Below are 111,147 nucleotides of genomic sequence, written 5' to 3' on the forward strand. Positions count from 1 at the left end.
GTGAGGATCACGACCGGCTGCACGCCGACTTCCTGCGCCAGTACCAGATACCGTTCCAGACGTGCCGTGCTGAAATCCTTGTTGCAGGAGGCCACGATAAAGAGCGTATCGACGTTCGCAGCGATCAGTTGCGTCTTTTTATCAGTGCCTGGCGCTTGCCGTTTGAACAGGTTTTCGCGCTGCAGGACGCGCCTGACCTCCAGCGTTACCTCATCGACCAGCAACCAGTCGCCTACCGTGGGACGATCTTCAGGAACGGAGGCGTCGGCGACATAGGGTGGGATCAGTCGCATCGCTCCAGCGCCCGCCACAGCAATGTTGCCGCGATGAACCGCCATCACCCGCGCGGGATGACATCCGGCACCGTCATCTTCCGAGATTTGCGCGCTGAAAAAAGGCCGCCACCCGAGATCTTCCAAAGTCTGACCCATCGCACATCCATTGAGTGTTATCGCAGCTCGCAGCCGCCATCATGACCAGATGCGCAATGTTGCACCGCTTGGGCCGCAAACAAACGCTCTGCGCTCTGGCACCCACAGAACTTGGCATTCTGCTTCGTCACAATCCGGCAATGGCCCGCCATACATCATTCTATTCTCTGGCCAAGGGCGTTGCCTGTACACTCTCCGAAATCTGCAACGTCGCAAACGACACAAATCGGCCTTTTACCGGCTAGTTCTGCTTTCCTAGGTCCGGCCCGGCAGCTTTGCAGACAGAATGAAAAACGGCTGCCGGGTTCAGGCCGTAAAAACGGATTGGCAAGACCCGACTGATTTCGATCCGCTGTGGTAGGACCGACAGCGAATTTCGTCGCTGTCGGTCCTACGCATCAGAATTTCTTGCGGATCGTTCCAAACACCTGACGCGGCGAACCGGCCTGCATCGTATTGTTTAGCGACGTCGCATTATTGAAGAACTGGCCGGAGCCCAGAGCGGCGATATAGTTCTTGTTGAGCAGGTTCACCGCATTCAACTGAAGCTCGACCCCGCCCAACACGCCGCCCGCCGGGAAGCGATAGCCGAGTGCGGCGTCGAACAGGACATAACCCTTGACTTTCAAGTCGCCGGTATAGGTCAGGTTGCGGTTGGACGTATAGGCACCCGACAGGTTGCCGAAGACGACGCCGTCGTCATAATTGATTTCGCCCTTGGCCAGATGCGCAGGCGTATCGACGGTGCGGACGCCCTTGGTCGGCACCGATGCGGTGCCGTTGACGGTGTCGTCGTCATAAGTGCTGTCATTATAGGAATAGGACCCGATCAAAGACAAAGCGGGCGTCACGCGATAGGTCGCGCCGATTTCAATGCCCCGGCTGGTGACGCTGCCCACATTTTGCAGGATGCTGGGGTTGCCCAGGATGTTCGCGCCGCTGAACGCCGCCAGCAGGCGGTTTTCGAACTTCACGTCATAGAGGGTCACGACACCACGCAGCTTGCCAGCGTCGAAGCGCCAGCCTGCCTCCATTGTGCGCGAGGTTTCGGGCTTCAGCGTGCCACGGATCGCTTCGAACCCGACCTGGGTCGTGCCGAAGGGACCACGGAAGGAGCTGATATAGGCGCGCATATTCTCCGCATAATTGGCGAAGAATTCCTGACGCCCGGCCTTGTAAGTTGCGCCGATCTGCGGCTGGAACCAGTCCTTCGCGGCGATCTTGCCATTGATGAAAGGCGTGCCGGCATTGGTCGTGATGCCATTTTCCACACGCGCGCCCTTGAACCCGCCCGCGATGGTCAGCGCATCGCTCAGTTGCCAGCTGTCGCTGACATGGAACTGGTTGGTGACGGTGGTCAGATCGGTCAGGAAGTCGCTGGCGAACGGGTTTTGCAGGAAATCAGTGACGTCGGGCCGGTTGGTCTGGCTGACGGCATAATAGTTGCGATCGGTGATCGCGTCGTTATCCTCGTACCAATAGCCGATCTGGATCGTGTGGTTGCCAAGGCGTGCGGTGGCATTGGCGATGCCGCCGTCGCGATTGATGCCATATTCGGTGGTCCGCACGGACAGCGGGAAGCCGTCCGGGCTGAACTTGGCAGGCGTATAGATGCCGCCACTACCCTTGTCATAATGATGATAATAGGTAGCGGAGACATCGAGCCATTCGCTGACCGATACGTCCAGCGTCACCGCGCCCAACACGTCCTCACGCACGCCGCCGCTGTCATAATAGGTGTCGTTGACATTGGTGTATGGCGCAGGAAAATTGGTACCCGCCGTAGGGAAGGGTAAAGCGCGCCCGGCAGCGGCCGCCGTCTTATTGGCGTTGACCTGCGACAGTAGTACCGCTGTATCGAAGTCGGGCGCCAGGAAGTCGAGATCATAGCCGATCCGGTCCAGTGTCGCGGGCGACAGGTCCGCATAATTGCGTTCCTTGTGCAGCGAATAATTGACCCAGCCGGTCAGCGTCGCATCGCCGATCTTCTGCACGACCTTGCCATTGACCTTGCGGTCCGTCTGCTCGCCGAAGCCCTTCCATTTGTCCGCGTCGTGATAGACCCCCGACAGGGAAATGAGCGTGCCACTCGGCAGTTCGCCGCTTTCCAAACGGGCGTAGATGTGCGCCGTGTCGTACATACCGTAAGTAACCGCGATTTCCCCGCCCATCTCCTGCGACGGCGAACGCGACACGAACTCCAGATTGCCGCCCAGATTGCTGGTAGACGCGATGCCCAGAGCGCCTGCGCCCTGCGACACATCGACCCGCGCGATATTTTCCGCAGCAATCGCCCGGCTGACATGCAGGCCGTTATGGCCGTTGTAGAACATGTCGCCCAACGGCACGCCGTCGAGCGTATAACCCATTTGGCTCTGGTTGAAGCCACGGACAGACAGGCGAGTGCCCAGTTCGTAGGACCCGAACGGATCGGAGCTTTGCAGCGCGACGCCGGGCAAGCGGGCAATGGCCTTCAACGGCGAACTGCCCGGTGCGAGTATCTCGATCGCCTTGGCCGATACCGTCTGTTCCTGGCGGACCTTGCCCTGGCCATAGACGACGATCTCGGTTCCACCTTGCGTCGCGCTGCCCTCTGCCGGGGCGGCTACGGGCGCATTGCCCTCTCCTGTAGCCGTCTGCGCCTGTACCGCCGCTGCGTTCAGCAGCAGGATGCAGGTCGCGGACGTCCGCAGAACTGTCCTGAACTTCATGGTAATTTCCCCCCGATCTGGATGATCGGTGGTGCGCCGCTACGCGCAATAAGCGACAATGACGCTACGCTTTGATGGCATTTTGAAGACAAATCCATCAGGTGTCATGCAGCAGTCATGAAGCGCACCTAGGCGCTGACATCATGTTGCCCCTCCCTCTTATTTGGCATCGCCGAGCACTGGTGCAGGCGATGGCGGCCTTAGCGGTAGTCCCCGTTTTGCCAGTCGATGCGGGCGCTCGTGCGGTGACTGATCCGTTTGCATTGGGAGTGGCGTCGGGCGATCCGGGGCTGGACGGCTTCGTCTTATGGACCCGACTGATCGGCGCCGATTTCCAACCGCTGCTCGCCCATGCGGTGGCGATATCGTATGATATCGCCACCGACGCCATGTTTCGCAAGATCATTCGCACCGGGCGGACGGTCGCCCACCCCGAACATGCGCATGCGGTGCATGTCGAAGCGACAGGTCTGCCGTCCGGTCGCCCCTATTGGTATCGATTTCACGCGCTGGGCGCCACCAGCCCCGTCGGCCGCGCAGTCACCGTGCCGCGCAGTGCCGACCGGCTGCGTATCGCCCTGACATCCTGCCAACATTGGGAACAGGCGCAGTTTGGCGTCTATCGCGACCTGGTGGCGGTGCAGCCCGACATCATTCTGCAGGTCGGCGACTATATTTACGAACAAAGCTATGCCGGACAGCCTAAAGTGCGCGAATTCGGTGCGCCCGAACCCAAAGATCTTGCAGGCTATCGGCAGCGCCACGCGCTCTACAAGACAGACCCGCATTTGCAGGCTGCGCATCGCGCCGCGCCGTGGATCGTGACGTGGGACGATCATGAGGTGCTGAACGATTATGCCAATCTGGCCAATCGCGATGCCTTGCCTCCGGAAATATTCGCGCTGCGCCGCGCCGCTGCCTACCAGGCCTATTTCGAACATATGCCAATTCGGCCTAGCCTATGGCTGGGCCGCGCTGCGCCGCGCCTGTACCGCGCCGTGGATTGGGCAGATCTGATGTCCCTGTCAGTACTCGACACGCGGCAGTATCGCAGTGCGCCGCCATGCGCCGCGCCAAACCTGGCGCGCAATATCGTAATCAGCGATTGTGCAGAGGCGCGCGCGCCGGAACGCACGATCCTGGGTGCGGCGCAGGAAAAATGGCTGGCCGGACGGCTGGCAAGCGAGCGGTGTCCCTGGACGCTTATTGCGCAGCAGGTCTTCTTCGCGCCTTTATGTCTGGATGAAGCGTGCACCAGCAGTTTCAGCGATCAGTGGGACGGTTATGCCGCCAATCGCGATCGGGTGCTAACTGGCCTAGCCCAGCCTGCCGTGCGCAACCCCGTGGTGTTGAGCGGCGATGTCCATAGCTTCTGGGTGAATGATCTGAACGATGTGGATGGTAAGGCTGTCGGCACCGAAATCGTCACGTCCGCTCTCGCTGCCGCGTCTCCGCCACCGGGCCGGTTCAACGACGTAAAGACCAATAATCCTCACATCCGCCTCAGCGATGTCGATCATGCCGGCTATGTTCTGATCGATATCAGCGCAAGCGTCTTGACCGCAGATTTCCGGGCAATCGCAGATCGCACAAAAGCAGACAGTCCTGTATCTTCGGTAGCGCAGTTCACCATCGAAACAGATCGCCGGGCATTGCAAAATCTATAGGTGGGTCAATCTGGTCGGGTCGAGCAAAATGAGCGCACTCCGCTTGACCACCGGATGCATTTGCTCAATCCTGCGCGGGTGAACGAAGTCATCGTCGATCCAGCCCCTTCCCGTTCCGGCCCCTCTGTGGTGCTCCCGGCGCGGCCTGAAGCGATCCGTCTCGATGCCGCGACGACGGCGGTCATCGTCGTGGATATGCAGAACGCCTATGCCAGCGAGGGCGGCTATGTGGACGAGGCTGGCTTCGATATTGGCCCGGCGGCTGGTGTGATTCCAAAGATTGCCGAAGTCGTCGATACGGCGCGCGCAGCGGGCATGCCGGTGGTGTTCCTGCAGAATGGCTGGGATTCCCACTATGTCGAGGCAGGCACGCCGCTCTCGCCAAACTGGCACAAATCCAATGCGCTCAAGACCATGCGGGCGCGACCCGAACTGGCCGGTAAGTTTCTAGCGCGCGGTGGATGGGACTATGACCTTGTGGATCGCTTGCATGTGCAGGAGGGCGACCTGCGCGTGCACAAGCCGCGCTATTCCGCCTTCTTCAACTCGCAGCTCGATTCCGTGTTACGGGCACGCGGCATCCGCACGCTGATCTTCACCGGCATCGCCACCAATGTCTGTGTCGAATCGACCTTGCGCGACGGCTTCCACCTCGAATATTTCGGCGTGCTGCTGGAGGACGCCGTGCATCATCTGGGGCCGGACTTTATCCGCGAAGCCAGCCTCTACAATGTCGAGACATTCTTCGGCTGGGTAAGCAGTGTCGCCGATTTCCGCACCGCTGTCGGCCAACTGCCAAAGAAGGAGGCCTGATGCCTTTCGAACCGATCAATCCGCCGCAGTTCCCCAAGCCCATCGCTCCCTATTCAGCCGGTGCCAAGGCGGGCGACACGGTGTACGTCTCTGGCGTGCTGGCGCTGGGAGAGGGCGGCATGGTGCTGCATATCGGCGACGCCGCCGCGCAGACGCGCCATGTGCTGGACGTCATCAAGACCACGATCGAGGCCGCGGGCGGCACGATGGCGGACATCGCCATGAACCACATCTTCCTGACCGACCTCAATGACTATGCCGCCTTCAATGCGGTCTATGCCGAATATTTTCCGGGTGACAAACCTGCGCGCTACTGCATCAAGTGCGAACTGGTGAAGCCGGACTGTCTGGTGGAGATCGCCTCGGTCGCCCATCTTGGCTAAGGCGGCAGGGCTTTACTACGAAATCCATGGCAGCGCTGATGCGCCACCGCTGATATTGTCGAGCGGCCTTGGCGGTTCGGCGACCTACTGGGTGCCGAACCTGCCGGCGCTGGCTGCGCATTTCCGCGTCATCGCCTATGACCATCGCGGCACCGGCCGCAGCGACTGCGCGCTTGCCGACACCCTATCTGTCGAGGACATGGCAAGCGACATGATCGCGCTGATGGATGCCATCGGCATCGTGCGCGTCCATTGCATCGGTCATGCGCTGGGCGGGGCCATCGGCGTCGAAACGGCCATCCGCACAGGGCGGATCGACCGGCTGGTCGTCGTCAACGGCTGGCGCTCGCTCTCCCCCCACACGCGGCGCTGTTTCGCCGCCCGCCTCGCATTGCTGCACGGCGCTGGCGAGCGGGCCTTTCTCGAAGCACAGCCGCTTTTCCTCTATCCGCCCGACTGGATCGCTGCCCACGACGAAGATCTGATGGCTGACCTCGAACACCATCTTGCGGCTTTTCCGGGCGTCGAGACGACGGCCAGGCGCATCGCCGCCGTGCAGACCTACACACCCGATCCGGCGGGGCTGGCGGCGCTGGAAAATCTGCTAGTCATCGCCACCCGTGACGACTTTCTCGTGCCGTTCGCCACCGCGCTCGATCTCGCCAAGCCGGTTACGCACGCCCGGACCGCCACGTGCGATTGGGGCGGTCATGCCTGCAACGTGACCGATCCCGACAATTTCAACCGCGTCGTTCTCGCATTCCTCAGGAGTTGAAGTCCATGCAGGTCGGCGTTTTCATTCCCATCAACAATAATGGCTGGCTAATCAGCGAAAGCGCGCCGCAATATATGCCGAGCTTCGATCTCAACAAGGAGATCGCGCTGCGCGCCGAGAAATACGGGCTCGATTTCCTGCTATCGATGATCAAACTGCGCGGTTTTGGTGGCAAGACGCAGTTTTGGGAATATGGCCTTGAAAGCTTCACGCTGATGGCGGGCCTTGCTGCGGTGACGGAGAAGATCAAGATCTTCGCCACCTGCCCCACGCTGATCATTCCGCCCGCCTTCGCCGCGCGCATGGCCAATACCATCGACAGCATCAGTCATGGCCGTTTCGGGCTGAACCTGATTACCGGCTGGCAGCCGCCCGAATATACCCAGATGGGCCTGTGGCCAGGCGACGAGCATTTTCGCAATCGCTACGACGTGCTGGATGAATATGCACATGTGCTGCGCGAGTTGTGGGAGACCGGGCGCTCGGACTTCAAGGGCCAATATTATCAAATGGACGATTGCCTTGTCCGGCCGCAACCGCAAGCGGACATGAAGATCATCTGCGCGGGATCGTCCGACGCGGGACTGGCCTTCTCGGCCAAGTGGGCGGACTATGCCTTCTGCCTTGGCAAGGGCGTGAACACGCCGACCGCTTTTGCTTCCAATAACGACCGGCTGGCGAAGTTCACCGCACAGACCGGCCGCGACGTCTCGGTCTTCGTCCTGGTCATGGTGATCGCCGCTGAGACAGACGAGGAAGCCATGGCCAAATGGCGGCGCTATAATGACGGCGTCGATCTCGAAGCCATCGCATGGCTGGCCGATCAGGGTGCAAGGGACACGGTCAACACCGACACCAACGTCCGCCAACTCGCCGCGCCGGAAGGGGCCGTGAACATCAACATGGGCACACTGGTCGGCAGTTACAAAAGCGTGGCGCGCATGCTCGACGACATGGCCGAAGTGCCGAACACCGGTGGCGTGCTACTGACCTTCGACAATTTCATAGAAGGCGTAGAAGCGTTCGGAACACGCATACAGCCGCTAATGAAGAGCCGGGCCGGCATATCGCAACTTTGAGCGGGTTTCTAAATGGAACTTGGCGTTCCACATGCTTTGATGCCGCCGCATTCGGCAACAGGTTCTGTCGGGCCAAAAAAATGGCGCGTCGCCGCCGCTTCCGAAGCCGACCGTTTAGACGATACATCTCAATTCCCAAGTCCAGACGATCCGCTTTATGCCGCGATCTCTCTGCATCAGTGATCACGTCGGTTTGTTATGCATTTCTATAAAGGAACGGGAATTTTCACGCTAATGGAGCCCCAGTGATACAGCATCCCCGGACGCTGCGGCGAGGTCTGCGCCAGCGACGATGCGCCGCAGCCGCATGTCGAGTAAGGACAAGGCGACATTGGCGGCACTTTCCTCCCGCGTATTCACCAGGAACAGGTCGCTTGCGCCCATGTCGAATCGGCGGCGTTCCGCCACGGCCATGTCATCGGCGCGCTGCTTTTCCTGTTCGGACAGGCCGATGAGGCGCGCGGTTGCGTCGAGCGTGATGGCGATGCCGTCTATTTCGGCGCGAATCTGTTCGTCCAGCCACTGCGCGCGGGTACGGTTGGCGTCCAGTTCTGCTTGGCTCTGCATCAGCTTGCCGCGCGCGGTGCGCTGTTCGAGCGGAACGGAGAATTTGACGCCGAGCCGGACATCATTGCCGCTGCGCGAGACCCCGCCCGGCCCGATGTCGCCAATGTCGCGCGCCACCTCCATTTGCAGATCAAGACGCGGCAGCAGCGCGTTGCGATCCAGCGCCAGCCGATCCTGCACTAGCCGCTGCCGCAATTGCGCGACCATCAGGTCTGGCCGCTGCACCGAGTCCGGGCGCGCCGTCGCCAAAGGTTCGGGCAGCGACTGCGGCAGTTGGTCCGGGCGCGGGATGGTCGGTCGGCCCTCCGCATCGCGCCAGTAGAGCGACAGGCTGTTGGCGGCGGCGGCAAGCGCCTGTTGCGATTGCACCACCATCGCCTCGCGGCGGAGCAATTGCTGCTCATTTTCGGTCAGGATGATGCGGGGACGCAACCCTGCCTCGAACGTGCGTTGCAGACCGCGCTGCCGTTCCTGCGACAGCGACAGGAGGCGCTGGTAGATGGCCAGGCGCTGGCCTGCCGCGACCCACGAGAGATAGGCGTCAAGCGCCTTGCGCTGCACGCCGATGGCGACCATCTGCCGTTCTGCATCGCCGATCGCCTGATCGGCTTGCGCACTGACGCGGCCGAAGCGCCGCTCGTCGATCATGCGGTCGCGCAGCAGGGCAAAGACCGCGCCTGCGCGGATTTCACCCAGGTCGTTGGTGTAATTCTTGTCCTCATAGATGGGGAAGCGTCCGTTTGAGACGCGATAGCCGCCATAGACCTGCCCGCCCCAATCCTCGATCGGGCGGGCAACCTTCGCATCGGCGTAGGTTCCGCCATAATAGCCGAGCAGCCGTGACCCTCCTTCGGCCGAAAAGACCGTGTCGAACGCGCCTTCCGCCGTCAGCCGCTTCGCATCGGCGGCGCGCGTCCTGGCCAACGCCTCCAGAATCTGCGGCGATTGCCGTGCGGAATTGGCCAGCAGCGCGTCGATGGTAAGTGTAGGCGCGTCGACCGACGCCATCTGCGGCAGGGGCGCAATGTCCTGCGCGGCGAGTGGCGGAGCGGCGACACTGGCGGCGAGCGCCAGCAGGACGCCCGCGATCCTATTTGGCATTGCCACCATCCTTGCCGCCGCCGCCGGAAGCTTGGCCATAGGCTGCGCCTGTCGATGCGCTCTGGCCGGTCGGCTGGTCGAGCGCACCAACAGGATATTGCAGCGGAAAATCGTTGAGCAGCCGCCAGAGTTCGTAGCCGGTGGACACAGTGTCCATCATCACCCAGCCGCGCACCTTGGCGCCCAACCGCACGAATGGCTCTTTTGGCCAAGGGCGCGCGCCAGACTTCTGTTCAACAAGTACGCGAAACAGGCCGTTGGGCGACGCCGACACGTCAATAGCGCGGACCTGACCATCGAACATGCCGACCGCGACCGACGGCCAGCCACTGAACTGAACGGCGGGCCAGCCTTCAAATTCCAGCCGGACGGGGCGACCAGGATAGATCAGCGGCACGTCGCGTCCATCGACATACAACTCCACCACTCGCACCGCCTGTTCAGGGGCGAAGGTGGCGATGATGTCGCCCTCTTTCACCATCGTCGCATTGTCTCCGCCCAGGATACGCAGCACGCGACCGGTGCGCGGCGCGCGCACGATCTGGACCGATTGGCGATTAATGTTGATGTCGAGCCGGTTCCGGTCGGCGAGGCTCTTGGCGACCTTGGCTCCATAATCGGCCACCTTGATCTGCGCGAGTTCCAGATCACGGCGAGGCGACAGCCCTTCGGCATAGAGTTGCTGCATCCGGCCGACATCGCGCTGCGCCACGGCCATGGCCTGCTGCGTGGCGGCGATCTCGGCATCGGCCTGCGCACGCTCCGCGCGCAGGCGGCTGAGCAGATCAGGGTCATTGTCGGCGATGCGGGCTATGGGATCGCCCTTCTTCACCATCTCGCCGTCGGTCACATACCATTGTTCGACCCGGCCGGGGACGAGTGCGGTGATATTTTGCACCCGATCGCGCGGGTCGAGCGCAATGACCTGCCCCATGCCGGTGGAGGTTTGCACCCAGGGGACAAAGAGCAGGAAGGCAATGGATGCCGCCATCCCGAAGAGCAGCATCCAGCCGAACGCGCGCGCGGGGCGGGGCGGGCGAAGGCTTGCCAGCGTCTTGAAATGGGTGATATGATCAGCGCGAAACGGCATGGTCGCCTCCCCGGACTGCGGCAAAGGCGCTGCGATCCTGCGTCAGCAACTGGTGTGTGCGGCCCAGCCAGAGCATATGGTCGAAGCCAAGCGCATCGGGCCGAACCGTAAAGACGATGATCGTACTGCCATCCCCACCATCCAGCTGACGCAGCGCCGCACGCAGTTCCCCGGATGGCAGCATGTCGAACAGGTTTGAGAGGATGAGCAGCCGGGGCCGGGCGAGAATGGCACCGGCCAGTTTTAGTCGCATCGTATCGGCCACGGACAGCGGCCAGCCGGTCGAGGAAAGAAAGCTGTCCAGCCCCTGTGGCAACCGGGCGATCCGATCGCCCAGGCCCACTGTTTCCAATGCATCGAGCACCGTGGCAGAACTGGCGGTCGGATCTGCAAGGCGCAGATAGTCGCGAATGCTGCTTTCCACGATGGTCGGGCGATCGAGGACGATGACGTCGCTGCGTAGCTGATAGATGTTGAGCGCGCTGATGTCCGCGCCGCCCAGGCTGACAATCCCTTTGTCGGGGCGATAATGGCGTTTGAGCAGACGGGCCAGCAGCCGGTCGACACCGGGGTCGGCGGCGGCGGCGACATGGGAGCCCGCAGGCACGACGAGATCGAAAGAGGCGTCGTCCCCATCGGCTGCGATCCGCACCTGCCGCAATGCCAACGCCCCGTCGCGCGGCCGTGCGCCGCCACTGTTTTCGGCTGGCATATCCTCCAATGCGATCGCCCGAAATAAGGATAGTTCCTCGACAGCGGCGACCAGATCGTAAAAGGTGTCGAGATAGGGCCCAAGCTGCGCAGCGCCATAGAAGATGCTGGACAGGATCAATTCGGCAGCGACCAGTTGGCCGATCGACAACTGCCCTTGGATGACGAGCCATCCGCCCAACGCCAGCAGCGCCGCGCTGGCGATGGCGTAGAGCAGCAGCAGGGCTACCGCTTGCGGAAAGGTTGCGCGGAAATGGGTACGGTGGGCCGCCACATAGGCGGCGGTCCGGTTTTCCGACATGTCCATGGCATAGTCCAGATGGCGGCTGGACTTGTAAAAACCGTTCGACGCGCCGACGCTTTCGAGCCAATGGGCCGCCTCATATTTGCGGTGGCTCAGCGCAATGCCGCTTTCCATCGCGTGCCGCGCCCACAGCTTCCAGATCAGCCAGACCGTAAAGATGAAGAGCAGATTGAAGCCCAGGAAAACCGGATGGTAGAAGGATGTAACGACGAAGCCGACCATCGCCTGGAAGAAAATCGAAAATCCCCCGACCAGCAGGGAAGGGATCGCTTTCTGCACGTTCATCACTTCAAAAAAGCGGTTGAACAGGTCACCGCGCCGATCGTCCTGGAAAAAGGGGTTCTGCGCGTGGACTGCCTGCAGCGTGATTTCCGCCACGATCCGCGCGAACACGCGCCGCCGGAAAATCTCCATCACATAGATGCGCATTGCACCCAGGAACGCCCATAGCAGCAGCAGCGCGAGCAGTACGCCCGCCAGTGTGAACAGGGGTGCCGGCAAGGCAGTGTTGGCGACCGAGTTGATCAGCATCTGCACCGAAATCGGCGTCGCCAGCGAGAGGAATCCAATCGCCGCGCCATATGTCAATGCCATGGTCAGAAACGGACGTTCCGGTCCAAGCGCTGCCCGCGCCCAGCCTGCAAATGTCCCCCAATCAACCCGCTCATGCCCGTCGGCAGCCATCATCGAAGTCCTACGCTAATGTACGGCGATGCGCGGAAACCCCGTGAGGCCATCGTGCGTGTTGCGGTTCTAAAAGACGATCACCAATCAAGCGGTAACGAAACGATAGCTGCCACTGGCAGCCCGGCGCATTCACTTCGCTTCTTCCAGGGTCATGTCGTTCATAGATCGCCCTTCCTGTATCTTCGTCCATTTGCAAAATGAGTTACGGCAATCCTATGGATTGATATTCCCAATGATTGACAGAGGCTTCAGGATGAGCACGCGCAACCTCGACATCGACCTGCTTCGCACCTTTGTTACTATCGCCGATCTGGGAGGTTTCACAGCGGCCGGGGCGCGATTGGGACGGACTCAATCGACCATCAGTTTGCAGATCAAGCGTCTGGAGGTTCTGGTCGGCCGTACCCTGTTCGAACGGACGGCTCGGTCAGTGCGGTTGACGCCTGATGGACAGGTGCTGCTTGGTTCGGCCCGCAAGATCCTGCACATGAACGACAAAGTCATCGCGGAACTCACCGAACCGGACGTCAGCGGCGCCGTCCGGCTGGGCGTGCCGGAAGACTTCGCTACCGCGCATCTTCCCGATATCCTTGCCCTGTTCACGGATGCGCATCCTTTGGTCGAACTGGAAGTCACATGCGACCTGACACTTAACCTGCTTGATCGTTTCCACGCCGGTGCGTTCGATTTGGTCCTCGTCAAGCGCGAGCCGGCAGCCGCGCCTCAGGGCGTGCGCGTCTGGCGCGAGCCACTAGTGTGGGTAGCCCGCGACCAGGAGGCGGTCGGCGGGAACGAGGTGATTCCGCTCGTCGTTTCGCCTGAGCCATGCGTGTATCGCAAGCGCGCAACGGACGCGCTGGATGCGAGCGGCAGGACCTGGCGCATCGCGTACACCTCCACCAGCCTTGCGGGCGCGCAGGCTGCGGTAAAGGCGGGTCTGGGCATCTCGGTTCTGCCCAGAAAGATGGTGCCTGCGTTTCTCGTTCCTATAACGACAGCGCAATGGTTGCCAAAATTGCCGGATACCGAAATTGCCTTGATTGAAGGGCGTTCAATCTCTGACACCGGGCATTTGCTCGCCCAACATATCGTTCAGGCGCTGGAGCCTATAACCAATTAGACACATGGATAGGTGGGCAGCCAGCAATTCTGGATTCCAGCACAATCGACCCATGCCAGCCGCTCAGCTACAAAATTCTCGCCGCTTAATATAACATATTTCATGAAAGGCTGATGACAATTTCGATGCCAAACCCTGACTGCCATATAAGAATTCGCTAATTATTACCGTGTCGGCTCCCGCATAGACTGCCAGCGGCAGATCAATGCTTCGACGATATCACGCAAGATGATGCGGCCATCTGGGAAGTCATCATGATCGCTTCCCCGCGGTAAGAGTACGGCCCCTGATATTGACGCCATCAGGGCGCCAACTGCCGATTGAATGTTCGAATTCCGATGCGAACTGGGTGTCATCACGGACCTGACCGCCTGTTCGAAAAAGGCATGGATACGTGCTGCTGCGGGTGCAGTATCACGAATGGGAGCGGCATTCTGCGTGCCAGCGGTGTCGAACCAGAACAGGAACAGGCTGTTCATGCCGAAGGCGGCGATCTGGTCGCGTGAAAAATCGAAGGCCCGATCGGCAACGGCGAACAGGCGCTTTTCCGCGTCGTCATATGTGGCGAATTCCAACTCCAACTGATCAGCGAAATTGGCCAATTCGCTGTCACGGATCGCGAGAAACAGTGAATCGCGATCCGCAAAATACCGATACACCACGCCGGAGGAATAGCCGGCATAGCGGGCAATTCCACGAAGCGATATCGGTCCTGATGGCTTGGCCAGCAGCAGATGACGTCCCGCGTCAATCAATGCTTGCCGCACATGATCCTTAGCCTCTGCGCTGCGCGCCCGACGAGGCGATGCCGTGTTGCCAGCGACCAGGATATCTTGATGGCCCTTAGCATTGCTCTCCATTGCGCGCTTTCCTGTCTGATGTCGGGTGGTGAATAGCGTAATCACGGCGCATTGCCCCGCGATAAATTCGCTTGAATGAACAGTGTTACCCTATTAAGATAACGCTGTTTACATAAAGATCGCATCCGTGCTGCGGTGTGACGAATATGCATGAGGATGTTTGGTGACCGACCAGCCGAACTTGATAGATGAGCAGAATATCCGGCGCTGGATCGAAGCGACGATGGGCGATATTGTCGCCATGGATATCCTGCCGGGATGGCGCCCGGCGTGGAACGCATCGGTCCGCACGCCGGAGGGCATAATCCATATCCATATTCGCGGTGATCGGGGTGCGGGTCAGGAAACGCAGCCGTTGCGCGTAGAACATGATGTCTTGCGGTTGCTGGCGGACGAGGGCATCGCCGTGCCACATATCCATGGCTGGTGCGACAACCCCGCGGCGATTGCCATGGAGCGCATCGACGCGACGGCTTTCGCGGGCGGCGCCGACCGCGACGCAAACCTGCATCGGCTGGTCGGCGATTATATGGCGATCATGGCGTCCGTTCACCGGATCGATATAGCGAAGGCCGTAGAGATCGGATTGCCGCAACCCCAAGGCCCGCAAGCCATTGCGCTCGCCTATTTCGGCGATGCGGATCGGCATTATCAAGGGCATCGCGATGGGCCAGACCCGTTGATCGCCTTTCTGCGCAAATGGGTTCTGGGCAATCTTCCGCTGCATCGCACGCAAACGGCGCTGCTGATCGCAGACGCGCCGCAGTTTTTTCATGATGGGGACAGGATCACCCATATTTATGATCTGGAACTGGCGCATTTAGGCGACCCTATGGCGGACCTAGCATCGATCAGGGTGCGCGACATCAACGAACCGATCGGCGATTTGACGCCGTTGCTGCAACGCTATGCGGCTGAAAGCGGCAATGCGATCGACTGGGCTGCGCTTGATTTTCACACGATCGCGTCTTTCCTTGCCGTACCAATGCGGATGGAGTCGGCACTCCGCACGCAGCGCCAATTGCCTGCCTATGTCGAATATCTGTCTTGGGATCTTGGCTGTCGGCGCGCCGCGCTGGATGTGTTGGCGCAGGTGCGCGGTGTCGATCTCGTGCCTGTCACCGATCTGGCGCCTGTCGAAAAATCAACGGACATTATTTATGATAATCTGGTCGCGAGTTGCGCCGACCTGCCTGCCGCCAGCGGGCGACTGCGCGAACCCCCGGCCTTGTCGCTTGCCCGCCATGTCCGGCGTCGCGAAGCGATAGGCGACGAAATCGCGCGCCGCGACCGATTGGAAGCAGAACGATTATTGGGCCAGCGTTTCGAAAGCGCCGCGGCGGTGGAAACGGCGCTGGAGCGTTATGTGCTGGACGCCGGGCCAGACGAGGATGCCGACCTGATAGGCCTATTCCATCGCCGCACGATGCGCGCACTGCAATTGCTGCATGGCTACCCTGGGCCGATCGTGAACAGAGTGCCCGGCCCTATCGATCGGCTGGCTTTTTCCAGCTCACATTCGACGACTGTCATGGCGCACGACTCGGCCACCCATATCTAGAAAGAGGATAGGCGCATGGAGCAGGAGCAGGCTTTCAGGGGTGAAATGCTCTACACCGGGATGCTGGAAGGCGCGCTTGTGGACCCGGATTATTCGGTGCGGGTCGACAATGTCCGATGGTCGCAGCCTGGCGAAGCAACTATCCTGTCGGATCAATTCTTCCTGGAATGGCTGATGTACCGGGAGGATGATATCGAATGCGCACGTCCAGGGCGCAACTTCGTGACGTCTCATGCCGTCATCCTCGTGCCGCCAGGGCAGGCGGTGCGGACGCGCTGGAACAGCGGCCGTCTTAGGACCATATCCTGTAGCTTTCGGTCCGAATTACTGGCCGACTATCCTCAATTGCTGTCGTTCCTCTCCAGTCTCGACGGGGACCATCAGTTCAATCTCGACAGCCCATTCCTCCAGGCCGGCCTGACCCGTATCGCTGACGAGGTCGTCACGCCGGGCCTCGACAGCGGGTTCATGGTCCGGTCGCTACTGTTCGCCATTTGCGGCGAGATACGCCGTGCGACGCTGGGGCAACCGGTGCCGCAGGAGTGCGACGGCGCCCTTTCGCCCGGCCAGATGACGATGTTGCGGCAGGTTCTGCATGAAAGCGGCAAATTGCCCACGGTGGTCGATCTGGCACAGCATTGTGGTGTGACGTCGCGTGCCTTGTCACCGCTGGTGAAGCGCGCCACGGGCGTTACCCTGCGCCATTATATCGCACGGGAGCGCCTGAACCGCGCGAAGGCGCTGCTCGACGATCAAAAACTGATGGTCAAGCAAGTCGCCTATTCCTGCGGCTTTGCCAGCGCGGCAGCGTTCACGGCCGCCTTTCGCAAGACGACGGGCATGACGCCGGTCGAGTATCGGACGCGATGCTGATCGGCTCCTTCTCCAGATTGAAAGTCACCCACAATGCTGACCGTGCATCACCTCAACGACTCCCGCGCTCAGAAGACGATATGGCTGCTCGAAGAACTGGGCTTGCCCTATGATCTGGTGCCTTATCAGCGGCATCAGGTAACGATGATGGCACCACCCGCGCTCAAGGCGCTGCATCCGGTCGGCAAGTCGCCGATGATCGAGGACGAGGGACGGATCGTCATCGAATCGGGCGCGATTACGGAGCATATCATCGAGCGGCATGGCGATGGTAGATTGGCGCCAGTGCCGGGTACGGACGCGCATGAGCGGTATAGGCAATGGCTTTATTACGCCGTGTCGTCCGGCATGAACCCGATCATGATAAAGGTCTATGCCCGCGCCTTCGGTTTGGATGGCAGCCCGATCGATGAGGCAGCCAATACCGAACTGGCGACGGCGCTGGCCTATATCGACGATGCGTTGGCCGACGCCCCCTTCCTTCTGGGCGAGGATTTTTCCGCTGCCGATATCCAGATGAGCTTCATCCCTGAAATCGCGCAGACGCTGATGCCGATCGACGCCTATCACCATATCGTGACCTGGCTGAACAGGCTGCATGGCCGTCCTGCCTTCCGGCGGAGCATCGAGCGAGGCGGCGACTATAAACTGGCGGACAAGGCGGGACTGCGGGAGCCAGTTGCATGACCAATATACTGTCGGCGACGCCGGAAGGCGGTTTCGATCTGGGACATGGGATGATGATGCCGGACGCCGCGATCCTGCGCGATGGTCGTGTAGCGGCGGACAGCTTCTGGAGCGAGGCCCGGCATGCGGCCGAGCGCGACGCGATATACCGGCGATGCTGGCTTTATATGGTGCGCGCGGAGGACCTGCCGGAACCGGGCGATTATGTTGTGCGCAATGTCGAGATTTGCGGCGTGTCGGTGCTGATCGTGCGGGGCAAGGACGACGTGCTGCGCGCCTTCCACAATGTCTGTCGCCATCGCGGAATGCCTGTCGCCGACGGCGCCTGCGGCAAGGCAGAGGCATTTCGCTGCCCCTACCATAGCTGGACCTTCGGCCTGGACGGCAGCCTGAAGGCCATCCCCAACCAGCGCCGTTTTCCGGCGTTAGATGCGGGTGATCTGGGGTTGGTGCCGATCGCGATCGACGTGTTTGCCGGGTTCGTGTTCATCAATCTCGATCCACAGCCCGGTTTGTCACTCAAGGCGTTTCTGGGTGGTATCGCGCCGCTGCTGGAGGCGACGACGCTGGCCCCCTTCACCCATCGGGACAGCCTGTCATATGACGTCGCGGCCAATTGGAAGGCGGGGCTGGATCCGCAATATGAAGGCTATCATGTCGGCACCGTCCATGCCCTGACGATCCGCGAAATATCGGTGACGCCTGCCAACCCCTTTTCCGAATTCCGCAAGATGGCCTTTGCCGGGCCGCACGCGGCAGGCTGGTCGCAGGGTAACCCGAGTTGGCGACCACGCGCCGACCGGATCGTCCAGTCCTTTGCGGTGCAGACGATGGGGGCGTTGGCAGGGCGCGTAGCGGGCGAGGGCTATCCGAGCGCAGAGACTCCGGCGTCGCTGGCGATATTTCCCAATTTCATGATCCATCCCGGCGCAGGCGGCTGGTTCACGCAGCAGCATTGGCCGCTGACGGCGCAGAGCCATCGCTGGACGGCGCATTATTATTATCATGCCCCCGTCACAGCCAGCGAACGCCTGGCGATCGCCCAGGCGACCGCATTCGGGCGGGATTCGGGGATGGAGGATTTCATGGTGATGGCGCGGCAGCAAAAGGGACTGGCGTCCGGCGCAACCGACAGCTTCTATTATGGCGAGGCTGAGATGCTTCCCCGACACCGCGCGGCGGTGATCCGATCCGTTTTGAACGGCGCGCAGGCGAACATGAGGAGCGCGGCATGAGTGCCAGCCTGCCCGCGGCCTTCGCTGATCTGGAACCGTTCGCCCATTTGTGGATCGGACTGGAGACGATGGAAAGCCGCTATCGCGCGCGTCAGGACATGCCGTTCGATGCGCTGAAGCAGTTTTATGATACTACCGCGCCCCGGCTGGCCGACATCATGGCGCATCTCGATGCGTTCGGATCGGACACCCTGCCATCGGCCGAAGCGCGGCTCTATCGCATGGTGCTGGGGCTGGTAGAGGCGGCGCAGGCGGTGGAGTTTTTCGCGAGTGCCCGACTGCCCGGTGCGCCCTATCCGCACGATGTCGCGGTGGGCGGCCAGGCGGCGCTGTCAGACTGAGGATACAGGCGCGGTCCGGCTGGCAGCAATCAGAATGAGCGCCGCCACAACCTCCGATCCGATCGAAGCCGCGAGGATCGGCGCATAGCCGTCCATCGCGATGGAAATGATCCGTGCGGCCACGAAGCCTGCAAAGATTACGCCAACGGCGAGCAAAAGGGGTTGCCGAAAACGAGGCGTTCCAAGACCGTAGAGGATAAGTCCCCCCATGGCCCAGAAGGAGCCAGCGTAAATTGCACGCGCTTCGTTCAGGCCAGCCACCCCGCTGGGTTGCAGCGCGGTCATGTCGGTAATGGCGGTCGTTGCGACCAGGGCGTAGATGCCGAATGCGATCAGGGCGAAACCGATCACGCCGGACAAGGAACCCAATATCTTGTTCACGCAGTTGCTCCAATTGTTTCGCGGGGTTGACGATCAGCCTTGCGGACCTGAACCGGGATGCCGTTCAGCACGGCATTGCCCGAAATGACGTCGACCATCGTGCCGGGGCTGAGGATATTGGTGTTGGCCCCGGCGTGCGCCTGGGCGATCGCGATTTGGGTCTGTGGATCGCGATGCCCCCAGCCGTGCGGCATTGACACCACGCCGGGGCGGATGTCGTCGTCAATCTCCAGCGGGACATGGATTTCGCCCGATGCAGAGGTCAGCGCGACCAGATCGCCGTTGACCAGCCCATGAGCGGCGGCGTCGATGCTGTGCATTTGCAGGGTGCAGCGATCCTTGCCCTTCACCAGCGTATCGATGTTGTGCATCCAGCTATTGAGCGAGCGGAGATGGCGGCGGCTGACCAGAACGAGCGAGGGATCATTGGCGACCAGCGCCCGCTCCAGCCGGGGGAGGTCGGACAGGATGAGGGCAGGCGTGAGGTCGATCTTGCCGGACGGGGTTTCGAACCCCTCATGCGCGCGCGGGATGGCGGGCGCCACGATCAGCCCGTCGGGTTCGTCACGGAAACTGTCGAGCGTCAGGCCGTCGGCTACCATGCCGAAGCGATCGCCGAATGGGCCGGTTCGGATTGCCAGGTCCAAAATGCGATCCGGTCCACGGTGGGGCAGCGCCGCGATCGCCATGTCGGGGTCGATCCCGCGCCCGGTGGCTAGTGCGCGGAAATAGCCATCGTCCATGGCGTCCAAGTCAGCATCCGGCTGGCCAGCGATGATCGCGCCGACCCGCGCGACGACGCGCCAATGGTCGGGGCGGTCGGCGACGGGAAATACCGGTGGCGAATAATGGCCGCCGCTCGTCAGGCAGAAGACCCACGACCACATGTCATAATGCGCGCTTTCCAGCATGGACGGGCTGGGCAGGATGACATGGGCGTGGCGGGTGGTTTCGTTGAGATAATTGTCCAGGCTGACCATGCATTCCAGCAGCGGAAGCGCCTGTGCGAGCTTGTCCGAATCCGGGGCACTGAGCGCCGGGTTGGCGGCGAAGGTCAGCAGCCCCTTGATCTGGCCCGGTCCCGGCGTCGCGATCTCTTCGGCCATGCAGGAAGCGGGGAACTGGCCCAGCACGGCGGGCACGCCGCGCACCCGGCTCTTGCCCATGACGACGGGCATGTCGGCGGGCAGCGTCGCCAGCATGTCGACCAGCGGCGCGACGGGGCGGCTCCACATGCTGCCACCCTGCCGGTCCAGATTACCGGTCAGGATCGCGAGCACGTCGATCATCCAGGACGCCAGCGTCCCGAATGTCTGGGTGCAGGTGCCGATGCGGCCGTAAATGGCGGATCGTTCCGTGCGGATCAGTTCGTCGGCCAGGTTTTCAATGACGATGGCGTCAATACCACAATGATGGGCGACCCATTGGGGGCTGAAACCAGTGACGATCTCCCGCAGCGTCTCCAGCCCGTCGACCAGGCCGTCGAGGTGCCGCAACCGCACGGCGTCGCGGGCGAAGAGGACATGGGCGATGCCGAGCATGAAGGCCGCGTCGCTACCGGGCTTCAGGCCGATCCACTGGTCGGCCGATCGTGCCGTCTGGGTGCGGACGGGATCGATGACGATGACGCGGCCGCCGCGCGCGCGCAGATCCCGCATCGCGCCCATCACATCGCGATGGGAAAAGATGCTGCCCTTCGACGCGGCCGGATTGCCGCCGAAGATGACGAACAGGTCGGTATGGTCGAGGTCTGGAATGGGTATTTTCCATTCATTGCCGAACATCAGCATGGCCGACAGATTCTTGGGGTGCTGATCGACCGTGCCGGACGAATAGACCTGTTGAATGCCCGACGTCGCCAGCATCAGACCCGAATAGCGAGACAGCGTGGCGTCCTTGCCCGCCATATTGCCACCATAAGCCGCGAACGCATGGGAGCCATGGCGCTCGCGCACCCCTTCGACCAATGTCTCCAGACGATCGAACGCGGCCTCCCACGAGGCGCTTTTCCACGCGCCCCTGTCGCGTATCATCGGCGTGCGAAGCCGGTCGGGATCATGATGGAGCGCGCCCAAAGTCGTCCCTTTGGGGCAGATATGGCCTAGGCTCCACCGATCCTGCTTGTTGGGGCGGACGGTCGCCGCCCGTCCGCCCTCCACGGTTACGGTAACCCCGCACATCCCCTCGCACAGGGGGCAGGTGCGGTGCTGTACGCCATCGTGGGTCATCGTCATGCTGTCCTAGCTGCCAAATCGATAGGTGAGTTGGAGGCCGTAGGTCCGCGGATCGCCATAATAGACGGTGCTGGCCGGAAAGGAACTGAGCAGCACGGCCGGGCCGATCGGATATTGTTTATCAAACAGGTTGCGGACATAGGCCGCGATGCTGATGCCGCGCCCGCCAATGTCGCTCAACTCCAGGCGGCTGTTGACGACATCATAGCCGGGCAGTTGCTGGCCGAACTGCGCATCATAGGCCGATGTGTGATAGAGGTCGGCGTTGAAGGCGAGTTCCCCATCCATCGGGCGGATCGGCAGCACGGCGCGTAAAGCGGCTGTCCCCGAGAATTTGGGCGTGGGCAGCGTGACTTCGTTCTTGGTCAGCGTCAGCGGGCCGAACGGCTTTACATCATCGACCTTCTGATCGACATAGGCACCGCCAAAGCTGAACGTCAGCCAGGGCGCTGGCTCGATCACGAGTTCGGCCTCTATGCCGCGCACGGTCGCGTCGGATGCGTTGATGGCGAGCGAGGTCCGGGTCGGCTGATCGGGTGCCGTCGGCGGAATACCGAGCGGGCGGACGTTAAAGAATTGCAGCGCGTCCTTATATTTGGTCTGGAACGCCGAGACGTTGAAGCGGCCTTTCATGACGCCTGCGCGCCAATTGAGTTTCATACCCAGTTCGACGTCGGTGACCTGTTCCTGCTTCACCTTCTGATAAGGACGCAGGTCAGGGCAATCGATGCCGCCCAGGCACGCGCCGACGCCCCCCGTCGTGAACGGCGTTTCGAACAGCGGCGTGTTGACGTTGACGCCGCGAATGCCGCGCCGGGACGTGACATAGAGGAACAGGTCGTCGGTCGCCTGATAATCCAGCCCCACGGTCCAGGTCGCATAATCGCCCTTGTTCTTCACGATGCCGGTGCCGTCGGGCAGGCCAAGCGCGGCCTGATCGGCGCATTGCTGCTGGCTGAGCGCCCCTGCCAGGCTGTTGCCCGCGCACGCCTCTACCTTGTCCCATGTGTAGCGCGCGCCTGCGTTGGCGGTCAGCTTGTCGGTGATCTTGAATCCCACCTGCGCGAACAGGGCGAAGCTGCTGTTGGTATAATGCGACGTGCTATAATTCACCGCCGGGCCGTAAAGGTCGATGAAGCTGAACTGCTGCGGGAAATTGACGTTGGTGCCGGTGGGCTTGTCCTTGCTGTAGAAGGCGCCCGCAATCCAATTGAGGCGGCCCATGTCGCCCAGCACCTGAAACTCGTCGGTGAGGAAGGATTTATTCGCTTCGGCGCCGGTGTGATAGATGACAAGCCGTCCTTGAGGACCGATCAACTGGCGGGTGCCCTGGGTATTGACGAACTGATAATTATAGACGTCGCGATAGCCGAAAATGTTGCGGATGGTGACGTCGCCCAGTTCCAGGCTGGTGGTATTGGTGATGCCCCAGATCCGCCGATCTGCCGCGACTTTCAGGCCGCTGCCATCGTTGACCAATTCGTTCGTGACCTTGTACGGACCGTTGGCCTGTTGCTGCGCGAACAGGCTGGCGAGATCCGCTTCGTAGACAGCCGCGTCGGCTGGCGCGAATCCGAAGCCGCCGACCAATATACCCGACAGCACACCGGCATTGTAGCGATAGGGCACTTCGGCAGCGGGATTTTCCCGCGCGCGGAAATAGTCGAAGACCAGCGTGTTGGTCAGATTTTCGGTAGGCTGGAGTAGCAGCGACGCGCGAAAGCTCAACTGGTTGGTGTCGTCCAGATCGGGATTGCCGGGTGTCAGGTTCTTCGTCCGGCCGTCACGGTTGCGATACTGCGCAGCGATGCGAAGCGCCGCCACATCTTTGGCCAACGGCACGTTGAGCGCACCTTCCAGTTCCTTATAGTCCAGATTGCCATAGCCCGCCTGGATATAGCCTTCGGTATCAAAGGTGGGCTTTTTGGAATTGACCAGCACCGCGCCGCCGATGGTGTTGCGCCCGAACAATGTGCCCTGCGGACCTTTCAGCACCTGAATATTGGCAAGATCAAAAGTCGGGATATTGCCACCCTCTTTGGAGAGCGGCACATCGTTGAAATAGGCGACGATCGCGGGCACGCCTTCGCCGATCGGCAATTGGCCCAGGCCGCGCAGCGACAATGTCGGCTGGTTCTTGCCGCCCTCCTGCGAGAAACGGAATCCGGGGGTGAGCGTGGCGACATCGCTCAGATCCTGGACCGATTTCTGCTCCAGCATCTCGGCAGAGATTGCGGTGATCGATACCGGCACCGACTGAAGCGATTCCTCGCGGCGGCGGGCGGTCACGACGATATCCTGTAGTCCGCTATTTACCGAAGGCTGGTCGGCAGGCTGCTGTGCCAAGGCCGGTACGGCGGTCGCGATCAGGGTCAGTGCGCTGGTGGCAAGCACCTGGAATTTGACGGATTTCATAGCTTCATCTCCCCTTGGGCACCTTCTGTGTCGATCCATGGATCGCCTGTGGTGCTCCGGTGCAAACTAGGGCAGCCGCCGCCGGGGTACGACCGCCTTTGCTATCGCTGGTTGCAAAGACGCTATCGCTGAGCGCGCCATACCTATCTGGCCCAGACCAGTGGAAGGGATTCCACATGGATGATGTTGCTGAGATAGAAGGGCACATCGAACCCCGGTTGCACTGTAAAAGCGGGCAGGGCGGCGAGCATTTCCTGCATGGCGATCTGTAGCTCGCGCCGGGCGAGATGTGCGCCGAGGCAGCGATGCGGGCCATAGCCGAAGGTCAGATGCGACGGGCGGCGGTCGAAGCGAATCCGCGCCGGTGCCTCGAACGCTTCGGGATCGTTCGATCCCAATGGGGTCGACATCGCAACCCGGTCACCCGCGCGGATCGTGACATCGTGCAGCATCACGTCTTTGGTGCAGATGCGGAAGGTCGTGACAGCGGCATAAGCGCGCAGCAACTCCTCAATGGCTACGGTGGCACCCGCCGGATTTTGCCGCAGAGCGTCCTGATCGGCCGGATGGGTCGCCAGATGCTGGAAATGCAGGCCGATATTCGCCGACACCGTATCCAGTCCGCCGAGATACAGGTTGAAGCAGTGGCCGAACACTTCTTCAGGCGTCCATTTGCGCCCCTCATACTCCAGTTGGAGCGCGATGCTGATCAGGTCGTCGCCGGGCTTTTTGCGACGATCTTCGATGGCGTTAAGCAGATAAGCCTTCACCGCGCGCGTGCCCTTGACGCGGTCTTCCATGTCGTCGGTGTGCAACAGGGAAAATTCCCAATCGAGAAACTGCTGCATCTCTTCCTGCGGCAGGTCGAGCAGATCGAGGAAAATGGACACCGGGAAAGGGATGGCGAAATCCCGGACGAAATCGCATTCCCCCCGGGCCTTGAACTTGTCGATATATTCCCGCGCGCGCAGGCGAACCTTGCCGTCCAGTTCGCCCATCCGCTTGGGCGAAAAGACGGGATTGAGTGCATTGCGAAAGCCGGTGTGTCGGGGCGGGTCAAGTTCGGTCGGGATGATGTCCCAGCTTTCGCCGATCCCCGCGGCAAAGCCGGTATTGCCGCGTTTGCCGAAACTGTCGGTATCGGCGTAGATTTTCCGCAGGTCTTCCGCGCGCCGCACCACCCAGCCCGGCTGACGCCCAGGAAACACGTCGGTGCCGTAGAAGATCGGCGGGCCTTCATGCAGTCTGGGAATGATGTCGGTATAGGGATTGACCGTCGTCGCCCGACGCGGCGTCAGGGCAAAGGGCATGACGAGTTCGCGTGGCACATTGTCGGGAAGGTCGATCACTAGCAGCCTTTCTTGTCCAGGTTTCGATCGGGCACGCTTACTGTCCGCCGAAACGATAGCGCATACCGATCCCGACCACGCGGGGGTCACCCGCATAATCGACCGCCACGCCCAGACCACCGGTCTGGTAGAGATCGGAAAAGCGACGGCTGAGATATTTCTTCGCCGTCAGGTTGCGGCCATAGACATAGAGTTCGATATTCGGATCTTTGAGCTGATAGGCGATGCGGCCGTTGAGCAGGCCGTATCCTGCCGTTTCACCTAACGCATTTTCCTGCGCATAGGCGGCCTTGACCGCAGCGGTCTGCTGGTCCGAGGCCACCACCGGATTGAAATGCTGCTTGCCGACATAGGCGTAATTGACGTGCAGGATCAGGTCGCCGGTCGACAGGGCGATGGTCTGCGTCGCGCCGATGCTAAACTGGATCTTGGGCAGTTGCGTCAGCGCACGACCGCTGAGGTCAACCGTGCAGTCGTAACGCGGGACGCCAGCGGCTGTCGGCGGCGCGGCGGCGCATCCTGTCAGCGGCGTGGCGCTGGTGATCCGCTGCACTTCGGAAATGCTCCCGGCCTTATATTTGCCGTTGAGCAGCGAGAGATTGCCCGAAATTTCCATGCCCGACCATGGTGCCGCCACGACCTCGAACTCTGCCCCCCAGACGCGGGTATCGCCGTTATTCTGGGTATATTGGGTGACGCCCACGCCAGGTGCAACGGCATTGACGATCACCTGCGCATTGCTTTTCCAGGTGTGGAACAGCGCGACGTTGGTGCGCAGCCGATTATCGAGCCAGCTCGCCTTGATGCCGCCTTCCACGTCCTTGACCTTCTCGGGCGAGAAGGCGGGGAGCGACCCGGCGCGTATATTGAAGCCGCCTGCCTTGGCCGCGCCGCGCGTGGCCACGTAGAGGAAGATGTCCTCGCTCGCCTGCCAGTCCAGACCCAGGTTCCAGGCGGGATAGGAGAAATTTTTCGACTGGGTCTGGTTGCACTGCGTCGCCGTGGGCGTCTGGTCTGGATTGACCAGATTGCAGTTTACGCCGAACGGCGTGCCCGCGACGGGCGCGTTAGGGGCGAGGCCGAGCACCTGCTGATTGTGCAGGACAACCTCCCGCCCGTCCCAGGTGTAGCGAAAGCCGCCCACTGCACGCACGCTGTCGGTCAGATTATAATAGAGCTGCGCATAGGCACCCTTGGTCGTATTCTTCGCGTCGCCGAAGCTGTTGCGGATCAACCCGCCGAAAATCTGCGATCGGGAATATTCAAAGCCTGTTTCGCGCGAGGCATAGCCGCCTAGAATATAGCTCAGCTTATCCGTGATGTTGCCGGATAGCTGGAGCTCCTGCGAATAGGATTCCGAATGCGCGCCGCCGAACACGGCAAGGACGGGGGATGGCGATCCATCGAGGTCGATCAGACCGTCGGAATCCGAATAGCGATAAGCGGTGATCGATTTGAGCTTATGTTCGCCGATGTCGATGTTGACGACACCGGAAAAGCCATAGGCAACCAGCTTGTCGAACGGCAACTGGCTGTATTTCGCCTGGATGTCGGCAGGCAACGTGGCGAAGGTCGGGTTGGTCGTGGGCCGCACAAGCCCACCTGCATAGGTCGTGTACCAATTGTCCTTGGTGTGAATGGCGCTGGCCAGTCCGGGTGCAAAGGCTGCCAACGGCCCCTGAAACGACAGCGGGTTGAACCCGGCGGTCTGGGCAAGCTGGCCCATGTCTGTGATCCTGTTGTAATCGCCGCTCAGGGTAACGTCGAATCCGTCCCTTTCATATTTCAGCTTGCCGCGCAGGAAGTGGCTTTTCTGATCGCCCACGTCGCGGTTCAGCCGGGCATTGTCGCCATAGCCGTTGCGATCATGGAAATCATAGACAACACGCGCGGCCAGGCCCTCTGCGAGCGGCACGTTCAAAACGGCTTCGACATCCCGATAGGCATAGTTGCCGACTTCGCCCTTCAGGCTGCCTTCCAGCCGATCGACAGGATCCTTGGACAGAATGTTGATCGCGCCGCCCGTCGTGTTGCGACCAAACAGCGTGCCCTGCGGACCACGCAGCACTTCGAGCCGCTGGAGATCGTGCAGATCGGTCAGGCCCTGCGAAGGCCGGGCTATATAAACGCCGTCGATATAGGTCGCGACCGCCGGATCGTTGGCGATCAGCGGCTGGAGATTGCCCTGGCCGCGGATCGACACGAATGCGAAGCCGGACGTGGAGGCAGAGCCGGTCGATATGACGACGCTGGGTGCGACACGCTGCACGTCCTGAACGCTGACGATCTGCGCGCGCTGGATCGCGACATCGCCCAATGCCGTGACGGCCAGCGGGGTGGTTTGCAGGCTTTCCTCGGTCCGCCGCGCGGTGACCACGATATCCTGAATGCCGCCGGACTGTTCCTGAGCCGCTTCCTGTGGTGCGACTTGCGCCCGCGCGGGCTGAGCCATCGCGACAGGCAGGCCCGACAGCATCGTCGCCACCATCAGTTTGGACGTTATCATCACTCTCTCCCACATATCTTTATTGTTGGCGGACAGGCGACATTTTGATGGGACGACAACCTACCTTAGGAAAGGGTGGCACGGTTCATCGATAGTGAAACGCGGGTCGGCGATAGCCGCGCCGCTTCCGCGTCACATGATTGTTGCGAAACGATAGCCTATTGCATTCCGGCGATAGCCTGTCGCCTTGCCCGCGGTTTCTCCCATGGTCAGAGATCGTTCCAGCAATCAGAAGAGCGGCTGCGGGCCGCTAAAAAGGACATGCACATGGCAACGCTAGACGCAGGCCGGATCGAAGCATTTCTCCGGCATCAACTTGATATGTTCAATCAGGGTCGGCGTGACGACTTCATCGCCGCCTACCGTGACATCGCGCCAGGCGGGCTGCTGATCGATGACCCGGTGGGCAGCGATCGTCAGGAGGGGCTGCACCTGATCGGGGAATTGTTCGACCGCTATGTCGGCTGGAAGCTGACATTTGTCGAACTGATCGTGAACGGGCATGAGGCCGCAGCCTGCGTACGGAACGAAGGCATGGTGAAAGGCCATCCCGTCACAGTGCACAGCCTTGAGACATATCATTTCGGCGAGGACGGCACCTTCCTGGCCCGCTATTTCCATCCGGCGATGTCGGCATGACCGCCGCGGACCGATTCGCGATACACAGGGACAAGATAGAACTGACCGCGACCGGCGCTCTGTCGGTCGAGACTGTCCTGAATGTCCGCCATTGGAACGACCGGTTGTTCAGCTTTTCGGTGACACGCCCGGCGAGCTTTCGGTTTCGATCCGGCGAGTTTGTCATGATCGGACTGGCGGGCGAGGGTGGCAAGCCGCTGTTGCGCGCCTATTCGGTGGCCAGCCCTGCCTATGCCGAGGAGCTGGAATTCCTGTCGATCAAGGTGGAGGACGGCCCCCTGACGTCGCGATTGCAGAATATCCGGCCCGGTGACCAGATATATCTTGGGCGCAAACCCACGGGTACATTGGTGACTGACGCGCTGTTGCCCGGCAACCGGCTGTTGCTGCTGTCAAGCGGCACCGGGCTGGCGCCGTTCCTCAGCCTGATCCGCGACCCCGACGTCTATGAACGCTATGACCGCGTGATCGTCGTCCACAGCGTCAGGCAGGCAAGCGACCTGGCATTTCGTGCGGAGCTGGAATCCGGCCTGCGGGATGATCCGCTGGTATCGGAACCGGCAATGGCGCAACTATCCTATCTGCCCACGGTCACGCGCGAAGCCTTTACCTGCAACGCGCGCATCACAACGATGATCGAAGATGGCAGCCTGTTCGCGCAGGCTGGACTGAGTGGTGCGCCGCTCTCGGTCCAGACCGATCGCATCATGCTATGTGGCGGCCTGGCCATGATCAAGGATATCGCTCACCTGCTGGATGCGCGGGGCTTTATCGAAGGCTCCAACGCGAAGCCGGGCGATTATGTGATCGAAAGAGCCTTTGTCGGTTAAAAATGGCGGGATGCTGGTGACTTGCCATTTTCATAGATGGGCTTCAGATCGGCGCGGCCTCGGCTCGCCGGGCGTCAGCGGAAAGTGCATTGGCCAATCTATAACCAGGGATCACACCCTGCGCGACGTCAACCACAACGACCTGGACGGTAAGTTTCGGCCTATCGACGGCAGCTTTGGTTTCAGGCAGGCTTCAAAGCCGACAGTCGAAAAGTCCCAGAACCAGTCATTCTTTGGAGGCTCACCACGCAATTCGGAACGGACTAGCTCACCTGCGGTCGTGCACGAGGGAGACGGCATCATCGCGCGACGCATACTCATCACGGGAGCCAGTATAGCCGGTCGTTCCGTAGCTTATTGGCTTGACCGCCAAGGCCATAACGTCACCGTCGTCGAGCGCAATCCGGCTTTCCGCGGCGTCGGCCGCGAAGTCATACGAAATAAGTATCGAAAAACCGGCACGTGAGGCGGGCACGGGTGGGGAAGGGACTGCCTGGGTCAATGAGAAGGGCGCACCTGTGGCGGCATTCCTCAGCGCAGACATGGCCGGCGACGGCCCGACGGCGGAAATGGAGATCTTACGAGGCGATCTCGCTCGCACCGGGTCGAGGCCGATATCCACCCAGGTCGGCACCTCACGCGCTCGATCGCGGGCGACAGACAGCGTGACCTTCGATGCGCTGTCCAATCCGATGTCGCGCCTGCGGCCATGCTTCTGAACGCGGCACCCGCAGCTTTTAGAGCCACTGGATCGGACCACCAAAAACAAGCCATCGCCATGACCGAAACGGCCCGGTCGCTCTGCGGCCTTCACACCTGTTACGGAGAGCTGTCCCATGCCCATATTCTCCCACGCTTTTTACCACACGCCAAATCGGTCACCGACGGATGCGAGAGGATGAGGTGGGACGCGAATCAGCCCGGAAGGCCCGGAAATGCTGGGCTTTTTCGGTTCGCTAGGGATATAGGAAACAAGGTCTTGGCGGAGCGGCAGGGATTCGAACCCTGGATACGCTTTTGGCGTATACTCACTTTCCAGGCGAGCGCCTTCGACCACTCGGCCACCGCTCCGCATTGCACTGGAAGTGCGGCTCCCTATCGCGCGATGTGCCGCTAGGCAAGGGCTATGGGCAGGGGATGCTTTACTTTATGCCGCAGCCGCTGTTTGATCGCGCGATGAACCGCCTCCTCGCGCTTGCGCTGTCCACCGCCATCCTCCCCACCTGTCTTGCTACCCAGGCGCTCGCCGCCGATCCGCCCGCCACGCCGGCCGCCGTAGTGGTGCAGGCGCCGGCAGGCGCGTGGCGGCCGATATCCGCGGACGAACTGCTGATCATGACTATAGAGGGCGGCAAGCGCGTGGTCATCCAGCTCGCGCCCGCCTTCTCGCCACGCCATGTCGCCAACATTGCGACGCTGGCGAAGGCGCATTGGTGGGACGGCACCAGCATCAACCGGGTGCAGGATAATTATGTCGTGCAATGGGGCGACGCGACCGAGAAGAAGCCGATGCCGCCCGGCCTGTCTCCCACCAGCCCGGCCGATTATACGCTGCCCTTGGCGACGCGCCGGCTTGCAGTAACGCCCTTGCCCTATGTCGATCCCTACGCCCCCTCGACCGGCTTCGTGGGCGGCTGGCCGGTGGCGATGGACGGCACGTCGGCCTGGCTGCCCCATTGCTATGGCTATGTCGGCGTCGGCCGCAATCTATCGCCGGACGCCGGGACGGGCGCCGAACTTTACACCGTGATCGGTCAGGCGCCACGTCAGCTCGACCGCAACATCGCCGTCGTCGGCCGCGTAATCGAGGGCATGGCGTATCTGTCCAGCCTACCGCGCGGATCGGGCGAACTGGGCTTCTACACGCCGACCGAACATCAGGTGCCGATCCTGACCGTTCGCCTCGCCAGCGAATTGTCCTTTGCCGACCGCCCGCGCTTCGAGATGATGGATACGCTGTCCTCCAGCTTCGCCGACTATCTGCGCCTGCGCGCCAACCGGAAGGATGATTTCTACGACCGGCCGGCCGGCGGCGTAGACATCTGCAATGCGCCGGTGCCGGTCAGGGCCGCGCCTTAAAACGGGAACCTTCGTCATCCCGCCTGCGCTATGATGGCGCAGAGCGGCGCGATGGCAACGTGCCCCCATTTTTGGAGAGGCGCGATGATCGTCGGCACCGTGAAGGAAATCAAGAATCACGAATATCGCGTCGGCCTGACCCCCGAAAGCGTGCATGAACTGACAGCGCACGGTCATCGCGTGCTGGTGGAGAGCGGCGCGGGCGAGGGGGTCGGTGCCAGCGACGCGCTGTACAAGAAAGCGGGGGCGGAGATTGCCGCTACCGCCGCCGACATATTCGCTACCGCCGACATGATCGTGAAGGTGAAGGAGCCGCAGTCACAGGAGCGCGCCCTGCTGCGGCCGGGCCAGATCCTTTACACCTATCTGCACCTTGCGCCCGACCCGGACCAGGCCCGCGATCTGATCGCGTCTGGCGCGACCTGCATCGCCTATGAAACCGTGACCGACGCCCATGGCGGCCTGCCGCTGCTGAAACCGATGAGCCAGGTCGCTGGTCGCATGGCGATCCAGGCCGGGGCGACGGCTCTGGAAAAGGCGCATGGTGGCCGCGGCGTGCTGCTGGGCGGGGTGCCGGGCGTGCTGCCGGCCAAAGTGGCGGTGATCGGCGGCGGCGTGGTCGGCTTCAACGCGGCGCAGATGGCGGCGGGCCTGGGCGCCGACGTCACCATCCTCGATCGCAGCCCCGAAGTGCTGGAAAAGCTCGGCATGTATTTTGAAGCGCGGGCCAAGACTCGCTTTTCCAACCGCGCGAACCTCGCCGAATGCGTGGCGGACGCCGATCTGGTGATTGGCGCGGTGCTGATCCCCGGCGCTGCCGCGCCCAAGCTGGTCACCGCCGCGATGCTGAAGACCATGAAAAAGGGCGCGGTGCTGGTCGATGTCGCGATCGATCAGGGCGGCTGCTTCGAAACCAGCCACGCCACCACCCATGCCGACCCAACCTATATTATCGACGGCATCGTCCATTATTGCGTCGCCAACATGCCCGGCGCGGTCGCGCGCACCAGTACCTATGCGCTCAACAATGTGACGTTGCCCCATGCGCTGCGCATCGCCGAACTGGGGTGGAAGGACGCATTGCGTGGCGACGCGCACCTGCGCGCGGGCCTCAACATCTGGGACGGGAAGGTCACTTATCAGGCCGTCGCGCAAGATCTGGGCCTGCCCTATACGCCCGCGGACGACGCGGTCGCCTGATGCCGCGACGTCCTTTTGTCTCTCCATCGTCTTGCACTTTAGGCCATGGCCTTGCGGGTTCGCGCCTCTCGTTCGTCTAGCGGGTCAGGGGGACATGACCACATGCCCCCCATGCAGCTTGATTTCGCCGAAGAGAGGCATGGTTTTACGTCATGGTCGATTTCCCCACTTTCCCCGCCTTGATCCGTAAAGGCGAACGCAGCAACATGTGCGCTGACCGCATCGGGCAGGAAGGGACGCGATAATGCACGGCGAACTGATGACCTGGCTTGTCCCGCTAGTTTCGATGCTGGCCGCCGGACTGGTGGCGGGCTTTGCCGCGGGCATTTTCGGCATTGGCGGCGGTTTCGTCGTCGTGCCAGCGCTGCTGGTCGTGCTGCCCCTGCTGGGCGGCACGCATGACGCGATTGCGCATGTCGCGATCGGTACGTCGGCGGCGACCATCATCGTCACCTCCATCCGCTCGCTGCTGGCCCATGCCAAGCGCGGCGCGGTGGAGTTCGAAGTGCTGCGGGCCTGGGCGCCCTGGATCGTGCTGGGCTGCGGCGTCGGCGTGATGCTCGCGGGCCATGTCGACGGCAATACGCTCAAGATGATCTTCGCCACCGGCGTCGGCCTGATGTCGCTCAATTTCCTGCTGCCCAGCATCAGTGGCAAGGTCGTCAGCGACACCATGCCATCGGGCATCGTCCGCATGGGGATCGCCGGGGGCCTTGGCACCTTTTCCTCGCTGCTCGGCATCGGCGGCGGCGTGATTGCGATCATGGTGATGACGCTCTGCGGCCGCACCATTCACCGCGCGATCGCGACGGCATCGGGCATCGGCACGCTGATCGCCATCCCCACCACCATCGGTTTCGCCATCATCGGGTTCAAGGAAGGCGGTCTGCCCTGGGGTTCGCTGGGCTATATCAATATCCCCGCGACGCTGGCGATCGCCTCCATGTCGATGCTGACCGCGCCGCTGGGCGTTGCCGCCGCGCACAGCCTGCCGGCCGGGCCGCTCAAGAAGATTTTCGGCACCTATCTGATCATCATTTCGGTCATCATGTTCCGCGCCGGCCTGCAAGGATAAACCGGCCTTTCAATTCAAGGCTGAACAAAGCCGCCGGTGACGGGCTAACAAGCTTTGTCACTGGCGGCCTTTCGCGTTATCTGCGAGCCGGGGGACATGATGGCGCAGGCAGACGCGATTTCGATATTGCTGGTGGAAGATGATGAGGCCGCGCGCGCCAACATCGCCACGATCCTCACCGACGCTGGCATGGTGGTGGAACAAGCGATCGACGGTGCCACCGGCCTAAACCGCGCGGGCGGCGGCAGCCACGACGTCATCATCCTCGATCGGATGCTGCCCCATTTGTCCGGCATCGACATTGTCACCCGGCTGCGCGTGGCCGGCGTGGGCGCGCCGGTGTTGATGCTGTCGGCGCTCGGCCGCAGCGAACATCGGGTCGAGGGGCTGGAAAGCGGCGTGGACGATTATCTCGCCAAGCCCTTCGAACCCGACGAACTGGTCGCCCGCGTCCGCGCGCTGTGGCGTCGGGCCAGTCGGCGCAGTCATGAGCCGGTGCTGCTGTTCGGCGACTTGGAATGTCATGTGAAGGCGCGCACGGCCTTTCGCCAGGGCAGGCATTTGCCGCTTTCGCCCAAGGAATTCGAACTGTTCCGCTATCTGATGGAACATGCAGGCGAAGTGGTGACGCGCGAAATGCTGCTGCGCCAGGTGTGGAAATTGAGCTTTGATCCCCAGACCAATGTCGTGGACGTCAATGTCGGCCGCCTGCGCCGGAAGCTGGAGGACGGATTCGACGGTCCGGTGCTGGAAACCGTGTGGGGCACCGGCTATCGGCTGATCGCCGCGGCGGGGGCAGGGCCAGGGACGGGTACGGGGTCGCCGAGTGCCTAGACCCGGCCTGTTTCGGTCGGTCTTTGGGCGGGTCACGCTTTCGGCGCTGCTGGTCAGCCTCTTGTCCACGCTGGCGCTGTTCCTGGTGGTCCAAAAAATCGTCGAGGATGATGGCCGGACGATGCTGGCGCGAGAGGTAGACACCGACCTGGCGGGCCTTGCCGACGTCTATCTTAGCAGCGATGAGGCGGAACTCAGGGCGCGGATCGCCGACCGGCTCGTCATGAACCGCGAGGATGGCGAACGCAGCTGGTATCTGCTGACCGATCGGGCCGGCCGCCGCCTGGCCGGCAATCTCGATCGCTGGCCGATGATCGCGTCCGAAGTGTCGGAGGCGCGCTATGTCATCTTGCCCGATGGTGACCGCATGTTCGCGCGGGCGACCCAGCTTGGCACCGGTGCCCGCCTGCTGGTGGGACGCAGCAATTATCGCGGCCAGGCGCTGCTCGCGCGGCTCGCCATGGCTTTCGCCATCGCCGGGGCAGGCATCGCGCTGCTCAGCCTGATCGCGGGTCACTTTGCCGCCCGTCGCCTGCGCGCGCGGGTGGAGGTGGTGAACGCGGCCTTCGCCGCCGTCCGCGCCGGGCGGATCGCCGCGCGCGCGCCGGGGCCGGGGAATAATGACGAACTGGCCGAACTGGCCGCCAACACCAACGCCATGCTCGACCAGGTCGAACGGCTGGTGGAGGCGCAGCGCGCCGTGTCGGACCAGACCGCGCATGAGATTCGCACCCCGCTGATGCATCTCGACACCCGCATACTCAAGGCGATGGAGGGGACGCAGGACGAAGCGCTGCTGCGCACGCTTGACCAGTCGCGTGCGGAAATCCGCGGCGTCGTGCGGCTGCTCGATTCGCTGCTCGACATTGCCGGCACCCAGGCGATGCGCGGCGACCTGCGCGGCCTGGCCGAAGTCGATTTGAGCGACATCGCCGAAAGCCTGGCCGATCTCTATGGCGCCAGCGCGGAGGATTTGGGCATCGGCTTCCATGCGCGGATCGCGCCAGGCGTGCGGGCGCGTGCCGACCCGATGCAGATGACGCGGCTCATGTCCAACCTGCTCGACAATGCCTTCAAATATGTGCCCAGCGGCGGCTCGATCGTGCTGGAACTGGCCCCCGGCCCGCATATCGTGGTGCAGGATAATGGCCCCGGGATCCCGCCCGCTGACCGGGAGCGGGTGTTCGAACGCTATGTCCGGCTTGACGGCGCGCGGGGTGGGGGGCATGGCCTTGGCCTTTCGCTCGCCAGGGCGATCGCAGAGCGACACGAATTGTCGCTGCATGTGGAGGACGCCGCGCCTGGTGCGCGGTTCGTGCTCCAGCCGGAGGATCGCGATGATTAGGCTGCTCTTGTCGGGATTGCTGCTCGCCGCCGGGCCGGCCGCGCCGGCGGCCGACATTTTGCCCGCCGATCCGGTGTTGCGGACATTGATGGAAGGCGATGTGGCGCAGGGCGATGGCAATCACGCCGCGTTGCTCGACACCGCGCAAATCCTCAAGGCGCTCGGCGCGACCCCGGCGGAGGGACAGGATGATCTGGCTGCGCGCTGGACGCAGGAGGCGCAGGATCATGGCGTCACCCGCTCGGCGCTGGGTTTCCGGGGGCGGGCGCTGGGGCCGGCCTATCGGCGCGGATCGCTCGGCGCGCGGGGCAGCATGACCGTGCGTCAGCTGTTCTTCGCCGGACAGCGCGCCCAAATCTCGGTCGCGCCTGCCCGCGGCGCAGCCAATCTGTCGATGCGGGTGCAGGGCGCGGACGGCAATACGCTCTGCGCCAAGCCGATCGGAGAAGCCCAAGCAGACTGCGCGTGGCTGCCGCTCTTCACCGATCGCTACGACATTGTGATCGAAAATGGCGGGCCTGTTCCGGCGGCCTTCTACCTGGTTGTGCGATAAGTCCGACTTTTTCGAGTTGCGCCCGCTTCGGCCCGTCGTCTCAATTCCTCGCTTCGTCCATTCTGCACATCCGTTCAGGCGAAAAAGGCCGGGGTCGGCGCGTTGTGTCCTCCATGGTTCAGATCAGAAGAGGAGAAGAACCCATGATGTACGCAAAGCTTCTCGCCTCCGCCGCCCTGCTAGGCATGGCGCCCGCCGCCGTTCTGGCGCAGGAAGGGCCGGTCAGCTATGAAGAACAGCTGGCCCAGGTCGAAACCCAACTCGTCTATCAGGCGCCGATCGCGGGCGTTCAAAATAATTACTGGTTCCATTATCAGACCGATCTTGCCGAAGCGCGCAAGGAACTGACCAGCGATCTGCGCGGCTCGTCCGATGCGGAGGATAATCGCGACGCCTGGGAGGAATATCGTGCTGAACTGGCTGATGCACGCGGCGATTACGCCAAGGAAATGGCCGAAAAGGGCTATCCGATGGGTGAGGTGCGCGTACTGACCGACAATGGCCGCTGACGCCTGATACGGGGGCGGGCAGCGCCTGCCCCCTCAATCGGCATTCGGGTCGCGGAAATTCAGCCGCCGTGTCACCGTATAGTCCAGCACGCCGACCAGCAGATAGCTGATCCATTGTTTCAGCAGGGTGAGGCCGCTGCGGCCGGACCGATGCGCCTCCAGGCTGATGGCCCGGCTCCGCTCCGCCTCACGCTCAACGAACTGGCGCACCTCTTGGGCAAATCCGGCATCCTCCACCCGCAACATCACCTCCAGGTTGATGAATAGGCTGCGCATGTCGAAATTGGCCGATCCCACATAGACGGCGTCGTCGATGACGATCAGCTTCATGTGCAGCTTGCAAGGCTGATATTCGTAAATCTCCACCCCGCGCCGCAGTAGCGGCCCATACAGCAATCGCGCGGCGGCCACGGTCGCGCCATTGTCCGACTTGGCTGGAAGGATGATGCGCGCCCCCTTGCGTCGCGCGGCGCGGGCGATGCGCTTGAGCATCCCGCGGCCTGGCGAGAAATAGGCGGCGATCATGTCGACCCGCTGCGCCTGCTCCAGATCATGTTTCACAACCTGCGCCCAGGGACTGAGCCGCCGGGTCGGCCCGCCGATCAGCCAGCGGAACGGGTCGTCAGGATGGTGGTGCAGCGAGGGATGCCATTGTCGGACCATACGTCGCAACGTGCGAAACCGATGCTTCTTGGTGGAGCCCCAGCGCCATAGCTGGCCATACCAGCGCGTCATCGCCTCCACCTGGTCGCCGACGATCAGCAGGCCGATGTCGCGCCAGCAATCGTCGGCGGGTATCCCGAAATAGCCGTCCTCGACATTGAAGCCGCCGATCATCAGCCGCTTGTCGTCGGCGATCGCCATCTTCTGATGATTGCGGATCAGATAGCGGGTGGAGCGGCTGGTCCCGAACCGCGCGAAATGCGCACCTGCTTCGATCAGCGGCACAAAAAAGTCGTCGGGCGTAGCGGCCGATCCGAACCCGTCGACCATCAGCGTCACTGTCACCCCGCGCCGCCGCGCGGCGATCAGCGCGTCGCGCACCAGCGTCCCGCTGCCATCGGCCGCGAAGATATAATAATAGAGTTTCAGGCTGTGCTGCGCGCCGTCGATCAGGGCGACCAGCGCGTCGCGCAACGCCGGGCCGTCCGCGATCAGGCGCAGATGATTGCCCTGCAGGTCCAGGCGGATATCGTCCGCAGCGGCGCAAGCGGGTGTCGGGTCGGTAGTCGCCATGGCGCCCTCATGCCTATTTTAATCGGGTTTCGCCATGGCTTTATAGCCTTCTCATTGACTCTGATTAGGACCGATGCTAGGCGCCCTGTTCACGACTTTCCTTCCGTTATTTGCAGGAGGCCCTGTTTGGCCCGCGTTACCGTCGAAGATTGCGTCGACAAGGTTACCAACCGTTTTGACCTCGTCCTTCTCGCTGCGCAGCGCGCACGGGAAATTTCCGGCGGGGCCGAGCTGACGCTCGACCGCGACCGCGACAAGAATCCGGTCGTCGCCCTGCGTGAGATCGCAGAGGAAACCGTATTGCCCGCCGATCTCCATGCTTCGGTCGTTGCGTCGCTGCAAAAGGTGCAGATTGATGACGACGATACGCCGGACGAGATCGGATCGATCGCCCAGTCGGCGGAGGCCCTGCGCCTCACCGCCGCTGCGCCGCCGCGCAACCAGAATATCGGCGGCGATTACGACGGCTGATCGCTGGACAAGTTTGGAGAGGAACGAAGGCCCGGCCTGCGTAAGCAGGACCGGGCCTCGCTTTTGGTGACGTAGAAAAAGGCGCGGGGGACGGCATGTCCCAAGCGCCTTTTGCGTTTTTAGCAGCTGCCGTTGCGGTCGATCGCCCGGCCGGCCAGCGCACCAGCGCCCGCGCCGATGATCGTACCCGGCGCACGGTCGCCGCGGGTATCGACGGCCCGGCCCAGCAGGGCACCGGCTACACCGCCGACCAACAGGCCGGTGGTGCCGCCCGACTTGCGGCAGCGATAGCGGTTGTCGTCACGATAGCTGCGACGCTGCGCATAACGGTCGCCACGATGATGATCGCTGCGATACTCGCGATGATGACCGCGACGATCATGGTCGCGGGCGTAGGAGACGGACGGTGCGACCGCGCTCAGCGATGCGGCGGCAAGAGCGATGGCCAGGGCGGCTTTGCGAATGATCATGTGACTTCTCCTCAGACCTGTATTCTTTGACTGTGATCTGGGTATCGCATGAGCCACTTGTTTCGTTCCTGAACCGGCCTGTTATGCACCGTTCAGCTATGGCGCTAAGGTGCTAAAGCGACAGCGCCTGCTGCCCGCCGCCCAGTTCCGGCAGCGCCCAATCGATCGCGCCGCGGCCCTTGGCTTCCAGAAAGGCGTTGGCCCTGGAAAAGGGCCGCGATCCCAGAAAACCGTTATGCGCGGACAGGGGGGAGGGGTGGGCGGACTTGATCACCAGATGGCGGCTTTCGTCAACGAAGCCTGCCTTGCGCTGGGCATAGGCGCCCCACAGCAGGAAGACGACCGGCTCCTCCTTCTGTGCGACGATCCGCACCACCGCGTCGGTGAACAGTTCCCAGCCCTTGCCTTGATGCGACGCGGCCCGGCCCATCTCGACCGTCAATACGCTGTTGAGCAACAACACGCCTTGCCTCGCCCAATGCTCCAAAAAGCCATGGCTCGCCCGCGCGATGCCCAGGTCCGCCTGCATCTCCTTGTAGATATTGACCAGCGACGGCGGCGTGCGCACGCCCGGCTGCACCGAAAAACACAGGCCATGCGCTTGCCCTTCGCCATGATAGGGGTCTTGCCCCAATATCACGGCCTTCACCTGGTCCAGCGGCGTCAGGTCCAGCGCGTGAAAATATTCGCTGCCCTTGGGGAAGATGCGTTTCCCCGCCGCTTTTTCTGCCCGCAGGAAATCCTTCAGCCCCTGCATATGCGGGGCGGCGAATTGGTCGGCCAGCGGCGCGCGCCAGCTTTCGTGCAGCTTGATGGTGTCGCTCATGCCGCCTGATGGCGCGGGGCGCAAAGCCCTGTCAACCTGCCTCAATCGGGGGCAAAGCCTCTTGCCTCCCGCGCGCCGATCCGCGACAGGAAAAATCATGTCGTTTGCTCGCCCCGTCAGCCTGTTCGCCGCCTTTGGCCTATTCCTTGCCCCGCTGCCCAGCGCCGATGCCTTCGGTCCGCAGCCCAAGCCGCTGGTCCAGCAGAGCGCCGAAGCGAAATTGTTGGGCGAGTTCGCCCGCTTTGCCGCCCTGTCGGACGGTTCGGTCGGGATCGCGGTGCGCGACCTGCAAACGGGTGAGACGCAGGCACTGAATGGCGACACACTGTTCCCGATGGCCAGCGCTTACAAAGTCGCGGTGGCGGGGCGCATCTTCGCGCTGGTCGATGCGGGGCAGGCGCGCCTGGACGAACAGCTTGCGCTCGACCCTGCCTTGGCGAGCGAAGGCGGCATCGCCTGGATGTTCTCCCGCCCCGGCGCGAGCCTGTCGATCGACCGGCTGCTGGAACTGATGCTGCAAAAGAGCGACAATAATGCGACCGACGTGCTGGTCGCGCGTGCGGGCGGGCCGCAGGCGATCACCGGCTTCGTGAACAAGCTGGGCGTCACCGGGCTGCGCGTCGACAGCGACACTGTGCATCTCCTCTACCGCGCCATGGGCATCCATCCGCTGGCGGGCAGCTTCCGCCAGAATGCGGACGCCGCCCGCCGCGCCGATCCGCAACTGGTCACGCGCGACATCCGCGATCTGCCCAATATGGCCTTCGCCAATGAAATACAGGATACATCGACACCCTCGGCGATGCTCGACCTGATCGCCGCCTATGAATCGGGCCGCGCGCTGTCGGCGGCCAGCACCCAGCGCCTGTTCACCATCATGGCGAATTGCGAAACGGGGAAGAAGCGCATCGTCGGCATGTTGCCACCCGGCACGGCGGTCGCGCACAAGACAGGGTCGTTGAACGGCATCGGCAATGATGCGGGCGTGGTGCGTTTGCCTGACGGCCGCCGCTTCGCCATCGCGGTCTTCGTGATGAAGGACGGCAAGGGCCATGTGGCGCGGGATCGCATCATCGCGGAGGCGGCGCGGGCGGCCTATGACTATTTCCTCTATGCTCCCGACAGGGCGCACGGTCTGGCGCATAAGACTTAACAGCCACCGGCTGTGTCGTTACGCTTGCGGTCAAAGAGAGGATGCCAGACCTATGGCCGTGACACGCATGAAGCGCTTCCGCGACTTTTGGCCCTATTATCTACAGGAACATGCACGTCCGGGCACCCGCGCGCTGCATTATGCGGGCACCAGCCTGGTGGTGGCGCTGGTCGCCGCGGCACCCTTTGCCGGGCGATGGTGGATGGCGGCCGCCCTGCCGCTGGTGGGCTATGGTTTCGCCTGGGCCGGCCACAGCCTGATCGAACGCAATCGCCCCGCCACCTTCCGCTATCCGTTCTGGTCGCTGCGCGCCGATTTCGTCATGTGGTATCGCTTCCTGACCGGCCATATGGGGCGTGACCTGGCCCGCGCCGGGGTGCGCGCCGACGGCACGGTCGATCCGGCCCTGCGCGTCTCTGCCTGATCGATTTGGCTGAGCGATCCGCTTGACCCGCCCCCGTGCTCTGCCAAAAGGGCGCGATGATAGTATCCGCGACCTTCTCGCAGCCCGACCGGGCGACCCTGGCTGAGCGCTGGCAGGCTCTGGAGGCGCGGTCGGAAGGTAGTTTCTTCCTCGGCTGGACTTGGGTTGGTGCATGGCTCGACAGCTATGGCGTCCGGCCCGATCTGCTCGCCGTCACGGACGCAGCGGGACAGGATGTGGCGCTGGCGCTGGTCGGCCATGCCATGCAGCCGCGCCTGCTGGGCGGCATTGCGACGCTCAGCCTCAACCAGTCGGGCGATCCCCAGGCCGATCGACCCTATGTCGAATATAATGGCCTGCTGACCGAAGCCGGGCGCGAAACGGAAGCCGACGCGGCCGCGATCGCTGCCCTCACGCGCCGCCGCGACTGGCGGGCGCTGACGCTCAGCGGGATCGCGCCCGATTCGCCGCTGCTCGGCCTGCCCGCGCGCCGCCGCAACCGGATCGATGTGTCGCCCGTCTATCAGGTCGATCTCGACGCTGTACGCGCAGCCGACGGCGACTATCTGTCGCTGCTCAGCACCAATACGCGCAGCCAGATCCGCCGCGCGATGAAGGATCATGGCGGCCCGCTTCCCGATGTGGCTATTGGCGGCCTGGACGACGTCACGCCCTGGCTGGAAGAAATGGCCGTACTCAACGGCGGTCGCCATGCCGACAATGCCTGGGACGACGCCGGCTTCCGCGGTTTCGTCGGCACCATCTGCGCGCGGGGTCTGTCATCGGGTGCGGTGCAACTGCTGCGTTTCACCGATGCCGGTGGCGTGGTCGGGCTGCTGGTCAATTTCGTCCATCGCGGCGTGGCGATGAACTATCAGTCCGCCTTTGCCGCGCCGCGCACCCCCAAGGACAAGCCCGGCCTGCTGTGCCATACGGCGGCGGTCGGCCATTATGCTGTGCGCGGCCTGTCCCGCTATTCGCTGCTGGCGGGCAAGGATCGCTACAAGCAGAGCCTTGCTACCTGCGAGGAATCGCTGGAATGGTGGGTGCTGGAACGGTTCAGCCCGCGCCTCGAAGCCGAAGCGCTGCTGCGCCGGTTGCTTAAGCGCCCAGCTTCCGCATGATGCGATAGACGAGGCGACGGATGCCCTGCGCCTCCGGCCGCGAGGTGACCGTGCCGACAGGCAGGCCGCGCTTGCGCAGCAGCGCGTTGAAACTATGCAACTCGCCCTCCGCCACGCTGCGTTCCGACCGCCATGTCACCGACAGGCTGACCGACACGGTCGGGCCATTCTCGACGAAGTGCGGCGCCTTCACCGGCACATGGATCGCGTCGCCCGGCGCCAGCCGCACGGCCGTACCACGCGCCTTGAACCCGTCCTGCCAGACGAGGTTGCGGTGGCCGCCGCCATGGAAATCCTCGCTCTTCTGCGCCGGCACCAGATGCTGGTCGCGCGCGGGGAAGACGGTCATCGTCTTGATGCCCATGATCTGGAGCAGGATATTATGCTCCGGGTCCATATGGAAAGGCGTGACGCTGCCAGGTGAGGAGAGAAAGATGAACGCCTCGCGATGCAGCATCGGCCCGGTCCGGTCCGCGACGATCGGGGCCAGTTCCGCCAGCGCCGCGTCCAGCAGCGCGGCATAGGCCGGGTCGCGCTCGACATTCTTCAGCACCGCCCAGCTGCCATTGCTGTCGATCGTGCGGATCGTCTCGCCCAGCGTCAGCCCGTTGGACGGCGTATCCTCCGGCCGCACGCCAAGCGGCAGCTTGCCCAGATTATATTCGACCGAGGCGGCGGGCATCCGCTCGGCCAGCGTCGCCAGCGCGTCGAGCGTCAGCAGGCCGTGGCCGACCAGTCCATGGTGCAGCTTGGTCGATTGGTCGGGATAGGCGGCGGCAAAGGCGGCGCGCGCATCGTCGGGAAAAATGGCGTCGGCGGCCGGAGCGATCGGGCTATGGGCGGTCATGCCTGTCCTTTCAGTTTTCTGGCGATCGCCTCCACTCCGTTGGCGAGTGCGAAGGCGGCGCCGCGCTGCATCCGGGCGATGCCGACGCCATGCAGGGCGATGCGATATTGCACGATGGTCCGCCGTTCCGCCCACAGGCTGTCGATCATCGGATGATCGGGGGCGGCGCAACTATCCATCCAGCCGATCGCCGGATCGGCCTGGACCGCGTTCAGATTGGCGATCTCGATCAGAACGCCCGGCGAAAAGCGGCCGAGCGTCTCGTCGAACGCGATCTTGAAGGAGAAAGCCCCTTCGCCATGGCGGAAATTGACCAGCATCGCGATCGCCCTGTCATCCAGGTCGATTCGCAGCATGTGCAGGCGTCCGGCGTCGAAGGCGGCGGCGCAGGCGGCGCGGAAGAAGGCGGCATCGGCCGGCTTGCACGCCAGCGCCGTGCCTTCCTGCCCCTTCCAGCCCGATGCCTCCAGCGCCAGGAAATCGCCGCACCATCGCGCCAGATCATCCCGTTCGGTCAGCAGGCGCGTCTCGACAGCCCCCATCTCCGCCAGCCGTTTTTGCAGGCGGCGCAATTCCTTGCGCTTCTTGGACCGGACCTGCGTTTCCCAATAGGCGTCGCCGGTCAGGTCCGACCGCAGCATGGCGCGATCATAGCGATGGATTTCCAGTCGCCCGCGCCTTTGCTCCACGCATAAGGCTTCCAGCGCCGCGGCATTGGCACCAGCGGCATCCAGCGCTTCGAGGTGTAGGAAACCGCGCGCCCAGGGCGCTGCGTCCAGCTGCGCCAGGAAGCTGCGCCACGCGGCGACTTCATGCCCCCGGCGGATGATCGGCGCGCCGAAGAAGCAATGATCGTGCATCCAGTTCGCCACGCAGCCGATCGGCAGACGGCCGTGGCGGGGCTTGCGGACGACGGGCAGCAGGCCGATCGCCCTATCGCCGTCGCGCGCCTCGATCAGGTGGATGTCTCCGTCGCCCACAAGATGATGGATCGCCGCGACCAGCATGTCGGGCGCATAGAAGGCGTTGGCCTCCGCGGTGTCGCGCGCCAGAGCCAGCCAGCGCGCCTGCTGGCTCTGCTCGATCAGGTCGCGCGACGGGAGCGCCGGATGGGATGCCATGTCCATGGCCTTCGCTTAGGTGATAAAGATTAGAGGGGGGTAAAGATCGGCGAAAGTCTGAGCGTTCCGCGCGGCTTGCGGCGGATCAGGGCTTTACAAGCCGTGGTGGATTGTCTGAGACGGGGGAGGGGACGCGCATCTGCACCCAGGCCAAGAGGGAAATGCATGACGATCCTCGTTACCGGAGCTGCCGGATTCATCGGCATGCATGTCGCCGACCGGCTTTTGGCGCAGGGCCATGCCGTGATCGGCATCGACAATATGAACGATTATTATCCGGTATCGCTGAAGCGGGACCGGATCGCCCGATTGCAGGCCGACCATGGTCGGCTCTTCACCTTCCACGAACTGGATTTCGCTGACCTTGACGCGCTGCACGCCGCGCTGGCCGACCAGGTGATCGAGTCGATCGTGCATCTGGGCGCGCAGGCGGGGGTGCGCTATTCGCTGATCAATCCCCATGCCTATGTCCGCTCCAACCTGGCAGGCCATGTCAACATGCTCGAACTGGCGCGGGAACGGCGGGTGCGGCATTTGGTTTATGCCTCCTCCTCTTCGGTCTATGGCGGCAACGACACGCTGCCCTTTCGGGTGGAGGACCGCGCCGACCACCCCGTCTCGCTCTACGCCGCGACCAAGCGCGCCGATGAACTGATGAGCGAAACCTACGCTCATCTCTTCCGCATCCCCATGACGGGCCTGCGCTTCTTCACCGTCTATGGTCCTTGGGGGCGACCCGACATGGCGATGTGGATCTTCACCTCGAAGATACTGGCGGGCGAACCGATCCCGGTGTTCAACCATGGCCGGATGCAGCGCGACTTCACCTATATAGACGACATCGTAAGCGGCATCATCGGCTGCCTCGATCATCCACCCGCCGACGATGGTGCGCCCAAAGCCGGGGGCAGTCGCGCGCCGCACCGGCTCTACAATATCGGCAATAACCAACCTGAAGAACTAATGCATCTGATCGCCGTGCTGGAAGACGCTCTGGGTCGCAAGGCCGAGATCGACTTCCAGCCGATGCAGCCTGGCGACGTGCACGCCACCTATGCAGACATCAGCGCGATCTCGCAGGATATTGGTTTCGCTCCGACAACGGGAATCGAGTCGGGCGTGCCGCGATTCGTGCAATGGTATCGTGACTATCATGCAACGCGATGACCGCATGATGCATGCGCACGTAGGAAATAGGAATTGGTTCCACGGCTTGTCGCTATATATAATCAGTTCACCTTGCCGCTATCAGGGCTGACCGCCTGTGATTGCTGCGAATTTTCTTTCGCACTTGCAAAATAGATTGCCATAAGTGCCTGAAACAGCGTAAGCCGTGCTCCCATGCTGGTTGCAAAATCAGCTAGGGGTCGCGGAACGAGGGAAAGACGACGCATCGAATACGATGGTTCGTCGCCGTTGATCCGGCCGGAGAGTTCGGCCGTGAGAAAGCGGATAAAAGGGCAAACGCGTGTCGACACCAGCTTCGAAGATCGTCCCGTTCGGCTCCGGCGGCCGTATCGTGGAGACTGCCTGCCGCAGTCTCTCGATTGCAGCTTTCGGGCTTAATGCGCTGGAGGCCAAATTTTCCGAACGGGAATTTGCCGCCACCTTCCTGCGCGTGATCGGCGTCATTATGAAAGTACGCGGCCGCGTGATCGTCACCGGCATCGGCAAGAGCGGCATCGTCGCGCGCAAGATGACCGCTACCCTCACCTCCACTGGCACACCCGCGATTTTCCTGCACCCTGCGGATGCGGGTCACGGCGATCTGGGCATGATCACCCCGGACGATGTCGTGCTGATGCTGTCCCATTCGGGCGAATCGACCGAACTCGGCCCGATCATCCATTATTGCAAGCGCTTCGCCATTCCGCTCGTGGCCATCACGGCCCAGCCCAACAGCACCGTCGCCATGGCGGCCGACATGTGCGTGGTGATGCCGGAAGTCGAAGAAGCCTGCCCCAATTCGCTCGCTCCCACGACATCGACCACGGTGCAGATGGCGCTGGGCGATGCGCTCGCCATCTCCTTGATGGAAATGCGCGGCTTTTCCGCCGACGACTTCCATAAATTCCATCCCAATGGCCGGCTCGGCGCGCAACTGGTCAAGGTGCGTGAACTGATGGCCACCGGCGACGACGTGCCGATGGTGTTGGAAGAGGCGTCGCTGCTGGACGCGACCATCGAAATGTCGCGCGCGCGCTTGGGTGGCACGGCGATCGTCGATCGCAACGGCCGGCTGATCGGTGCCTTTACGGACGGCGACCTGCGCCGCACCATAACCAGCAAGCAGAATCTGACCGAAAATGTGAGCCGCGCCATGACGTTGACGCCCTTTGCCGTCGGTCCTGACGAACTCGCGTCGGAAGCGATGCACTTGATGAACGAACGCAATATCATGCTGCTCTTCGTCTGCGACAATGGCCGCCTGATCGGGGCGGTCCATATGCACGACCTGCTCCACGCCGGCGTCGCCTGAGCCTTCTCGTCGTCATTCCCGCGCGGGCGGCGTCTTCCCGTCTGCCGCGCAAGCCGCTTCGCCTGATCGCCGGGCGGACGCTGCTGCACCGCACGATCGCCATGGCGCGGGCGGCGATCGGCACCCGCGCGGACGTCGCCTTGACCGTCGCGAGCGATGATGACGCGATCGCCGATCATGCTCGCGCCGCCGGCTGCGACGCGGTGATGACCGACAGCGCCATCGCCACCGGGTCGGGCCGCGCGCTCGCCGCGGCGCAGGCGCAGTCCTCGCCGCCACGCTTCGTCGTCAATCTCCAGGGCGACTCGCCTTTCCAGCCCGAAGGCGCGCTCGGCGCGGTGATTGCCGCGCTACAGGGTGGCGCGCCGGTCGCCACGCCGGTCATCTCGCTGGACTGGCCCGCGCTCGACGCGCTGCGCGAACATAAGACGCGCTCGCCCTTCAGCGGCACGACCTGCGCCCGTGCGCCCGATGGCCACGCGCTGTGGTTTTCCAAGACGATCATCCCGGCGATCCGCAATGAGGATAAGCTGCGCGAAACCGATCCCCGGTCGCCCGTCTGGCGGCATGTCGGCCTTTATGGCTATGCGCTGGACGCGCTGGAACGGTTCGAGGCCTGCCCGCCCACTGTGCTGGAAAATCTGGAGGGATTGGAGCAGTTGCGCCTGCTCGAACTGGGTATCCCGGTCATGACCGTCGCCGTCGATCCCCCGCGCTTCGACAGCAGCGGCATCGATACAGAGGCCGACATCAGCCGGGTTGAGGCGCTGATCGCCGTCTATGGCGATCCCACCCCGCCGCTCTGATCGCCTGCCATCATGCGCCGCATCTTCATCATCCGCCATGGCAACACCTTTGCGAGCAGCGCCGATGCTTGCCGCGTGGGCGCGCGGACCGATATCCCGCTGGTGGAGAGCGGCCACGCGCAAGCCGACCGACTGGGCCAATGGTTCGCACGCCAGGCGCTGCCGATCGATCGTCTCTTGTCCAGCCCGCTACTGCGCGCGCGTGAAACGGCCGCCGCTATCGCTGCTGCGACCGGCCATGGCGCGGATGGCACGCGCGACTGGCTGGGCGAGATCGACCATGGCCCCGACGAGGGGCGGGCGGAGGCGCAGGTACTGGCCCGCATCGGTGGGCAGGCGCTGGCCGACTGGGACGAGTGCGGCATCGCACCCGATGGCTGGATCGTGGACGCCGACGCCCGCATCGCCGCCTGGCGCGCTCTCTTCGCGGAAAGGAGAGCCGGCGTCGACCTGCTGGTCACCAGCAACGGTGCGGCGCGATTCGCGCTGATCGCCGCCAACCTTCCGATGGGCGCGCTCAAATTGCGCACCGGGGCCTTTGGGGAACTGGCCGTCGATCGCAGCGGGGCGGTCAGCCTGATTCGTTGGGACGAGCGCCCTTAATTTTACCCGCACTCTACCGTGACATGCTCCATCCGCGGCAGGGCGCGCACCCGCGCGCGCACCTTGGGCGCATCGGCGCCCGGTGCCAGGCTGATGATCGCGGCATGGGCGTGCGGCCCGATGCGCCAGACATGCAGGTCGCGGATCGTCGCGCCTTCCGCCTCCACCTGGGTGCGCACCCGCGCCATCAGCGCCGGTTCAGCCGTATCGAGCAGAATCGCTGCGGTATCCTTCATCAGGCCCCAGGCCCAGCGCGCGATCACCACCGCGCCCAATATCCCCACCGCCGGGTCCATCCACCACCAGCCCAGATAGCGCCCGGCCAGCAAAGCGCCGATCGCCAGCACCGACGTCAGCGCGTCGGTCAGCACATGCACATAGGCGGCGCGCAGATTATTGTCGGCATGGCCATGTTTGTGATCGTGGCCATCATCGTCATGATCATGGCTATGATCGTGGCCCAGCAACAGCGCGCTGATGATATTGATGATCAGGCCGACGACCGCGACCAGAGTGGCCTCGCCAAAAGCGACGTCGATCGGCTGGAACAGGCGCATGCCCGATTCGATCGCGATGAATAGCGCGGTGACGCCCAGTAGCAGCGCGGAGGCGAAGCCCGACAGGTCGCCGACCTTGCCGGTGCCGAACGTGTAGCGCGGGTTGCGCGCATGACGCTTGGCATAGCCATAGGCCGCCGCCGCCACCGCCAGCGCCCCGGCATGGGTCGCCATGTGGAATCCGTCCGCCAGCAGCGCCATCGATCCGGTCCACCAGCCCGCGGCGATCTCCACGACCATGGTCGCGGCGGTTAGCCAGACGACCCACAAGGTCCGCTTGGCATTCTGGTCGTGCCCGGCCGACAGGTAGATATGGTCGAAATAATGGCTTTCCTCGCCATCATCGTCCTGAACAGCGGCAGGTTGGTCGGCGGGACTGTGGGCACCATGGCCGTGGTCCCCGTGAGCATGGTGATGGTCGTCGTGCATCGTCATTTCCCGTAACGGCGGATCAGCGCCAGCATTTCCTCGGTCGCGGTCTGACGCGCCTCGTCGGACAGGCCCGGCCGGGCGACATGCTCGCGCATATGCTGCTCGATCAGTTCCTCCATCAGGCTGCCCACAGCACCGCGCACCGACGCGACCAGCTGCAACGTCTCCGAACAGCCGGCATCGCCAGACAATTGCCGCTCCACGGCGGCGACCTGTCCTGCGATCCGGCGTATCCGCGCCAACAATTTATCTCGATCCGCAATAATGTGCATAGGATACCCCCCTATACTATATTTGCTTGGAAACCAAGGGTGGATCGGGATGCGTCGCTCCCCTATCACTGTCGCCATGACAAGCGATCTGGACTGCGACCTGGCGATCATCGGCGGCGGCCTTGCCGGCGGGTTGATCGCGCTCGCCTTCGCCGCGCTGCGGCCCGATGTGCGGCTGCTGCTGGTCGAACAGGGGGAGCGCCCCGGCGGTAATCATCTCTGGTCCTTCTTCGACGGCGACGTAGCGCCCGCCGATCGCTGGCTCATCGATCCCCTTGTCGCCCATCGCTGGCCCCAGGGGCATGCGGTGCGTTTTCCCGGCCATGCGCGCGATCTGGCGACGCCGTATAACAGCGTTACTACTGTCCGACTCGCTGTCGCACTCGAACGCCAATTGGGCGACCGGCTGCTGACCCGCGCGACGGCGGAAGCGGTCGAACCCCATGCCATCCGCCTGACCGACGGCCGGAAAATCGCGGCAGGGACGGTCATCGACGCCCGCGGCGCCGCGAATCTGTCGGCCTTGCGCTGCGGCTGGCAAAAGTTTGTCGGCCATGCGCTGCGCTGCGACGGCCCCCATGGCATCGACCGCCCGGTCATCATGGATGCGACGGTCGATCAGGTCGATGGCTACCGCTTCGTCTATCTGCTCCCTTGGGACGATCACACCCTCTTTATCGAGGATACCTATTACAGCGACACGCCGGACCTGGACGTGCCCACGATCGATAACCGCATCGCCGCCTATGCGCAGGCCAGGGGCTGGCGCGGCGGTGTGGTCCATCGCGAACAGGGCGTCCTGCCGGTCGTCCATGGCGGCGACTTCGATCGCTATTGGCCGAAGGACGATCCGGTCGCCCGCGCTGGGGTACGTGCCGGCCTGTTCCAGCCGATGACCGGCTACTCGCTGCCCGATGCAGTACGATTCGCGCTGTGGCTGGTGGATCAGCCGCTCAATGATCTGCCCGCGGTGACCCGCACCTATGCCGCCGCCCATTGGCGACGCGGTGGCTATTATCGGCTGCTTGGCAAGATGCTGTTCGGTGCCGCCGCCCCCGACCAGCGCTGGCGCATCTTCGCCCGCTTCTATGGGCTGCGCGCGGACCTGATCCAGCGATTCTATGCCGGCCGTTCGTCGCTGACTGACCGTATGCGCATCTTGTGCGGACGCCCGCCTGTACCCATAAGAGACGCCATGCGAACATTATGGAACCCGCCCGCCTGATGACTAACAGGACAGCGATCGTCATCGGCGCAGGCTTTGGCGGCCTGGCGCTGGCCATCCGCCTGCAATCCGCCGGCATAGACACCACCCTGGTCGAAGGACGCGACCGTCCGGGCGGCCGCGCCTATATGTGGGAAAAGGACGGCTTCACCTTCGACGCCGGGCCGACGGTCATCACCGACCCCGATTGCCTGAACGAATTATGGCGCCTGTCGGGGCACGACATGGCGCAGGACGTCACCTTGATGCCGGTTTCGCCTTTCTACCGGCTCAACTGGCGCGACGGCACCAATTTCGATTACAGCAACGACGAAGCCGCGCTTCGCGCCGAAATCGCCAAGCTCGATCCGGGCGATGTCGCGGGCTATGATCGCTTCTGCGATTATGCGGCGGGTGTTTTTGAGGAGGGCTATCGCAAGCTCGGCTCGGTCGCCTTTCTCGATTTTGCATCCATGATCAAAGCGGCGCCGTCGCTGGCGAAATATCAGGCGTGGCGCTCGGTCTATTCGGTCGTCTCCAGCCATGTGAAGAACGAAAAGCTGCGCGAGGCTTTGTCCTTCCACACGCTGCTGGTCGGCGGCAATCCGATGAAGACCAGCGCCATCTACGCGCTCATCCATAAGCTGGAAAAGGACGGCGGCGTCTGGTTCGCCAAGGGCGGCACGAACCGGCTGGTCCATGGCATGGCGACCCATTTCGAACGGTTGGGCGGCACGCTGCGGCTGGGCGATGCCGTCACCCGGATCGAAACCTATGGTGACAAGGCGACGGCGGTTCATACCGCATCGGGGTGGCGCGGGGAGGCGGATGCCATCGCCACAAACGCCGACCTGATGCACAGCTATCGCGACCTGTTGGGCCATCATCCACGCGGGCAGAAGCAGGGCCAAAAACTGGCCAACAAGCGCTGGTCGCCCAGCCTGTTCGTGCTCCATTTCGGCATCAAGGGCAGCTGGCCCGGCATCCCGCACCACATGATCCTGTTTGGCCCGCGCTATGAGGGACTGCTGACCGACATTTACGATCATGGCGTGCTGCCGCAGGATTTCTCGCTCTACCTGCACCATCCCACCGTCACCGATCCGTCGATGGCGCCGGACGGCCATTCGACCTTCTATGCGCTGGCTCCGGTGCCGCATATGGGCAAGCTGCCGATCGACTGGGACCAGTTCGGCCCTGCCTATGCGGAGCGTATATTGGACGAAATCCAGCATCGGCTGATCCCCGATATCCGGTCGCGCATCGTCACCCGTTTCCATTATGCGCCCAGCGATTTCGGTCGCGACTTAAACGCGCATATGGGCAGCGCCTTCAGTCTAGAGCCGCTGCTGACCCAGAGCGCCTGGTTCCGGGCGCATAATCGCGACGATGTCATTCCCAACCTCTATCTGGTAGGGGCCGGCACCCATCCCGGCGCGGGCATCCCCGGCGTGGTGGGCAGCGCCAAGGCGACCGCGGCGCTGATGTTGGATGATTTGAAGTAGGGGCTTAGAGCGATTGCTAATCAGATGGAATCATCTGATGACTGGGAAATCGCGTAAACCAATAATGTAGAGCGATCGATCCGATGCAATCGGATCGATCGCTCTATTCCCGCGGACGGATAAGATGAAGAGACTGGCAGTCTATTGCGGATCGGCGACCCCCGCCGACCTGACCTATATCGATGCGGCGCGCCATGTCGGCCGCACATTGGCGGAACGGGGTATCGGCGTCGTCTATGGCGGCGGGCGCCTGGGCCTCATGGGCGCGGTGGCGGACGCCGCGCTGGAGGCGGGCGGCGAGGTGATCGGCGTGATCCCCGAAGCCTTGGTCGGGGCCGAGGTCGCGCATCGCGGCTGCACCGAACTCCATGTCGTCCAGACGATGCACCAGCGCAAGCAGCTCTTCACCGACCTGTCGGACGGCTTCGTCACCCTGCCGGGCGGTGTCGGCACGATGGACGAATTGTGGGAAGCGATCAGCTGGGCGCAGCTGGGTTATCATCGCAAGCCGGTCGGCCTGCTCAACGTCGCGGGCTTCTACGACCAGTTGATCGGCTTCAATCGGCAGATGGTGGAGGCCGGCTTCATCCGCGCCCAGCATGCCGGGATCATGATCCATGCCGATGGCATCGACGCGCTGGTCGACGCCATGGCAGCCTATCAACCGCATGAGACGATCTTCGCGATGAAGGCGGATCGACTTTGACGAGATGAAACATAGCCGTTCGCTTCGAGCGAAGTCGAGAAGCGGTTGGCGCAACCTTTGCGTTTCGCGACTACGCTCGAAACGAACGGGCGTCGGGTGACTTTCCTTGCAAGGCAGGGCATGTCGTGACCATGTATTCCAGCCAGATCAACCGCGCCGCCCTCGTCGCCCACGCCCGCGACAGTATCGCGCGCGGTTCCAAATCCTTCGCCATGGCGTCAAAGCTGTTCGACCGGCAAAGCCGTGAACGCGCCTGGCTGCTCTACGCCTGGTGCCGCAAGTGCGACGACATCGCCGACGGGCAGGACCATGGCGGCACGTTACAGGGGGTGACAGACGGGCAGGCCCGACTTTCGACCATCCGCGTCCTGACCGGCATGGCGCTGCGTGGGGAGCCGACCGGCGATCCGGCCTTTGACGGGTTCGGCGTGGTGATGCGCGAATGCGCCATCCCCGAACGCTATGCCCATGATCTGATCGAGGGGTTCGCGCTCGACGCGCGCGACTGGCGGCCGCGCAGCGAAGCCGACATGCTGCTCTATTGCTATCATGTCGCGGGCGCGGTCGGCTGCATGATGGCGGTGCTGATGGGGGTCGATCCCGACGATCGTGCGACGCTCGACCGCGCCTGCGACCTCGGCCTCGCCTTCCAGCTGGCCAATATCGCCCGCGACATCAGTGAGGATGAGGCGGCGGATCGCTGCTATCTTCCCCAAGAGTGGCTGGCCGAAATGGACATCCCGCCGGGCGAGCATATGAAGCCCTGGGCACGGCCGCGTTTGGCGATCCTGTCCCGCAGGATGGCCGACATGGCCGCCGCCTATGAGGACAGCGCCCGCCACGGCACCGGTGCATTGCCGCCCCGCGCCGCCTGGGCGGTGCTGGCGGCCGCCGGTATCTATGGCGACATCGCACGCGAAGTCGCGCGCCGCGGCGAGCAGGCCTGGGACCGTCGCGTTGTCACGCCCAAACGCGAGAAGCTGGGCTGGGTAGCGCGGGCGGCGGTGCAGGTGATCGGCCGCGCCCGACGCTGGCCAGCGGATGCCGCGCGGCCCGCGGGTCTTTGGACCAGCTTCAAGGACTGACGCCTCCAGCCACGCGCGTAGTAATTGCCTCGCAGCAAAAATCCTCAGCGATCTCTGCGCCTTTGCGCGAACCATTTCTCGCGCACAAAAAAGGGCCGATGCTTTCGCATCGGCCCAAGGCATGTTCGCAGGAGGAACAAGGTAAGGCGGGCGGCCCTTGCCCGATGGGCGGGCCGCCCTGCCAATCTCAGTAGTTGTAGGCGCGTTCGCCATGGCTGGAGAGGTCGAGACCTTCCTGCTCCGCGTCGGCGCTCGGACGCAGACCGATGGTCTTGTCGATCACGAAGAAGAGGATCGCACTCAGCACGCCGGAGTAAACCAGGGTGAAGAGGACGGCCTTGATCTGGATGACGACCTGCGTCGCGATCGAGTAGCTGCTTGCGTCGAACGCCGCCGGGAAGACGGTGTAGTCGAACACGCCCTGACCACCCAGCGCCGGCGATGCGACGATGCCGGTGGCGATGGCGCCGACGATGCCGCCGACGCAGTGGACGCCGAACACGTCCAGGCTGTCATCATAGCCCAGCTTACCCTTCACGAAGGCGACGAAGAGGTAGCAGATCGGCGAGACGACGAAGCCCAGCACGATCGAAGTCATCGGCGCGCCCAGGCCAGCGGCCGGGGTGATGGCGACCAGACCGGCAACCGCACCGGTCACGGCACCCAGCAGCGATGCCTTGCCATGATGGAACTGTTCGACCAGCGCCCAGCTGACGGCCGCTGCGCAGGTGGCGACCATGGTGTTGATAAAGGCGACGCCGGTGACGCCATTGGCTTCCAGGTTGGAACCGGCGTTGAAACCGAACCAGCCGACCCACAGCAGGCTGGCGCCGATCATGGTCATGGTCAGCGAGTGCGGTGCCATGGATTCCTTGGGGTAACCGATGCGCTTGCCGATGATGAGGCAACCCACCAGGCCCGCGATGCCCGCATTGATGTGAACCACGGTGCCACCAGCAAAGTCCAGAGCGCCCCAGCCCCAGAGCAGGCCGGAATCGGTCGGAGCGTCAGCCAGGAAGTCCGGGCCGGCCCAATACCATACCATGTGCGCCATCGGGAAATAGACGACCGTGAGCCAGGCGACCACGAACACGATCAGCGCCGAAAACTTCACGCGTTCGGCAAAGGCGCCGACGATGAGGGCCGGGGTGATCATGGCGAAGGTCATCTGGAACACCACGAACACCAGTTCGGGGATGTAGACATTGTTGCTGAAGGTCGCGGCGGACGTGGTGCCGTCGACGCCCATCAGGAAGGCCTTGGACAGGCCACCGAAGAAGTGGTTTTCGCCACCGCTGGTGAAAGCGATGGAATAGCCCCAGCAGCACCAGACCAGGCCAGCCACCGACACGATCATGAAAACCTGCATCAGCACGCTGAGCATGTTTTTGGTGCGGACGAGGCCGCCGTAGAAGAGGGCAAGGCCGGGGATGGACATCATCAGCACCAGCGCGGCCGAAACCAGCATCCAGGCGACGTCGCCCTTGTTGACCATGCCGGCCATGGCGGCGGCATCGGGATTCTTGATCGGGCCCACGGCGGCAAGCGCCGGAGACGCGGCGAGCAGGGACAGGCCTATCGCCCCCGCAACCCCGCAAAGTTTCTTGGAAAAGGTCATTATTTCCCCCTTCTTACAGCGCGGTTTCGCCGGTCTCGCCGGTGCGGATGCGCACGGCCTGACCGACATCGAGGACGAAGATCTTGCCATCGCCGATGGCGCCCGAATTGGCGGCCGCCTGGGTCGCTTCCACGACGCGCGGCGCAAGGTCGTCGTCGCAGACCACCTCGATCTTGATCTTCGGGACCATATTCGTCGAATATTCGGCGCCGCGGTAGATTTCGGTCTGCCCCTTTTGGCGGCCGAAGCCCTTCACTTCGCTAACCGTCATTCCTGCGATGCCGAGCGAGGAGAGTGCCTCGCGGACATCGTCAAGCTTGAACGGCTTGATGATAGCCATGACAAGTTTCATGTCGCCCCCTGTTACTGGTGTGCGGAGCATACTCAGCAAGAGGCGTGCCAAAATGCTAATGGCGGGTTAATGCGGGCTTTGGCCGCGCCGGGCCATGGTGCAGCGCCGAAAAAATGGGCAGCACCCAGCCGCTGCCTAAAAAATGGGCAGATTTTTACCAGCCTGCGCCTTTGGCCGCCGCGTCTGCCTCTTCGGGCAGCGTTTTGCGACCCAAGGCGGCATTGCGATGCGGGAAACGGCCGAACTGGGCGATGGTTGCATGGTGCTGGCGCGCAAAATCGAGCGACTGTTCGTCGCCCGCTCCTTCGAACAGGGTCAGCGAGAGGTCCTGGTCCTCGATCGCCTCGCTATGTTGGAAGGGCATATAGAAGAACAAGCGGCCGGCACCGCCGATCTGGATGTCATAGCCTTGGGCGATCGCGCCGCGCGCCACGTCCCGCGCCAGCGCGTCCGTAGCGAAGGCTTGCGCCGTTCCGCGGAACATGTTGCGCGGCATCTGGTCGAACAGCAGGACCGCCGCCAGCGCATCGTCGGCCCGGTCGAGAAAGGCGTTGGCCGGAAGGGCCTGCTTGTTCTGCCACAATTCGCGATATTGCTGGTCGCATCGTCGGTCGAACGCCGGGTCATGGTGCCACCAGCCCGTCTCGCCCACCTGATTGAACCAGCAATCGAGCAGCGCGGCGGCCCAATCGGCCGTTACCGCGTCATGGCTGTCGGTCAGCATATTCATACAGGTCCAATGACGGACAGCCGCCGCGGTTCCCGCTACTCATAATGCAAAAGTCTCCGGTCGCCTCATCGGCGGTCGGAGCCGCGTCCGTCAGGTCGCTGTGCCACCGACCGTCAGCCCTTCCATCAGCAACGTCGGTTGCCCCACGCCCGCTGGCACGCTCTGCCCGCCCTTGCCGCACATGCCGATGCCTTCATCCAGCGCCCAGTCGTTGCCGATGCCGACCACCTTGGTCAGGGCGGTAGGGCCATCGCCGATCAGGGTCGCACCCTTGATCGGGTCGGTCAGCCGACCATTCTCCACCTTATAGGCTTCGGTGCAGGAGAAGACGAATTTGCCCGACACGATGTCGACCTGCCCGCCGCCGAAGCTCTTGGCGAAAATGCCCGACTTCATGCGGCTGAGCAGTTCGGCCGGATCGTCTTGTCCGCCCTTGATGAAGGTGTTGGTCATGCGCGGCATCGGCGCATGGGCATAGCTTTCGCGGCGGCCGTTGCCAGTGGGCGCGACGCCCATCAACCGGGCGTTGAGGCGATCCTGCATATAGCCCTTGAGAATGCCGTCCTCGATCAGGATATTTTCCTGCGTCGGCGTGCCTTCGTCATCGATGGACAGCGACCCGCGGCGATTGAGGATGCTGCCGTCATCGACAACGGTGACGCCGGGCGCTGCGACGCGCTGGCCTATACGGCCGGAAAAGGCGCTGGTGCCCTTGCGGTTGAAGTCACCTTCCAGACCGTGGCCGATCGCCTCATGCACCAGTACGCCAGGCCAGCCGGGGCCGAGCAAGACGGTCATTTCGCCCGCCGGCGCGGCGATCGATCGCATATTCACCTCAGCCTGGGCCAGCGCTTCGTCGATGGCGCGGTTCCAGACGGCGCGGTCCATCACCTCGTCATAAAGATAGCGCCCTCCTACCCCGAACACGCCGGTTTCGCGGCGGCCATTTTCCTCCAATATGATGGAGACGTTCAGGCGCACAAGCGGACGGATGTCAGTCGCGGTGAAGCCGTCGGCGCGGACGATCTCGACCACCGACCAACTGCCCGCCAGGCTGACCGACACCTGCGCGACCCGCGGATCGCGGGCGCGCGCGGCGGCATCGACCTCGGCGCACAGCTTCACCTTTTCGGCGAAGGGGACGATCTCCAGCGGATTGGCGTCGGTATAAAGGTGGCGATTGGTGCGCTGGGGCGGCGGCGCGGCCGGGCTGCTGGCCGGGTCTAGCAGAGTGAGGGTATGCGCCGCCTTGCGGATCGCAGCTTCGCTAATGTCATTGGCATGGGCGAAGCCGGTCATCTCGCCTGACACGCCGCGCAGGCCGAAACCCGCATCGGTCGAATAATCGGCGGTCTTGAGCCGCCCATCGTCGAAGCCGAAGCTCTCGCTCGCCCGATATTGCAGATAGAGTTCGCCGTCGTCGCAGGCCTTGAGCGCTTCGGCGGTCAAGCGGCGCGCGCCGTCGGGATCGAGCAGGCCCGGACGATAGAGCAGGCCGCGGGCGTCAGTGAACAGGGGGGCGATTTCGGTCATGCCCCCGATATAGGGGCGGCGCTCTCCAAGCCCAATGAAAATTTTAGAGGCTGGCGCCCGACGCGATGTCCGGCTTGTTTGCGACATCGCCATTGTCCGCTGCACCGCCGATCAGCACGAAGCGCCGATCGCAATAGCCGCAATCGACATAGCCATGCTCGTCTATCTCCAGAAAGACGCGCGGATGGCCGAGCGCAGCGGGGATGTCGCCGCTGCCATCGCACGATACGCGGGATTTGGAGACTCGGAGGATTTCGGGCGGTTGGATCATGGGATGCGGGGTTAGCAGCGGCTGCGCTGCGCCGCAATATCCACTGTTACATCAATGGCAGGCGATGGCGGGTGCAGGATGTCCCGTCGCCAGCCTTGGCCGCTTTGGCGACCGGATGCCAACGGGTGCAATCGCTGGCCGCCATCACCGCCAGCGGCGACAGCATTAGCAGAAGAGGCATGATCGTGCCGCCGAGGAGCGCTGCGAAGGGCATGGAGCGACGATGCCGCATCGATGCTTGCTGCAGGATGACCATTACGGTTGCGAATTGAAGGGGGCGCTTGCCCGCAAGCGCCGCAAGGCCGCAAAACTGGTGGGCGATGACGGGCTCGAACCGCCGACATTCTCGGTGTAAACGAGACGCTCTACCAACTGAGCTAATCGCCCCCTCTCGGGATTTCCGCGCTTTTAGGCGTTTTTTCTCGCCGGTCAACAGGCACGTTCGCGGAACATAGCGGGACCGATCGGAACAGATCGGAACCATGAGTCCCGACATAGTCCCGACCAAATTCCCGACCGGATGCGGCCGCTGAGGACGAAGCGTCCTGCGCAAGGAAGCGCAAGGGCTGATCCCACCACACGCGATGAAGTAACCGCAATTTTCATTTTCGAATTTTTGGCGGATCCCCGTCAGCATTTTTCAAGAGGCGGGTATGCGTCGCAAAGACGTTATATCTGTAACATCGTTGTGATTTCAGAGACTTAGCACGTTATATAAATGCTATATATATGTAATAAGATTACGTTAGTTTATTGTAATATCGAAACCTGAGAAAATCTCGCTTTTACAATGGGATAACGAAAACGGTTGTAGGAGATAGCACCCATATTACGTCTGAACCGTAACATGGGAAATCGCAGTTTTCTGCGGGTTTGCGCCTGCTGCTTGGTGGCATGTTACGGAAATAACGCTTTTGCGAAATCGGGTCCCTGCCTGGGGGGGCGCAAGGATATGGCCTCATATGCAAGAAATCCGATGAAGAAGCCGAAAGCGTGGCGTGGGGGCGAGCGCTGCGCGCGGGATGGCGAACGAGACTTTGATGTCGTGCGTTGATGGCCTATCGGATCAATGAGCGGCCCGGCTGCCTGTCGTCGACGGCGTGCCATTAATGCGATCCGGAGCACCATCATGCTACCAAGAACCGATCAATGGATTTTCAGAGTTGCTTGGGCGGCCATCCTGTTCGTGGCAGGTTGTGGCGCTGTTGCTCAACAGCCCCCCACATTGGACGATTTCTGGGCCGATAAAGCTCACTTTGTCGAGACACGTAAGGTCGATTGGTCAAAACTTCCGGGCGGGGATTACGCTGAGACATCGTCCTGGTTCGCGATCGATGGCGGTACCTGGTACGCCTTCAATCGGGCAGGCGTGCCGCAACGAAACCCCGCGTGCCCTACTGACAATATGCAGACCGTGGTTCGGGCAAGCTCAGATGAGGGGGCAACATGGACTCCGCCGACAGTGGTCGCTGCGCCAGGTGATAGCAAACGCGGTGATGGTTGCGCGATTTTGGACGGCGCAAGTATATATGATGCGGCGTCCGATACATGGCATATGCTCGCTCAATGCCTAGAACTTCACAATGCCGGTAGCTGGATGCTCTGCCACTACACACGCCAGGGGAGGTCCCCCCTCGGCCGCTTCGTTGCCGATCCTCTCAACCCAGTTGTAAAAGCAGGGATGCTATGGAGTTCTATGTGCGCAGATAAGCCAGGTATCTGCGATCCGAGCGGAACTCAGTTTGAAGGAACCCCTGACATAGTCAGGAATGCGAACGGTCTGTTCTATGTCACCTTTCATGGCTACGAACTAAAATCAGGCCGGGGCGTGCGCGGAATCGCAACAACTAAGGATTTCCAGAAGTGGAACACGCGGGGAGGGGATTTGCCGCAAGGCGCGATGCTCGGTCCTGATGATTGTCGTCGATGGATAAGCGCCTGCGTCGGCGTAGGCACCGCTACTGTTCTGAGTACAAAACGGAACAGCTATTTTCTTTTCGAAGCCATGGATCAAAACCTAGGATGCACGCCGGGGCAGAATTGGGTGTTTTCTATTGCCCGATCTCCCCGAGACACATGGCTGCCATCAGGAAGTCCGCGCTGGGAGTTCCAAAAAGGCCCGCCGCTTATCACGCCGAGTGCCTATGCCAAGGGGCTTCCTTGCGCGGTACAGTACGCGCGCTGGTTCCAGTCGCGTGGAACAACCTGGCTGATCTACGAAGAACGCCAGCCAGAGAGCCTCTTCTTGGTACGACGGCTTATGAAACTGGTGTGGGGAAATAGTGGAGAGAGAATGGTCATAAAGGGGCGTCAACCTTGATTGCGATTGGGCAATTTTTGAAATCCGTCGCCGACCTGACGAATGATCGACCCATCGGTGCAAACATAGTCGGCGAAAGCGAGCGCCGCGCCGCCTACCCAGGCGTTAACGCGGAGCATCCGCCGGGCGATCGGAACGATCTCGGTCTCATAATAGGCGTCCCGCGTTTCGCTGATCTTGCCGAACCCGGCAGTATTTTGCGGAATGACACCGATCAGCTGCGGCGGCGTCCGATGACCCGCCAAGAGATCGTCGCGGCTGATATTCTTGACGCTGGTGAATTCATCCTTCGCCGTCACGTCGGCGATCGGCATGATCTGGATGCCGTCTTTCTTCCCCTTGGGAATATGGACGAACAGATTCTTGAAGTTGCCGACGCCCTTGGCCTGGCTCAGCTTGTCCTTGATCGCGTCGGCAGTCTTCATGTCCGCCAGCGGCTCCGACAGATATAGCAGGAAGCCAGCATGAGCGCCGTTCAGATAGTAGCGGCGGCGGAACAGCGTGGCATTTTCGCTGAGCAGACCGCTCTGCAGCGCCGCCAGCCATTCGGGCATCCCATAGACTTCCTGCGCGACATCGGGCTGCTGCAGCTGGAAAATACGTCCCCGCTCGAACTTGTGCATGTCGCCCAGCGGCCCGTTGACGAACCAATAGACGTCTTCCTCTACGCCGGCGCGCGTATGGACCGCCGGACAATGGCGCAGCCGGGCGAGCCGTCCGGCCAGGTTCGGCACCCATTCCAGATAGCCGTTGCCCATTTGGGTGAAATCCAGCGCCCACCGTTCGAATGTGTCGCTATCCAGCCACCGGCTCGATACCTGCTGGGACACCAATAGGTTGACCTTCAGCGCGATGGCGCTGCGATGATAGGGCGACATGTTGAACGTCTGTGTCAGCTTGCCCATGGGCAAGGGCGGTTCATACCATCGGCCATTGTGCCAGATCTCGAAATATTGGGCGAGTTCGCGGCGATCCAACACGCTTTCCGGCTCGCCAAAGGCAAACATCTGCCCGGGCGTCGCCACTTCATCGGCTTCGACCTGCTCGATTACGTCGGTGGAGGGAACATTGGGGTTTGCGGACACTGGGCGGCTCCTGTCAGCTATGATCCCAAAACCTACGGCGCGCGCCTCAACATCGAGCATATCCGGGGCATTTCGGGTGAGAAGCCGTTCCGCGCCTATGGCGATATCGATTCGCTATCGACCGACATGGTGGACGTCAATTTCAACGGCAAGATCGAGAAACGCCTTGGCCTGTTCGGCGTCTTCGACGTGACCGGCGATGCAAAGGCGCTGAACGACGCCAATCAGAAAGTGTATCCGTCGATCGAGATTGAGGATAATTTCGGCGGCAAGGGCTTCGCCTATCTCATGGGCTGCGCCCTGACGGACAGTCCCGCGTCGATCGCAACCCAGCGCCTGCAGTTCAACCGGTCCCGGCCTGGCACGATCAACCTTTCGCGCGATGAAGCCACGTCTCTCGAATTCGCGGAAGACAAGACGGGTGGAGACGGCTCAAGCTTGCTGACCAAGTTCGACGCCATGCTCGATCGCTTCGCAGCGAAATTCGCTCCATCGAAGCCGGAAGAAAAGCCCGCAGCGGGGACGGACGATAATTCCGCTGCCTTCGATTTCGCCGTGCTGAAACCCGTGTTCGAAGAGTTCGGGCAGACGATCAAGACTGAGATCGGCGCGATCCGGACCGAATTGCGGACCGAGGTCGACGGCCTGGCCGTGCAGTTCAAGAAACTGTCCGACCAGCAGGAAGACACGCCTGCCCACCATTATCAGCGCCGCCCGCTTTCCGACGGCAATGCCGGAAAGACCGCAGGCGTCTTCTAACCCCACAAGCCCCGCGAACCGCACCCCACGCCGCTACTTCCAAGGATTTGACACATGGCGAAATACTCTCTTTCCGATCGCGGGCGCCGGGCGCTTGACGGCCTCTACGCAACGATTGCCCAGATCAACGGCACCACGCGCGGTGTCCACAGCAGCTTCGCGCTCGACCCCACCGCCGAACAGCGCCTGGAGGATGTCCAGCGCGAACAGGTCGCCTTCCTTCAGCGAATCAACGTGATCGGCGTCCGCGACCTTGTCGGCCAGGTGATCGGCCTGGGGACCGAGGATATGATCGCTTCCCGCACGGCGGAGGCGGATCTGCCGCGCAAGCCGAAATATATCGGTGAGACGGAGGGCCGCGAATATCGGCTGTACGACACCGAGTTCGACACCAAGCTGCCCTGGCAGATCATCGACGCTTGGTCGAAATTCCCTGACTTCGCCCAGCGCTATTCGCGCCACGTCGCGATCTCGGTCGCGCTCAGCCGTATTTCGGTGGGCTGGCACGGCCTGACCGCAGCGGCCAGCACCAACGCTGTCACGAACCCCAATGGCGAAGACGTCAACATTGGCTGGCTCCAGAAGCTGCGCCTGGAGAAGCCTGCGCACGTGATGGGCCGCAACACGGCCAATGTCGGCGGCGTGCCGACCGCCACCGGCACGGCCAAGCCGATCTATATCGGCCCCGGCGCTGACACGGCGGACGGCGATTACAAGAATATCGATGCGCTGGCCTATGACCTAATTTCCGGCATGCCCAGCTGGGCGCGCAGCTCGACCGAACATGTCGTGCTGGTCAGCCAGGATCTGGTCGACGAAAAATATTTCCCGATGATCAACCGTCCGCTGAGCGACACGATCGATGGTGGGCGCTCGATCAGCGACGTCGTCACCAACGACATCATCATGTCGACCAAACAGATCGGCGGGCGTCCGGCGGCAATCGTGCCGAAATTTCCCGAAGGCACCATGGCGATCACGCCACTGGCCCAGCCCGGTGGTTCGGGCAGTTCGAACCTGTCGATCTATTATCAGGAAGGGTCGCGCCGCCGTTACATCAAGGATGAGCCGGAAAACAAGGCGTCCCTGGTCGACTATAATAGCGTCAACGAAGGCTATGTGATCGAGGACACCGATTTCATGGTGATGGCCGAAAACATCACCTTCGGCGATCGTCCGTAACAACCGAGAGGCTTTGACGGCGGTTACTGGCATCCGGGCCGGTGCCGCCAGAGCCTGAGCATAAGGCCGGAAAAGAGCGGAGGCGCATCATGCGTCCGTTCCCGGTCGGCCGCCGACGGATAGCGCGGCCAAACCCCGCAGGAGATTTTCATGGTCAGCCCGTTCCGCCGCCACCAACAAATGACCAGGGCGCTGCAGAGCGGCGCGTCGCTGGCCCTCACGTCTCCGCAGGACGCGCCGCCAGAACCCAGACCCGACACCGAAGCGGGCCGCGAATATGCGGCCCTGCGCGTTGCCCTGCATGAGGATAGCCGCAGTGCATCAATTTGGGGAAAGCGATCGTGTCGGCCGCCTGCGCGACGGCCGCACCATCAAGGCGAAATATCCTGAGCGCCGCCTATTGGGCCTTTCGCAGGATGATCGGGCATTGATCCTGGAAACAGCCGGCGGCCTGCTCGATCCTGACGCCAACTAGGTAACAGCCCCTCCTACCAGCGCAGCCGCTTCGCGCGCGCGTTGGACCGCGCCATGCGATGGACATGGCCTTCGAAGCACCAATGTCCGTCGCGGTTGATCTGTCCCGCCTGCCATCGCCGCAGGTGGTGGAGACGCTGTCCTACGACATCATCAAGGCGGACATGCTGGCGCTGTTTCAGCAATTGATGGTCGAGGCCGAATTGCCGTTCGACGCCCTGGTCGAAAGCGACCCGGTCATGAAGCTGATCGAGGCATGGGCCTATCGCGAACTGCTGATCCGTCAGAATTTCAACGAACGGGCCGTGTCGATGCTGATCGCGAAGGCGACCGGCGCCGATCTTGAAAATCTGGGGGCCTTCTATGGTGTCACGCGCCTGAACGGAGAAAGCGACGATCGCCTGCGCCGGCGCATCCTGTTGGCTCCCGACGCATTCACCGTCGCCGGGCCGGAAGCGGCCTATGTCTTCCACGCACTCAGCGCCGACGTGTCGATCGCCGACGCCGTCGCCACCTCGCCCGCGCCCGGCCAAGTGCTGGTCAGCCTGCTGAGCGAAAGCGGTGATGGGACTGCCACGCCGGCGCAGATCGCGGCCGTCGTCGCGGCGCTGGGCGATGATGTCCGCCCCCTGACCGACTATGTCACCGTCGCCAGCGCGACCCGCGTGGACTTTCAGATTGCGGCCGCGCTCTCCATTGCAGGCGGGCCTGATCCGGCGATCGTATTGCAGGCCGCCAATGCTGACCTTGAAACCTACAAAGACCAGCGTCGCCGGATCGGCCGCATGGTCGCCCGCGCAGGCCTCATCGGTTCGCTACAGGTGGAAGGCGTCGAAAACACCAATCTCACCCTGCCGGCGGCGGACGTCGATCCGGGCCGCACCGGCTTCGCCAATGTCACGGCGACCAGCGTGACGGTGGCCGCATGAAGAACATCCTGCCGCCTAATGCGACAAAGTTGGAAGTGGCGATCGACAAGATCATCGCCGCACGCTTGGCGGGGGTGCCAGTCGCAATAGATGCGATCTGGAACCCGGCGACTTGTCCCGCCGCGCTTTTGCCCTGGCTTGCCTGGGGGCTCTCCCTCGACCTTTGGAACGCAGATTGGACCGAAGCGCAAAAGCGTGCGGCCGTGGCGGACGCGATCCGGTTTCAGCAGCGCAAGGGCACGCCAGCGTCACTGCGGCTCGTGCTCGATCGCTTCGATCCGCTGATTGAAATCGTCGAGTGGTTCAAGGATCGCGATACGATGGATCCTTTTACCTTTCGCTTGGAACTGCCGCTCAGTGCAGACAGCGATGTCGTCTATGACGAAAAGCTAGTTTCGCAAATCCTGCGCGATATTGCTCAGGTAAAGCCTGTCCGTGCGCACATGACCGCCGTCTATCGAATGCATTCGGAGGCGCAGGCGTGGCTCGTGTCGGGTGCTGGATTTGCCGGACAGGCCCGCCTTGATGAGCGAGCGGACACGGATGCCGCGCTGGACCCTATCTGGGACAGCTTTCTGCAAACGGAACAGGGCGAGCCGCTTCTGTCCGAATCTCGCGCATATCTGGAGCATTGAGACATGCAGCCGCTGCAACTCACCGGAGGCGGCCAGCACCATGGACTAGTCACCGCCCATATCGAGCAGGCCAATGGTGGGCCGCGCAACACACGATCGGCAGGTCGCGATGCCCGTCGCCCGCTCTCCACCGCAACGGCCACCGGATCGCAACAGCGCATCGTTCAAACCACGCTGGTCGAGGAGGGCGATCTGCCGCCCGAATTGATGGAGCGCGCCACCAACGTCGCCACCTTCCTCGTCAAATATTATGCGACCGATGGTGAGAATGAGGCTTCGCAAAGCCAGCCCGTTGACCGTCCGCTGGATACAATCACCACCAAGGCTCGCTTCGCCGTGGTCACCGTGACCATCAATGCGGTTACCTACATAATCGTGGACATCGGTCTGCGCATGCTCACCCCGCGTGAGCTGGCGCGCGCGCAGGGCTTTCCTGACACCTACATCCTTGATCCAGAATGTTGGTACACGACGGAAAAGGGCAACCGCAAATTCGGCCGCCTGCCCAAAGCTATGCAGATCAGCGCGATCGGCAACAGCGTTTGCCCGCCGGTCGCTCACGCACTGGTCGCCGCCAATCAGCCGGGTATATCAGAACGGAAGCTGGCCGCATGATGCAGTTATCCCTGATCGGTTTCGATCCGGCTCAGCCCGGTTCAGATATGACAGTTATGACGATCGGCCCGATCGACGCGCCGATCGCCGTCCTCTATTGCGGTGACGCCTATGTTATCCGACCAACGCTCGGGTTCATGGACGCCGATGTCATGGATCCGCCCTATCTGATCCGCGCTAGCGGGGCAGGGCGTTATCGCAAGCGGCGGCCGATGATGGATATCCTCATGGCGGAAGGGCTGCATCGCGGCTTCGACATGGACATCATAGATCCACGCAGGTGCGGATCTGCGATCGTGTTCGCCCATAACGATCAGCTCGTCCAGCTGCTCGCCCGCGTCCAAGGGTTCAACCGCCACGCCCTATGCGTATGGCAAAAGACCAATCCGCAGCCCCTCGCCAACAAACATTATCGGCCCGATGTGGAATTTTACGTCCATGCCTGGAACCGCGGATATCACCCGCAGGGCGACATGAGCGACAAGCTGCGCGTCAGCCGGATCGGTTCACCGCGCGGCGCGGCCCGCTTTGATCATCCGACGACGAAGCCGGACGATCTCATGACGAAGATCATGCGCAATGTCGCGGGTGAGAGGATCTGCGACCCGTTCATGGGCACCGGGTCCACCGGCGTCGCCGCGATCCGCGCCGGCAAGCGCTTCGTCGGCATCGAGCATAATCCCAAGCATTTCGAAACCGCTGTGGCGCGTATTGGCGCGGCGATCGAGGAAACGGCATGACGGACTTGGTCGCAAACATCCGCGCGCGCCTGGCCCCCATGCTGGCGGAAGCCGAGGGCGCCCTCGATCGACGCGCCCGGCAGTATCCCGACCTGGTCGCAAAAGGCCGGATGGACGAAAAGGTCGCTGCCGATGAGATCCGCATCTGGACGTCCATCGTTGCCGACTGGCGCAGCATTGTCTCTGGACGGGGCAACAAGGGCGTCGACGCGACGATCGAGGACAAGATCGCCGTGCTGACAGATACGATCGCCCGCTACGACACAGCTATGGCGAAAGAAATCCGCGCGTCGGGCAGCAGGATCCAGCGCTACATAAATATGGGCGCGGACTTCTACATGCTGCGTGTTCTGCATGGCGACGCGATCGACCCCATATTCGACATATGGCAGCGACGGGACCGTATTGAAGAAATGCGCGATCTCTACCGCGAAGAGCTGCCGGGCCATCCTGGCTTATATAGCGGAATTGACGACTATCTGGCCTTCCACCAACAGTTGCGCGCCGATCGCCAGGAGAGGAAGGCGGCTTGAGTGGTCAGCAGATCCTTTTGACTGAAAGCGAAGCGGCCGATCGGCTGAGCCTCTGCACCCGCACTTTGCGGAAGGAGCGCCAGGCGGGGCGGCTTCGCTATGTTTTGATTGGCCGGGCCGTGCGCTACAGTGTCGCGGATCTCGAATCATACGTCGAGCAACTCCGCCAGGTGCAGCCCGCATGTCCGCCCGCCGATCCTACCCGTCGAACGTCTGTCCAAAGGCCAGCTGGCGGCGGTGTCGTTGTACCATTTACGGAGCGCAACGCCCGGCGGTGATGGCGTGAGTATCTATAAGCCCAAGGGCAAGCCGCATTATCATTATGATTTTCAGCTAAATCACCGCCGCTATCACGGCTCGACCGGCTGCACGACTAAACGGCAGGCCGAAGAATTTGAACGTCGCGAGCGCCACAAGGCGGCCCTGCCACAACTGCAGCGGTCGCCTATTACTGTTGATCAGGCAGGCGGCCTCTATCAGGAACATGCCGAGCATCTGCCCAGCTGGCCGACGATCAAATATATGATCGCTGCGCTGATCGAGGGTTTGGGCGGAGGCCGGCTATTGTCTGAGATCTCGCAACGGGATTTGCAGATATTCGTCGCCCAGCGCCGTGACGGCCGATCCAATGCGACGATCAACCGCGAGATCGAGAACGCGCGCGCGATTTGGCGACACGCTGACGATACGGAATATGACGTCGGCACCATGCCCAAGTGGGGCAAGCTGTTCCTGAAAGTGCCCGCAAAGCCGCCCCGCGAATTAGATATGACCGAGGAAAAGAAGCTGTTCCTCGCGATCCGCAACGACGTGTCGGACGCTGTCGATTTCATATTGAAGTCGGGATGGCGGCGCGGGGAGGTGCTGGGCCTGCGTTGGACCGACGTCAACCTGCCGCGCAAACAGGCCGTCACCCGGATCAAGGGTGGCGATTTCGTCGTGCGGCCGTTGACCGATACGCTGGTCGGGATCATCGCGCGGCAGCCCCAAGCGACCGATGATGAGGGCAAGGAATTTGTCTTCACCTACGTCTGTCAGAAAAGCCGCGGCGATCGCCGCGCCGGGAAGCGCTACCCGCTGACCCCGACCTCTCTCCGCAAGCCGTTCGAAAAGGCCAAGGCCGACGCTGGCATAGATAATCTGCGCGTCCACGATCTGCGCCACACGCGCGGGACGCGCATCATCCGCGCCACGGGATCGCTGGCGGCTGCCAAGGAAGCGCTCAAGCACAAGCGCATAGAGACGACGCTGCGCTATGCGCACGTCCTGGATGACGACGTCCGCAACGCGCTCGATGCGAGCGAGTCCCGACATAGTCCCGACCAGAAGAAAAATAGGAAGCGGAAAGCCTAGCTTTCCTGCGGTTCTCAGCCCCTTGGCTCACCGCCGTGTAAACGAGACGCTCTACCAACTGAGCTAATCGCCCCCGTTTCGGGAGAGCGCCTATCTACGACAAAAAGCGCGCTGGTCAAGGGTGGAACATGGCGATCAGGCGCTGAGCAGGCGGCGGCTGGCACCGAACCAGCGGGTGAGCGCATCGGCGGCCTCCTCCGCCAAAGCGATGAAGACGCGGCGGCCGTCATGCGGGTCGGCCTGGCGCTCGACCAGTCCCTTGTCGGTCAGGGTGCGAATCCAGCGCAGCGCAGTGGTGGGCGGCACGGCGGCGGCGATGCAGAGGCTCGATACCGACACCCGCTCATGGTCCAGCCGCGCGGCGAGCAGGTCCAGCATCATGTCCCAGGCCGGGTCGGCGAATAGGTCGCCAGGCAGGAAATCGGCGCGGATGCGCCGGGCGCGCAGCAGGTCGCGGACCTGAGCGGCGGTGATGGCGGGCGCGGCTTTCTCCACGGGCTGCAACGGCGTGCCGATCGGGGCGAGGGCGGGCATGCCGATATAGTCGCTTGGTCGGTCGGAAATGCGCGGGCCAAGGTCGAAGCTGGGGGTCGCCATCCGCGTCCGCTCCGTCAGCGCGTCGAGCGTGCGGGCGAGACGGCCGACTTCCTCGCTCAACTGCTGGAGCCGCGCGCCTTCCCGATCGACTTCATGGACATGGCCGACGACCGGCCGATGCTGGCCCGCGGCGACCAGCGCCGCGGCCAGTTCTGTGCGGTCGGGATCGCAGAGCAATTGCGTGTGCGGACCGCGCAGGCAGGCGAAGGCGAGTTCCACCGTCTCCCAACCCGCGACCAGGATCACCGCCATGCCATTCTGGATCGCCTGGGTTTCGAGTTGCACCAGCAGCCGTTCCAGCAGCGGCGTCATAGCCGGGCAGAAGAACAGGACCGTGTCGCACTGCGCCTGAAGGTCGAGCCGGACCGGGGCATCGGCCAGGGCGGCAACGCCAAGCAGGCGGAAGCCCGCCGCGGCGGCGACCGGTGCCAGATCGGGCGCATCCATTTGGTCCGCGATCACCAGCAGGCTGGCGCGCTCGTCGCGCGCCGCCAGCGGCGTGGCTTGGCCGATTATGGGCTGGCCAGTCAGGGGTTGGGCGTAGGAAAAATCGTCCATCATGATCCGAATCCTGTTCTACCTTCGTTCCGGAGAATAAAGCAAGAACGGATCGTTTCAGCCCCACAAAATGGCCATTATGGATAAGGTCTGGAGCAATCCCCTCATAGGACCGCGCGCCACGCCTGGTTCGCGCGCTCCTTCATCCAGCTTGCCCCCATTTTGCCGCCGAAATGATGGGATTTTCCTATCCTCCCAGGAAAAGATGAAGCTCCCTCCATTATGGAGTCATTCGTCAGACCCCCGTTGCGCGGGCGAAATCGATGTAGAGCGCGCGCAGCCGCATCGCTACCGGGCCGGGCGTGCCGTCGCCCACCGGCTGCCCGTCGATCCGCACCACCGACAGACACAGAGTCGATGCGCTGGTGATGAAGGCTTCCTTCGCGGCCAGCGCTTCATCGACGGTGAAGGGGCGGCGGATGACGGCGATGCCGCTTTCCTGTGCCAGCGCAGTCAGCGCCGCGCCGGTGCAGCCGGCCAGCACCGACTGGCTGTAGGGCCGGGTGACGATGCCTTCGTCGGTGACGATGAAGGCGGTGGACGATGCGCCTTCGGTGACGAGCCCGTCCTCGATCATCCAGGCTTCCTGCGCGCCCGCTTCCTTGGCGGCCTGTTTCGCCATCGCCTGGGCAAGCAGGCCGACGCTCTTGATGTCGCGGCGCGCCCAGCGCAGGTCGGGCATGGTGGCGACCGCGATGCCGGTGCCGACCGCGGGCAGGTCAACCAGCACCTTGTCCTGCATGAACATGAACAGGGTCGGCTGAAGGTCGGGAGCGGGGATGAAGTCGCGGCTGGCATCGGCGCCGCGGGTGATCTGGAGATAGACGAGGCCTTCGGTCAGGCCGCTGCGGGCGACGAGTTCCTTCTGCGCGGCTTCGATGTCGGCCAGGCTGAGCGGCAGGGCGATGCCGATCGCGGCGGTGGAGCGCTCCAGCCGGGCGAGATGGCTGGCGCTGTCGACCAGCTTGCCGTCGATCACGGCCGCGACTTCATAAATGCCGTCGGCGAACAGGAAGCCGCGGTCGAGCGGCGAAATGCGGACGTCGTCGAGGGGCAGGAAGCGGCCGTTCAGATAGGCGATGGCGGTTGCGGTGGACATGGGAGCGGGTGCGATCCTTATCGGGTGGGTTTTGCCGTCGCTTTTGCCGGACGGGTTTGTGGGGTCAAGGTAAGGGAACGAAATGGCGCGGTTGGGTCACGCATCGAAGTTCACACCGTCGCTGGCGTTTTTTCGGAGATTAAGGATTCCAGAATGCGACGGAAAAGCGTGGGGGAGGAAGGATGCGCGTCGCGGTCAGGCCACGGTTGAGGCCCGCATAGGTATCGCAGACGCGCCATCTGAGTCACGCCCACGCGCCGGTGACGCGCCATCTGGGTCATGGGGTATGGGATGGGGCAGGAGACAGGGCGTTGTCGCATCCCGCAGGGTAGATCAGAGAAAATCCTACATTAGAAGTATTGATTGAGAGAGGGGTGTCAGCGGCAAGGGAGGGGCCGCCGGGAACGACCATTTTTTGCCTTCAAAACATGGTGTGCCTTTGTCTGGAAGCGGCCGTTTCCCTCATCGTCACCCCAGCGAAGGCTGAGGTCTCAGGCGGTCACGAGATAACGTCTGACATATCGCGCCAACCTGGATTCCTCTCTTCGACAAGCCGGATTTTCCATTCCCGCTTCCAGGCTTTTAGCGCCTTCTCGCGGGCAATGGCGCGCATGATGTCATCATGTGGCTCGGCTAGAACCAAGCGGGTCAGTCCGTATTTTTTGCAAAAAGCCGAACCAGTGCCGTTTCGATGTTGTTCGGCGCGTGCTGCAATGTCGGCTGTGACGCCGATATAGAGAACACCCCTCGGCTTGTTGGTCATGATGTAGGTGTAGCCGCCTCGCGCCATGCCCTACCGTAGCGCGCGGCCGCCTGAGACCCCAGCCTTCGCTGGGGTGACGGTGGATTTTATGACTGCTCTAGAACAATTGCTCCTGTAAACCCGCCAGTCCCCTTTCCACCCATCTTCGCCCCCAACCCCCTAGCCCCGCCACCCCCCAGTCGCTAAGGCCACCCCATGCGGCCCGACATTCCCACGCTTCTCCACGACATATTCGGTTTCACCGCCTTTCGCGGGGTGCAGGAAGAGGTGGTCGGCCGCGTCATGAGGGGCCAGCCGACGCTCGCCATCATGCCGACCGGCGCGGGCAAGTCGCTCTGCTACCAGCTTCCCTCCGCCGCGCTGGATGGCTGCTGCGTCGTCGTTTCTCCGCTGATCGCGCTGATGCATGACCAGTTGCGCGCCGCCAATGCGGTGGGCCTGCGCGCGGCCAGCCTTACCAGCGTCGACGCCGACTGGCGCGAGACGCAGGATCGGCTGCGCAATGGCGATCTCGACCTGCTCTATGTCGCCCCCGAACGCGCCAGCCAGGAACCGTTCCGCAACCTGCTCCGCGCCGCGAAGGTCGCGCTGTTCGCCATCGACGAAGCCCATTGCGTCTCCGAATGGGGCCATGATTTCCGCCCTGATTATCGCCTGCTGCGCCCGCTGCTCGACGAATTTCCCGATGTCCCGCGCCTGGCGCTCACCGCCACGGCGGACGCGCACACGCGCGAGGATATCCTGGTCCAGCTCGGCATCCCGCGCGATGGCCTCATCATCTCCGGCTTCGACCGGCCCAATATCCGCTACGCCGTCCATCCGCGCGATGGCCTGACGCGCCAACTCGCCGACCTCGTCGCCGCCAATCCCGGCCCCGGCATCGTCTATGCCCAGACCCGCGCCGCGACCGAGAAACTCGCCGAAACGCTGGGCAAGGGCGGCCGGGCGGTGCGCGCCTATCATGCCGGCCTCGACCCGGCGGTGCGCGCGCGCAACCAGGCCGCCTTCATCGCCAGCGAGGATATGGTGATGGTCGCCACCGTCGCCTTCGGCATGGGCATCGACAAGCCCGACGTGCGCTTCGTCGCCCATGCAGGCCTGCCCAAGTCGATCGAGGGCTATTATCAGGAATCGGGCCGCGCGGGCCGCGATGGCGAACCGGCGGTCGCGCATCTCTTCTGGGGCGCGGAGGATTTCGCCCGCGCCCGTATGCGCATCATGGAACTGGAGCAGAGCCGCCAGCAGGGCGAACGCACCCGCATTGCGGCGCTGGGCGCGTTGGTCGAAACCGCGACCTGCCGCCGGGCGATCCTGCTGCGCCATTTCGGCGAATCGCCGCCTGCCACCTGCGGCAATTGCGACAATTGCCTGTCGCCCCCGGCCAGCGTCGATGCGACCGAGGTGGCGCGCAAATATCTCTCCGCCGTCTACCGCACCGGCCAGAGCTTCGGCAGCGGCCATATCGAAGCGGTGCTGACCGGCGCGGCGAACGACAAGGTGCGCGAGCGCGGCCATGACAAGATTTCGGTGCATGGCATCGTGACGGGCGAGGAAACCGCGCTGCTGCGCCCAGTGTCGCGCGCGCTGCTGGTGCGCGACGCGCTGGAGACGACCGAACATGGCGGCCTGATGCTCGGCCCCAACGCCCGGCCGATCCTGCGCGGGGAGGAAGAGGTGCGCATCCTGATGCCGCCCAAGCGCGAACGCGGCAAGCGCAACGCCCGCAATGGGGCAGAGGCCAATCCGGTTGGCGATCCGCTGTTCGACGCGCTGCGTGCCTGCCGCCGCGAACTGGCGCAGGAAGCGGGCGTGCCGCCCTATGTCATCTTCCACGATTCGACCTTGCGCGAAATGGCCGAACAACGCCCGTCCACCATCCGTGAAATGAGCCACATCAGCGGCATCGGCCAGAAGAAGTTGGACGCCTGGGGCGACGCCTTTCTGAACGCGATCCGGCCGTTTCTGTAAAGGCGTTCGCGCAGAGGCGCAGAGGGCGCAGGGAGTGAAGACACCTCTTCTTGTCTCCGCGCTCTCCGCGCCTCTGCGCGAACCAAATCTCTTGAAACCTCGGATATGAGCGCGCATGGCGTCCGCCAAAGGAGACGCATCCCATGTTCCGCAAGCTGACCGACCGCATCCTCGTAGCCCCGCAGATCACGATCGATCAGGTCGAGCAAGCCAAGGCGCAGGGCGTCACACTCATCATCAACAACCGCCCCGACGACGAGGAACCGGGCCAGGTCAACGGCGCAGAGATCGAGGCGGCGGCCAAGGCCGCGGGCATCGCCTATCTCGCCGTCCCGGTCGCGCATGGCGGCTTTGCCCCCTGGCAACTCGACGGCATGGCGCAGGCGCTGGAGCAAGCGGGAGACGGCAAACTGCTCGCCTATTGCCGGTCGGGTACGCGCAGCACGCTCCTCTGGGCCCTGACCCGCGCCCGCGCTGGGGACAATGCCGACGTGCTGTCGGCGCAGGCTGCGGCGGCGGGTTATGACATCGCCCCGGTGCGCCAAATCATGGACGCGCTGGCACCGCAGTAAGGGGCGGACGAAGGGCGACCGTGCCAATGGCATAATGGGTGGGACGCGGTCAGTTCGCTCTGACGCCCGATGGCATAAAAAGCCGAGTTATGGTGGATTAGGTGCCATCACCTGTCTTACACCACTCTCGCCGTCCGGCGGTTCATTTCTAATTTCGTGAATGATGTTTTCGGCCTCGTTGTAATCTCTGACTGGTTAGAGAGGCACATCGGAGCGACCGGCTAGATTGATCTTAGATGGCACTACAGCTTACATCTCGCCGAACGCCGACAACGTGATCGTCCCCGCGATCGAGGCGATGACGGCGCTGGCGAACATACTGACGAAGGAATGACCAACATGGCGGAGCGGCATGCCCTAATGACAGCCATTCTCTTTACTGGCCTGACTGTTGCCGCCTCACCTTCGCATGCGCAGAGCCAGTTGATCGGCGAGCAATTTGCCCCAATCCGCCCGCCTGTTTCGGTTCGTTATGGCTCAGGCAATTCACAGATCATGAACTTTTGGCGCGCGTCAGGCCGCACGCCAGCACCATTGGTGCTGATTATCGAGAGTAGTGGGTGGCCGACCAGCCCGAAGCCCTCAACCTACAAACTTGCCGCAACGCTAGCAGCAAGCGGAATTGCGGTGGCAGCGATGGGAAGCAGGCCGAACCGTCCGGTCGGAGTCCGTGATGTGATCGCCGACGCCCGTGACATGCTGCAATGCTTAGCCAGCCAAGCGGAACGGAGAGGCATCCAAAAGGACCAGTTAGCGATTATCGGCGTTGGGAGCGCCGGTGCTGCGGCCGCTCTAATGGCCACCGACCCGAACTGGACTGGTGGAACGTCGCTGTTTTTTGAAAATTTGCGGGCATTAATCTTGATCGATGCGGTCGGTTTTGACCCGGAACTCACGCTGCAGACCGCAAGGTCAGACCGGCGCGCAAAGATATTAGAATCGCTTGGTGAAACGGAAGAAAAAAGAAAGGCCAACTCTGCAGTCAGCCATCTCGCGATGCCCAATGTTCCCAACGCATTGCTTCTGGTGTCTGAAGAAAGGCGGAATGAGCGCAGCAGCGCTGACTTTTCTGCCTTACTTAATGAGCATGGTATCATCGCTGAAGTTCGCAAAATGCCTCGATCAGATACCAGCACCAATCGGGGAATATTTGGTAATGAGCTCAATCCGGAGACGAAAGCGCTCGTTGCATATTTGGCGCAGCGACTTGGCAAGTAGCGTAGGAGTCTGTCTCATTTCACCGATGCTCGGCATCGCATATTCGCATAACTGCTCCCCGAAAGCGGAACGGTCGTTCGGTCTTGTGGGGCAGGACGGTTGATCGCGTCAGAGCGGAGATGGGTGAATGGCTGCTATCGGGCGAGCCTATCCCCGCGTCGAGAGCCTAAAAATCGTCGCTTGTAGCCGCCGACCCCGCCTCAATTCTTCCGCTGTGGCACCGTGAACGTCCCCGACACGCGCCCGCTGGGACTGGTCGCCGCGCCCGGTACGCCGCCCGACGAACGCCCGTCGACCGTCGACCGGCCGGTGTTCAGGTCCATGACCAGACGCCCGCCGCTCAGCCGGTTCGCCCCCTGCGTCAGGGTGACATTGCCCAACATGGTGATCAGCTTGCTGTTGAGGTCGTAGATGGCGACATTGCCGCGCGCCGTCTGGTCCGCCTTGGTCACCACGACATTGCCGGATGCATCGATCCGGTCGATGTCCACTCCATTCGATCCGCCGTTCGGCTGCTTGCTATAGGCGACGGTCATGCGCGCGGCGTTCAGCGTCATGCCGGCCTGCGTCACTTCGACATTGCCCGACACGACGACGCGGTCGGCGCGGTCCTGTACTTCGATCCGGTCGGCGTTGAAGTTGACCGGGGCGTTGCTGTCGTGATTCTTCATCACCTGCGCGAAGGATGGGGCGCTGGCACCGGCGAACATCATCGCGGCGGCGCCCACAAAGCCGGTCGAAAGCAGGATCAGGGTGCGTGTCATCAGTTTCGCCCTTTGAGGCCATTTTGCTCGATGCGCAAGTTCGCCCGGCCATTCAATGTCACCGTGCGCGCGCCCATGTCCGCTTCCAGATGATCGCCGCTGAACGTGCCGATCGGAATCCGCCCATCCACGCGCCCCGCGCTGCGCATCCGCCGGGTCTTGAGGTCGATGCCGACGTCGCGCGTGGTCAGGCGATAGCCGCCCGCCGCCTCGAACTGCACCGGCCCTTCGATCCCGACCCGCTCGGTGTCCATGTCGTACCGCCCCTTTTGCGCGGTCAGCACGGCGGGGCCGTCCGACAGCAGGATGCGCGCCGACATGCTGCTTAAGTCCACGATCGGTTCGCGCGAGCTTTTCTGCACCGCAGAGCCAGCGCGCAGGGAGAAGGGCTGGCCCTTGCTGTCTTCGCCGCGATACAGTGCTTCGGTCAGGCGCATCCGGTCCTTCGCCACTTCGACCTTGTTCTTGTCGAGGACGAAGCTGACCTTATCGCCGCCAGTAAAGGGCGCGGTCGCCAGCAGCGCCGCCAGCACCCCGACCGCGACCGGCAACCAATTCTTGAGCAGCGCGACCAGCCGGTCATGACTCCCGCCCGGCTGCGCCCACTGGCGGCGGACATCGCGTTGCTGATCGGCCTGGACGGACATGGTTGGACCTTTCAGCCTGCGTTACATGTGCGAGAAAATGTCGATTTCCGGCCATCCGGCCAGATCGAGTTCGGCGCGATGGGGCAGGAAGTCGAAACAGGCCTGGGCCAGTTCCATCCGCCCTTCGCGGATCAGGCGCTTGTCCAGTTCGGCTTTCAGCGCATGGAGGTAGCGCACGTCCGACGCGGCATAATCCTTCTGCGCGTCCGACAGGACGGGGCCGCCCCAGTCGCTCGACTGCTGCTGCTTGCTAATGTCCTGGCCCAGCAGTTCGCGCACCAGTTCCTTCAACCCATGGCGGTCGGTATAGGTGCGGATCAGGCGCGAGGCGATTTTGGTGCAATAGACGGGTGCGGCGACGATGCCCATATAATGTTTGATCGCCGCCAGATCGAACCGGCCGAAATGATAGAGTTTCAGCCGATCCGGATCGGCCAGCACGGCGCGCAGGTTGGGCGCGGCATAATCGCTGCCGGGCTTGAAACGGACGAGATGTTCGTCGCCCTTGCCATCGCTGATCTGGACCACGCACAGGCGGTCGCGCGGGGTGATCAGCCCCATGGTTTCGGTGTCGATGGCGATCGGGCCGGGGGCGAGCACGCCGGCGGGCAGATCTTCTTCATGGAAATGAACGGTCATATCCTTCCCTTATGGTGAAACAGGTCCAACCGCAATCAAGGCTTTGCCGGGCCGGATCTTCGCGACGAAAGCCGTCATTTGCCCGGCGCATGGCGGTGGCTGGGGGCCATTTTGGCCAATTGGAACGGAACAGGATCGCAACAGTGAAAATCATTCGCGCTGCTCTGAAAAGTTGATATAGTGATTCCCAAATCCGCGTCTGCGGTGGATTCTGCATGTCATTCGCCCGACATGTGTTTGTCCGATTGGTCTTGGGGCGAAGCGAAAGTGACTAACAGGGCATGAGTTTTGATAGAGGTCGCCGCGGCGGGCGCGGCAAGGACAAGCGCGACGGTTTCGGCGACGACAATTTCTACGATCAGGGCCGTGGCGGCTTTGGCGGCGGTGGTGGCGGCGGCGGCTTCGGCGGTGATCGCTTCGGCGGCGGCGGTGGTGGCTTCGGCGGCGATCGTGGAGGTTTCGGCGGCGGTGATCGCGGCGGTGGCGGCGGCTTCGGCGGTGGTCGCAGCGGCGGCGGTGGCTTCGGCGGCGGCGGCGGTGGTGGCGGCTTCGGTGGCGGCGGCGGCGGCGGTGGTCGCGGCATGCCTGCCCAGGTCGTTGGCGAAGGCACGGGCGTCGTCAAATTCTTCAACGGGCAAAAGGGCTTCGGCTTCGTCGTTCGTGATGATGGCGGCGAAGACGTGTTCGTGCATATCAGCGCTGTCGAGCAGGCCGGTCTGACCGGTCTGGCCGAAGGTCAGCCGCTCGGCTTCACGCTGGTCGATCGCGGCGGCAAGGTGTCGGCGACCGATCTGAAGATCGAAGGCGAGCCGCTTCCCGTGACCGATCGCGGTCCGCCGCGCGAAGCACGCGAACCGCGCGCCGGTGGTTTCGGCGCCCCTGCGGGCGGCGATCGTGGTGGCCCGCAGCGTCAGTTGACCGGCGAGCGCTCCAGCGGCACGGTGAAGTTCTTCAACGCGATGAAGGGCTTCGGCTTCATTCAGCGCGATGATGGCCAGCCTGACGCCTTCGTCCACATCAGCGCCGTCGAACGCGCCGGCATGGCCGCCCTGAACGAGGGTGACCGTCTCGACTTCGAACTGGAAGTCGATCGTCGCGGCAAATACGCTGCGGTGAACCTCCAGTCGAAGGCCGAATAAGGCACCGACGAACCATCCCTGTTACAGGGGAGAGGATGAAAAGAGGGTCGCCCGAGAGGGCGGCCCTTTTTCGCGTCCGGGCGCGCGGGATGATGGGATCATTGGCTGGGTTATCTGCCGATCTGCCATGCTGCGAATGCGAGTATATTTATCGATAAGACTAAAAATATGTAACAAAATATTGCTTTGCCGTCGATTACGCGCGCTGCGCCCCATGCTGCGGCACAGCAATATTATCTTACAGCCGCGCCATGCATCCATCTTGCAGGCTTCCTAGTTTGGGGGGCGTAACATCAGATGGAGGTCTTCAATGAACCAAACCGATCCCAAGAATCGCCGTATGATGATCGAGAAAGCTGCGGCTTCATTCATGCTGCTCTGTTTCGGCCTTGGCAGCCTGGCCTATTTGATCGCGATCGATCGGGCCGAATGGTTCGCGGTGCGCCCCGCGTCCGGCGCTGCGCTGGCGATGGCCAATGCATCGGACAAATATGCCGACAGGCAGGATGCGGCGCAGGCCAGGCATGGCGATCGCTCGTTCCGCCTGACGCGAGGCGAGGTGTCGGGCGACAGGATCGCTGGTGACAAGGTGGGCGGCAACAGGGCACCTGGCGTCGATTGATCCCATGCAACGGCTTTTGCATCCGGCCCACCCGTCATCGGGGATGGCGCCATCATGATCGTCACCGCAACACCAGGCATCAAGCAGATAGTACGGGAGGTGTGGAAGCCGCTGGCGCTGCTGTTCGTGTGGGACGTGATTGTCACCGCGACCTATTTCATTATCCCCTTTACCGCCCCGTCCTTGCCGCTGACGCTATTCGGCTCGGCGCTGGTGCTATTCTTGGGGTTCCGCAGCAATTCAGCCTATCAGCGTTGGTGGGAGGGGCGCGGCCTATGGGGGTTGATGATCAACGCCAGCCGCAATCTGGCGCGGCAGGCGCGCAACCTCCTGCCCGAGGAAGCGCGGGAGGCGAAGCGCGCCATCGTCCTGCACCAGATCGCCTATGTCCACGCCCTGCGCTGCCAGTTGCGGCGGCAAAAGCCTGACACCGACGTCACCCGCTTCCTGTCAAAAGGCGATCCGGCGCTGGCGCGGGCCAATATTGCCAACGGCCTGTTGGACGGCACCGGCCGCCGCATCGACGATGCGCGGCGACGTGGCTGGATCGACACCATCCAGCAAGCGGCGATGGAGGCGGTGCTGGTCGATATCGCCAATGCCCAGGGTGGCATGGAGCGGTTGAAGAATACGCCGTTGCCGGTGCAATATCGCTTCTTCCCGACATTGTTCACCCATTTGATGTGCCTGTTGCTGCCCATCGGGTTGGTCGAAACGATGGGGTTGGCGACGCCGCTGGGATCGACGGTCGCGGGCCTGATGTTCCTGGCGGTGCTGGCGATCGGCGACGATCTGGTCGATCCGTTCGACAACAGCCCGCACGACCTGCCGCTCAGCGCCATGTGCCGCACGATCGAGATCGACCTGCTTCAGGCGATCGGCGATCCCGCGCCGCCGCCGCTGGCCCCCGACAAGGCCGGCATATTATGGTGATGCGCGGGCGTTGCGCGCGCCGGAGCAAGCTCAGACCCGCCTGAACGGGAAGGGCGCGACCGTGCGTTCGTAACTGTGCAGGTCGAGCGCGCGGGTCACCGGCGGCAGCGCGCGATCGGGGCAGGCGCGGCGTTCGCACAAATGGCATGTCGGGCCGATCCCGGTCGCCGCGTCCCGCTCGACGTCGATCCCGTCGGCATGGACGATCCGGCCCGCATGTTTCGCCTCGCACCCCAGGGCGATCACCGATCGGCCGCGCGCCGCGCCCGGCGGCAGGCCGATCGCCAGCGTCAGGAAGCGCTTGACGTCCAGCGTCTCGATCAGTTGCGGCGCGACCCGGTCCGCTTCCTGCGCGCCATGCGCGTCCCAGCGCGGGCAGGTGCCGCCATAGCGGGCGAAGGGCCAGGCCTCGCCATCGAACCGCTTGGAGATGATCCCCGCCCGGTCGATCTTCGCCATGAAAAAGGGGATGCCCCGCGCCCCGGTGCGATTGAGGCTGGTCAGGCGATGCGCCAGTTGCTCGGTCGACACGCCGAACCGGTCGCGCAGCAGGGGCAGGTCGTGCCGGCTCTGTTCGGCCGCCTGGCGGAAACGATCATAGGGCATGATGAGCGCGGCGGCGGCATAGTTGGTCAGCGCCATGCTGGCGAGGCGGCGGCTGTCCTCGTCCGGTGGCGCGGCGCGGGCGATCTGCGCGGCGATCGCATCGGCCAGTTCCTGCGCGCACAGATGATAGGCGATCGCGAACAGGCGGCCTGATGCCGGTAGCCGCTCGCTCAGCATCACCCGTCGCCGGTGCATGTCATAATGGCGCAATGTCCCATCCAGCACGTCGCCGCGCACCACCAGGCACGCCATGCCGTGTCGGTCCTTCAATCGCGCGCGCAATTCCGCCTGTAAAAGCGTCGGGTCGTCGGGCAGGTCGGCGATGATCGCCTCCGCCCCCGCATCGATCTCCGCGAAATGATTGCCCGCGCGCGCGATCATCTCGCGCAGCCAGTCGACCGGCGCGACCAGTGGCGCGGGTGCCCCGTCGCCCCTTGCCAGCGCCTCGCCCGGCATCCGCCGCAGGTCGCTCAATGCGCGATAGAAGCGGGCGATCGCCTCGCTGACGCCGGGATAATTTTCCGCGACCTCCAGCACCTCGTCGCGCGCGATGCCGATGTCGCGCACCAGCGCGTCGGACAGGATTTCGCTCAACTCACGCGGGCCGCCCTCCTGCGCCTGCGCGGTGAAATCGCGAATGTCGATGTCATAGGTGTTGGCCAGCCGCAGCAGCATCTGCGCGGTCAGCGGGCGCTGGTTGCGCTCCAGATGGTTGAGATAGCTGGGCGACACGCCCAGTTCCTCCGCCATCTGCGTCTGGTTCAGCCCCAGTTCGCGGCGCAATACGCGCAGCTTGGGGCCAAGATAGAGTTTGCGGTCGGTCAATTCTGCCATAAGGTCATAATGTCATAAAATGACAGTATGACCAAATCAGATTATGACTGGCGGCCACTCATCGCTCTTACGCATTATGATTCAACTGTCTAACTCGGTGTTCATCAGCCCCAACGGGCACAGCCGCGAAGGACATCAACATGACCACCGACACGATCGAACAGACCCGCGAGCCGACCCGTTCGCGCGCCGTTTTCTCTCAGGAGGATTTCGGCCTGATCCGCACCGCCATCGCCCATTATCTGCGCGAGGTTCAGGACCAGCCGGAATCGGTCAAATATGCCAATCTCTACCACCGCCTCGGTCGGGTCGCGTAAACACTCGCACGGACCGCATGACAAAGGGCGCGGGATCATTCCCGCGCCCCTTTCATTACCCAACACGCTACGTCAGAAGAACTTCGTCAGCCAGTAGAACAGCGCGCCGATCGCCGCGCTGGCGGGCAGGGTGACGACCCAGGCGACGATGATGCTCGACGCCACGTTCCACCGCACTGCTGACAGCCGCCGCGACGCGCCTACGCCGACAATCGCGCCGGTGATGGTGTGGGTGGTCGATACCGGAATGCCCAGATGCGTCGCCATGAACAGGGTGATCGCGCCGCCGGTTTCCGCGCAGAAACCCTGCGCCGGGGTCAGCCGGGTGATCTTCGATCCCATGGTGTGGACGATCTTCCACCCGCCCAGCAAAGTGCCCAGACCCATCGCCGCCTGACAGCTCAGCACCACCCAGAGCGGCACATGGAAGCCGCCGGTCAGCATCCCCTGCGAATAGAGCAGCACGGCGATGATCCCCATCGTCTTCTGCGCATCATTGCCGCCATGGCCCAGCGAATAGAGCGAGGCGGATACGAGTTGCAGCTTTCGGAACACGCTGTCCGCGCCCTGCGGCGTGAATTTGCGGAAGACCCAACTGATGACCAGCACCAGCATCAGCGCCAGAAACAGGCCGACCGCGGGCGAGATCACGATCGCTGCGCTGGTCTTGAACACGCCGCTCCACACCACCGCGCCCAGCCCCGCCTTGGCGGTGCCCGCGCCCAGCAATCCGCCGATCAGCGCATGGCTGGACGAGGACGGAATCCCCAGCCCCCAGGTGATGAGGTTCCAGGCGATCGCCCCCATCAGCGCGCCGAAGATCACCTGCGGGTCGATGATGCTGGCGTCGACAATGCCCTTGCCCACCGTCTCGGCGACATGCAGGCCGAAGAAGAGGAAGGCGATGAAGTTGAAGAAGGCGGCCCAGGCGACCGCATATTGCGGTTTAAGCACACGGGTCGAGACGATGGTCGCGATCGAATTGGCGGCGTCGTGCAGGCCGTTCAGGAAATCGAACAGCAATGCGACACCGATCAGCGCGATCAGCAGGGGAAGGGCGATGGGGTCCATGGCGAGCTAAACTCTATCCTGCATGGATCGAAGCATCCTAAAATCCGTTCGTTTCGAGCGAAGTCGAGAAACGAGATGGGCGCGCTATCCGCTTCTCGACAGGCTCGAAGCGAACGGGTGTATGTGTCGTGAGCGGATCAGGCGTGGTCGATGACCAGGCCGGAAATCTCGTTGGCGACATCCTCGAACCGGTCGGTCACCTTTTCCAGATGGCTGTAAATCTCGCTGCCGACGATGAAGTCCATCGTGTTGCCGGCTTGCGCCTTCTGGAACAGCGCCTTCAATCCCGATTCGTGCAGGATGTCGGCATGGCCCTCCAGCTTCACCAGCCGCTCGGTCAAATCGTGCAGTCGTGTCGAATTGAGGTTGAGCGAGCGCAGTAGCGGCATCGCTTCGGCGGTGATGCGCGCGCATTCCACGATCAGCGCGCTCATATCCTGCATCTGCGGCGCGAACTCCTTGACCTCGTACAGCGCGATCGCCTTGGCGGTCTGGTTCATCTGGTCGATCGCATCGTCCATCACGCCAATGAGGCCGGTGATGGCGCTGCGGTCGAACGGGGTGACGAAGATGCGGCGGACGTCCTGCAACACGTCGCGGATGATGTCGTCCGCTTCATGTTCGCGGTCGGAAATCTCCTTGATATGCGCCGCCATGTCCGGGCCGCCCTTCAGCAGCTTGCCCAGCGCATCGGCGCCGAACACCAGGGTCGCGGCATGATCTTCGAATTGTTCGAAGAACCGTCCCTGCTTGGGCATCAGCGCGTGAAACCAGCGGAGCATTCCAGTCCTTTCATTCTGTCGGTCGCGGATCGCCAGCAGCAGTCGCAGGAACCAGCCCGGATCGGCGGGCGGTTCGCGGAAGGCCGCGATGATCGATTGCAGATCGGGTTCGTCGACCGCTTTTGCGGCTTCGGCGACGGGGAACCAGCGCAGTTCCCTTTGGCCCTGTTCGGGCCATTGCGTCAGGTGGCCGGTGACCGCAAGCGGAAAAACCTCGACCGTGGCCTCGCGCGATCCGCCCTTGCGCTTGCGCTTGTCATAACTGTAGCGGCCCAGCGGCGCGGGGCAGGCGATGCCATGGATGCCCGCTTCCTCATAGGCTTCCAGCTCCGCGGCGCGATGCCCGGCCAGGCCCTTGATGCGATTGCCCTTGGGTATCACCCAGCGCCGCGTTTCGCGTGATGTGATGAGCAGGATCTGCATCGATCCGTCGGCGGCGGTGCTGTAGGGCAAAGCGGCAATCTGGCGCATCAGCCGACCCGCCATGGGGCCTTGCCCTGTTCCATCCTCTTGCCCACCGCGCGTTCCATGCGCGCCTTGTAACGATATTGTCATATTTCGCAATCGGCCCCTGCGCGATATGCGCAGGGGCCGATTGCGCAAATCAGATCGACAGGCGCGCCGTCAGGCGGATGTCGCGGCCGGGCAGCGGCGCATAATCCTTGAGGAAACTCGCAGCCCGCCGCGCTTCGACATCGAAGATATTGTTCGCCGACAGCGTCAGCGTCGTGCGGTCATTGCCCTTCAGCGGCTTCCACGACAGCGACGCATTGACCAGCGTGAAGCCATCGGTGTCGGTTTCGCGAACCGCGGTGCGGTTCTGCGCGAAGCTATGCTCCACCTCGCCACGCAGGCTCAGCCGGTCGCTCTGCGCTTCCAGCGCGCCCAACAGGCGCAGCGGGGGAATGCGCGGCGCGGGGCCATTGCCCTTGATCGTCGCGCGGACATAGTCGGCCACCCCGTCCAGATTGATGGCATAGCCGCCGATCTGCCCCAGCTTGACCGTGGTTTCCGCCTCGAAGCCCATATAGCGGGCATCGGCCTGGTTATATTGATAGCAGGGAAATTCCAGCTCCGCGCCGCCATTTACCGCCATACAGGCGCTGTCATCGACCAGCGCGTCATAGATATAGCCGCTAAACCAGTTATGATAGGCGGACAGGGCTATGGTGTAGCCTTCGCCTTGGCCGCGCAGCGTGCCTTCGACGCCCCAGCTTTTTTCCTTGCCGAAATTCGGATTGCCGACTTCGAACGCCTGCGTGCCGGCATGATTGCCGCGGGCGTATAATTCTTCGGCCGACGGCGCGCGCTCCGTGCGCGACAGGTTCAGGCCCAGCCGCCAGCCCGGCGTCAGTTCATGGCTCGCGCCGATCGACCCCGACACGGTGTTGAAATTACGGTCATAGGCCGGGTTGAACAGGGTTGCGTCCGCGTCCGCACTGACGTCGGTATGTTCGAAACGCCCGCCGACCTCGACCCGCGTCGTCCCCAGGTCGATCGACTGAAGCGTGAAGATGCCCAACTGGTCGGTCTGGTTGCGCGGCAGAAATTTCTCTTCGCCCACGACATAGAATTTGCGGGTGAAAAACTGCGCGCCGATCGCGCCGTCCCATCCGCCGCGCTTGGCCTGGACCAGTTCCAGCCGCGATTCCATCGACTGGTTGTAGAATGTCGTGCCGACCTCGCCCGTGTCCTCGATTTCCTGATGCTGGTAATCGGCGAAACCGGCGCGGAAGCGGATCGATTCCAGCAGGCTGCCATTGACCGGCAATTCCGCGCGCATATCGACGCGGTCCTGCTTCATGTGCAACCGCACCTGCTCCGCCTCGCCGCCTGCCTCCGTCGCATAACGCACCGGCACGCCATAAAAATTGTCGGTATGGGCGACCGAAAAGCCCAGATTGCCGCCATCGGTGATGAGCGCCGCACCGCCCGCGACTTCCCATGTCTCGGCCGCACTGTTGGGCAACTTGCCGCGCAGCGTGGACAGACCCTCGATCTCTGGATCGCCGCTTGCTGCCGCCTGCGCGCGCAGCGCCGGGGTCAGGATATAGCTGCCGGTGTCGAGATTGCCGGTCTTGGTGTAGCTGCCGTCGAAATGGACGACGAACTTGTCGCTCAACGGGATTTCGACCTCGCCCGATCCGGTCCGCTCATTGGATGCGCTGCCATAGGTGCCGATCGCGTCGATATGCACCGGCTCGTCAGGCACGCGGCGCGGGATGCGGCTGTCGATCACGTTGACCACGCCGCCGATCGCCGACGATCCGTAGAGCAGCGCCGCCGGGCCGCGCAGCACTTCGATCCGGTCGGCGGTCAGCGGGTTGATCGCCACCGCATGATCGACCGAGGTGTTCGACACGTCGAAACTGCCGATCCCGTCGGTCAGGATGCGCACGCGCTCGCCCTGGAATCCGCGCAGCACCGGGCGCGACGCATTGGGGCCAAACGATGTGGCCGACACGCCCGGTTGGCGCGCCAGCGTTTCGCCGATGGTGGAGCGCATTTCGCGCGTCAATTTCTGTCCGGTAATGACCGTTGTGCCCGACAGGATGTCGCCCTGCTTACGCGGGATGATCGCGGTGACGACGATATTAGCTTGCGCGTCGTGATAGGCCTGATCGCCTGCATCCGGCGTCGGCGTGGTTTGGGCGAGAACAGGCATGGCGAGGCAAAGCGCGGTAACGGCGCAGCCTGCGCGCAGCATCGGAAAGCGGGACATGAGGATCAACCCTTTGGTTCTGGTCTGATGTAATCCTGTATCTAGGATGATACATCATATCAATATCGGTTCGCCGCATTTTTGCTGCGACGCGACATTATTGCGCCCGATCAGAGGAAGAGAAATTCCGCCAGCGCCTCGACCGCCGGCTTTTCCGCCGCGCGCGGGGCAACCGCCTGGCGAATTTCGACGGCGGGCAGGGGAATGTCCAGTGCCAGCCGCTTGATGCCGCTCATCCGGCCGAGGTCGCGGGCCAACGTCCCAAATGCCGCGAAGCAGCCTGCGCCATCGCGCAGCGCGGCGATGATCTCGAACATATTGTCGCTTTCCAGCAGCGGCATCACATTGCGCACCCGGCCCTTGGCGAGCGCCGCGTCAATAATGTCGCGCATCCCGCTGCGTGTTTCCAGCGACAACATCGGCGTCATGGCCAGGTCGTCGCGGCTGACGCTGTCGGCCCGCGCCAGGGGATGGCCGCTGTCGGCATAAAGGTTGAGCGGTTCCGACCAGCCATAGCGGGACTTGAGGTCTTCCGGCTCCTCCAGCGCGTAGAAATAGGCGATGTCCGCCCGCCCATTGGCCAGCGCCACCGCCGCGTCCTGCGCGGTATGGATATGCAGGTCCAGTATGATCGCGATATCCTCGTTCGCCGCCTCGAACGCGGCCAGCGCATCCTGAAAATGGCCGAAGACGGGGGGCGGCGCGGCCAGGGTGATGACCAGACGGGCCGGACCCTCCGGCACCGTCGGTGGCGCGGGGAAGAGGGTGGCCGGTTGGGGCAGCGATGGCGGGGTGGGTTGAGGGGGCAGCGCTGCCTCTTCCACCGGCGCGGGTCGGTCCTCGCTCAGCAGCGTCATCGCCTGCGCCGTCTTGCGCCCCGCCGGCGTCAGCCGCGCCGCGCCGTCCAGATCGTCGAACAGCCGATAGCCCAGCCGCATCTCCAGCGACGCCAGGTCGCGTAGCACCTGCTCCACCTCGACGCCCAATGCATCGGCGCAGCGCGTAACACCGCCTGCCGCCACCATCTGCGCGAATATGTCCAATTGGCGCAGGGAGGGGCTGTCCATCGGGCGGTGATAGAGGAAATATCGCAGGGGGTTAAGGGCGATCTTCGCCATATCCTGCAATGGACTGTTGACGAGCGCCACCCGATGATGGCAGGGCGGCCGCCTGCCGGGCGGGTATAGCTCAATGGTAGAGCACTAGCCTTCCAAGCTTGTGATGCGGGTTCGATCCCCGCTACCCGCTCCACGCTGTTTTCAGCGGTCCGGCGACAGCGGTCCCGAGCTGCCCCTTTCGACCAGCGTGAACAGGAATTCCGGCGCATCGACCGGCCCGTTGGCCAGCGCGTCGATGACGGAGCGGCCCATATCCTCCAGCGGCTGGCGCACGGTGGTCAGCGGCGGCCAGGATGTCAGGCTTGCCGATGTGTCGTCGAACCCGGTCACCGACAGATCCTCCGGCACGCGCAGCCCGATACGATGCGCCAGAGTCAGCACGCCCAGCGCCATGTCGTCATTGGTGGCAAAGACCGCGCTTGGCGGCTGCGGCAGCGCCAGCAGCGCCTCACCCGCCTCTATGCCGGATGCGAAATCGAACTGGCCTTGGACGAACAGCGCGTCGTCGATGGCGATATCTGCGGCGGCCAGCCCGTCGCGAACCCCATCGACCCGACGCAGCGCCGCGCGGTGGGTCGGGGGCGGGGTGATGACGCCGATGCGGCGATGGCCAAGCGCGATCAGATGGTCGGCGACCATGCGCCCTGCGGCGCGCTCTGGCGTATGAATGGTGAAACTCGCTGCGACCACCGACCCGGCGATGCGGGCATAGGGCAGCTTCATCTCCGCCAGCCGGGCCAGTAGCCCTTCATCGTCCGACAGCGGCGGCACCAGCAGCACGCCGTCGGGGCGCAGCGCCGCCACCAGCCGGTCGAGCACTTCGAACCGTTCCTCACCACCGGGCGAAATCGGCTCCACCACCAGATGATAGCCCAGTTCGCGGCAGCGCCAGGCCGCGCCGATCTGGATGCGGCTGACATAGCCCGGCGCTGGGTTGTTATAGAGGAAGGCGATCATGAAGGACTTGCCCCCCGCCAGCCGCCGCGCCGACTGGTTGGGGCGATAGTCCAACTGCTTGATCGCCGCGTCCACCCGCGCCTGCAACTCCGGGCTGACATTGGGTGCCTTGTTGACGACGCGCGACACCGTCTTGATCGAAACCTGGGCGAGGGCGGCGACATCGTGGATGCTGGTCATGAATCTTCGCAATGTTGGAGCAGAGGGGGTTGGAGCGGAAGGGGCTGGAGCGGAAAGCGCCGACCATGGCGACAGCCGATGCCGATTGGCAAGTCGCCCGTGGCAAGTTTATGATCGGGTGGCGGCACAGGAGCGATGGAAAGACCGATCATGACCAACATCGTCAATCTGCGGCAGGCGCGCAAGGCGAAGGCGCGCGTGGACAAGGCGCAGGCGGCGCAGGAAAATCGCGCGCGTTTCGGGCGCACCAAGGCGCAACGGCTGGCGGATGCGCAAGAGGAGCAGCGCCGTATTGCTCTGCTTGATGGCGCAAGACGCGAGTCCAGCGACGATTAGGATGCCGCACTATATATGGGATGGTTATTTGCGTGCTGTTCGGCCTATTCTGTAAATAAGTCGTTCATGTTCAGCTGAACGAATATTCATATCGTTCATCTTGCCCCCGAACTATCACAATTCGTCGTGATTTGGATTGGCTGGTTGCGTTGAATCGCCCGGTCGGCCGTTGGTGTCCTGCTATGACTGGAAATATTCGCACAAACCGCCCCGCCAGGGCCGCGATTGCCGCTGTTCTGGCTTTGACTGCAACCCCGCTGCTGGCCCAGGTCGCTGCGTCGCCGGTCGCCCCGACCGTTGCGCCGGAAGCTGCCCCCGCTGCGCCGATGCCGGTGACGTCGGCACCTGATCTTATCGCAGCGCCGGCTGCCACGCCGACGCCTGAATTTGCCCCTAGCCAGCCGGTGGTGCAGGCCACCCCGCCGCTGGAGGAACGTATCGCCGCCGCGACGGCCGCTGCGGAAGCAGAACAGGCTGCGGTTCAGGCCGCCAAGCCGCGTCCGATGCTGGCTCGCTCCGTCCCCCGGACGGTTGAACGCACGGCTGAACCCGTCGCTGCCCGCGCCGGCGCTGTGACCCCGGTCGCCCCCGCGCCAGTCGAGACGGCACCGCCTGTTCAATCGACCCCGGCCATTGCGCCGGCGCAGGAGGCCGCCCCGGCCGCCTCGGCGGCGCAATCGGTCGCGCGCTCTGACCAGGCGATGCTCTGGGCGCTGGGTGGGGGCGCGATGCTGTTGCTGGGTCTGGGCGGCGCTGCGTTGATGCGCCGTCGTCGTCCCGATGAAGCGGTCGCTGACGCCCGCGTCGCGCCGGTTACGACGTTCGAGCCTGCGCCCGTTCCCGTGACGCCTGCTCGTGCGATCACGCCGCGCCCGGCGCTGGCTACGGCACAGACGGAGAATGCGACGCTGGAGGCGATGGTCGCCGCTGCGCCGAGTGCCGACAATCCGTTCCTTACCCGGACGAAGAGGTTGCGCCGCGCCCAGCATCTGATCGCCCAGCGCGAAGCCTTCTCGGTCGCTGCGCCCGCACCGCAGACGATGCATGCCGAGCCGGTTCCCGCCGCGGCCATCGATCGCAGCCAGACTGTCTATCGCTTCGGCAATGATCGCGCGCCGTCGGGCTTCCTGAAGCCGCGCACCCGCTAACAAGCAGCGCAAGCTGAACTCCCATGGGACGGAAGGCCAAACCGGCTTTCCGTCCCTTTTTCATGGAGCCCATCGGTTGCGCTTTGGCCCCCCGCCTGTTACCGGCGCGCCGGTCATTACCGCGCCCCTTTTACGGAAGAATCGCCCCAGCCATGCCAGCCCCGACACCAGACAAGATCAACCGCATCGTCCTCGCCTTTTCCGGTGGTCTCGATACCAGCGTGATCCTGAAATGGCTGCAACAGACCTATCAGTGCGAAGTGGTGACGTTCACCGCTGATCTGGGGCAGGGCGAGGAACTGGAGCCGGCCCGCGCCAAGGCGCGCCTGATGGGCGTCAAGGAAGAACATATCTTCATCGACGACCTGCGCGAGGAATTCGTGAAGGATTATGTCTTCCCGATGATGCGCTCCAACGCGCTTTATGAAGGCCTCTACCTGCTCGGCACCTCGATCGCCCGGCCGCTGATCGCCAAGCGCCAGATCGAGATCGCCAGAATGCTGGGAGCCGACGCCGTCAGCCACGGCGCAACCGGCAAGGGCAACGACCAGGTGCGTTTCGAACTGGGCTATTATGGCCTGGCCCCCGACATCAAGGTGATCGCGCCGTGGCGCGAATGGGATTTGACCAGCCGCACCAAGCTGATCGAGTTCGCCGAAAAGCATCAGATTCCCATCCCGCGCGACAAGCGCGGCGAAAGCCCCTTCTCGACTGACGCCAACATGCTGCACACCAGCTCCGAAGGCAAAGTGCTGGAAGATCCGTGGGACGAAACCCCGGACTATGTCTATTCGCGCACGGTAAACCCGGAAGATGCGCCCGACGCGCCCGAATATATCACCGTCGATTTCGAACGAGGCGACGGCGTTGCGATCAACGGCGTCGGCATGTCGCCGGCGACCCTGCTCGAAACGCTCAACGAATATGGCCGCAAACATGGCATCGGCCGCCTCGACCTGGTCGAAAACCGCTTCGTCGGCATGAAGTCGCGCGGCATGTATGAAACGCCGGGCGGCACCATCTATCACCTCGCCCATCGCGGCATCGAGCAGTTGACGCTCGATCGCGGCGCCGCGCATCTCAAGGACGAACTCGCGCCCAAATATGCCGAGCTGATCTATAACGGCTTCTGGTTCTCGCCTGAGCGCGAGATGCTCCAGGCCGCGATCGACCATAGCCAGGAAAAGGTGGCCGGCACCGTCCGCCTGAAGCTCTACAAGGGCAGTGTCTCCGTCGTCGGCCGCAAATCGCCTTACTCGCTCTACAGCGAAAAGGTCGTGACGTTCGAAGACGATGCGGGCGCCTACGACCAGCGCGACGCGGCGGGCTTCATCAAGCTGAATGCGCTCCGTTTGCGTCTGCTGGGCCGTCGCGACCGGGAATGACCATGCCGCCGCCCGTTACACTATGCGACAAACTAGCGGGCGGCGTGACATATCTGCGGGACAACTTCCTTCCATAAACATCGTCAAGGGCAGCGGACATGCCGCCCAACAGATGCAAAAAGGAAGACAGACATGCTTCGCAAATTCTTCACCACCGTTGCGGTCGGTTCGTTGTTCGTCGGCGGCGTGGCGGCAACCCATCTCGCTTATGCCCAGCCCGGTGCCGAAGGCGGCCCGCGCGGCGGCATGATGGCACAAGCCGACACCAACAAGGATGGCAAGATCAGCAAGGCGGAACTGACCGCCGGTCTGGAAGCCCGCTTCGCCAAGATGGACGTCGATCGCGACGGGCAGATCACCCAGAAGGATCGCGACGCGATGCGCCAGCAGCGGCAGGACGCCCGCTTCGCTGAACTCGACGCCGACAAGAACGGCCAGATCAGCAAGACCGAATTTACCGCCGGTCATGAAGCCCGCGCCGACAAGCGTCAGGAACGCCGCGCGCAAGCCGGAAAGCCGGGTGAACGCGAAGGGCGCGGCCGTGGCGGCCATCATCGCGGCCCCGGTCGTGGCGGCATGATGGGCCATGGCGGTCCGGGCGGCGGCTTTGGTGACGCCAACAAGGATGGCACGATGACCAAGGCCGAATTCATGGCCCGCCCGGTCGCGATGTTCGACAAGGCGGACGCGAACAAGGACGGTTTCGTCACCGCCGACGAAATGAAGGCCGCGCGCCAGACGATGCGGGCCGAATGGAAGGACCGCAAGGGTCCGCCGCCCGCGCCCCAGAACTGATCGCGCACTGATCGCACACTGATCGACCCATCGGGTGGCGCAGGACGCGGGGTTCCTCCCCTGGCTCCGCGCCAGCGCCACCCGCACCGGAAGGGCGAAGGCTTGCCCCCTTTTGCCTTCGCCCTTCCAACCTTTCTCCAGCCATGACAGACAGGCAGCATGAGCGACCGACCCCATCTCCTGCTCGTCGATGACGAGCGTTCGATCCGCGAACCGCTGGCGCAGTATCTGGGCCGCAACGGTTTTCGCGTCACCGCCGTCGAAAGCGCGTCCGAAGCGCGGCTGCGCCTCGCCGCCAATGCGATCGACATGGTGATCCTCGACATCATGATGCCGGGCGAGGATGGCCTCTCGCTGTGCCGCCACATCCGCGAGACGAGCGAGATTCCCGTCATCCTGCTGACCGCGCGCACCGAAGAGACGGATCGTATCGTGGGCCTGGAAATGGGCGCGGACGATTATGTGCTCAAACCCTTTTCGCCGCGTGAACTGGTCGCCCGGATCAAGGTGATCTTCCGCCGCGTCGCCACCGGCGGCCAGCGCGTCACCGCGCCTGATGGCGCCAATTACAGTTTCGCCGGCTGGATGCTCAAGACGCAGGAACGCACCCTGGTCGACAGCGAGGGCGTGTCGTTGCCGCTCTCAACGGCCGAATATAATCTGATGCTGGCCTTTGCCACCCGCCCCAATTCGGTGCTCAGCCGCGACCAGTTGCTCGACATCACCCAGGGCCGCGAAGCCAATGCCTTCGACCGGGCGATCGACAACCAGATCAGCCGCCTGCGCAAGAAGATCGAGCCGGACCCCAAGAACCCGACGCTCATCAAGACCGTCTGGGGCGGCGGCTACACCCTGTCGGCCGAAGTCCGCAAACTGTGAAGCGGCCCCTATGAAAAAGCTGCGCCTGTGGCCGCAAAGCCTGGTCGGCCAGATCATCGCGCTGGTCGCGATCGCGCTGTTCGTGGCGCAGGCGATCAATTTCGGCCTGCTGCTGCGCGAACGGCAGCGGCTCGAACTGACCGGCCAGACTGCGCCCGCCGTCTATCGCGTCGTCGATGCGCTCGACAATCGCGTGGAACGGGAAGGGGACCGGCAACGCGGCCGTATGCGTGCGCGCTTCGTCACCGGCGCGCCCGAACTGACCGGGCAAGCGCGCCCGGATGTCGAACGGCGCGCGACGGTGATGTTCGAAGATGTCGGCCTGCGCATCCTGAGCGTCCGCGCGGTCCAGACGAGCGAAGTCATGCCCGTCCGACGCTGGGAACGTATCCGTATGCGCGCCAATGGGGATGGGCCGCACGATCATAGTGTCGGCCTGCTGACCTTGGCGGCGGAATATGAACCGGGTAAATGGGTGGTGGCGCAGGCGCGTTCTGGCGGCGACCGGCCGCAGCGCTTTGGCGGCTGGCTGGTTGGCCAGACGCTCATCCTCTATGTCATCGTCCTGCTGCCGCTGCTCTGGATGGGGCGTCGACTGGCGCGCCCGCTGAAACAGCTTACCGGCTCCGCCCAGCAGTTCGCCCGCACCGGCGCGGCCGACGCAGTGGATGAGCGCGGGCCGGGCGATGTGCGCGACCTCACCATGGCGTTCAACGCCATGCGCGCGCGCATCATCGCCATGCTGGACGAAAAGGACCGGATGCTGGGCGCGATCGGCCACGACCTGCGCACCCCGCTCGCCTCGCTGCGCGTGCGCACCGAATCGGTCGAGGACGATGCAGAGCGCGCACGCATGTCCGAAACGATCGACGAGATGAACCGGATGCTGGAGGATATCCTTTCGCTTGCCCGCGCGGGCCGCAGCACGCAGGCCGCGCAGAAGGTCGATCTGGCCGCGCTCGCCGACGCCGTGGTGGAGGATTTCATCGAACTGGGATCGCCCGTCGACCTGGCCGACTGCGATCGCGCCGTCGCCTTCGTCCGCCCCCAGCAGATCCGCCGCGCGCTGCGCAACCTCATCGAAAACGCGATCGTCTATGGTGATCGCGCCCATGTGTCGGTGCTGCACGAAAATGGCAACATCCGCATCGCCGTCGCCGACGAAGGGCCGGGCATTGCGGAGGACCGGATGGAAGAGATGCTGGAACCCTTCACCCGCCTAGAAGGCTCACGCAATCGCGAAACCGGCGGTTCGGGCCTGGGCCTGGCGCTGGTCCGGGCGATCATGGCCGAACATCAGGGCGAATTGCGTTTGGCGAACCGGCCCGAAGGCGGGTTGGAAGCGAGTTTGCTGCTGCCGGGTTGAAGGTCGTCTAACCGACCATTTGTTGCCATTTTTACCGACTACCGTTCGCCTTATAAGCGGTCATCTACTCAACCCAGCGATTGCCAGCTTTTTTCCAAGCCTCCCAAAAGATAACATGGTCGTCGTCGTTCAGGACTTGCCAACCGGCGGCTTTGAGGAACTCTTCCGGCGTTATTTCGTCCGGGCCGATTTCACGCGCTCTAAGGCGCGGAAGGAACATGTAGTGTTCGCCTTTGCCTCTGAGATTTGAGAGCATCTGGCCAATCTCGCCATCGCAAATCTGAAGAAACATGGGTGTGTCCAGTTTACGTATCACGCCACCCCACATGTGATGACCGACATGAGAGGCTGTTGAATCGTCTTGCAGCAATTCGGATAAGCCGGGAGCCGCACGGATATCATTTTCCAGTGCAGCGGCGGACTCGCGCAATGCGATGTCCTCCGCAGAACGAACGCCAAATCTTTCTAGGCTATGGGTTTCCATGCTTCAGCCCCGTGTCGTTGGGTAGCGAATGACAGGTTTCTCCTACCAAATAGTTCAAAGCTGCCCGTCCGCCTTCCACCCTTTTTGCCACTCGCGCTTTACTCAATGCTTGCCCGGCTTGTTCGACGTTCCCGGTGCGGCCGGGTTGATCAGCGCTGCGCCGTTGGGCAGGCCGGTGCCGCCCATGTCCAGCTTCTGCGCCTGTTCCTTCGCCGCCCGGACGGGGTTGTCGCGTTCCTTGATCGCGGTCTTGGTTTCCGCGTCCGATGCGCCGTCATCGCCATCGCCGCCGCCGCGGGTCCAGCCCAGGATGATCGACATGCGCCGGTTCCGGGGATCATAGGCGTCGTCCTTGATGAACGGTTCGCGGTCGGCCACCCCTTCGATCCGGGCGAAGCGGGCATTGCCGATGCCGCTGTCGGCCAGTGTCTTGCGCGTCGTTTCGGCCCGGCTGGACGACAGCATCCAGTTGGTCATGGTCCGGCCCGACGCATAGGGCAGGCCATCGGTATGGCCGCGCACGATCAGCGGGTTGGGCATGGTCTGGAGCACGGTCGCAACTTCTGAAATCAGCGCGCGCGCCTGCGGGACCAGCCGGTCGGTGCCCATAGCGAACATCGCGAAGTCGGCTTCGTCGATCAGGTCGATGCGCAACCCTTCGCGCGTTTCGGTGAAGCGCACATTCTTGCGCAGCTTGCCCAGCCCCTTGGCGATCATGCGCTCTTCCAGGCTCTTCTTGATCGATTCGAATTTCTGGCGGTCGGCGGCGCGGGTCGCCTTGCCGCCCTGGTCCTTGGTGCCACTGGCATCGCGCGGGATGGTGATGGCCAGATTGCCCTGACCGCCGGTGGTCGGATAATTATCCTTCCCCATCATGCTGTCACCGCCGAACATGCCATTGGACCCGGCCGAATTTTCCTTCATCTGCACCAGCGTCGGCGTAAAATAGTCGGCCAGCCCCTTGCGCTGCTTTTCGGTGGTCGCACCCAGCAGCCACATCAGCAGGAAAAACGCCATCATCGCCGTCACGAAGTCGGCATAGGCGACCTTCCAGGCGCCGCCATGATGGCCGGCATGCCCTTCGACGATGATTTTTTTGACGATGATCGGCCGGGGTTCCGGCTCGTTCGCGCCGCGCTTCTTTTCCGCCATGGCTTATTTGCCCCGCATGCCGTCGAACACTTCGGCAAAGCCGGGCTGGTTGGCGTGGGTCAGGCCCGAACGGGCGGCTTCGATCACCAACGGCTGCGGATGGCCGTGGAGCGAGGCGATGATGATCTGTTTGACGACCTGATAGATGGCGCCGTCCGCTTCGATCACGCTGCGGCAGCGGTTGGCGAAGGGATTGACCATGCCATAAGCGAGCAGAATGCCAAGGAAAGTGCCGACCAGCGCCGAACCGATCATCGCGCCCAATATGGCGGGCGGCTGGTCGATCGAACCCATGGTCTTCACCACGCCCAGAACCGCCGCGACGATGCCGAGTGCGGGCAGGGCGTCGGCCAGCCCTTGCAGATTGTCAGCGGGCTTGATCGCTTCGTGGTGATGGGTCTTGAGCGCATTGTCCATCACGTCCTCGACCGCATGGGGGTCGAGCGTGCCGGACGAGATGACGACCAGACGCAGCGTGTCGCTGATCAGGTGGACCAGCGCCTTGTCCTTCATCAGCTTGGGATATTCGGTGAAGATGGTGGAGCTGGACGGGTCTTCGATATGGGGTTCCAGCGCGACTGGCCCTTCGACGCGCAGCGTTTTCATCAGTTTGCTGACGAGGAAGATGCAGTCGAGAAAATCCTGCTTCTTATATTTGGCGCCCTTGAATACCTTGGCAAGGCCGCCGCCCAGCGCCTTCAGGTCCGCGCCGCTATTGCCGATGACGAGCGCGCCGACCGCGGCGCCGCCGATGATAAGCATTTCGTGCGGCAGCGCGTGCAACACGGGGCCAAGGTCGCCGCCGGTGAAGGCGAAGCCGCCGAACACCATGACGATCAGAATGACTAGGCCGATGGCTGCGAACATGAAAATCCCCGATTGACGCGCCCGGAGGCGGTAACTCCCCACGTCGCGTGCGACGCCGTGTCCTTGTGGTTAATACGGACTGGTTAGCGTCTGGTTTAGGACCGCACCGCTTTTTAGCCTGCGATTAGCTGATCAGGTCGAACAGGGTCTGCTGGTTGATCCGGGCAAAGGCCGATTGCGCCGCGTCGAGTTGCAGCAACTGGGCTTTCACATTGGCGATCACTTCGCTCAGGTCCGTCGATTCGAGGGATGCGCGCCGTTCGGTCAGGTCCAGGTCGACATTGGTCAACCGCGTCCCCACCACGTCCAGCCGATCGCTGCGCACGCCCTGCTTGGCTTGCTCGACCGCGATATGGCCCTGTGCGACCTTTACCCCTTCGAGCGTGGCGGCGATGGCCGCGTCGTCACCGTTCTGGATCGCGGCGATGCTCTGCGCCAATATGTCGTCGATCGACATCGGCGTGCCATCGACGTCGATCCCTTCCGATACGTCCTGCTTCGTGCCGACCACCGCCAGGTTCAGGCCCCGGCTGACCGGCACCAGCACGCTTTGGCCGTCGTCGAAGACGGACACGCCCTGATAATCCTTCTGGTTCAGCAGTTCGTCGATCGTCGTGCGGATGGTGGACATTTCCTCGGTGATCGCGGCGCGGCTGGTGTCGTTGAGCGACCCGTTGCGGGCCGACGTCACCAATTCCTGCGCGCGCGTCAGCAGATTGTCGATTTCCGACAGATTGGCCTCGGCATTGCCGGCGCGGGTGGTGCCATAGCTGATGTTGGATTGCCAGGCGGCCTGCTGCGCCTGGGCGCGGCCGATGTCGGATACCTGAACCCAGGCGAGCGAATTGTCGGACGGCTTGTTGAGCGTGATCCCTGTAGAGATCGCGGTCTGTCCATCGACAATGTCCTGCGATAATTTCTGCTGCCGCCGGATTTCGGCGAGCATGATCTTGTTGGTGATACCTACCATGGCTCAGTCCTTTCCGGGTCAGATGATGTTCATGATAGAATCGATCGTCTCTTTGGCGATCTGCAGGATTTTGGCGGAGGCCGAATAGGCCTGCTGGATGCGCAGCAGGTCGGCCGCTTCCATGTCCAGGTCGACGCCGCTCACCGCTTCGCGCGCTGCGACCGCCTGGTCGTTGCGGCTGCTCGCCGTGTCATATTCCGCCTGGGTCGACGCCACCAAAGTCGCGTGGGACGCGATCAGCGTCGTCCAATTCTGCTCCACGCTGCCATTGCCCCGCAGAACGGAATTGACGGTCAGCAGATTGCCGTTGAGCGTCCCGTCCGACGAGCGGGTCGCCAGCTGGGCCGGATCGGTGATGAGCGCGGCGACGGTCGCGGCGCTGCCGCCATAGGACAGCAATGGGCTGCCCGCTGCGCCGCCGTCGGTCACGCCCTGCGCGTGCCAGGCGTTGATGTCGGTGACGAATTGTTCGGCCAGCGTGTCCAGATTTTCCCGACGGTCCGCCACGGTGCCGGCGGCGGAAAACAGGCCGCCCAGCGTGCCGTTGGCAGGCGCAGTCAACGCCGTGCCATCGGCCAGGCTCAGCGAAAGCCTGCCATCGGTGCCGGCGGCCATCGAAAGGCTGGTCGCGCTGTCGCCGGTAACCAGCGTCTGCCCCCCGAAAATGATCTGCGCGCTGTCATGCGCGCCGAAGCTGACGGTGACGTTCAGATTTTCCGACAGCGTCTGCAACGCCGAATCGCGGCTGTCGAGCAACTGGGCATAAGCGGAGGTGCCGGGCTGCGCGCGCAGCAGGCTGTTATTGATGTCCGCCAGCGAGGCGAGCGAACGGTTGATCGTATCGACTGACGATTGCGCCTCCGTGGCGACGCCGCTCGACACATTCTGAAGATCGGCGGATGTCTGGCTGAACGCTTGCGAAACCCGGCTGATGCTGTCGAGCGTGGTGACGCGCAGCGACGTATCGGTCGGGCTTGCCGCCAGCTTCTCCATATTCTGGAACATGCCCGTCATCAGCTGGCCGATGCCGGTGCCGGTGTCGTTCAGCGCGGTTTCTGCGTCGGTCAGCCAGCGCAGGCGGGCGGTCGAACTGCCCATCGCCATGCCGGTGTTGCGGACCGTGGCGTCGAGATAGGGGTCGGCCGCGCGGTTGATGCCGGCGACCTGCACGCCGCCGAAATTGGCGCGCGAGATATAGGTCGCCATCGTCGCGGTGGACGACCCGGATTCGATCGTCCGCACCGATCGGCGTGCATAGCCGTCGGTGCTGGCATTGGCGATATTTTCGCCGATCGCGGCCATGGCCGCCCGATAGGCCTTGGTCCCCGAAGCGCCGATGATGAAGAGGTCGCTCATGCGCCCGTCGCCGCGGTCGAAGCGTCCGGCGTTGCAGGAGCGTCGCTCACCCGGTCGCCAAATTGTTTCAGCAGCAATTCGGCGATGCCCATCGCGCCCTTGCTGGCCATCGCATCGGCGGTGCGGGAATCAGCCATGTCGCGAAATTGCTGGGTCGCGGCGGAATCGTCGATGCCCTCGGCCAGGCTCGCCGACCGCATCGCGCCGATCATCTGGCGCAGGAAGACGGCCTCGAACTGCTGCGCCACTTTTTGCAGGGACGCCTTGTTCGATGTCCCCGCGCTGGCCGTGGCGGGGGAGGTTGTCGTCGCTACCTGCATCACAGCACCACCAATTCGGCTTTCATCGCGCCCGCCTGTTTCAAGGCTTCGAGGATCGCGACCATATCCGCCGGGGAAGCCCCGATCGCATTGACCGCCTTGACTATATCGGCCAGCGACGCCCCACCTTTAAAATTAATCATCGGTTTTTTCTGTTCGTCGATGCTGATGCTGGTCGATTGCTCCACCGCGGTCTGCCCCTGGCTGAAGGGCGCGGGCTGGGAAATGCGCGGACTTTCGTTGACGCTGACGGTCAATTTGCCGTGCGCCACCGCGGCCGGATGAATTTTCACCGCGCCATTGATGACGACGGTGCCGGTGCGCGCGTTGACGATCACCTTGGCCGGGGCATCGGCGGGCGAAATCTCGATATTCTCGATCATCCCCATCATCATGATGCGGTCTTCGGCGCCCGGCGCGGCGTCGATCGCGATCGATACGGCATCCATCGCGCGGGCGCGGCGGTCGCCAAAGGCATGGTTGACGCCGTCCGCGACGCGCAGCGCCGTGGTCAGGTCCGCTTCGGCCAGGTTGAACGTCAGCGTCGGCGCGGTGTCGAACCCGGTCGCGACCGCGCGTTCCACCGTCGCGCCGCCGGGGATGCGCCCGGCCGACGGGATGTTGACCGATACCTGGCTGCCATCGGCACCGGACACGCCCAGGCCGCCGACGGCCAGGTTGCCCTGCGCCATGCCGTAAATCTCGTTATCCGCGCCACGCAGCGGCGTCAGGATCAGCGTGCCGCCGCGCAGCGACTTGGACTTGCCCAGTGCCGACACCGTGACGTCCAGCCGCTGGCCAGGCTTGGCAAAGGCAGGCAGGTCGGCGGTGACAAGCACGGCCGCCGCGTTCTTGAGCGCCGGATTGACGCCCTGCGGCAGGGTGAGGCCGAAGCGCGAGACGACGCCCTTCATGCCCTGCGTCGCATATTCGATGCTGTCATCGCCCGTGCCGGCGAGGCCAACGACGATGCCGTATCCGGTCAACTGGTTGGGACGGACCCCCTGAAAGGTGCCCAGATCCTTGACCCGCTCGGCCTGGGCGGCGGGCGCGGCGACCAGCGCGCACAGGGGCGCGAAGATCGGCAGGAGCAGGCGAAACAGCCGCAACAGGAGGGGGCGGATCATGGCGTTTGCGGCTTCCATCAGAAGGGGCTGATCGCGGAGAAGAAGCGCTGGAGCCAGCCCTGGCGGCTGGCATTGGCGATCTCGCCCTTGCCCTTGTAAATGATCTTGGCGTCGGCGACGCGGGTCGATGCGATGCGGTTGTCGGGTGCGATATCGGCCTGACGGACGAGGCCGCTGATCTGGATGAATTCGTCGCCGCGGTTGAGCGTCAGCGCCTTTTCACCCTTCACCAGCATCGTGCCGTTGGGATAGGTTGCCGCGATCGTCACGGTGATCTCGCCGCTCAGCGCGTTCGACTGGCTGGCATTGCCCTTGCCGGTGAAGCTGTTCTGGCCGCCGGCCGATACGTCGCTCGCGGAAAACAGCTTGGACAGGATGCCGGTGGTCGGCGGCGCGATGCCGATCGTTCCGTTGCGGGCGGTGTCGGCGCTCGTCGTCTTGCTCGCCTGGGTCCGTTCGACCAGGACGATGGTGATGATGTCGCCCACGCTGGTCGCGCGCGCACCGCTGGTCAGCGGGGTGTAGCCGGTCGACGCCTGGAATATCGACCCGTTCGCCGGCGGGGCGACGGGCAGGGGGATGACGGTCGGCGCGTAGAAATCGCGCTCGATATCGCGCTTCTTCTGCTTGGCTGCGTCGGCGGGCGACGCGGCCAGCGCGATCAGCGAAATCGCGGCGATGGTGGCGTAGGAGAGGCGCATCATCTGGCCTTAGATATTCTGGTTGACATATTGGAGCATCTCGTCGGTCGCCTTGATCATCTTGCTGTTGACCTCATAGGCGCGCTGGGTTTCGATCATGTCGACCAGCTCTTCCACGATGTTGACGTTCGATGTTTCCAGATAGCCCGACCGCATCAGGCCGCGGCCTTCCAGGCCCGCGACGCCGACCTGCGGCACGCCGCTCGCGGCGCTTTCGGTCAGCAGGTTGCCGCCGATGGAGGTCAGGCCCGCCGGGTTCATGAAGGTGGCGATTTCGATCTGGCCCAGATTGCTCGGCGCGCTTTCGCCCTGCAACGTCGCGGTCACGGTGCCGTCATTGCCGATCGCCACCGACGTCGCGCCCTGCGGCACGGTGATTTGCGGGATCAGCGGCAGGCCGTCGCTGGTGACGACGGTGCCTTCGGCGGTGACGCTGAAATTGCCGGCGCGGCTATAGGCGATGGAGCCGTCGGGCTGCTGCACCTGAAAATAGCCCGAACCCTCGATCGCGATATCCAGCACATTGTTGGTCTGGTTCAGCGTGCCCTGAGTGTTGATCTTGCTCGTGCCCTGCAACGCGACGCCGGAGCCGAGATTGAGGCCGGTGGCGAACTTGTTCTCGCTGTCCGAATTGGAACCGGCCTGGATGATCTGCTGATAGGCCAGCGTCTCGAAATCGGCGCGGTCCTTCTTGAAACCGGTCGTGTTGACGTTCGCCAGATTGTTGGCGATCACGCGCATCTTCGTGTTCTGCGCGTCGAGGCCAGTGCGGGCGACATGAAGGGCGGCGTTGCTCATCGTTCATTTCTCCGTGGCGCATCCCCGAAGGGTGCTCGTGCATCAATCACAGCAAGATGCGTGCCAAAATTAACCATCCAGTTTCATGAGCGATGCGCCGCCGTCGTCCATCTGCTTGGCGGTATCGATCATCTTCACCTGGGTTTCCCAAGCGCGGCTGGCTTCGATCATCTGGACCAGCGCCTGCGTCGCATTGACGTTCGATCCTTCGACCGAACCCGATGTGACGGTCGCCAGCGGATCGGACGGCAACGCGCCGCCATTGACTTCGCGAAACAGGTCGTCGGTGCCCTTGGCGATGCTGGAGCCGGCCGCATTGACGAGCTTCAGCTTATCGACCTGCTGCGGGTTGGCCGGGTCGCCGCCTTGGGGCACGCCCCAGATACTGCCGTCCTTGGCGATGGAAACACTGTCCATTTGGGGCAGGGTGATCGGGCCGCCTTCACCCAGCACGGCCAGGCCGTCGCCGGTGGTCAGCAGGCCGCTGTCGGTGATTTTCAGGTCGCCGCGGCGCGTATAGGCTTCGCTGCCATCGGTGGCCTGAACGGCGAGCAGAGCATCGCCGTTCATCGCCACGTCCAGCGGATTGCCGGTTTCGGTAACCGCGCCCTGCGCCATGTCGGCCGCGATCACCTGTTCCGACGCTTGCGCGCGGGTGTCGAAAGTGTCGCCCTTGATCCAGCGCGTCTCGGCATTGGCGATCTCGGCGCGAAAGCCGACGGTATTGACGTTCGCGAGGTTGTTCGCGACCGCCGTCTGCCGCGCCATCGCGCCGCGCATCGCGGTAAGTGCCGTATTGACGAGCCGATCCATGGGCTGAGCCTTCTATCCTGAGCTTGGTTTTAAGTGCGCAGGTTGACGATGGTCGTGGTCAGCGTGTTCGCCGCCTCGATCGCCTTGCTGTTCGCCTGGAAATTGCGCTGCGCCGCGATCAGGTTCACCAGTTCGTCGGTGATGTCGACGTTGGAGCGTTCGAGCATGCCGCTGTTTACCGAGCCGAACATGCCCTGATTGGCGGTGCCCAGGATCGGCGAACCGCTGGCGACGGTCGACGTCCAGTGGGCGTCGCCCTCCTGCCGCAAACCTTCCTGGCTGTTGAAGGACGCCATGGCGACCTGGCCCAGATAGACGGTGCTGCCGTCGGCATAGACGGCCGATACCATACCCTTTTTGTCCACGCCCACGCTGGTCAGCTGCGCGCCGGTGGCGGTGCCGTCAAAGGTGTTGGGGATCTGGAGGTCGGTCAGGTTGGCCGGGGTTGCGCTGGTGGGATCGACGGTCGTCGCGCCGGTGGTCGGATCGACGGCGAACACCTGGATGCGCGCGCCGGTCGTGTCGACGGCATAGCGGTCGTCATCGACGGCGAAGGCGCCGTTACGGGTGTAGCTGATATTTCCGTCTTCGCCCTTGACCGTGAAATAGCCTTCGCCGGTGATGGCGAGGTCGAGCGTCTTGTCGGTGGTTTCCAGCGTGCCTTGCGTGAACTGCTGGGCGACGCCCTGCACACGCACGCCCTGGCCGGCGACCTGGCTGGTGGTCTGCATCGGCGCGGCGGCGAAGATGTCGCCGAACTGCGCCTTGCTCTTCTTGAACGCGGTCGAACTGACGTTGGCGACGTTGTTCGAAATGGTCGATAGGTCGGTCTGCGATGCTTTCAGACCCGACAGGGAGATATAGAAGGACATGGCGTTACTCCTTGGGTGAAAAGGATGAGTGAAAAAGGGTAGGGTTTACATCAGGCTGATCGCGTCGGACGGGCTGTAGCTGCCGAGCGCGGTGATGAGTTTGGAGGAGGAACCGTCGGCGGGTGACTGGACGGCGGCGATGGTGGCCCAGGTCGCGACCTTGGTGGGGGTCGCCCCATTGACCTTGACCTGCAAGGCGGCGGTTGAGACGGTTTCGCCCGCGTCATCCTTGCCGTCCCAATAGAAAGTGACGTCGCCGGCGGCCTGCGATCCCATGTCGATGGTCTTGACCACATTGCCGCTGCTATCGACCAGGTCGATGGTCGCGCCTTCGGTCGCGGCGGGCAGGGTGATCTGGCCGGCATAAGTGCCTGTCGCGTCGGGCGCGGCGATATTGCTCTGCACTAGCATCGACTTGCCGATCCAGCTGGCCGCATCGCCCAGCCGCGTGCCGGTCAGCTCGCTCGCCAGGCTTTTGAGAGTCTGGTTCATTTCCGCGATGCCGGACGAATTGGTGATGGTCGCCATCTGCGACACCATCTGGGCGTTATCGACCGGTTCGAACGGGTCTTGATACTGCATCTGCGCGGTCAGCAGCGTCAGGAAGCTCGACTGGCCCATCTCTGCGCTGCCGGTGCCGACGATCGCCTTGGGATTATAGACCGACAGGCCAGCGCTGTCGGTTGCGGTGGTCGTCGTCATTTGCCGATCCTTATGGTTTCGAGCATCAGGGATTTGGCGGTGTTGAGCACCTGCACATTATTTTGATACATGCGCGCGGTCTCGATCATGTCGACCAGCTCGGCATTGCCATCCACCGCGGCTTCCCACACATCGCCATTGGCATCCGCCAGCGGATGATTGGGATCGTGGCGCTTGGTCGGCTCGGCGCTGGTGGTGACGACATTCTTGACCTTGACGGTCGACACGCCGGGCGTGTCGGTCACGGATTCGAACACCGGCTTGATCGCGCGATAGGCTTCCGCGGCGCTGCCGGTGACATTGCCGGCGTTCGCCATATTGGACGCGGTGGCGTTCAAACGCACCAGTTGCGCACTCATGGCGCGGCCGGCAATGTCGAAGATGTTCATGGGGGTGGAACCACTCATGCTCATTCACCCTTCAGCGCACGGTTGATGGTATTGATGCGACCCTCCAGAAAGGAGAGGGTCGTGCGATATTTGACGGCATTTTCCGCAAACAGCGTCTGTTCGGTGCTCAGTTCGACGGTGTTGCCGTCCAGGCTGGGCTGCAACGGCACGCGATAGCCCATCGCATCGTCGGCGGCCTGCAGCACGTCGGTTGCGCTGCTGCCGACGCGGGTCGTCGCTTCCTTCAGCGCGGCCTCGAAATCGATGTCGCGCGCCTTGTAGCCAGGCGTGGAGGCGTTGGCGATGTTGGATGCGAGCAGGGACAGGCGTTGCGAACGCAGCGCCAGCGCCTTCCCATGTATCCCGAAGAGATTGTCTTCCACCGACATTGTCAAATTCGCTCTAAAAGTTTTGCGTCCCCCGCCGTTCTGACACCTGATGGCGTCTCCTGCGGGTGATCCAGCCTGGAGATCAGCAAGAGCCGTGCCAATTTGCGTGGGTGACGCATCGGCAGCGCGGACAATCGCGGAAAACCAGGCTTTTCGTGGGGGAGGCGGCAAGGGCGGCAAATTTTTGCCGGTCGGCGGCAGGGCGTTGCCGCCGTCGGACGAGACGACAAGCGATAGGGTAAGGGAACGGGCGTTCATGATCGCGATTATCGGCCATTTGTTCGATCCATTGACCCTAGCGGCGATGCTGGGCGGGATCGCTTTGGTGGCGCTGTTCCAGAATGGCGTCGGGGCGGTGGGTCGCGCTATTACGGCGCTGCATCCGCTGATGACGGCCGATCCGGCGCGCGATCGTGATGCCGCGCGGGCGGCGATGCTGAAGATCGACCAGGTGGCGCAATTGCGCGGCCTGTCGTGCACCGATCGGGTGAAGACCGCCAACCCCTTCCTTACCGAAGCCGCGCGCAAGCTCGCCAATAGCGAGCGCGCTGATATGTTCGAACTCTGGGCGGCGCAAGCGCTGGCCGACCGGGCGCAGCGCCATGGCGCGGTCCACAAGGCTTGGCTGTCGATCGCCGACGCCGCGCCCGCGCTGGGCATGGCCGGCACGATCATCGGCCTGGTCGGCATGTTCGCCGCCATGGACGATCCGGCTGCGCTTGGTCCCGCCATGGCGCTCGCACTGCTCACCACCTTCTATGGCGTCGTCGTCGCCAATCTTCTCGCCGCGCCGATCGCCGCGCGCTTGTCCGACCTGTCCGAACGCGAACTGGCCTGGCAGCGGGAAGTGGCCGACCGGATGCTGGGAATCGCCCGCCGCGAAAATGCACCTTTGCGCCGCGCCGCGATCCGCGAAGTCGCATGAGCGCGCCGCCTTCTTCGGCATCCTCTACCGCTGCCCGGCGCAATCGCTGGGCGGTCAGCTTTGCCGATCTCCTCCTTCTCCTCCTCGCCTTCTTCGTGCTGCTGCAAGCCAGCGGATCGCGCCGCGACGCCATGCTATCGCAGGTCAGCCAACAATTTGGCGGACGGGCGATGCGGCAGGGCGTGGCATTGCGCGCCGCCGACCTGTTCGTGCCGGGCGACGCCTTGCTCAGCGACGCCGGTCGGGCGCGTTTGGCCGTCGTGGCGCAGCGCTTCGCGCGGGAGCCGGGCGGGCTGGAAATCCGCAGCGACGGATCGGACCGCGGCCGCCAGCGCTTCGACGACTGGGATCTCGCCGCGGCCCGTCTGGGTGCGGTCGCCCGCGCGCTGCGCATGAACGGCATCGCGCAGGATCGCCTGCTGATCCGCGGTCTCGATCAGGGTGACGACAAGGCCGGGCAGGGGCAGCTGATCCACATCGCACCGGGCCATTAACGATAATTGGCACGGATATTGCTGAAATCCTGGCAAAGACCGTCCGTCAGGAGACATGCCGTGTTTCGATTTTCGCCCATCCTTCTCGCCGCCGCCGCGCTGACCAGCGTGTCGCCCGCGCTGGCCCAGGCGCAGGGCAATCAGAAATTCGAAAATCTCGACCGTATCGACAGCCTGGTGGCGATGACCGTCGGCGCTAATCTGGGCGAGCCGGGCGGCCCCGCTGCGCCGGTCGATCGCCGCCTGCGCCTGGCCGCCTGTCCGACCACGCCCAGCGTTGAAGGGCCGGTGTTCGGCGCAGCGATGGTGCAATGCGCCGCGCTTGGCTGGCGCATCCGCGTGCCGCTGGTCGCGGGCGCATCCGCCGCTGCATCTGGCCCAGTGCCCCGCTACGCCGCCGCCGCCAACCGCTTCACCCGCGCCGCGCCGGTCGCCGCGAAAGAGGCGGTCGTGCGCAAGGGCGATCCTGTGCAACTCATGGCCGGCAACGCCGTGTTCAGCGTATCGCGCATGATGGTCGCGGATGAGGACGGGGCAATGGGCGAGACGATCCGCGTGCGCGAAGACAAGAAAAGTTCGCCGATTTTCGCCCAGGTCGTACAAATGGGCGTCGTGCGCATTCCGGCATTTAATGATTTTTGAACTTGTCCGTTATAGGCAGTAGGGACGAGTGAAGGATTTACCCAATGATCAAGTCTGTGGGCCAGAATATCAGCGCCGCCATAGAGGCGACCCGCCTGCGGGAAGGGGCCAAGACGCGCGCATCCGCTGCCACCGGTTCGGCCACATCCTCCGCCAGCGCCGCGTCGGCCAGTCCCGCCGCGCGCATGGCCGCCCAGGGTGCGCCGGTCGATATGGATCGCATCGCCGCGATCAAGGCTGCGATCGCATCGGGCAACTATCCGGTAAACGCCAACGCTATCGCGGAACGCATGGTCGCCCTCGACCTGTCGGCCGCCTGATAAGGGACATATATCATGCCATTGGGTCTTGCCGCGCTGGACGATCTCTTCGACGCTTTCGAGGATCTTCGCGACGTGCTTGATGGCACTGACGCCGCCGCTATCGAACTGGCCAGCAATCGCGTCAGCCGCGCGGCTGCGTCCGTCCGCGCGATCGGTGCCTGGCGTTCTGAATTGGCCGTGATCGAACGGCTGAGCATGATGGTGCCGCTGCTCGACAGCGCCCGTATCCGCGTCAAGCTGCTGGCCGATCATGCCCAGCAACGCCTCGCCATTCTCGCCGCCCATGGCGCGCAGGCCGCGCCGCTGACCTACGGCCGCTAATAGACTCTTTTTTTCCAGTTTCGACTAAAGCGGCGCCCTTCGGCGCCGTTTTTCGTTGTACGTCCCGAAATCCTTACCGGCGTTAACCAAATCTTGGCACAAGCCTTGCTCTAATGTCCTCGCTAGCAAATGAGGATTTTAGTCGTGTCGGCTTTCGCAGACATATCAGCAACCGGTACTTCGACAGGTAATCGCGTCACCAACGCGATTGCGATGGCGAGCCGCCGTACTGGTGTCGACTTCTCCTATCTGCTGGGCCAGGCCAAGATCGAATCCAGCCTGAACCCCACCGCCCGCGCGGCGACATCGTCCGCCACCGGCCTTTATCAATTCATCGATCAGAGCTGGCTCGCCGTCGTCGACAAGCATGGCAGCGAATATGGCCTGGGCTGGGCGTCCAATGCGATCCAGCAGAGCGGCGGCCGTTACTATGTCGCTGACCCGGAACTGCGCCAGCAGATCCTAGACCTGCGCAAGCACCCTGAGACGGCGTCAGTGATGGCGGCGGAACATGCCGCCGACAACAAAGCCTATCTGGAATCGAAGCTGGGACGCGAAGCCGAGCCGGTCGATCTCTATCTCGCCCATTTCCTGGGCGTCGGCGGCGCGTCCAAATTCCTGTCGGTCCATGATCGCGCACCGGATGCGAGCGCGGCATCGCTGTTCCCGTCCGCAGCGCGCGCCAACCGCTCGATCTTCTACGACCGTAGCGGCAACGCCCGCAGCTTTGCCGACATCCGTGATCGCTTCGCCTCCAAGCTCCAGAAAAGCTCTGACGGCCTGGGCGCCGACATCCAATATGCGTCCGCTGCGCTGCCTGCGGGCGCGAAGACGGTCCAGCCCGCCGACTATGTGCGGATCGAAACCCAGCGTCTGAGCGAACAGGTGGATGTCGGCATCCGCCCGCAGCCACAGACCGCGCGCCTCGCCTATCTCATGCTCGCCACCCTCGGAAGGTAACGGCCCTTTATGTCTCCCGCCCAAGTCAAAGCGAAGATCTGGATGAGCGCCGTCAAGGGCGCTGTTCTGCCGTTTGCGACGTTAATGGTCGTTGTGTTCATGATGGTCCCGGTTCCGGCGGTCATGCTGGATATCGGCTTCATCACCAACATCATGATCTCTCTTGCGGTGCTGATGGTGGCGCTGAATGCGGGCAAGCCGCTTGATTTCTCCAGTTTTCCTACCGTGCTGCTGTTCGCGACGCTGCTGCGCCTCGCGCTCAACGTCGCCTCGACCCGCGTCGTGCTGGTGCAGGGGCATGAGGGGTCGGACGCAGCGGGACAGGTGATCGAGGCGTTCGGCCACTTCCTGATCGGTGGCGATTATGTCGTGGGCATCTTCGTCTTCGCCATCCTGATGATCATCAATCTGGTCGTCATCACCAAGGGCGCGGGCCGCGTCTCCGAAGTGTCGGCGCGCTTCACCCTGGACGCCTTGCCCGGCAAGCAGATGGCGATCGACGCCGACCTGAACGCCGGCCTGATGACGCCCGAAGAAGCCAAGCTGCGCCGTGTCGAAGTCGCGACCGAGGCGGACTTTTACGGTTCGATGGACGGCGCGAGCAAGTTCGTGAAGGGTGACGCGGTTGCAGGCATCCTGATCCTGGTCATCAACATCGTCGGCGGCATCATCCTGGGCGTGGTCAGCCATGGCCTGGCCATCGGCGAAGCGGCGCAAACCTATATCGTCCTGGCGATCGGCGACGCGCTGGTGGCGCAGATCCCGGCGTTGCTGCTCTCGATCGCTGCTGCCTCCATCGTCACCCGCGTCAAGAGCGAACAGGATCTGGGCGGCCAGATCGCCGGCCAGTTCGGGTCGGGCCGCGCCTGGGTGCCGGTCGCCGCGATTTTGGGCTTCCTGGGTGTCCTGCCCGGCATGCCCCACCTCATCATCCTGTCGGCTGCGGGGATCGCGGGCGGCATCGCCTGGCAATTGCGCAAGGCGGTCCAGAAGAAGGCGGCCGAGCCTGCCCCGGTCGCCCCCGCGCCCAATCCAGCCGTCATCGAATGGGAAGACGTATCGGACGGCGCGATCCTGGGGCTGGAGATCGGCTATGGCCTCATCGCCCTGGTCGACGAGCGCAAGGGCGCGC

The 111,147-nt window shown here is 63.2% G+C and carries 115 protein-coding genes and 3 tRNA genes (2 of these 118 running past the window's edge); 64 read left to right on the plus strand and 54 right to left on the minus strand.

Annotated elements, in window-relative coordinates:
* Together rsgA and HHL08_RS00540 are read right to left on the minus strand one after the other, a co-directional pair.
* Positions 1 to 224, minus strand: partial view of a ribosome small subunit-dependent GTPase A gene (rsgA, locus tag HHL08_RS00535; protein ID WP_328804529.1) — the 5' portion only. 595 nt of this gene lie to the left of the window's left edge; only the first 224 of its 819 coding nucleotides appear in the window; it begins with the start codon at positions 222 to 224; its stop codon lies off the left edge, out of view.
* 605 nt (positions 225 to 829) lie between these two features.
* On the minus strand, positions 830 to 3,142 hold the full coding sequence (locus tag HHL08_RS00540; RefSeq protein ID WP_169570480.1) for a TonB-dependent receptor: 2,313 nt from the start codon (positions 3,140 to 3,142) through the stop codon (positions 830 to 832).
* Between the two features lie 245 nt (positions 3,143 to 3,387).
* Between HHL08_RS00540 and HHL08_RS00545 the strand changes: the two genes are divergently transcribed.
* Genes HHL08_RS00545 through rutA form a run of 5 tightly spaced genes read left to right on the plus strand, consistent with a single transcriptional unit; the run spans position 3,388 to position 7,859 of the window.
* Positions 3,388 to 4,809 (plus strand): alkaline phosphatase D family protein, encoded by a 1,422-nt coding sequence (locus HHL08_RS00545; RefSeq protein ID WP_169570482.1) that lies wholly within the window; start codon positions 3,388 to 3,390, stop codon positions 4,807 to 4,809.
* Between the two features lie 54 nt (positions 4,810 to 4,863).
* On the plus strand, positions 4,864 to 5,622 hold the full coding sequence (gene rutB, locus HHL08_RS00550; RefSeq protein ID WP_206377622.1) for a pyrimidine utilization protein B: 759 nt from the start codon (positions 4,864 to 4,866) through the stop codon (positions 5,620 to 5,622).
* Complete coding sequence (gene rutC / locus HHL08_RS00555) at positions 5,622 to 6,005, plus strand: pyrimidine utilization protein C (protein ID WP_169570483.1); 384 nt, start codon at positions 5,622 to 5,624, stop codon at positions 6,003 to 6,005. Before rutB ends, rutC begins: the two co-directional genes overlap by 1 nt.
* Positions 5,998 to 6,780 (plus strand): pyrimidine utilization protein D, encoded by a 783-nt coding sequence (rutD, locus tag HHL08_RS00560; protein ID WP_169570484.1) that lies wholly within the window; start codon positions 5,998 to 6,000, stop codon positions 6,778 to 6,780. The genes rutC and rutD overlap by 8 nt, the downstream gene beginning before the upstream one ends.
* A 5-nt stretch (positions 6,781 to 6,785) precedes the next feature.
* Positions 6,786 to 7,859 (plus strand): pyrimidine utilization protein A, encoded by a 1,074-nt coding sequence (gene rutA, locus HHL08_RS00565; protein ID WP_169570486.1) that lies wholly within the window; start codon positions 6,786 to 6,788, stop codon positions 7,857 to 7,859.
* Between the two features lie 231 nt (positions 7,860 to 8,090).
* On the opposite strand, the gene HHL08_RS00570 is transcribed toward rutA, so the two are convergent.
* From HHL08_RS00570 to HHL08_RS00580, 3 genes are read right to left on the minus strand one after another with little or no spacing between them, the layout of a single operon-like run.
* Entirely contained in the window at positions 8,091 to 9,527 is a 1,437-nt protein-coding gene (locus HHL08_RS00570; RefSeq protein WP_169570488.1) for a TolC family protein, read from the minus strand.
* Entirely contained in the window at positions 9,517 to 10,617 is a 1,101-nt protein-coding gene (locus HHL08_RS00575) for an efflux RND transporter periplasmic adaptor subunit (protein ID WP_169570489.1), read from the minus strand. The genes HHL08_RS00570 and HHL08_RS00575 overlap by 11 nt, the downstream gene beginning before the upstream one ends.
* Positions 10,601 to 12,226 carry an ABC transporter transmembrane domain-containing protein gene (locus tag HHL08_RS00580; protein WP_235954516.1) on the minus strand — a complete coding sequence of 542 codons (1,626 nt, stop codon included), beginning with the start codon at positions 12,224 to 12,226 and terminating at the stop codon, positions 10,601 to 10,603. The genes HHL08_RS00575 and HHL08_RS00580 overlap by 17 nt, the downstream gene beginning before the upstream one ends.
* 346 nt (positions 12,227 to 12,572) lie before the next feature.
* Here HHL08_RS00580 and HHL08_RS00585 point away from each other — a divergent pair, with 346 nt between their 5' ends.
* Entirely contained in the window at positions 12,573 to 13,439 is an 867-nt protein-coding gene (locus HHL08_RS00585; RefSeq protein ID WP_169570493.1) for a LysR substrate-binding domain-containing protein, read from the plus strand.
* Positions 13,440 to 13,603: 164 nt separating this feature from the next.
* Here HHL08_RS00585 and HHL08_RS00590 read toward each other — a convergent pair whose 3' ends face one another.
* A complete protein-coding gene (locus HHL08_RS00590) occupies positions 13,604 to 14,299 on the minus strand; it encodes a TetR/AcrR family transcriptional regulator (protein WP_169570494.1) in 696 nt (231 codons plus the stop codon).
* Positions 14,300 to 14,462: 163 nt separating this feature from the next.
* On the opposite strand from HHL08_RS00590, the gene HHL08_RS00595 reads away from it, so the two are divergent.
* From HHL08_RS00595 to HHL08_RS00615, 5 genes are read left to right on the plus strand one after another with little or no spacing between them, the layout of a single operon-like run.
* Entirely contained in the window at positions 14,463 to 15,860 is a 1,398-nt protein-coding gene (locus tag HHL08_RS00595) for a phosphotransferase (RefSeq protein ID WP_169570495.1), read from the plus strand.
* Between the two features lie 15 nt (positions 15,861 to 15,875).
* A complete protein-coding gene (locus HHL08_RS00600; RefSeq protein ID WP_169570496.1) occupies positions 15,876 to 16,733 on the plus strand; it encodes a helix-turn-helix transcriptional regulator in 858 nt (285 codons plus the stop codon).
* Positions 16,734 to 16,766: 33 nt separating this feature from the next.
* Positions 16,767 to 17,420: a glutathione S-transferase family protein gene (locus HHL08_RS00605; protein ID WP_169570497.1), complete on the plus strand. Its 654-nt coding sequence runs from the start codon at positions 16,767 to 16,769 to the stop codon at positions 17,418 to 17,420.
* Positions 17,417 to 18,655 (plus strand): aromatic ring-hydroxylating oxygenase subunit alpha, encoded by a 1,239-nt coding sequence (locus tag HHL08_RS00610; RefSeq protein ID WP_169570498.1) that lies wholly within the window; start codon positions 17,417 to 17,419, stop codon positions 18,653 to 18,655. Before HHL08_RS00605 ends, HHL08_RS00610 begins: the two co-directional genes overlap by 4 nt.
* On the plus strand, positions 18,652 to 18,996 hold the full coding sequence (locus HHL08_RS00615) for a hypothetical protein (RefSeq protein WP_169570499.1): 345 nt from the start codon (positions 18,652 to 18,654) through the stop codon (positions 18,994 to 18,996). Before HHL08_RS00610 ends, HHL08_RS00615 begins: the two co-directional genes overlap by 4 nt.
* On the opposite strand, the gene HHL08_RS00620 is transcribed toward HHL08_RS00615, so the two are convergent.
* The 5 genes from HHL08_RS00620 to HHL08_RS00640 all read right to left on the minus strand — a co-directional run bounded on the left by HHL08_RS00620 (position 18,988) and on the right by HHL08_RS00640 (position 27,881).
* The gene (locus HHL08_RS00620; protein ID WP_169570500.1) at positions 18,988 to 19,377 is read right to left on the minus strand and encodes a DUF4345 family protein; all 390 of its coding nucleotides are present in this window, start codon (positions 19,375 to 19,377) and stop codon (positions 18,988 to 18,990) included. The genes HHL08_RS00615 and HHL08_RS00620 overlap by 9 nt on opposite strands.
* Complete coding sequence (locus HHL08_RS00625; RefSeq protein WP_169570501.1) at positions 19,374 to 21,611, minus strand: molybdopterin-dependent oxidoreductase; 2,238 nt, start codon at positions 21,609 to 21,611, stop codon at positions 19,374 to 19,376. The genes HHL08_RS00620 and HHL08_RS00625 overlap by 4 nt, the downstream gene beginning before the upstream one ends.
* Positions 21,612 to 21,617: 6 nt before the next feature.
* Complete coding sequence (locus HHL08_RS00630; protein WP_169570502.1) at positions 21,618 to 24,026, minus strand: TonB-dependent receptor; 2,409 nt, start codon at positions 24,024 to 24,026, stop codon at positions 21,618 to 21,620.
* A gap of 143 nt (positions 24,027 to 24,169) precedes the next feature.
* On the minus strand, positions 24,170 to 25,375 hold the full coding sequence (locus HHL08_RS26065; protein WP_169570504.1) for a cytochrome P450: 1,206 nt from the start codon (positions 25,373 to 25,375) through the stop codon (positions 24,170 to 24,172).
* A gap of 37 nt (positions 25,376 to 25,412) precedes the next feature.
* Complete coding sequence (locus HHL08_RS00640; protein WP_169570506.1) at positions 25,413 to 27,881, minus strand: TonB-dependent receptor; 2,469 nt, start codon at positions 27,879 to 27,881, stop codon at positions 25,413 to 25,415.
* 75 nt (positions 27,882 to 27,956) lie between these two features.
* Between HHL08_RS00640 and HHL08_RS00645 the strand changes: the two genes are divergently transcribed.
* Positions 27,957 to 28,520: a hypothetical protein gene (locus tag HHL08_RS00645; protein ID WP_235954518.1), complete on the plus strand. Its 564-nt coding sequence runs from the start codon at positions 27,957 to 27,959 to the stop codon at positions 28,518 to 28,520.
* Complete coding sequence (locus tag HHL08_RS00650) at positions 28,517 to 29,350, plus strand: ferredoxin--NADP reductase (protein ID WP_169570507.1); 834 nt, start codon at positions 28,517 to 28,519, stop codon at positions 29,348 to 29,350. The genes HHL08_RS00645 and HHL08_RS00650 overlap by 4 nt, the downstream gene beginning before the upstream one ends.
* A gap of 268 nt (positions 29,351 to 29,618) precedes the next feature.
* On the opposite strand, the gene HHL08_RS00655 is transcribed toward HHL08_RS00650, so the two are convergent.
* Positions 29,619 to 30,188 carry an Arm DNA-binding domain-containing protein gene (locus tag HHL08_RS00655; RefSeq protein WP_169570509.1) on the minus strand — a complete coding sequence of 190 codons (570 nt, stop codon included), beginning with the start codon at positions 30,186 to 30,188 and terminating at the stop codon, positions 29,619 to 29,621.
* Between the two features lie 142 nt (positions 30,189 to 30,330).
* Positions 30,331 to 30,421: transfer RNA gene (locus tag HHL08_RS00660), tRNA-Ser, on the minus strand.
* A gap of 105 nt (positions 30,422 to 30,526) precedes the next feature.
* On the opposite strand from HHL08_RS00660, the gene HHL08_RS00665 reads away from it, so the two are divergent.
* The 7 genes from HHL08_RS00665 to HHL08_RS00695 all read left to right on the plus strand — a co-directional run bounded on the left by HHL08_RS00665 (position 30,527) and on the right by HHL08_RS00695 (position 36,945).
* Positions 30,527 to 31,429, plus strand: a complete 903-nt coding sequence (locus tag HHL08_RS00665) for a peptidylprolyl isomerase (RefSeq protein WP_169570510.1) — start codon at positions 30,527 to 30,529, stop codon at positions 31,427 to 31,429.
* 84 nt (positions 31,430 to 31,513) lie between these two features.
* A complete protein-coding gene (ald, locus tag HHL08_RS00670; RefSeq protein ID WP_169570512.1) occupies positions 31,514 to 32,629 on the plus strand; it encodes an alanine dehydrogenase in 1,116 nt (371 codons plus the stop codon).
* 244 nt (positions 32,630 to 32,873) lie between these two features.
* Positions 32,874 to 33,704, plus strand: coding sequence for a sulfite exporter TauE/SafE family protein (locus HHL08_RS00675; RefSeq protein ID WP_169570514.1), 831 nt, complete (start codon positions 32,874 to 32,876; stop codon positions 33,702 to 33,704).
* 99 nt (positions 33,705 to 33,803) lie between these two features.
* Positions 33,804 to 34,538, plus strand: coding sequence for a response regulator transcription factor (locus HHL08_RS00680; RefSeq protein WP_169571064.1), 735 nt, complete (start codon positions 33,804 to 33,806; stop codon positions 34,536 to 34,538).
* Positions 34,531 to 35,883, plus strand: a complete 1,353-nt coding sequence (locus HHL08_RS00685; protein ID WP_169570516.1) for a sensor histidine kinase — start codon at positions 34,531 to 34,533, stop codon at positions 35,881 to 35,883. The genes HHL08_RS00680 and HHL08_RS00685 overlap by 8 nt, the downstream gene beginning before the upstream one ends.
* Entirely contained in the window at positions 35,876 to 36,436 is a 561-nt protein-coding gene (locus HHL08_RS00690) for a hypothetical protein (RefSeq protein ID WP_169570517.1), read from the plus strand. Before HHL08_RS00685 ends, HHL08_RS00690 begins: the two co-directional genes overlap by 8 nt.
* Positions 36,437 to 36,579: 143 nt before the next feature.
* A complete protein-coding gene (locus tag HHL08_RS00695; protein WP_169570518.1) occupies positions 36,580 to 36,945 on the plus strand; it encodes a hypothetical protein in 366 nt (121 codons plus the stop codon).
* Between the two features lie 33 nt (positions 36,946 to 36,978).
* On the opposite strand, the gene HHL08_RS00700 is transcribed toward HHL08_RS00695, so the two are convergent.
* Complete coding sequence (locus HHL08_RS00700) at positions 36,979 to 38,181, minus strand: phospholipase D-like domain-containing protein (protein ID WP_169570520.1); 1,203 nt, start codon at positions 38,179 to 38,181, stop codon at positions 36,979 to 36,981.
* A 126-nt stretch (positions 38,182 to 38,307) separates the two neighbouring features.
* On the opposite strand from HHL08_RS00700, the gene rpoZ reads away from it, so the two are divergent.
* A complete protein-coding gene (gene rpoZ, locus HHL08_RS00705; RefSeq protein ID WP_056687026.1) occupies positions 38,308 to 38,652 on the plus strand; it encodes a DNA-directed RNA polymerase subunit omega in 345 nt (114 codons plus the stop codon).
* Between the two features lie 119 nt (positions 38,653 to 38,771).
* Here rpoZ and HHL08_RS00710 read toward each other — a convergent pair whose 3' ends face one another.
* Both HHL08_RS00710 and ung read right to left on the minus strand, forming a co-directional pair.
* Entirely contained in the window at positions 38,772 to 39,122 is a 351-nt protein-coding gene (locus HHL08_RS00710; RefSeq protein ID WP_169570522.1) for a glycine zipper 2TM domain-containing protein, read from the minus strand.
* A 112-nt stretch (positions 39,123 to 39,234) separates the two neighbouring features.
* Positions 39,235 to 39,948 carry a uracil-DNA glycosylase gene (gene ung / locus HHL08_RS00715; protein WP_169570523.1) on the minus strand — a complete coding sequence of 238 codons (714 nt, stop codon included), beginning with the start codon at positions 39,946 to 39,948 and terminating at the stop codon, positions 39,235 to 39,237.
* Between the two features lie 97 nt (positions 39,949 to 40,045).
* Here ung and HHL08_RS00720 point away from each other — a divergent pair, with 97 nt between their 5' ends.
* Genes HHL08_RS00720 through HHL08_RS00730 form a run of 3 tightly spaced genes read left to right on the plus strand, consistent with a single transcriptional unit; the run spans position 40,046 to position 42,649 of the window.
* Entirely contained in the window at positions 40,046 to 41,101 is a 1,056-nt protein-coding gene (locus HHL08_RS00720) for a serine hydrolase (RefSeq protein WP_169570524.1), read from the plus strand.
* 52 nt (positions 41,102 to 41,153) lie between these two features.
* Positions 41,154 to 41,525, plus strand: a complete 372-nt coding sequence (locus HHL08_RS00725) for an Mpo1-like protein (protein ID WP_235954524.1) — start codon at positions 41,154 to 41,156, stop codon at positions 41,523 to 41,525.
* Between the two features lie 56 nt (positions 41,526 to 41,581).
* Complete coding sequence (locus HHL08_RS00730) at positions 41,582 to 42,649, plus strand: GNAT family N-acetyltransferase (protein ID WP_169570526.1); 1,068 nt, start codon at positions 41,582 to 41,584, stop codon at positions 42,647 to 42,649.
* Here the strand turns inward: HHL08_RS00730 and HHL08_RS00735 are convergent.
* Both HHL08_RS00735 and HHL08_RS00740 read right to left on the minus strand, forming a co-directional pair.
* Complete coding sequence (locus HHL08_RS00735; RefSeq protein WP_169570528.1) at positions 42,627 to 43,496, minus strand: cupin-like domain-containing protein; 870 nt, start codon at positions 43,494 to 43,496, stop codon at positions 42,627 to 42,629. The genes HHL08_RS00730 and HHL08_RS00735 overlap by 23 nt on opposite strands.
* On the minus strand, positions 43,493 to 44,623 hold the full coding sequence (locus tag HHL08_RS00740; protein WP_169570529.1) for a GNAT family N-acetyltransferase: 1,131 nt from the start codon (positions 44,621 to 44,623) through the stop codon (positions 43,493 to 43,495). The genes HHL08_RS00735 and HHL08_RS00740 overlap by 4 nt, the downstream gene beginning before the upstream one ends.
* 159 nt (positions 44,624 to 44,782) lie before the next feature.
* On the opposite strand from HHL08_RS00740, the gene HHL08_RS00745 reads away from it, so the two are divergent.
* The 4 genes from HHL08_RS00745 (at position 44,783) to HHL08_RS00760 (ending at position 48,505) form a co-directional block, all read left to right on the plus strand.
* Positions 44,783 to 45,784, plus strand: a complete 1,002-nt coding sequence (locus tag HHL08_RS00745; protein WP_169570531.1) for an NAD-dependent epimerase/dehydratase family protein — start codon at positions 44,783 to 44,785, stop codon at positions 45,782 to 45,784.
* Positions 45,785 to 46,136: 352 nt separating this feature from the next.
* On the plus strand, positions 46,137 to 47,096 hold the full coding sequence (locus HHL08_RS00750) for a KpsF/GutQ family sugar-phosphate isomerase (RefSeq protein WP_169571066.1): 960 nt from the start codon (positions 46,137 to 46,139) through the stop codon (positions 47,094 to 47,096).
* Positions 47,093 to 47,902 carry a 3-deoxy-manno-octulosonate cytidylyltransferase gene (kdsB, locus tag HHL08_RS00755; RefSeq protein WP_169571067.1) on the plus strand — a complete coding sequence of 270 codons (810 nt, stop codon included), beginning with the start codon at positions 47,093 to 47,095 and terminating at the stop codon, positions 47,900 to 47,902. Before HHL08_RS00750 ends, kdsB begins: the two co-directional genes overlap by 4 nt.
* Before the next feature lie 12 nt (positions 47,903 to 47,914).
* Positions 47,915 to 48,505, plus strand: a complete 591-nt coding sequence (locus HHL08_RS00760; RefSeq protein ID WP_169570532.1) for a histidine phosphatase family protein — start codon at positions 47,915 to 47,917, stop codon at positions 48,503 to 48,505.
* A gap of 2 nt (positions 48,506 to 48,507) precedes the next feature.
* Here the strand turns inward: HHL08_RS00760 and dmeF are convergent, their stop codons facing one another.
* Together dmeF and HHL08_RS00770 are read right to left on the minus strand one after the other, a co-directional pair.
* The gene (gene dmeF, locus HHL08_RS00765) at positions 48,508 to 49,497 is read right to left on the minus strand and encodes a CDF family Co(II)/Ni(II) efflux transporter DmeF (protein ID WP_169570534.1); all 990 of its coding nucleotides are present in this window, start codon (positions 49,495 to 49,497) and stop codon (positions 48,508 to 48,510) included.
* Complete coding sequence (locus HHL08_RS00770; protein ID WP_169570535.1) at positions 49,494 to 49,766, minus strand: metal/formaldehyde-sensitive transcriptional repressor; 273 nt, start codon at positions 49,764 to 49,766, stop codon at positions 49,494 to 49,496. The genes dmeF and HHL08_RS00770 overlap by 4 nt, the downstream gene beginning before the upstream one ends.
* 76 nt (positions 49,767 to 49,842) lie before the next feature.
* On the opposite strand from HHL08_RS00770, the gene crtY reads away from it, so the two are divergent.
* From crtY to HHL08_RS00790, 4 genes are all read left to right on the plus strand, one after another.
* A complete protein-coding gene (gene crtY / locus HHL08_RS00775) occupies positions 49,843 to 50,991 on the plus strand; it encodes a lycopene beta-cyclase CrtY (RefSeq protein WP_169570537.1) in 1,149 nt (382 codons plus the stop codon).
* On the plus strand, positions 50,991 to 52,475 hold the full coding sequence (locus HHL08_RS00780) for a phytoene desaturase (RefSeq protein ID WP_169570539.1): 1,485 nt from the start codon (positions 50,991 to 50,993) through the stop codon (positions 52,473 to 52,475). Before crtY ends, HHL08_RS00780 begins: the two co-directional genes overlap by 1 nt.
* A 124-nt stretch (positions 52,476 to 52,599) precedes the next feature.
* Positions 52,600 to 53,181 carry an LOG family protein gene (locus HHL08_RS00785; RefSeq protein ID WP_169570540.1) on the plus strand — a complete coding sequence of 194 codons (582 nt, stop codon included), beginning with the start codon at positions 52,600 to 52,602 and terminating at the stop codon, positions 53,179 to 53,181.
* Positions 53,182 to 53,312: 131 nt separating this feature from the next.
* Positions 53,313 to 54,266: a phytoene/squalene synthase family protein gene (locus HHL08_RS00790; RefSeq protein WP_169571068.1), complete on the plus strand. Its 954-nt coding sequence runs from the start codon at positions 53,313 to 53,315 to the stop codon at positions 54,264 to 54,266.
* Between the two features lie 187 nt (positions 54,267 to 54,453).
* On the opposite strand, the gene HHL08_RS00795 is transcribed toward HHL08_RS00790, so the two are convergent.
* The 7 genes from HHL08_RS00795 to HHL08_RS00825 form a co-directional block, all read right to left on the minus strand.
* The gene (locus HHL08_RS00795; RefSeq protein WP_169570541.1) at positions 54,454 to 55,884 is read right to left on the minus strand and encodes an ammonium transporter; all 1,431 of its coding nucleotides are present in this window, start codon (positions 55,882 to 55,884) and stop codon (positions 54,454 to 54,456) included.
* A 13-nt stretch (positions 55,885 to 55,897) separates the two neighbouring features.
* Complete coding sequence (locus tag HHL08_RS00800) at positions 55,898 to 56,236, minus strand: P-II family nitrogen regulator (RefSeq protein WP_004209785.1); 339 nt, start codon at positions 56,234 to 56,236, stop codon at positions 55,898 to 55,900.
* A gap of 154 nt (positions 56,237 to 56,390) precedes the next feature.
* Positions 56,391 to 56,966 carry a DUF924 family protein gene (locus tag HHL08_RS00805; RefSeq protein WP_169570543.1) on the minus strand — a complete coding sequence of 192 codons (576 nt, stop codon included), beginning with the start codon at positions 56,964 to 56,966 and terminating at the stop codon, positions 56,391 to 56,393.
* A 90-nt stretch (positions 56,967 to 57,056) separates the two neighbouring features.
* Positions 57,057 to 58,499, minus strand: a complete 1,443-nt coding sequence (gene tldD, locus HHL08_RS00810) for a metalloprotease TldD (RefSeq protein WP_169570544.1) — start codon at positions 58,497 to 58,499, stop codon at positions 57,057 to 57,059.
* Positions 58,500 to 58,542: 43 nt separating this feature from the next.
* Entirely contained in the window at positions 58,543 to 58,770 is a 228-nt protein-coding gene (locus tag HHL08_RS00815; RefSeq protein ID WP_169570546.1) for a zinc-finger domain-containing protein, read from the minus strand.
* A gap of 46 nt (positions 58,771 to 58,816) precedes the next feature.
* The gene (locus tag HHL08_RS00820) at positions 58,817 to 59,026 is read right to left on the minus strand and encodes a hypothetical protein (RefSeq protein WP_169570547.1); all 210 of its coding nucleotides are present in this window, start codon (positions 59,024 to 59,026) and stop codon (positions 58,817 to 58,819) included.
* A gap of 55 nt (positions 59,027 to 59,081) precedes the next feature.
* Positions 59,082 to 59,157: transfer RNA gene (locus HHL08_RS00825), tRNA-Val, on the minus strand.
* Positions 59,158 to 59,839: 682 nt separating this feature from the next.
* Between HHL08_RS00825 and HHL08_RS00830 the strand changes: the two genes are divergently transcribed.
* The gene (locus tag HHL08_RS00830) at positions 59,840 to 61,090 is read left to right on the plus strand and encodes a hypothetical protein (RefSeq protein WP_169570549.1); all 1,251 of its coding nucleotides are present in this window, start codon (positions 59,840 to 59,842) and stop codon (positions 61,088 to 61,090) included.
* Here HHL08_RS00830 and HHL08_RS00835 read toward each other — a convergent pair.
* Positions 61,081 to 62,070 (minus strand): phage portal protein, encoded by a 990-nt coding sequence (locus HHL08_RS00835; protein ID WP_328804530.1) that lies wholly within the window; start codon positions 62,068 to 62,070, stop codon positions 61,081 to 61,083. The genes HHL08_RS00830 and HHL08_RS00835 overlap by 10 nt on opposite strands.
* Here HHL08_RS00835 and HHL08_RS00840 point away from each other — a divergent pair.
* From HHL08_RS00840 to HHL08_RS26070, 10 genes are all read left to right on the plus strand, one after another.
* Complete coding sequence (locus HHL08_RS00840) at positions 62,026 to 62,934, plus strand: GPO family capsid scaffolding protein (protein WP_169570552.1); 909 nt, start codon at positions 62,026 to 62,028, stop codon at positions 62,932 to 62,934. The two genes, HHL08_RS00835 and HHL08_RS00840, sit on opposite strands and share 45 nt — an antisense overlap.
* Positions 62,935 to 62,988: 54 nt before the next feature.
* The gene (locus tag HHL08_RS00845) at positions 62,989 to 64,116 is read left to right on the plus strand and encodes a phage major capsid protein, P2 family (protein WP_169570553.1); all 1,128 of its coding nucleotides are present in this window, start codon (positions 62,989 to 62,991) and stop codon (positions 64,114 to 64,116) included.
* 316 nt (positions 64,117 to 64,432) lie between these two features.
* Positions 64,433 to 64,591, plus strand: coding sequence for a phage virion morphogenesis protein (locus HHL08_RS00850; RefSeq protein WP_206377624.1), 159 nt, complete (start codon positions 64,433 to 64,435; stop codon positions 64,589 to 64,591).
* A gap of 64 nt (positions 64,592 to 64,655) precedes the next feature.
* On the plus strand, positions 64,656 to 65,519 hold the full coding sequence (locus tag HHL08_RS00855) for a baseplate assembly protein (RefSeq protein WP_235954556.1): 864 nt from the start codon (positions 64,656 to 64,658) through the stop codon (positions 65,517 to 65,519).
* Entirely contained in the window at positions 65,516 to 66,154 is a 639-nt protein-coding gene (locus HHL08_RS00860) for a phage tail protein I (protein WP_169570556.1), read from the plus strand. Before HHL08_RS00855 ends, HHL08_RS00860 begins: the two co-directional genes overlap by 4 nt.
* Before the next feature lie 3 nt (positions 66,155 to 66,157).
* A complete protein-coding gene (locus HHL08_RS00865; RefSeq protein ID WP_235954567.1) occupies positions 66,158 to 66,769 on the plus strand; it encodes a DNA cytosine methyltransferase in 612 nt (203 codons plus the stop codon).
* Complete coding sequence (locus HHL08_RS00870; RefSeq protein WP_235954569.1) at positions 66,766 to 67,509, plus strand: DNA-methyltransferase; 744 nt, start codon at positions 66,766 to 66,768, stop codon at positions 67,507 to 67,509. Before HHL08_RS00865 ends, HHL08_RS00870 begins: the two co-directional genes overlap by 4 nt.
* 38 nt (positions 67,510 to 67,547) lie before the next feature.
* On the plus strand, positions 67,548 to 68,042 hold the full coding sequence (locus HHL08_RS00875; protein WP_169570557.1) for a hypothetical protein: 495 nt from the start codon (positions 67,548 to 67,550) through the stop codon (positions 68,040 to 68,042).
* 17 nt (positions 68,043 to 68,059) lie between these two features.
* Positions 68,060 to 68,320 carry a helix-turn-helix domain-containing protein gene (locus HHL08_RS26240; RefSeq protein ID WP_408021749.1) on the plus strand — a complete coding sequence of 87 codons (261 nt, stop codon included), beginning with the start codon at positions 68,060 to 68,062 and terminating at the stop codon, positions 68,318 to 68,320.
* 4 nt (positions 68,321 to 68,324) lie between these two features.
* Positions 68,325 to 69,395 (plus strand): tyrosine-type recombinase/integrase, encoded by a 1,071-nt coding sequence (locus HHL08_RS26070; RefSeq protein WP_169570559.1) that lies wholly within the window; start codon positions 68,325 to 68,327, stop codon positions 69,393 to 69,395.
* Positions 69,396 to 69,530: 135 nt separating this feature from the next.
* On the opposite strand, the gene HHL08_RS00890 is transcribed toward HHL08_RS26070, so the two are convergent.
* From HHL08_RS00890 to HHL08_RS00900, 3 genes are all read right to left on the minus strand, one after another.
* Entirely contained in the window at positions 69,531 to 70,550 is a 1,020-nt protein-coding gene (locus tag HHL08_RS00890) for a winged helix DNA-binding protein (RefSeq protein WP_408021750.1), read from the minus strand.
* A 235-nt stretch (positions 70,551 to 70,785) separates the two neighbouring features.
* Positions 70,786 to 71,649: a D-amino-acid transaminase gene (locus tag HHL08_RS00895; protein WP_169570561.1), complete on the minus strand. Its 864-nt coding sequence runs from the start codon at positions 71,647 to 71,649 to the stop codon at positions 70,786 to 70,788.
* 499 nt (positions 71,650 to 72,148) lie between these two features.
* On the minus strand, positions 72,149 to 72,439 hold the full coding sequence (locus HHL08_RS00900) for a GIY-YIG nuclease family protein (protein ID WP_169570562.1): 291 nt from the start codon (positions 72,437 to 72,439) through the stop codon (positions 72,149 to 72,151).
* A gap of 168 nt (positions 72,440 to 72,607) precedes the next feature.
* On the opposite strand from HHL08_RS00900, the gene recQ reads away from it, so the two are divergent.
* From recQ to HHL08_RS00915, 3 genes are all read left to right on the plus strand, one after another.
* Complete coding sequence (gene recQ, locus HHL08_RS00905) at positions 72,608 to 74,380, plus strand: DNA helicase RecQ (RefSeq protein WP_169570564.1); 1,773 nt, start codon at positions 72,608 to 72,610, stop codon at positions 74,378 to 74,380.
* 143 nt (positions 74,381 to 74,523) lie between these two features.
* On the plus strand, positions 74,524 to 74,952 hold the full coding sequence (locus tag HHL08_RS00910) for a TIGR01244 family sulfur transferase (RefSeq protein ID WP_169570565.1): 429 nt from the start codon (positions 74,524 to 74,526) through the stop codon (positions 74,950 to 74,952).
* A 360-nt stretch (positions 74,953 to 75,312) separates the two neighbouring features.
* Positions 75,313 to 76,170, plus strand: coding sequence for a hypothetical protein (locus HHL08_RS00915; RefSeq protein WP_169570567.1), 858 nt, complete (start codon positions 75,313 to 75,315; stop codon positions 76,168 to 76,170).
* A gap of 200 nt (positions 76,171 to 76,370) precedes the next feature.
* On the opposite strand, the gene HHL08_RS00920 is transcribed toward HHL08_RS00915, so the two are convergent.
* The 3 genes from HHL08_RS00920 to HHL08_RS00930 are packed head-to-tail and all read right to left on the minus strand — an operon-like array spanning position 76,371 to position 78,220.
* The gene (locus HHL08_RS00920; protein ID WP_169570568.1) at positions 76,371 to 76,934 is read right to left on the minus strand and encodes an LptA/OstA family protein; all 564 of its coding nucleotides are present in this window, start codon (positions 76,932 to 76,934) and stop codon (positions 76,371 to 76,373) included.
* On the minus strand, positions 76,934 to 77,581 hold the full coding sequence (locus tag HHL08_RS00925; RefSeq protein ID WP_169570570.1) for an LPS export ABC transporter periplasmic protein LptC: 648 nt from the start codon (positions 77,579 to 77,581) through the stop codon (positions 76,934 to 76,936). The genes HHL08_RS00920 and HHL08_RS00925 overlap by 1 nt, the downstream gene beginning before the upstream one ends.
* A 21-nt stretch (positions 77,582 to 77,602) precedes the next feature.
* Complete coding sequence (locus HHL08_RS00930) at positions 77,603 to 78,220, minus strand: ribonuclease D (protein WP_169570571.1); 618 nt, start codon at positions 78,218 to 78,220, stop codon at positions 77,603 to 77,605.
* A gap of 281 nt (positions 78,221 to 78,501) precedes the next feature.
* On the opposite strand from HHL08_RS00930, the gene HHL08_RS26075 reads away from it, so the two are divergent.
* The 3 genes from HHL08_RS26075 (at position 78,502) to HHL08_RS00945 (ending at position 80,914) form a co-directional block, all read left to right on the plus strand.
* Positions 78,502 to 79,359, plus strand: coding sequence for a cold-shock protein (locus HHL08_RS26075; protein ID WP_169570572.1), 858 nt, complete (start codon positions 78,502 to 78,504; stop codon positions 79,357 to 79,359).
* A gap of 310 nt (positions 79,360 to 79,669) precedes the next feature.
* On the plus strand, positions 79,670 to 79,981 hold the full coding sequence (locus HHL08_RS00940) for a hypothetical protein (protein ID WP_169570346.1): 312 nt from the start codon (positions 79,670 to 79,672) through the stop codon (positions 79,979 to 79,981).
* A gap of 54 nt (positions 79,982 to 80,035) precedes the next feature.
* Entirely contained in the window at positions 80,036 to 80,914 is an 879-nt protein-coding gene (locus HHL08_RS00945) for a bestrophin family protein (RefSeq protein ID WP_169570574.1), read from the plus strand.
* A 30-nt stretch (positions 80,915 to 80,944) separates the two neighbouring features.
* On the opposite strand, the gene HHL08_RS00950 is transcribed toward HHL08_RS00945, so the two are convergent.
* Positions 80,945 to 82,354, minus strand: a complete 1,410-nt coding sequence (locus HHL08_RS00950) for a helix-turn-helix domain-containing protein (protein ID WP_169570575.1) — start codon at positions 82,352 to 82,354, stop codon at positions 80,945 to 80,947.
* Between the two features lie 140 nt (positions 82,355 to 82,494).
* On the opposite strand from HHL08_RS00950, the gene HHL08_RS00955 reads away from it, so the two are divergent.
* On the plus strand, positions 82,495 to 82,671 hold the full coding sequence (locus tag HHL08_RS00955) for a hypothetical protein (RefSeq protein WP_165363573.1): 177 nt from the start codon (positions 82,495 to 82,497) through the stop codon (positions 82,669 to 82,671).
* Between the two features lie 72 nt (positions 82,672 to 82,743).
* Here the strand turns inward: HHL08_RS00955 and HHL08_RS00960 are convergent, their stop codons facing one another.
* From HHL08_RS00960 to HHL08_RS00975, 4 genes are all read right to left on the minus strand, one after another.
* A complete protein-coding gene (locus HHL08_RS00960; RefSeq protein ID WP_169570576.1) occupies positions 82,744 to 83,742 on the minus strand; it encodes an inorganic phosphate transporter in 999 nt (332 codons plus the stop codon).
* Between the two features lie 137 nt (positions 83,743 to 83,879).
* Complete coding sequence (locus tag HHL08_RS00965; RefSeq protein ID WP_169571071.1) at positions 83,880 to 84,995, minus strand: DUF47 family protein; 1,116 nt, start codon at positions 84,993 to 84,995, stop codon at positions 83,880 to 83,882.
* 133 nt (positions 84,996 to 85,128) lie between these two features.
* Complete coding sequence (locus HHL08_RS00970; RefSeq protein ID WP_169570577.1) at positions 85,129 to 87,246, minus strand: TonB-dependent receptor; 2,118 nt, start codon at positions 87,244 to 87,246, stop codon at positions 85,129 to 85,131.
* A gap of 110 nt (positions 87,247 to 87,356) precedes the next feature.
* On the minus strand, positions 87,357 to 88,313 hold the full coding sequence (locus tag HHL08_RS00975; protein WP_169571072.1) for a LysR family transcriptional regulator: 957 nt from the start codon (positions 88,311 to 88,313) through the stop codon (positions 87,357 to 87,359).
* A gap of 110 nt (positions 88,314 to 88,423) precedes the next feature.
* Here HHL08_RS00975 and HHL08_RS00980 point away from each other — a divergent pair.
* Positions 88,424 to 88,497: transfer RNA gene (locus HHL08_RS00980), tRNA-Gly, on the plus strand.
* Positions 88,498 to 88,505: 8 nt separating this feature from the next.
* Here the strand turns inward: HHL08_RS00980 and HHL08_RS00985 are convergent.
* Complete coding sequence (locus HHL08_RS00985; protein WP_169570578.1) at positions 88,506 to 89,501, minus strand: LacI family DNA-binding transcriptional regulator; 996 nt, start codon at positions 89,499 to 89,501, stop codon at positions 88,506 to 88,508.
* 150 nt (positions 89,502 to 89,651) lie between these two features.
* Between HHL08_RS00985 and HHL08_RS00990 the strand changes: the two genes are divergently transcribed.
* The 6 genes from HHL08_RS00990 (at position 89,652) to HHL08_RS01015 (ending at position 95,410) form a co-directional block, all read left to right on the plus strand.
* A complete protein-coding gene (locus HHL08_RS00990; RefSeq protein ID WP_169570579.1) occupies positions 89,652 to 89,837 on the plus strand; it encodes a DUF4169 family protein in 186 nt (61 codons plus the stop codon).
* A 242-nt stretch (positions 89,838 to 90,079) separates the two neighbouring features.
* On the plus strand, positions 90,080 to 90,985 hold the full coding sequence (locus HHL08_RS00995; RefSeq protein WP_235954581.1) for a hypothetical protein: 906 nt from the start codon (positions 90,080 to 90,082) through the stop codon (positions 90,983 to 90,985).
* Positions 90,986 to 91,137: 152 nt separating this feature from the next.
* Positions 91,138 to 92,370 carry an argininosuccinate synthase gene (locus HHL08_RS01000; protein WP_169570580.1) on the plus strand — a complete coding sequence of 411 codons (1,233 nt, stop codon included), beginning with the start codon at positions 91,138 to 91,140 and terminating at the stop codon, positions 92,368 to 92,370.
* Positions 92,371 to 92,502: 132 nt separating this feature from the next.
* Positions 92,503 to 93,165: an EF-hand domain-containing protein gene (locus tag HHL08_RS01005; protein ID WP_169570581.1), complete on the plus strand. Its 663-nt coding sequence runs from the start codon at positions 92,503 to 92,505 to the stop codon at positions 93,163 to 93,165.
* 159 nt (positions 93,166 to 93,324) lie between these two features.
* Positions 93,325 to 94,044: a response regulator gene (locus tag HHL08_RS01010; RefSeq protein ID WP_169570582.1), complete on the plus strand. Its 720-nt coding sequence runs from the start codon at positions 93,325 to 93,327 to the stop codon at positions 94,042 to 94,044.
* Positions 94,045 to 94,054: 10 nt separating this feature from the next.
* Positions 94,055 to 95,410: an ATP-binding protein gene (locus tag HHL08_RS01015; RefSeq protein ID WP_169570583.1), complete on the plus strand. Its 1,356-nt coding sequence runs from the start codon at positions 94,055 to 94,057 to the stop codon at positions 95,408 to 95,410.
* A gap of 64 nt (positions 95,411 to 95,474) precedes the next feature.
* Here the strand turns inward: HHL08_RS01015 and HHL08_RS01020 are convergent, their stop codons facing one another.
* The 14 genes from HHL08_RS01020 to flgB form a co-directional block, all read right to left on the minus strand.
* Positions 95,475 to 95,894, minus strand: a complete 420-nt coding sequence (locus HHL08_RS01020) for a hypothetical protein (protein WP_169570584.1) — start codon at positions 95,892 to 95,894, stop codon at positions 95,475 to 95,477.
* 102 nt (positions 95,895 to 95,996) lie between these two features.
* Positions 95,997 to 97,046, minus strand: a complete 1,050-nt coding sequence (locus HHL08_RS01025; RefSeq protein WP_169570586.1) for a flagellar motor protein MotB — start codon at positions 97,044 to 97,046, stop codon at positions 95,997 to 95,999.
* Positions 97,047 to 97,049: 3 nt separating this feature from the next.
* Complete coding sequence (gene motA / locus HHL08_RS01030) at positions 97,050 to 97,913, minus strand: flagellar motor stator protein MotA (RefSeq protein ID WP_169570587.1); 864 nt, start codon at positions 97,911 to 97,913, stop codon at positions 97,050 to 97,052.
* Positions 97,914 to 98,037: 124 nt separating this feature from the next.
* Positions 98,038 to 98,883, minus strand: coding sequence for a flagellin (locus HHL08_RS01035; protein ID WP_169570588.1), 846 nt, complete (start codon positions 98,881 to 98,883; stop codon positions 98,038 to 98,040).
* An 18-nt stretch (positions 98,884 to 98,901) separates the two neighbouring features.
* Positions 98,902 to 100,239, minus strand: coding sequence for a flagellar hook-associated protein FlgK (gene flgK, locus HHL08_RS01040; protein WP_169570589.1), 1,338 nt, complete (start codon positions 100,237 to 100,239; stop codon positions 98,902 to 98,904).
* Positions 100,236 to 100,559, minus strand: a complete 324-nt coding sequence (locus HHL08_RS01045; RefSeq protein WP_169570590.1) for a rod-binding protein — start codon at positions 100,557 to 100,559, stop codon at positions 100,236 to 100,238. The genes flgK and HHL08_RS01045 overlap by 4 nt, the downstream gene beginning before the upstream one ends.
* Positions 100,559 to 101,686: a flagellar basal body P-ring protein FlgI gene (locus tag HHL08_RS01050; protein WP_169570591.1), complete on the minus strand. Its 1,128-nt coding sequence runs from the start codon at positions 101,684 to 101,686 to the stop codon at positions 100,559 to 100,561. Before HHL08_RS01050 ends, HHL08_RS01045 begins: the two co-directional genes overlap by 1 nt.
* A gap of 17 nt (positions 101,687 to 101,703) precedes the next feature.
* Positions 101,704 to 102,387, minus strand: a complete 684-nt coding sequence (locus tag HHL08_RS01055; protein ID WP_169571074.1) for a flagellar basal body L-ring protein FlgH — start codon at positions 102,385 to 102,387, stop codon at positions 101,704 to 101,706.
* 9 nt (positions 102,388 to 102,396) lie between these two features.
* The gene (flgG, locus tag HHL08_RS01060; RefSeq protein ID WP_169570592.1) at positions 102,397 to 103,185 is read right to left on the minus strand and encodes a flagellar basal-body rod protein FlgG; all 789 of its coding nucleotides are present in this window, start codon (positions 103,183 to 103,185) and stop codon (positions 102,397 to 102,399) included.
* A gap of 69 nt (positions 103,186 to 103,254) precedes the next feature.
* Positions 103,255 to 103,998, minus strand: a complete 744-nt coding sequence (locus HHL08_RS01065; RefSeq protein ID WP_169570593.1) for a flagellar basal body rod protein FlgF — start codon at positions 103,996 to 103,998, stop codon at positions 103,255 to 103,257.
* Positions 103,999 to 104,027: 29 nt separating this feature from the next.
* On the minus strand, positions 104,028 to 104,870 hold the full coding sequence (locus HHL08_RS01070) for a flagellar hook-basal body complex protein (protein WP_169570595.1): 843 nt from the start codon (positions 104,868 to 104,870) through the stop codon (positions 104,028 to 104,030).
* A gap of 45 nt (positions 104,871 to 104,915) precedes the next feature.
* On the minus strand, positions 104,916 to 105,572 hold the full coding sequence (locus HHL08_RS01075) for a flagellar hook assembly protein FlgD (RefSeq protein ID WP_169570596.1): 657 nt from the start codon (positions 105,570 to 105,572) through the stop codon (positions 104,916 to 104,918).
* Positions 105,569 to 105,979: a flagellar basal body rod protein FlgC gene (gene flgC / locus HHL08_RS01080; RefSeq protein ID WP_169570598.1), complete on the minus strand. Its 411-nt coding sequence runs from the start codon at positions 105,977 to 105,979 to the stop codon at positions 105,569 to 105,571. Before flgC ends, HHL08_RS01075 begins: the two co-directional genes overlap by 4 nt.
* Before the next feature lie 2 nt (positions 105,980 to 105,981).
* Positions 105,982 to 106,350, minus strand: a complete 369-nt coding sequence (flgB, locus tag HHL08_RS01085; protein WP_169570599.1) for a flagellar basal body rod protein FlgB — start codon at positions 106,348 to 106,350, stop codon at positions 105,982 to 105,984.
* A 256-nt stretch (positions 106,351 to 106,606) separates the two neighbouring features.
* Between flgB and HHL08_RS01090 the strand changes: the two genes are divergently transcribed.
* The 7 genes from HHL08_RS01090 to flhA all read left to right on the plus strand — a co-directional run.
* Entirely contained in the window at positions 106,607 to 107,275 is a 669-nt protein-coding gene (locus HHL08_RS01090; protein WP_169570601.1) for a MotA/TolQ/ExbB proton channel family protein, read from the plus strand.
* On the plus strand, positions 107,272 to 107,769 hold the full coding sequence (locus HHL08_RS01095) for a flagellar motor protein MotB (protein WP_169570603.1): 498 nt from the start codon (positions 107,272 to 107,274) through the stop codon (positions 107,767 to 107,769). Before HHL08_RS01090 ends, HHL08_RS01095 begins: the two co-directional genes overlap by 4 nt.
* Before the next feature lie 60 nt (positions 107,770 to 107,829).
* On the plus strand, positions 107,830 to 108,411 hold the full coding sequence (locus HHL08_RS01100; protein WP_169570604.1) for a flagella basal body P-ring formation protein FlgA: 582 nt from the start codon (positions 107,830 to 107,832) through the stop codon (positions 108,409 to 108,411).
* Between the two features lie 44 nt (positions 108,412 to 108,455).
* Positions 108,456 to 108,731: a flagellar biosynthesis anti-sigma factor FlgM gene (gene flgM / locus HHL08_RS01105; protein ID WP_169570606.1), complete on the plus strand. Its 276-nt coding sequence runs from the start codon at positions 108,456 to 108,458 to the stop codon at positions 108,729 to 108,731.
* A 15-nt stretch (positions 108,732 to 108,746) separates the two neighbouring features.
* A complete protein-coding gene (locus HHL08_RS01110) occupies positions 108,747 to 109,055 on the plus strand; it encodes a hypothetical protein (RefSeq protein ID WP_169570607.1) in 309 nt (102 codons plus the stop codon).
* 144 nt (positions 109,056 to 109,199) lie between these two features.
* Positions 109,200 to 110,015, plus strand: coding sequence for a lysozyme family protein (locus HHL08_RS01115; RefSeq protein WP_169570609.1), 816 nt, complete (start codon positions 109,200 to 109,202; stop codon positions 110,013 to 110,015).
* 9 nt (positions 110,016 to 110,024) lie between these two features.
* Positions 110,025 to 111,147 carry the 5' portion of a flagellar biosynthesis protein FlhA gene (gene flhA, locus HHL08_RS01120; protein ID WP_169570611.1) on the plus strand. Its footprint extends 1,010 nt past the window's final position, so only the first 1,123 of its 2,133 coding nucleotides appear in the window; the start codon lies at positions 110,025 to 110,027; the stop codon falls past the right edge of the window.

Source organism: Sphingobium psychrophilum, assembly GCF_012927105.1.
GTDB lineage: Bacteria > Pseudomonadota > Alphaproteobacteria > Sphingomonadales > Sphingomonadaceae > Sphingobium > Sphingobium psychrophilum.

What these genes read in the sequence shown, in the direction of transcription:
- flgG (WP_169570592.1), bottom strand. Translation starts at nt 103,185, where the DNA reads ATGAGCAACGCCGCCCTTCATGTCGCCCGCACTGGCCTCGACGCGCAG.
- HHL08_RS00950 (WP_169570575.1), bottom strand. Translation starts at nt 82,354, where the DNA reads ATGGCAGAATTGACCGACCGCAAACTCTATCTTGGCCCCAAGCTGCGC.
- HHL08_RS01090 (WP_169570601.1), top strand. Translation starts at nt 106,607, where the DNA reads ATGATCGCGATTATCGGCCATTTGTTCGATCCATTGACCCTAGCGGCG.
- HHL08_RS00845 (WP_169570553.1), top strand. Translation starts at nt 62,989, where the DNA reads ATGGCGAAATACTCTCTTTCCGATCGCGGGCGCCGGGCGCTTGACGGC.
- HHL08_RS00655 (WP_169570509.1), bottom strand. Translation starts at nt 30,188, where the DNA reads ATGGGACAGCTCTCCGTAACAGGTGTGAAGGCCGCAGAGCGACCGGGC.
- HHL08_RS00735 (WP_169570528.1), bottom strand. Translation starts at nt 43,496, where the DNA reads ATGACCGCCCATAGCCCGATCGCTCCGGCCGCCGACGCCATTTTTCCC.
- rutC (WP_169570483.1), top strand. Translation starts at nt 5,622, where the DNA reads ATGCCTTTCGAACCGATCAATCCGCCGCAGTTCCCCAAGCCCATCGCT.
- HHL08_RS01075 (WP_169570596.1), bottom strand. Translation starts at nt 105,572, where the DNA reads ATGACGACGACCACCGCAACCGACAGCGCTGGCCTGTCGGTCTATAAT.
- HHL08_RS00790 (WP_169571068.1), top strand. Translation starts at nt 53,313, where the DNA reads ATGTATTCCAGCCAGATCAACCGCGCCGCCCTCGTCGCCCACGCCCGC.
- HHL08_RS00745 (WP_169570531.1), top strand. Translation starts at nt 44,783, where the DNA reads ATGACGATCCTCGTTACCGGAGCTGCCGGATTCATCGGCATGCATGTC.
- HHL08_RS01035 (WP_169570588.1), bottom strand. Translation starts at nt 98,883, where the DNA reads ATGGTAGGTATCACCAACAAGATCATGCTCGCCGAAATCCGGCGGCAG.
- dmeF (WP_169570534.1), bottom strand. Translation starts at nt 49,497, where the DNA reads ATGACGATGCACGACGACCATCACCATGCTCACGGGGACCACGGCCAT.
- HHL08_RS01050 (WP_169570591.1), bottom strand. Translation starts at nt 101,686, where the DNA reads ATGATCCGCCCCCTCCTGTTGCGGCTGTTTCGCCTGCTCCTGCCGATC.
- HHL08_RS00815 (WP_169570546.1), bottom strand. Translation starts at nt 58,770, where the DNA reads ATGATCCAACCGCCCGAAATCCTCCGAGTCTCCAAATCCCGCGTATCG.
- HHL08_RS00695 (WP_169570518.1), top strand. Translation starts at nt 36,580, where the DNA reads ATGATGTACGCAAAGCTTCTCGCCTCCGCCGCCCTGCTAGGCATGGCG.
- HHL08_RS01065 (WP_169570593.1), bottom strand. Translation starts at nt 103,998, where the DNA reads ATGGATCGGCTCGTCAATACGGCACTTACCGCGATGCGCGGCGCGATG.
- HHL08_RS00895 (WP_169570561.1), bottom strand. Translation starts at nt 71,649, where the DNA reads ATGTCCACCGCAACCGCCATCGCCTATCTGAACGGCCGCTTCCTGCCC.
- HHL08_RS00675 (WP_169570514.1), top strand. Translation starts at nt 32,874, where the DNA reads ATGCACGGCGAACTGATGACCTGGCTTGTCCCGCTAGTTTCGATGCTG.
- flgK (WP_169570589.1), bottom strand. Translation starts at nt 100,239, where the DNA reads ATGAGCGACCTCTTCATCATCGGCGCTTCGGGGACCAAGGCCTATCGG.
- HHL08_RS00965 (WP_169571071.1), bottom strand. Translation starts at nt 84,995, where the DNA reads ATGCGCCAGATTGCCGCTTTGCCCTACAGCACCGCCGCCGACGGATCG.
- HHL08_RS00650 (WP_169570507.1), top strand. Translation starts at nt 28,517, where the DNA reads ATGACCGCCGCGGACCGATTCGCGATACACAGGGACAAGATAGAACTG.
- HHL08_RS01000 (WP_169570580.1), top strand. Translation starts at nt 91,138, where the DNA reads ATGCCAGCCCCGACACCAGACAAGATCAACCGCATCGTCCTCGCCTTT.
- ung (WP_169570523.1), bottom strand. Translation starts at nt 39,948, where the DNA reads ATGAGCGACACCATCAAGCTGCACGAAAGCTGGCGCGCGCCGCTGGCC.
- HHL08_RS01015 (WP_169570583.1), top strand. Translation starts at nt 94,055, where the DNA reads ATGAAAAAGCTGCGCCTGTGGCCGCAAAGCCTGGTCGGCCAGATCATC.
- HHL08_RS00770 (WP_169570535.1), bottom strand. Translation starts at nt 49,766, where the DNA reads ATGCACATTATTGCGGATCGAGATAAATTGTTGGCGCGGATACGCCGG.
- HHL08_RS00860 (WP_169570556.1), top strand. Translation starts at nt 65,516, where the DNA reads ATGAAGAACATCCTGCCGCCTAATGCGACAAAGTTGGAAGTGGCGATC.
- rutB (WP_206377622.1), top strand. Translation starts at nt 4,864, where the DNA reads ATGCATTTGCTCAATCCTGCGCGGGTGAACGAAGTCATCGTCGATCCA.
- HHL08_RS01025 (WP_169570586.1), bottom strand. Translation starts at nt 97,046, where the DNA reads ATGGCGGAAAAGAAGCGCGGCGCGAACGAGCCGGAACCCCGGCCGATC.
- HHL08_RS00820 (WP_169570547.1), bottom strand. Translation starts at nt 59,026, where the DNA reads ATGGTCATCCTGCAGCAAGCATCGATGCGGCATCGTCGCTCCATGCCC.
- HHL08_RS00955 (WP_165363573.1), top strand. Translation starts at nt 82,495, where the DNA reads ATGACCACCGACACGATCGAACAGACCCGCGAGCCGACCCGTTCGCGC.
- HHL08_RS00575 (WP_169570489.1), bottom strand. Translation starts at nt 10,617, where the DNA reads ATGCCGTTTCGCGCTGATCATATCACCCATTTCAAGACGCTGGCAAGC.
- HHL08_RS00975 (WP_169571072.1), bottom strand. Translation starts at nt 88,313, where the DNA reads ATGGACAGCCCCTCCCTGCGCCAATTGGACATATTCGCGCAGATGGTG.
- HHL08_RS00940 (WP_169570346.1), top strand. Translation starts at nt 79,670, where the DNA reads ATGAACCAAACCGATCCCAAGAATCGCCGTATGATGATCGAGAAAGCT.
- HHL08_RS00785 (WP_169570540.1), top strand. Translation starts at nt 52,600, where the DNA reads ATGAAGAGACTGGCAGTCTATTGCGGATCGGCGACCCCCGCCGACCTG.
- HHL08_RS00875 (WP_169570557.1), top strand. Translation starts at nt 67,548, where the DNA reads ATGCTGGCGGAAGCCGAGGGCGCCCTCGATCGACGCGCCCGGCAGTAT.
- HHL08_RS00930 (WP_169570571.1), bottom strand. Translation starts at nt 78,220, where the DNA reads ATGACCGTTCATTTCCATGAAGAAGATCTGCCCGCCGGCGTGCTCGCC.
- HHL08_RS01055 (WP_169571074.1), bottom strand. Translation starts at nt 102,387, where the DNA reads ATGCGCCTCTCCTACGCCACCATCGCCGCGATTTCGCTGATCGCGCTG.
- HHL08_RS00720 (WP_169570524.1), top strand. Translation starts at nt 40,046, where the DNA reads ATGTCGTTTGCTCGCCCCGTCAGCCTGTTCGCCGCCTTTGGCCTATTC.
- HHL08_RS00740 (WP_169570529.1), bottom strand. Translation starts at nt 44,623, where the DNA reads ATGGACATGGCATCCCATCCGGCGCTCCCGTCGCGCGACCTGATCGAG.
- HHL08_RS00915 (WP_169570567.1), top strand. Translation starts at nt 75,313, where the DNA reads ATGACAGCCATTCTCTTTACTGGCCTGACTGTTGCCGCCTCACCTTCG.
- HHL08_RS00690 (WP_169570517.1), top strand. Translation starts at nt 35,876, where the DNA reads ATGATTAGGCTGCTCTTGTCGGGATTGCTGCTCGCCGCCGGGCCGGCC.
- motA (WP_169570587.1), bottom strand. Translation starts at nt 97,913, where the DNA reads ATGTTCGCAGCCATCGGCCTAGTCATTCTGATCGTCATGGTGTTCGGC.
- HHL08_RS00960 (WP_169570576.1), bottom strand. Translation starts at nt 83,742, where the DNA reads ATGGACCCCATCGCCCTTCCCCTGCTGATCGCGCTGATCGGTGTCGCA.
- HHL08_RS01070 (WP_169570595.1), bottom strand. Translation starts at nt 104,870, where the DNA reads ATGTCCTTCTATATCTCCCTGTCGGGTCTGAAAGCATCGCAGACCGAC.
- HHL08_RS00920 (WP_169570568.1), bottom strand. Translation starts at nt 76,934, where the DNA reads ATGACACGCACCCTGATCCTGCTTTCGACCGGCTTTGTGGGCGCCGCC.
- HHL08_RS00580 (WP_235954516.1), bottom strand. Translation starts at nt 12,226, where the DNA reads ATGGCATTGACATATGGCGCGGCGATTGGATTCCTCTCGCTGGCGACG.
- HHL08_RS00665 (WP_169570510.1), top strand. Translation starts at nt 30,527, where the DNA reads ATGAACCGCCTCCTCGCGCTTGCGCTGTCCACCGCCATCCTCCCCACC.
- HHL08_RS01010 (WP_169570582.1), top strand. Translation starts at nt 93,325, where the DNA reads ATGAGCGACCGACCCCATCTCCTGCTCGTCGATGACGAGCGTTCGATC.
- HHL08_RS00800 (WP_004209785.1), bottom strand. Translation starts at nt 56,236, where the DNA reads ATGAAACTTGTCATGGCTATCATCAAGCCGTTCAAGCTTGACGATGTC.
- HHL08_RS00680 (WP_169571064.1), top strand. Translation starts at nt 33,804, where the DNA reads ATGGCGCAGGCAGACGCGATTTCGATATTGCTGGTGGAAGATGATGAG.
- HHL08_RS00610 (WP_169570498.1), top strand. Translation starts at nt 17,417, where the DNA reads ATGACCAATATACTGTCGGCGACGCCGGAAGGCGGTTTCGATCTGGGA.
- HHL08_RS01020 (WP_169570584.1), bottom strand. Translation starts at nt 95,894, where the DNA reads ATGGAAACCCATAGCCTAGAAAGATTTGGCGTTCGTTCTGCGGAGGAC.
- HHL08_RS00625 (WP_169570501.1), bottom strand. Translation starts at nt 21,611, where the DNA reads ATGACGATGACCCACGATGGCGTACAGCACCGCACCTGCCCCCTGTGC.
- HHL08_RS00585 (WP_169570493.1), top strand. Translation starts at nt 12,573, where the DNA reads ATGAGCACGCGCAACCTCGACATCGACCTGCTTCGCACCTTTGTTACT.
- HHL08_RS00855 (WP_235954556.1), top strand. Translation starts at nt 64,656, where the DNA reads ATGGCCTTCGAAGCACCAATGTCCGTCGCGGTTGATCTGTCCCGCCTG.
- HHL08_RS00945 (WP_169570574.1), top strand. Translation starts at nt 80,036, where the DNA reads ATGATCGTCACCGCAACACCAGGCATCAAGCAGATAGTACGGGAGGTG.
- HHL08_RS00760 (WP_169570532.1), top strand. Translation starts at nt 47,915, where the DNA reads ATGCGCCGCATCTTCATCATCCGCCATGGCAACACCTTTGCGAGCAGC.
- HHL08_RS00700 (WP_169570520.1), bottom strand. Translation starts at nt 38,181, where the DNA reads ATGGCGACTACCGACCCGACACCCGCTTGCGCCGCTGCGGACGATATC.
- HHL08_RS00540 (WP_169570480.1), bottom strand. Translation starts at nt 3,142, where the DNA reads ATGAAGTTCAGGACAGTTCTGCGGACGTCCGCGACCTGCATCCTGCTG.
- HHL08_RS00795 (WP_169570541.1), bottom strand. Translation starts at nt 55,884, where the DNA reads ATGACCTTTTCCAAGAAACTTTGCGGGGTTGCGGGGGCGATAGGCCTG.
- HHL08_RS01110 (WP_169570607.1), top strand. Translation starts at nt 108,747, where the DNA reads ATGCCATTGGGTCTTGCCGCGCTGGACGATCTCTTCGACGCTTTCGAG.
- HHL08_RS00970 (WP_169570577.1), bottom strand. Translation starts at nt 87,246, where the DNA reads ATGTCCCGCTTTCCGATGCTGCGCGCAGGCTGCGCCGTTACCGCGCTT.
- HHL08_RS00990 (WP_169570579.1), top strand. Translation starts at nt 89,652, where the DNA reads ATGACCAACATCGTCAATCTGCGGCAGGCGCGCAAGGCGAAGGCGCGC.
- HHL08_RS00730 (WP_169570526.1), top strand. Translation starts at nt 41,582, where the DNA reads ATGATAGTATCCGCGACCTTCTCGCAGCCCGACCGGGCGACCCTGGCT.
- flgM (WP_169570606.1), top strand. Translation starts at nt 108,456, where the DNA reads ATGATCAAGTCTGTGGGCCAGAATATCAGCGCCGCCATAGAGGCGACC.
- HHL08_RS00910 (WP_169570565.1), top strand. Translation starts at nt 74,524, where the DNA reads ATGTTCCGCAAGCTGACCGACCGCATCCTCGTAGCCCCGCAGATCACG.
- HHL08_RS01095 (WP_169570603.1), top strand. Translation starts at nt 107,272, where the DNA reads ATGAGCGCGCCGCCTTCTTCGGCATCCTCTACCGCTGCCCGGCGCAAT.
- HHL08_RS00710 (WP_169570522.1), bottom strand. Translation starts at nt 39,122, where the DNA reads ATGATCATTCGCAAAGCCGCCCTGGCCATCGCTCTTGCCGCCGCATCG.
- HHL08_RS00985 (WP_169570578.1), bottom strand. Translation starts at nt 89,501, where the DNA reads ATGACCAGCATCCACGATGTCGCCGCCCTCGCCCAGGTTTCGATCAAG.
- crtY (WP_169570537.1), top strand. Translation starts at nt 49,843, where the DNA reads ATGACAAGCGATCTGGACTGCGACCTGGCGATCATCGGCGGCGGCCTT.
- HHL08_RS00925 (WP_169570570.1), bottom strand. Translation starts at nt 77,581, where the DNA reads ATGTCCGTCCAGGCCGATCAGCAACGCGATGTCCGCCGCCAGTGGGCG.
- rutA (WP_169570486.1), top strand. Translation starts at nt 6,786, where the DNA reads ATGCAGGTCGGCGTTTTCATTCCCATCAACAATAATGGCTGGCTAATC.
- ald (WP_169570512.1), top strand. Translation starts at nt 31,514, where the DNA reads ATGATCGTCGGCACCGTGAAGGAAATCAAGAATCACGAATATCGCGTC.
- HHL08_RS00780 (WP_169570539.1), top strand. Translation starts at nt 50,991, where the DNA reads ATGACTAACAGGACAGCGATCGTCATCGGCGCAGGCTTTGGCGGCCTG.
- HHL08_RS00900 (WP_169570562.1), bottom strand. Translation starts at nt 72,439, where the DNA reads ATGGCGCGAGGCGGCTACACCTACATCATGACCAACAAGCCGAGGGGT.
- HHL08_RS00615 (WP_169570499.1), top strand. Translation starts at nt 18,652, where the DNA reads ATGAGTGCCAGCCTGCCCGCGGCCTTCGCTGATCTGGAACCGTTCGCC.
- HHL08_RS00865 (WP_235954567.1), top strand. Translation starts at nt 66,158, where the DNA reads ATGCAGCCGCTGCAACTCACCGGAGGCGGCCAGCACCATGGACTAGTC.
- HHL08_RS01005 (WP_169570581.1), top strand. Translation starts at nt 92,503, where the DNA reads ATGCTTCGCAAATTCTTCACCACCGTTGCGGTCGGTTCGTTGTTCGTC.
- HHL08_RS00600 (WP_169570496.1), top strand. Translation starts at nt 15,876, where the DNA reads ATGGAGCAGGAGCAGGCTTTCAGGGGTGAAATGCTCTACACCGGGATG.
- HHL08_RS01045 (WP_169570590.1), bottom strand. Translation starts at nt 100,559, where the DNA reads ATGCAGGTAGCGACGACAACCTCCCCCGCCACGGCCAGCGCGGGGACA.
- flgB (WP_169570599.1), bottom strand. Translation starts at nt 106,350, where the DNA reads ATGTCGGTGGAAGACAATCTCTTCGGGATACATGGGAAGGCGCTGGCG.
- HHL08_RS00570 (WP_169570488.1), bottom strand. Translation starts at nt 9,527, where the DNA reads ATGCCAAATAGGATCGCGGGCGTCCTGCTGGCGCTCGCCGCCAGTGTC.
- HHL08_RS00805 (WP_169570543.1), bottom strand. Translation starts at nt 56,966, where the DNA reads ATGAATATGCTGACCGACAGCCATGACGCGGTAACGGCCGATTGGGCC.
- recQ (WP_169570564.1), top strand. Translation starts at nt 72,608, where the DNA reads ATGCGGCCCGACATTCCCACGCTTCTCCACGACATATTCGGTTTCACC.
- HHL08_RS00590 (WP_169570494.1), bottom strand. Translation starts at nt 14,299, where the DNA reads ATGGAGAGCAATGCTAAGGGCCATCAAGATATCCTGGTCGCTGGCAAC.
- HHL08_RS00630 (WP_169570502.1), bottom strand. Translation starts at nt 24,026, where the DNA reads ATGAAATCCGTCAAATTCCAGGTGCTTGCCACCAGCGCACTGACCCTG.
- HHL08_RS00605 (WP_169570497.1), top strand. Translation starts at nt 16,767, where the DNA reads ATGCTGACCGTGCATCACCTCAACGACTCCCGCGCTCAGAAGACGATA.
- HHL08_RS00725 (WP_235954524.1), top strand. Translation starts at nt 41,154, where the DNA reads ATGGCCGTGACACGCATGAAGCGCTTCCGCGACTTTTGGCCCTATTAT.
- HHL08_RS00830 (WP_169570549.1), top strand. Translation starts at nt 59,840, where the DNA reads ATGAGCGGCCCGGCTGCCTGTCGTCGACGGCGTGCCATTAATGCGATC.
- HHL08_RS00870 (WP_235954569.1), top strand. Translation starts at nt 66,766, where the DNA reads ATGATGCAGTTATCCCTGATCGGTTTCGATCCGGCTCAGCCCGGTTCA.
- HHL08_RS00640 (WP_169570506.1), bottom strand. Translation starts at nt 27,881, where the DNA reads ATGATAACGTCCAAACTGATGGTGGCGACGATGCTGTCGGGCCTGCCT.
- tldD (WP_169570544.1), bottom strand. Translation starts at nt 58,499, where the DNA reads ATGACCGAAATCGCCCCCCTGTTCACTGACGCCCGCGGCCTGCTCTAT.
- flgC (WP_169570598.1), bottom strand. Translation starts at nt 105,979, where the DNA reads ATGAGTGGTTCCACCCCCATGAACATCTTCGACATTGCCGGCCGCGCC.
- HHL08_RS26075 (WP_169570572.1), top strand. Translation starts at nt 78,502, where the DNA reads ATGAGTTTTGATAGAGGTCGCCGCGGCGGGCGCGGCAAGGACAAGCGC.
- HHL08_RS00890 (WP_408021750.1), bottom strand. Translation starts at nt 70,550, where the DNA reads ATGGACGATTTTTCCTACGCCCAACCCCTGACTGGCCAGCCCATAATC.